The organism is Texcoconibacillus texcoconensis, from assembly GCF_014202575.1.
GTDB lineage: Bacteria > Bacillota > Bacilli > Bacillales > Salisediminibacteriaceae > Texcoconibacillus > Texcoconibacillus texcoconensis.
Genome location: NZ_JACHHB010000007.1, coordinates 1 through 115,343 on the forward strand (window position 1 = coordinate 1; position 115,343 = coordinate 115,343).

Consider the following 115,343-nt stretch of genomic DNA (forward strand, 5'->3'; position numbering starts at 1 on the left):
TCGGCTCGAGGTCACTTCGGTCCGGCAATTGAAGCTGAAAGCGCTTCTGCTTGCCGTACCTCCAGTGCTAGTCGCCGATAGGCGGGCGCCTTGTACTTTTCTTATGAGAGAGCAGCTGACGAAGAAATTCGCGGTTAATCGGATTCCGCAGCTCGCCGAAGGTAGTTGGGGGTGTCCTCTGTGAGAGTAGGACGCCGCCAGGCATTTGAGAGCATGTCGCAGAAGCGATGTGCTTTTTTATGTTTTCAAGAACTGATCACCGTAAGGTGAAAAAGGTTTATAGAAAAATAAAACAGCGAGGAATCCGAGAACAAGAAGTTCTAGGAAGCAAGCGAACGAGACTCGTAAGGGTCACATATGAAAGTGCGCTGCAAAAGCGATGAAGTGGGAAGAAGAAAAGAAAAACGAATAAAGCATTATCAAGAAGCATATGGATTATTTTGTATGTAAGACGATTTAGTTAATGGCAGAGAATATCTAAAACCTACACCTTACAATACCCTTCATAACATGAACCTCAAAAGAAAAGAAGGAAACGATCATCCCCAAAATTCTTGAACCTTTCTAAATTCCAAACCTTTTAAACTAGCTATGCTTACGCTTATACGAGCTGCTAGAAGTAAAAATCTTATTGTTTCATTCTTTAATGATAAATAAGGGAGAGTGGAAAATGAAAAATAATGTATTAGGGTTGCTATTTTTTTCAATTGTTTTATTATCAGCTTGTGGGGATCCTGTTGGTGAAGATTTAGATCATTACATTAATGAAGAACTTGCATCAATTATTGACCTGGAAGAAGGGGTTATAATGGAATATGAAAGCGTCGTAGGAAGTAATTATACCAATGATAAGGATTTGTATATTCATTTAGAAGAGGTTGTTCTACCAATGTATTTAGATTTCATAGAACAACTTGAAGCAATAAATCCTGAGACATCAGAAATTAGAGAATTACATGAAATTTACATTAGTGCTGTTAACACCCAATATAATGCTATGGTTAAATTATTAGGTGCTATTGATTATCAAGATCATGGTATGGTTAGTCAATCAAATCAAATGTTGTCTGAAGGGAGGGCGAAAATAAGGGAATTTCATAATGAAATGGATGGTCTAATCGAAGAATATAACGTAGAATTTGATATTGAGATGAATGACTTTGAGTAATACAATTTCCCAAATGTGCATTTATATAACACAAACAGAGTCTGATGGAGAGTTTTCTCAGGCTTGGTTTAATATATCATTTAGAGAAATTCCTATTATAATCTCTTTTTAGAAATTTAAATGGTCATCTGTCGTTATACAAATTAATGTTTGGCTGTTTTGATAAAAAACTTCATGCATTACAAATCGATGTAGAGGACATTGGCATTCATTCGGTCTAAATTTAAGGAGGGGGAGGATCCCGCGGTGAAGAACGTTTTTTAAATACGTGTTCTTCACTTTTTACGTGAGTTCATAATATTTCACATACCGTATTGCAGTTTGAACTCCACCATGAAAACCTTCACCCCAAAAAAAGCCTGACACGCGTGCGTGCCAGACTGTAAATGGTCAGTTTTCATATTAATCTACAAAACGAACACCTTCATGTTGTCCATTCGTAGCATTGATATAAATATGGGAAACTCTCGCAATGCCATCTACGGGAATACGGTAGGTGAGGACATTGCTATGGGAGTGCCCATTGATGACAGACAATGTAGGTTCGCCATCTGCATCAATCATTTCATGATCATGAGTGATACGGCTGATTTCGTCTTCTGTTAGTTGTGGCTGTGTTTCTCCTTGTTCATCGAAAACGTGATAGTAAGGAAGGGGCTGAAAACTTAACAACACACCTGCATGGTGGTCAATCTCGATTCTTACAGGGCGATTTTCATAGGCAATACCGTCTCGTTTTGGATAAAAAGTAAAGGTGAGCTGATCATCTAATTCTTCGAAATCATCCAGTACCATCTGTTCTTCCTCGTCCCACCGTGTGAGAATTTGTTCGCTAAACGCTTGTGCTTCTTCTTTGTTTATATTCCCTTTGGCGTGATCTGCGTCTTTGGCTGTTTGATCATGGTGCTGAACTTGGATGATATGCCCTCCGCGGACACTAACTTCAACGATATATTCGCTTTCCTCACGTTCTGCTGCACGAAATCCGATCAAATCGCCAGCAACAGACGAACTTCCTTCAAAGTCTTTCTCAACATCATTGACATCGTCAATCGACCATAGATCGTCCATAAACAGGAAGGCTTCCTCAGCTAACGCTTCCTCAGACAAAGGTTCTTCATCCTCGAATGCTAGGGGGCCAAGTGATGTGTCATCATCTTGATCATCGAGAAATGCAGCATCATCTTCACCGATGGGGGTGTACGTGTCGGTTTCGTCGAGAAGCTCTTTCACCATGGCATTCAATTTCTGGGCTTGTTCGTCACCCCAATTGTTTTGCTCATCAGTAACGTACGCTCTCATTTGTTGTACATGCTCGTCGGTTGTGTGCGCAGCTTCTCTTATTCGTTCGATATTGTCCCGTTCAACGCCAGATAGCTCACTTAAATCATCTTGCTGTAATAAATAGGATAAATACTGTTTTCCAGCGACAATATAGCGATCCCAATAACTATGCAACTGCAATTGATCTTCTAATAAAAAGGGGCTTTCATATTGTGATTTTAATAGAGAAGAGAGATTGGAATACGCATCTAGCATGTGCGCAAAACGGTCTTCATGTGTGGTCGCAGAAGACATTTCTGCTAACTGCTGTTCAATTTGTGCTGAATAAGAGCTGTGCTGAAAGATGCTTTCAGATAACCGAGTAAATGTCTCTTCTTCATGTTTTTGCAGCTTTTCATTCGCTTCGAAAAGGAAGTAGGAAGCCGTCCCTAAGCCGATCAATAGTAAAACGATGATCCATAGGTAAGTCTGTTTGTTGAACATATGATTCTCCTTCTAGGAGTACTCGAGTGCTTATCGTAACATAGAAGCTTGGGATGTTGTGAGGTGGTTTTGATAGGTAAGCGATAAAAAGTAACTCAATATTTCACGTACCGTATTATAACAACTTAAACAAATTACATCCCATAATAAAACCTGACATGGCCCCCGTAGAGGAGAAACTTAAATTTCTCCAAAAGCACGAAAAAGCTACTTCCCATCATGAAGAAGTAGCCAACGGTTCATTCAATATGTAAATCACAAACCTATATACGATCTAATCATCCATGCGCTTGCTTTCTCTTTGACTCAGAAAAAGGAACCTCTTACACAAGAAAAGTGTCCGCCTTATGGCTGCTTCCTTCCGGATCTGACCCGTTCGGTGGTTTTTCTTCGTAAAAGACTTTTTCCTCAACATCAAATCAAAAGTGCTGACCACACATGATAAGACCTTCTATAGGCATTCGCCCCTGCTATAGCGGATTGCAGGTAATAAGGCACCGCTACCTCCCCGGCTATTGCGATCTATATATATATTACTATGTATGGTCTTGTTCGTACATAGTGACTGAATGGTAGAAGAGGAAATAAACAACAAGCTAAGGTGTAGACAGAATGAACGTCTCATTCCCTGAGCGGTTGTTTATATTCATCTAGTGTGAATCCTTCACCTAATACATCTTGTACATCAGTAAACGTGACGAAAGCATGAGGGTCAACGCGGTCGATCAACGTTTTTAAGCGGGTCATTTCGTGTCGTCCGACAACGCAATACAACACTTCGCGATCAGCCCCTGTAAAACTTCCTTGCCCTTTTAAAATCGTTGCGCCACGTTCCATGTCTGATAAAATTTTTGCGGCAATCTCAGGTCCTTTATCAGATATGATCATCGCAGCTTTTCCAGAATAAGCTCCTTGCTGCATAAAATCAATCACTTTAGCAGCGACAAAAACAGCCAATAATGTATACATCGCTTCACGATAGTTCAAATAAATTAAGGAAGAAGTAATCACAACTGCATCGAAAAGAAACAACGTCTTGCCCATGCTCCAACCAAGGTAACGAAAAGCGAGTTTTGCAATAATATCAACCCCACCTGTTGTACCACCATAGCGAAAGACAATCCCTAATCCAGCACCGAGAAAAGCACCAGCGAAGAGGGCGGCAAGTGTCATATCATCATTAAGTGGAATTGATACTATTTGGTAAGTTTGGAAAAACCATAAGAAAAATGATAATGCGACGGTTCCTATTAACGTATAGATGAAAACGTTTCGACCGAGAATTTTCCAACCGATGAAAAATAGCGGAATGTTTAATACTAAGTTAGAGATCGCAGGATCGACATTTAATGTGAAGTAAAGAATTAATGTGATCCCAGTAAATCCGCCGTCAGCAAGATTATTTTCCATGTTAAAATAGACGAGACCAAATGACATGATGGCGGCCCCAATTATAATGAAGAAAATATGGCGAACTTTGATTGGTGTTGTCATATGACCATCCTTTGCATGGATTGTCAAATTATTATAATCGAAAAGGAATTTGAATTCAATTCATATTAAAAATGATTTGTCAAAACGTGTCCGATTGGCTACCATTGAACGTGAGTGTTAGATAAGAGAGGTGAAACAAATGGTCAACGAAAAGGATGAAATGAGTATTCAAGACGCACAAAAACGTGTCGATGATTACATATCACAGTTTAAGGAAGGCTATTTTAGCCCACTTGCGATGATGGCCCGTTTAACCGAAGAGATGGGTGAACTTGCTCGAGAAGTGAACCATTATTATGGTGAGAAACCGAAAAAAGAAAGTGAAGAAGCAAAAACAATAGAAGCAGAGCTCGGCGATATCTTTTTCGTCTTAATCTGCCTTGCCAACTCACTGGATATTGATTTAGATGAAGCTTTACATATCGTACTTGATAAATTTGAAACGCGCGATGAAAATCGTTGGACACGTATTGAAGAAGGAGGAGATCAACAATGATCAATATTGTTGTAGCTGGACCGAGAGGAAACATGGGGAAAGAAGCGGTAAAAATGGTAACTGAAACTGAAGATTTTCAATTAACAGCGGTCGTTGACCACAAAAATGGTGGTTGGACGATGAAAGATGTGGAAGGGATGCCTTCATTAGATGTTCCGATTTTTGAAAATCTGGAAACTTGTTTTCATGATGTAGACGTAGATGTACTCGTTGATTTAACGCGTCCAGACATCGGGAAAAAACATATGGAGTTAGCGCTTGACAATGGCGTTCGCCCAGTGATTGGTACGACTGGTTTTACCGATGAAGATGTTAAACGATTACGCGAAAAGGCGGAATCAAAAAGATTAGGTGCGATGATTGTTCCTAATTTTGCCATTGGTGCTGTATTGATGATGAAGTTTTCACAAATGGCTGCAAAATATATGCAAGATGTAGAGATTATCGAGCAACACCACGATCGAAAGTTGGACGCGCCTTCTGGAACGGCGATCAAGACGGCACAGTTAATCCAAGAAGTACGTGACCCAAAAGTACAAGGGCATCCTGAAGAAACTGAAGAGCTCTCGGGCTCCCGAGGTGCTAACATTGATGGTATGCACATCCATAGTGTCCGTTTACCAGGTCGCGTTGCACATCAGGAAGTGATCCTTGGAGGTGAAGGACAGACGCTTTCAATTCGCCATGATTCAATGAATCGCACATCATTTATGCCTGGGGTGAAATTAGCTTGTGAAACCGTCATGAACTTAGAAACGTTAGTTTACGGTTTAGAGCATATTATTGAATAATTTTTGAGAGATAATAAGGGGGAATTCCTGTGAATATTGCGATGATTGCACACGACGAAAAAAAAGATGATATCGTTCAATTTTCTACAGCATATCTGAATGTACTAAAAGATCATGAATTGTTTTCTACTGGTACAACGGGTAAACGAATTTCTGAAGCCACAGGTCTATCTTTACATCGTTTTCGTTCCGGTCCATTAGGCGGAGACCAGCAAATTGGTGCAATGATTGCGGAAAATAACATGGACCTCGTCTTATTCTTTAAAGACCCGCTAACAGCGCAACCACACGAGCCTGATATTTCCGCACTTGGGCGCTTATGCGATGTTTACGGTATACCCATTGCGACGAATATGGCAACAGCAGAAGTGTTAATTCATGGCTTGAAAAAAGGAGATTTTGCTTTTCGGGAATTGCGGCGACAGACAGGGGGAAATTCAGGAAATGAAGGCGACGGAAACAATTAATTTACTAGCGTTTGGCGCTCATCCTGATGATGTAGAAATTGGGATGGGGGCCACCCTTTTTTTGCAAAAACAGAAAGGATATAAAACAGGGATTTGTTCGCTTACGCTTGGGGAGATGTCTTCAAATGGTACTGTTGAGAAGAGACAGGAAGAAGCGGAGAAAGCAGCGAATCATTTAGAAGTGGACAAGAGGATCCAACTAGAAATCCCTGATCGGCATATTCATCCTTATGACGATTCACAAGTACGAGCGGTTGTGGAAGTGATTCGCCGATACCAACCGCAAATGATTTTTGCTCCTTTTGACAAAGATCGGCACCCAGACCATACAGCTTGTCATGCATTGGTTAAAGAAGCCTTTTTTTCAGCAGGTGTGCGCAAATGTTATCAAGACTTAGGTTTACAACCGTTTCGCCCAGAAGCGCTCTGGTTTTATCCGATCAATGGTACATTCGAGCCAGATGTCGTTGTTGATATATCAGATGTCGTTAACACTAAACAACGCGCGCTCGAAGCATATGAAAGTCAGTTTTTCGCAGAAGGTGAATCAGTCAAAACACCTTTAAACAATGGTTACTTACAATCAGTATCGGCTCGAGATCGGCTCTTCGGCCAACAAATTGGAACAACTTACGGTGAAGGATTTGTACAAAATGGACCTCGAAAAATAAAAGATTTGTTAGGAGATAAGACATGACGTTAAACATTGGGATTACGTGCTATCCAACTGTAGGAGGTTCTGGTGTCGTTGCGACCGAACTTGGAAAAGTGTTAGCAGAACGCGGTCATAACGTGCACTTTATAACGTCAAGCTTACCATTTCGTCTTGAAGAAAATGTAGCGAATATTTATTTTCACGAAGTTGAAGTCAATCAATATTCTGTGTTTCGCTATCCTCCTTATGATTTAGCATTAGCAAGTAAAATGGCCGAAGTTGCTAAGAGAGAGTCACTTGATATTCTTCACGTCCATTATGCCGTGCCTCATGCGATTAGTGCGCACCTTGCCAAAGAGATGGTCGGTGATCATTTAAAAATTGTCACGACTTTACACGGCACAGATATTACGGTCCTTGGTTATGACCCTTCGTTAAAAGATATGATCCGTTTTGGTATTAATAAATCAGATTACGTTACAGCTGTATCTCAAGATCTCGTGCACCAGACTCAGGAACTATTACAAACGAGCAAACCGATTGAAACGGTTTATAATTTTGTCGATCAGCGGCTTTATTATCCAAAACAAGTGGACGGTTTGAAAGCAGAGTACGGTATTTCAGAACATCAACGTGTCGTCGTGCATGTTTCTAATTTTCGCCGTGTAAAACGAGTTACGGACGTTATTGATGCTTTTCGCCTAGTTAGAGAAAAAGAGGATGCTGTTTTATTACTGATTGGAGAAGGTCCTGATTTACCTGTCGTTGATGAAAAAGTAAAACAGTATGGGCTTGAGGACGTTGTTTATTTTCTCGGGAACCAAAAGCGGATCAATGAATTACTCTCCATGAGTGATGTGAAATGGTTGCTTTCAGAAAAAGAAAGCTTTGGTCTGACCATTCTTGAAGCGATGGCGTGTCGTTTACCAGTGATAGGAACAGATATCGGCGGCATACCAGAAGTCATTGAAGATGATGAAAATGGGTACATTGTTCCGTTAGGTGATACGCGGCAAGTGGCCGAAAAAACGTTATCTCTTTTTCAAGATGAAGAAAAGCGACAAGAGATGGGGAGAAAAGCTGAACTTCGCACAGCAACAGTTTTTGCTCAAGAGGAAATTGTCGCTCAATATGAGCGCGTTTATCATCAAGCGCTATCTGAAACATGAACGACTCAACACTGAGCGATATTACATTATAAAACAAATGTTTTGCTCTGTGAAAGGCGCTTCATCTTGCGGTTGCTTTTGGGTGCCTCACCAGACAGGAAATTTGATGTGGAATTTTTCTTGCAATAAAGGGAGTGTAAAAATGCCTGCTGATTGGAAAGCGGCGTGGGATATCATCGTCGAGTTAGAAAACCATGGCTTTTCGAGCTTTATCGTTGGGGGAGCGGTTCGGGATTACGTGTTAGATAAGCCTCCAGGAGATATTGATATTGCGACTACGGCGAGGGTAGAAGATGTACAACATATCTTCCCTCATGTCGTAGATGTCGGTGTCGACCACGGAACAGTACTTGTGCCTACGACAAGTGATGTGATTGAGGTGACCCAATTTCGAGGGGAAGTAAACCTCAACGATGTCGATAGATCATTGCGGGAAGATTTGGCACGAAGAGATTTCACATTGAATGCGATGGCTTTAACGAAGTCAGGGGAGATCATTGACCCATTTGGTGGTAAGGATGATTTACAGAGGCGAGTGTTACGTGCGGTTGAAAATCCAAGTGACCGATTTGAAGAAGATCCGTTAAGACTTTTACGAGCATTGCGCTTTGCGCATCAATATCAGCTATCGATTGATCAGGACACAGAACGTGCTGTATATACATATTCGGAAAACATCCAAGAGGTAGCTGTAGAAAGAATCGCAAATGAACTTGAAAAAATGACCCAATCTTCTTTGACTTATCAATCTATGATGGCCCTGTTATCATCTCCAGTCATGCAAGCGCTCGAAGGATTGAAAGTGAAGGAACTGTACGAAAAGTTGAAACAAAACCGCGTCCATTTCGTTGTTGATTCTTCGTTACTGCTATGGTCACTTCTTAGTTTTGATTGGAACAATGAGACTTCGGCACGAGAAGTTTTAGGGACGTTTAAACGATCTAAAGCTTTGCGTAAAGATGTGCGTGAGATCCATGACATAGCGCTACAAACGAGAAGGGAAGGTTGGTCCAGTTGGTTGCTTTATCAGTTAGGTAAAGAGCGTCTGGAAGCAAGTGAGGTCATTCGAGCGCTTATAGATCACAACCAACCAAATGTCGCTCTATTACATGACCGCTTTTGTAAGTTACCGATTCAGAATAAGAAAGAACTTGCGGTCAACGGAAAGATGTTAATTGAAAAGTTGTCGATAGATCATCGCTCAGAAATTGGCGATGGGTTGCGTCGGATTGAAAAGGCTGTCGTAAGCGGTGAAGTTGTTAACCAAAAAGAAGCGATCTATGAATGGTTGAAAGGAGGGAAATGATTTGAAAGCGAAATTGTTGCAGTTATTATTAACAATGAGCGATTCGTATATTTCAGGACAGGCGATTAGTGAGCAACTAGGGTGTTCGCGAACGGCGATTTGGAAGCATATCGATGCGCTAAGAAAAGAAGGGTATAAAATTGAGGCTGTTCAAAATAAAGGATATCGTCTCGTTTTTACCCCTAACCTACTGACAGATCACTCTATTCAAGCGACACTTGCAACAGAACGTTTCGGCAAAAAGGTGATCGTAAGAGATGAAGTGACTTCGACGCAAGAATTAGCACACCAATTTGCGCAAGAAGGTAATGAAGAAGGGACAATAATTGTCGCTGAACAACAAACAGCGGGGAAAGGTCGTCTTGGACGTAAGTGGTACTCACCAAAAGGGACGGGTATTTGGATGAGTATCATTCTCAGGCCATCTCTAGCTATTCAAGAAGCACCGCAATTAACATTAGTTGCAGCTGTAGCGGTTGTTCGAGCGATAAAAAACGTCACAGGTATTGAGGCATCGATAAAATGGCCGAATGATCTTTTAATCAATGATCGAAAAGTTGCTGGGATATTAACGGAAATGCAAGCAGACCCTGATCGAATTCAATCAATCATCCTTGGTATAGGCATGAATGTTTTACAAGAAGAAGTTCCTGAAGAATTAGAAGAGATCGCAACATCTCTCTGGAAAGAAAAAGGCGTCCAAGTGGATCGTACGGCATTGTTAGCTGAGATATTAAAAGAACTAGAATGGTTTTACGATACATTTTTACAGTCAGGTTTACAATTTATTAAACCGATGTGGGAAGCGCACGCTCGTGGAATGGGTGAGAGAATAACCGCTCGAGGAGTCAATGAGACTGTAACGGGTACAGCGCTTGGAATCACCGATCAAGGTGTATTAAGAATTCTTGATGATAAAGGCAATGAGAGAGAGGTTTATTCTGGAGACCTAGATTTCTTTCACACAGACAGATAAATGTTTGTTATACTTGATTTAGGGCAGTATCCTTTTAGTGGAACTGTACCGTTTGGAAATCATTGACATTTGAAAAATTCTGCCTTGATCCACATTAATGGACGGGGACAGAGGGAGAAGTACTGGATGACCGTAAAGGATATAACAATCGATAGCGACCACGTTGTTGATGAATGTAAGTTGACTCGAAAAGGGTCTAGCTCCCTCCTCATGAAGGTGAAACCAATGAGAGCTGTCCCTTTGTTTAAGAGTCAGCTTTTTTGTATTTCAGTCCATCCTCGTACTTATACACCCCTCTGAAATTAAAAGTAGAGGTGGCTAACAATGAGAAAAATCGGAAAATTTAGACAAATGAAACAGAATGGAGAAAAGATTGCCATGTTAACGGCTTACGATGCGCCGAGTGCAAGAATTGCAGAACGAGTAGGCGTCGATTTAATACTCGTTGGGGATTCAGTAGGGATGGTTATGCATGGCTATGACTCAACTTTACCAGTAACTGTCGATGATATGATCATGCATTCGAAAGCGGTTCGGCGCGGGGCACAAGATACATTCATCGTTGCAGATTTACCGTTTATGAGCTATCACATCTCTTCTGAAAAAACAATGGAATATGCAGCTCGTTTTATGCAAGAAGCTGGGGCTGATGCGATAAAAGTTGAAGGTGCTGATGACGTTGTTGAATCAATTCGCCGTCTTACGAATGCTGGTGTACCCGTTGTTGGCCATTTAGGTTTGACACCTCAATCCGTTGCAGTACTTGGAGGTTATCGTGTACAAGGAAAGCAATTAGAAGATGCAAAATCTTTATATGATGACGCACGTGCTATAGAAAGTGCTGGGGCTTGTATGCTTGTTTTAGAGTGTGTCCCAGATAAAATTGCTGCGATGATTGCTAAAGAACTTTCGATTCCTGTGATCGGTATTGGTGCAGGTGAAGATACAGACGGTCAAGTGCTCGTGTTTCATGATGTGATCGGATTTAATGATGGTCACATACCGAAGTTTGTACGACAATATGCAAATGTAGGCGCGGAAATAGAAAAAGGGATCACATCTTATGTTCAAGATGTGAAAGAAAAAGCTTTCCCGGCTTCTGAACATACATTTTCAACAGACGATCACATGATGAAACAATTTTTAGCTTATGTTGAAGGAGGGGCTGAAGATGAAAACAATACAAACGATTAAAGAATTAAAAGAAGCGATTCATACGTGGAAAAGAGAAGGAAAAACGATCGGGTTTGTGCCTACAATGGGGGCATTCCACGAGGGCCATATCGCGCTTGTGAAAGCAGCTCGACAAGAAGCTGATATCGTCGTTTGTAGTTTGTTTGTCAACCCTCTTCAATTTGCTCCTGGAGAAGATTATGATCGCTATCCACGAACACTCGACGCTGACAAACATATCGCAAGTCGCGAAGGGGTGGATTTACTATTTTGTCCAACTGTAAGCGAAATGTACCCCGAACCTATGACTGTTAATATTCATGTAAAGCGCCGTGTTGATTGTCTATGTGGAAAAGATCGACCTGGTCATTTTGATGGCGTGGCAACCGTTGTACTCAAGTTGCTACAACTGACAGAATGCGATTTTGTCTACTTTGGGTTAAAAGACGCCCAACAAGTTGCTGTCATTGAAGGGCTAGTAAATGACTTTCATTTACCACAAACGGTTCGGAGAGTAGAAACTGTTCGTGAGCAAAATGGTCTAGCCATGAGCTCGAGAAATCGATATTTGTCGGAAAAAGAAAGGGACGAAGCAGCGGGAATTTTACGCTCTTTACAACGTGTGAAAAAGTGGGTTGAAGAAGGAGAAGTAAATCGAGACCGATTAATCGATGTTGTTCATCGTGATTTGTCAGAAAGTCTTTCAGGTACGGTTGATTACGTCGATATTCGTTCGTTTCCAGAACTTCAAACTAAGGAAACTTTACAAGGAGAAACGATCGTTGCTGCAGCTGTTTCGTACCCATCAGCCAGGTTAATAGATAATATCATCGTTCATGTTCCGAATGAGAATGAGAAAAATAGAGGTGAGTGCCATGTATCGTGAAATGATGAATAGTAAGTTACATCGAGCGCGTGTAACAGAAGCAGATTTGAATTATGTAGGAAGTATTACGATTGATGAAGAATTGTTAGAATCTGTTGATATGTATGCCAATGAAAAAGTACAAATTGTCAATAATAATAATGGAGAACGTTTTGAAACGTATATCATTCCAGGTGAGCGTGGGAGTGGTACGATTTGTTTAAATGGTGCGGCTGCACGACTCGTTCAACCTGGTGATGTCGTCATTATTATATCCTATGTGATGGTTGAACAATCTAAAGCCCACGAGCATCAACCAAAAGTGGCGATTTTAAATGAAAAAAACAAAATTACAGAAATGATCGGCACGGAACCTTCATTTTCAATGTATTAAACAAAGCCTGAATTTGATTCTATGTTCCTTGACCGATCAAATCTTACTTTCGTGCTAATCGTCGTGTATAATATACGATAGTGTTTTAAAACTGTCAGTCTCGCTACGTTTTAATCGTAGCGGGACAATGGTAATGATTTGACCTCGAGGAGGAATCAACATGAACCGCTTTGCCGTCGTCGATATTGAAACGACGGGGATGTCTTATCGACAAGGTGATCGAATGATTCAAATTGGTCTTGTCATCGTAGAAGGTAGTGAGGTTGTTGATACATATTCTACGTATGTTAAACCAGAGGTTTCGATCCCACCAATGGTTGAGTCGTTAACGAATATTGACGACGAGATGGTAGATGACGCACCATCATTTTCAGCGATTGCACCTACGCTTTTACGCTATTTGGATGGTGCCTATTTCGTAGCCCATAATGTCGATTTTGATTTACCGTTTTTAAATGAAGCCCTTGAAGATCATGGGTACTCGACGTTTGAAGGTCGTACGCTTGATACTGTGGAGTTAGCCCGCCTTGTCGACCCTACAGCTTCAGGTTATAAATTATCTGACTTAGCTGAACGTTATGACCTAGAATTCGTTCAGCCACATCGCGCTGATGATGATGCAAATGTAACAGGGATGTTGCTCGTTAAATTACTCGAAAAGTTGCGTTCCCTTCCGCTAGTTACATTAAAACAATTGCTCGTTTACGAACCGATGCTAAAAAGTCACCTCCGTCCGTTACTTGATACATGGGTTGAGGATAAAAGCCAGGCATCACGTGAAGTTCGCTCAGATATAGAAATTTTTAATGGAATTGCTTTAAAAAGAGAACCGGATCCAGAATTGAAAGATAAGCAAGCCATTAATCATCCGTCTGCTTTCATTGATCAATTGTATGAAGAAAGCGGGCCATTGCAACAAAATGTAGAAGGTTTTGAACAACGAAGTGGGCAAAAGCGGATGATGAATGATGTGTATGATGCGATTCAATCTCGTGCGCACGGCCTATTTGAAGTAGGAACAGGCACTGGAAAGACATTAGGTTATCTCGTTCCAGCGGCATTAACAGCTCTAGAAACTGATCGTCCAGTTGTGATCAGTACACATACCGTTCAATTGCAAGAACAAATCATGGACAAAGAAATTTCAGTTCTAAAGAAATTGCTAAAAACGCCGCTGACAGCCACATTGCTAAAAGGTCGCGAACATTTTATTTGCCTAAAGAAGTTTGCCAATCTCGTGGAAACATCTAGTATTGATCTTACGTATGAAGTTGCGATGTCTTTAGCTCAAATTCTCGTTTGGTTGACAGAGACTGATCACGGAGACTTAGAAGAAGTCAATCTTGTCTCTCATTCTTCCTCGTTTCTTACGATGATTCGTGGAGATGAAAGGTCGATGAGTGAACAGCAAGGTGGATGGTTTTACCGTGACTTTTATTTTCGAGCTAAAAAGCGTGCAAGACATGCAGATTTAATTATTACGAATCATGCGGTATTACTAACAGATCTTGCGAAGAACAAATCGTTATTGCCTGCTTATGATGTCGCGATTTTGGACGAAGGACACCACCTTGAAGAGGTAGCAACGAAGCAATTTGGTTACAAACTTGACTACCATATGTTTAGTCAGCCTTTAAATCAATTAAATCACAAGCACGCACCGTGGCAAAAATTAACGAACGCTGAACGTCTCTTAAAGATGAACACATCATCGTTTTCAAAGCTGATCCAACAAATAAAAGAAGATGGATTGCATTTGTTTCAGCAACTATCACAATTTGCTGCGAGTAAATTTTCTTATCTGAACCAAACCGGTAAGGCTTCATACACATTCCGGCAAAATGATATCGATACTCTACAGGAATCCGGTCCAGTTGTAGAAGTCGCTCATCGTGTTGAAGCTAATTTATATGATTTATTAACAACGCTCCATTCGTTCATTGCTGAGTTGGAAAATGACCAAACCATTGAAGAACGAGAATTGAATCGTATGCGTTCGATGTTACAAAGTGAATATCGCCGTCTAGAAGAAGTGCATCATTCTCTCGTTCATATTCTCCTTGAACAAGATGAAGACGCAGTGTATTGGTTAGAAGCCGAGGAAAAAGGACATGATCATGACGTGACCTTGTACCGTCAACCTTATACCGTTCGGGAACTTCTGGCTGATGAATTATTTACGAAGAAAGATAGCGTAATTTTAACATCGGCCACGTTGGCAGTTGATGGGTCGTTTGCATATATGAGCGATCGATTAGGACTCGAAGATTTTCCAGTAAAGACAACCATGATCGAATCTCCATTTTCCTATGATCAACAAGTACGTCTCGTTGTGCCAAAATCAATGCCTAACATAAAAGATGTCGGTGACCAAGAATATATCGATTCTGTCGTGTATCAACTTTTCCAGTTATCGCAAAGGTCGATTGGAAGAGTGCTCGTTTTGTTTACTTCGTATGATATGTTAAAGCGTACGTATCATTTGCTAAAAGAAGTGATTGATGAACATATCCACCTCGTGGCTCAAGGTGTCCATGGTAATAGTCGCACGAAACTGACGAAAAACTTTTTGCAATTTGAACAAGCGATTTTATTAGGAACGAACAGTTTCTGGGAAGGATTAGACCTTCCTGGTGATGATTTACGTTGTCTTGTGATCGTTCGTCTTCCTTTTACACCGCCACAAAATCCGCTTTTTGCAGCCAAGGCAAAAGAAATTGAACAAAATGGTGGCAAACCGTTTTTCGACTTAGCGGTTCCAGAAGCTGTTTTACGTTTTAAACAAGGGTTTGGTCGTCTGATTCGTCATAAAGATGATCGTGGTGTTGTTATTGTGTTAGATCGACGTGTCGTTTCAACGCGATATGGGAGGAAATTTGTTCAATCACTACCAGATGTTGATATTGAAGAAAAAAACGATGATGATTTGGAAATGCTACTTGAGGGTTGGTTATACTAAAAAGGTAATGTCAGATTTAGCGTATTCCCTCAAAGGAGCTTGATGATTGTGAAAAAATTTTTATGTCTATTCATGCTTGGGCTATTTTTATTTTCCTCATATGTAAGTGGTGAGGAAGTGGAAGTTGACCTAAATCTAAACAATGGTGAATGCGCATTTACTTTTATGGATCTCCCATCTGGTGAATCGACAATTGTACAAAATAGCGAAGGACAAACGCTCCTAATCGATACAGGTGATAAAGATACGGAGGCGGCCTTTTCTGACCGCCTTGACATGTATCACGTCGATAAAATTGATGAACTTTTGTTAACGAGTTCGTCTCATTATCATTCTGGGAACCTTGAGTGGCTCTTTGATCATTATGATATTGACAATGTTTACCTTACAGATAAAGTTTATCAAGACGTAGAAGAATTAATCATTGAAGAAGGAACGAATGTGTCGATTGTCGAAGAAGGAAATACGTTCGAAATGCTACCAGAAGTTCGTGCGGAAGTGCTTTATTCATTTGATCAAGGCGAAGATGGAGCTGATGGTGTCGCTTTTATGATTCATTACGGTGAACACGAATTTCTTTATTCTGTTGTCAGTGACGAAACTGTAGAAGAAATGCTCGTTGAAAAAAGAAATTTAAAGTCTGAAGTGCTCAAAGTGGCGGACTTTGCAAGTGATAAAGCGACGTCAGAGGCGTTTGTGGAAGAAGTTGACCCGCAAATCGCTGTCATTTTTAGCAATCGAAATCGCCCACCTAGTGCGAGTGTTTTAGAGCGTCTTCATGAAACATGGATCGACATTTTTCAAACGAGTCGACTTGGTTCTGTTTCACTTAAGTGTAATTATAGCGATTATGAAGTAGTAACAGTTCGAGGGGGCGACGTGTAGGTGATGAAGAAATCGTAAAATCGCTTATCAATTTGGCAAGTATTAAGGGGGGAGAGGATGAAAACACGGTTTCGAAATGGACAGTTCTTAACTTCTCCTTCAGAAGGGGAATTCTTCCGAGGTGATATGATTGTTGAGGATGGTGTCATTACCTCATTTCAATCAATGGACAAGTTTAATCATAATGAGCAATCGTTGTGCGATAAAGAAGTGGACCTAGAAGGAAAATTGGTGTTGCCGGGGTTTGTTAATACCCATGGGCATTTAGGAGGGAGTCTTCTACGTGGGGTAGGAGATGATCTCCCATTAAAAGAGTGGCTTGAGACGAAAATGTGGCCTAATGAGGCACGATTAACACAAGAAGATATTCAGCTTGGTGCAAAAGTGGCTATTGCTGAAATGATTAAATCGGGTACGACGACTTTTGTCGATATGTACCACTTACATATGCATGATGTTTGCGGTATCGTTGAAAAAACAGGGATTCGTGCAGCATTGGGGCGAGGGATGATCGGGCTTTGTTCCAAAGAGGAGCAAGAAATGAAGTTACAAGCAGCGATTGAATTGTATGAGAGGTGGCATAAAAAGGACGACGATCGGATTCGTATTTTACTTATGCCCCATTCCCCTTATACATGTCCTCCTGAGTTTTTGAAACGAATTGTTGAAGAGGCACGTAAACGTGGGATCATGCTCCATACACATTTAAGTGAAACGCGAGCTGAAGTTACTGAGCATGTCGAAAAATATGGTCAAACACCCGCTATGCACCTTGATGAATTAGGCTTTTTTGAACAACCGACACTTGCAGCTCATGGTGTACATTTGACAGACAGTGAACAACAATTATTAGCAGATCGTCAAGTTTCACTCTCGCACAATCCGGTAAGTAATGCTAAGCTAGGATCAGGGATTGCACCTATTCGTAAGCTTATGGATGCAGGTGTTATCGTTTCTCTAGGCACTGATTCAGTTGCTTCTAATAATAACCTCGATATGTTGGAGGAATTACGTTTTGCTAATTTACTACAAAAGGCTTATCATGAGAAGGCAACGGAATTGACGGCGGGTGAAGCCTTAGCAATGGCGACAGAAAATGGCGGGAAGGCTTTGCAATGGAATGTTGGCCGATTACAGCCTGGGATGAAGGCAGATTTTATCACGATGTCGACGAATACAACGCGCCATGCACCTGCATTTTCTGAGCGACTCATTTCGCACATTGTCTATTCGAGTCAAAGTGCAGATATTCTTGATACGTATGTAGCAGGGGAGCCTCTCATGCGTGATCGAAAGCTATTGACAATTGATGAGGAAGCTGTTTTGAAAGCAATTCATGCAATGAAAGAAAAAACACCTGATTGATATCAGGTGCATAGAGGTGTAGGTAGGTTTTGTATTTTTATCGCAAATAGATGCCTTCGTTTTATATTTTGTAGTGATACAGTAGGCATCGAGTACATTTTCTTCTCCGCGATATTTGTAGTTTGTCTCAATTTGTATTTCATTATCACAGCAAATTCGCATCTGTAAAAATGTACATAAAGGTGAGGAACTTGACTGAAAACGTCGTGGAGAGAAACAGGGCGTAGGCGTTCGTTAAAAGAGTGTAGCTACGACGATAAAAAAGCTGCCCCACACGCTAATTGAGTATGGAAAATGTCTGTTTTTGTTCATTTTTGATGAAACATAAGTAGGTGAAATGATGAAAAAATGGCTCATAACCATAGCTGTAAGTTTTTTAACAATTTTCGCAGCTTCGGGTTACTGGCTATATAATGATGTAACCGGCTCGGTACCACAAGTCGAAGGAGCCAAGCAACTGGTCTATGATGAGACGACTGTTACGTCCATTACAGAGCGAGAACGTTATCACGGCGAAAAAGCATTCGATGTCTTTTATGGTTATGATGATAACGGTGAAGAGCAAATTGTATGGGTGAAAGAGTCGGAAGATGAGGATAAAGACACTCAAATTGTGCAAAGACGAGAAGCTGATGGTTGGAGTAAGGCAGAGGTTCAAGAGCATGTAGAAAGTGAACTTGCTGTTCAAGAACTAAAAGACATTCGTCTCGGAATGATTCAGACGACCCCAGTTTATGAGGTCATATATATTGATGATCAAGGCCGTTTTTCTTATTATTATCTCCGCTTTTCTGACGGACAATACATTCGGCAATATCACATTCGCAACACGTAATGTGAAAATATAGAAAATCATAAGGAGAGGATCATTGATGAACATTTCAAAAAGAGTTGAGCAAATCACCCCATCTTCCACATTAGCAATTACTGCTAAAGCCAAGCAACTAAAACAAGAAGGACATGACGTGATCGGCCTTGGTGCAGGGGAACCTGATTTTAATACGCCATCATATATTATTGAAGCAGCATATAAGTCGATGCTTGAAGGTCACACAAAGTATACACCTGCTGGCGGTATGCAATCTTTAAAGGAAGCGATACAACAAAAACTCCAAAATGATCAACAATTGAGCTATTCAACAGATGAACTAATTGTAACTGCAGGAGCAAAACATGCACTTTCGCTACTATTCCAAGCATTACTGAATGAAGGCGACAAAGTGGTGATTCCTGCTCCTTATTGGGTCAGTTATCCTGAACAAGTTAAAGTTGCAGGCGGTGTACCTGTGATCGTTGAAAGTAAAGAAGAAAACGAATTTAAGGTGACGCCTGAGCAGTTAGAAGCTTCAATAGATGAACGAACAAAAGCTTTTATTTTAAATTCACCATCTAATCCGACAGGTGTAGTGTATTCTAAAGAAGAGATCAAAGCGCTAGCTGAAATTTGTTTGAAACATGATATTGTGATTGTTTCTGATGAAATTTACGAAAAATTAATGTATCAATCAACGGTCCATGTATCACCGGCCCAACTGAGTGAGCAAGTACGAAACCAAACCGTCATTATAAACGGTGTGTCAAAATCCCACTCAATGACAGGGTGGAGAATTGGGTTTGCTGCTGGAAATCAAGCATTAATTAAGGGTATGTCTAATTTGGCGAGTCACACAACTTCAAATCCTGCAGTGATGGCACAATATGGCGCCTTAGCAGCCTACCAAGAAAATGACGATGCTGTAGAAGAAATGAGACAGTCGTTTGAAGGACGTTTAGAAAAGTCATTTGAACGATTACAACAAATTGATGGAGTCGAATGTGTCAAACCACAAGGAGCTTTCTACCTTTTCCCAAATGTACGAAAAGCTGTTGAATCTGGTGGGTTTACAGATGTTGATGAATGGGCAAAAACATTATTAGAGGAAGAAAAAGTAGCCGTTGTACCAGGTTCCGGTTTTGGTGCGCCTGATAATGTTCGACTTTCGTATGCAACATCTTTAGAACAGGTAGAAGCAGCACTAGACCGAATCGAACGGTTTATCCAAAAGCATAAAAAGTAATCGTTGTGCACCTTCTTGTCGAAGTTTGACTTCAAAATGAAGCAAGCATTATAATAAAACAGGTGTCATCATAGAAGCCAACGATAATTTGTGCTAGAAATTGCGGTAAGTGATGGAGGGAACAGCGTGAAAACGACAATTGCAGAAGTAGGAAAACATGTCGGTCAAGAAGTCACAGTTGGTGCTTGGCTGGCAAATAAACGCTCAAGCGGAAAAATTGCATTTTTGCAGTTACGCGATGGAACGGGCTTTATCCAAGGTGTCGTTCCGAAAAATGACGTAGAAGAGGAAACGTTTCAACTAGCAAAAGATGTCACACAAGAAAGCTCATTATACGTGACAGGTGTAGTACGTGAGGACGAACGTTCACCGTCCGGTTACGAATTGACTGTGTCGAAATTAGAGTTGATCCATGAAGCGGTCGATTACCCGATTACACCAAAAGAACATGGTACGGAATTTTTGATGGATCACCGTCATTTATGGTTACGTTCTCGTAAGCAACATGCAATCATGAAAATTCGTAATGAAATTATTCGTGCAACATACGAATTTTTCAATAACGAAGGTTACGTGAAGGTTGATCCACCAATTTTAACAGCAAACTCGGCAGAAGGAACGACTAACTTGTTCCATACAACATACTTTGATGAAGATGCTTTCCTTTCACAAAGTGGTCAGTTATACATGGAGGCTGCTGCCATGGCATTAGGAAAAGTATTCTCATTTGGTCCGACCTTCCGTGCTGAAAAATCAAAAACACGTCGTCATCTGATCGAATTTTGGATGATCGAACCAGAGATGGCCTTTATGGACCATGAAGATAGCTTAAAAGTTCAAGAAGAATACGTTAGCCACGTGGTACAAAGCGTATTGAACAATTGTACGCAAGAACTTGATGTTTTAGAACGAGACCGCTCGAAATTAGAAAACATTCAAGCGCCGTTTCCACGTATTACTTATGATGAAGCCGTTGAACTTCTTCATAAGGAAGGTTTTGATGATATCGAGTGGGGCGAAGATTTTGGTGCACCACATGAAACGGCGATCGCCGAGAAATACGATAAACCTGTATTCATTACACATTACCCAACGGACATTAAGGCCTTTTACATGAAGCCAGATCCAGAACGTGAAGAAGTTGTGTTATGTGCTGATTTGATTGCCCCAGAAGGTTATGGTGAAATTATCGGTGGAAGTGAGAGAATTGATGATGAGGAACTTTTAAAACAACGCTACGATGAACATAACCTATCTGAAGAAGCTTACAAGTGGTACATGGATTTACGTACATATGGATCAGTACCTCATTCAGGCTTCGGTCTTGGTTTAGAACGAACTGTTGCTTGGATTGCTGGTGTAGAACACGTACGTGAGACGATTCCATTCCCACGACTTTTAAACCGTCTCTATCCATAAAAATGAGAACAGTCAAGGATGGGCCTTTCTATCAAGGTCCATCCTTTTTTAACGGTTGAAAAGGAAACATTTTATCATCGTCTCATTGTCGAGAATGTGTTATTTTAATAGTTATGCGCAAATGTATGATTTGTCTATTTGAAATGTGAACGACAATGAAAAACGACCATCTAGACTTAGGTCAACCAGGCTTGAGTTAAGCATGTTATAATATGAGGCGAGGTGGAGAAACCGATGAATAAACAACTTTTAATCAATTGGATCCAAGAAGGCACCGTTTCGCTTCCGGCGCGTTTATTAAAAACGTATCGTACATTAGGTATTGATGAAAGAGAACTCGTATTAATCATTCATATTTATTCTTTTTTAGATGAGGGAGTAACGTTTCCAACGCCAGATGTATTATCGGAACGAATGACAGTAGATGCAATGACTTGCTCGAGTCTACTACGTTCACTCGTGCAAAAAGGCGTACTTGAAATCAAAGAAAATAACTCAGAAGGGATTATTGAAGAGGCGTATTCTTTAGATCCTTTATATGAAAAGATGGCACAACATATGTTACAAGAAGCAGAAGTAGAAAAAGAAACAGCAGAAAGTACAGAAGAAGGCGAGATCTTTCAAACGTTTGAACAAGAATTTTCTCGCCCATTGTCACCAATGGAGTTGGAAATGCTCTCTATGTGGATTGATGATGATGGTCATAGCCCAGATATTATTCGTGCTGCTTTAAGAGAAGCTGTCGTGTCTGGGAAATTGAACTTTCGATACATCGATCGTATTTTGTTTGAGTGGAAGAAAAATGGTGTCCGAACACTTTCACAAGCAAGGTCTCACGGAGAGTCGGTCCGTCAACATCATGTTACGCAACGTCAGAATGAAACAAAACATTCACAACAACCTCAAGTTGTCCCAAACTTTAATTGGCTTGAACAACGCGGTAATTAATGGCACTAGGGGAGGATCTAGGGATGCTTAACAAAAAGGACATTGCATTTGTTTTAGATGAGATTGCTAATATGTATCCAGACGCAGAGTGTGAATTAGTTCATTCTAATCCGTTTGAACTAACAATCGCTGTTTTACTTTCAGCACAAGCAACTGATGCATCTGTAAATAAATTAACGCCTAAGCTATTTGAAAAATATAAAGAGCCAGAAGACTATTTGGCTGTGTCCCTCGAAGAACTTGAACAAGATATCCGGACGATCGGATTGTACAGAAGTAAAGCTAAAAATATAAAAAAGCTCTGTCAGTCACTGATTGAAAACTATAATGGAGAAATACCGCAAGAACGAGATGAATTGATGAAATTAGCTGGAGTAGGAAGAAAGACTGCGAATGTTGTTGCTTCAGTTGCATTTGATGAGCCAGCGATCGCTGTTGATACACACGTTGAACGAGTGAGTAAACGACTTGGGATTTGTCGGTGGAAAGATTCAGTACTTGAAGTGGAGAAAACCTTAATGACAAAAATTCCGAAAGAGAAGTGGTCAGAAACCCACCATAGGTTGATCTTCTTTGGGCGTTATCATTGTAAAGCTCAATCACCCCAATGTGGCGAATGCCCATTATTAGATGTCTGTCGTGAAGGGAAAAAACGAATGCGCTCAAAAGAAGGGAAGTTAGTATGATCACGATTCCAGAATCATTTGTCAGAGCGCCCTTTTATTCGTCCGTCACAACGGTCGAAACACCAAAGGGTCCCTTAGATACAGAATTATCAAAGCAAGGTCCCTACTTTGCTCATGATATCGCCTATGTGCAACAAGTATCTGTTGAACAACCATGGTCTAATCCTTACCCAACTTTTAAATATATACAAAATCAATGGAAAGAAATAGGTTATCCACTCATTACTGAACGTTTTTCAGAACGTGATCGAAAAGGTGCCGAACCTTATATGGTGAAGTACACGGCGTTGTTCATTCAATTATTACATTGGAGTCAAGCTACACCAGTTAGATCACTTATTCAGATAGAAAAAATGCTAGCAAATAACAAGGTTGCGCCTCTTAACGTAACTGATCGACTTGGCTTCATATTACAAATGCCGAATCACCATCATGCATTTACAACATTGACTGAGCTGTATCGAGAAGCAGAGAAAAAGATAGCGATAGAACTAGCCAAAAAGTGATGGTACCGTGTAGGAAGTTTAATAAAATGGATAAATAATAAAAGGTCAGATCCAGTAAATGGGGCTGACCTTTTTATGTGTAATGATGTATTTGGATAAAAAGAGTCGATTTCAAATATGATGAATGATTATTCAAGAAAAAAAGGTAGGAGTTTTAGCTCCTACCTTTACGTTAGATTGAGGATGTCATCTTCATTACTGTCATCTTCTTCATCTGTTTCATCGTCGTCGAGACCTTCTTCATTTTCTGTATCATCATCACTGTCTTCTTGTTCGTCAACATCTTCAGGATCCTGATCATGACCATTACCATTACCATTACCATGACCATTACCAGGACGGTTAGCGGGTGGTCCATTACCTTGGTTATCATCATCATCGCCAAATAGGTCATCGAAGAACTCGTCTAGAAGGTCCTCATCCATGTTTTCTTCATCTAATTCGTCTGCTTCAGGGATCGTCACACTTGTTGTTGAAGCATCACTTTGCAAGTCTTCATCTTCGTTAGATATTGCTGTAATTTGAATTTCATAAACGTCTCCTAATTCTGGATTCGTGATTCCAAAGGAAGTACTTGAAGTGATATCCAATAAATCAAATTCATCCTTGTCATCGCGGCGAGCTTCAACCATAAAGGAAACTTGGTCGATGAATTCTTCATCATAATCCCAGGAAATGATGACTTCATGGATTTCTTCGTCATAAACGGCTTCAAGGTCGCTAACTGGATTGAGTGATTCGAATTCATCTGAAACTTCGGTTGGTTCTGTTCCTCTTACGAAGTACTCGTGAACAATTTCGCTTTCTGGTGTGAACTCACTAGGCAGTTTTCCTGTTGAACGTTCGACAGCGACACGAGTAACAGAATCGGGACGCGTGAAGTTGCTTGTCTCAAGACCTTGGTGTGCAAATGTCATTGCTTCACGGAAAAGGTCACGTGCAATATGTTGTTGGTGTCCGTCATATTGGATGTACCCTTCATCAAGGCTGTTGTAACCAGTCCAGACTGCAGCAGTAAGGTCGGTTGAATATCCAGCAAACCATGAGTCGCGAATTCCACTTGTAATACCATATTGGTTTCGTTCTTCATCACTAAAGTTTGTCGATCCTGTTTTACCAGCAATTGGAACGCCAGATACATTTGCTCGAGTTCCTGTTCCACTTGTTACAACAGTTTTTAACATATCGGTAATCATAAACGCTGTGTAGTCATTCATTGCTACTTCTGGTTCCGGTTGCATATCAATCTCAGTTCCATCTTGTAAAACAACTTTACGTACGGTGTACGGTTCGTTATAGACCCCTTCATTTCCAAATGCCGCGTAAGCTCCCGCTAATTCTCTTGATGAGAAACCAGTGCTAAAACCACCGAGGCTATAACTAGGGGTAGCGGCTTGGTCGAAAGGAATCCCGAGTCGCTCAGCAAACGCTTGGGCGTTTGTAGCGCCAACTTCTTGAAATGTTTTAGCAGCAGGAACGTTTAAAGAGTCTCGCAATGCCTCACGCATAGAAACGTCACCGCGATACTGGCGATCAAAGTTACGAACTTCATGGCCACTAGGAAATTGAAAAGGTTCATCTGTAATTTGATAAAAGGTTGACCATTGAAGTTCATCGATGGCCGGTCCGTAATCTAAAACCGGTTTGATCGTTGAGCCAGGTTGTCTTTTGGGGCTTGTTGCCCAGTTCCAACTGCGCGCTCCTTTAGCTGTTTCGCGATGTCCACCAAGCGCACGAATCGCTCCTGAATTTGTATCCATCAGCGTAATACCAGCTTGATACTCATCATCAGGAAATTGGATGACTTCTCCTGACTGCATTAAATATTCAACATGTGATTGAACGTCACGGTCCATCGTCGTATAAATTTCGAGACCACCAGAATAGATATCTTGTGCATCGACTTCTTCGAGTGCTTCGACCTCATCTAAAACTTCATCAATGAACGCTTGGTAGTCAGATGTTTCTCGTTCACCTTCGTGAATTTGATCTTCAACTAAAACATTTCGTGCTTGTTCTGCTTCTTCTTCAGAAATTCGTTCGTGATTAGCCATTAAACTAATCACCGTGTTTCTACGTTGTTCTGCAAGGTCAGGGTTTTTCATTGGGTTATAAGCATTAGGGCGCTGAGGCATACCAGCAAGTAGTGCAGCATCTTCAATTTCAAGTTCATCTAACGTTTTATTGAAGTAATAGTCTGCTGCTTCAACAATGCCATAGCGACCATCAGAAAAATAAATCGCATTTAAATACATTTCCAGTATTTGCTCTTTTGAATACTGTTGTTCAAGGCGCACAGCTAAATATTGTTCTTGGATTTTCCGTGTCATGGTTTTATCTGCTGAGAGAAATAAATTCCTTACAACTTGTTGCGTAATCGTACTTGCACCTTCTGAGCCAAAGCCTCCTGTTACGTTCGAAACAATCGCACCACCAATACGTCGCATATCTAAACCGAAGTGGTCGTAAAAGCGAATATCTTCAGTCACAACAAAAGCGTCTTGAACAAGTTCAGGCACTTCATCAATATTTGCTGATCGTCGGTTTTCTGCTGTATTTAATGTTGATATGAGTTCGTCATTACGATCATATATCTCAGGGTTTTGCGCAAGTGTTAAAGATTCTTCATCTAAGTCAGGAGCACTTAAAATAATAGAAAATAACACGATCGCACCAGCTACAGAGAGTGCACCGAGTGCGATAGCCATATATTTGATGATTTTTTTTAGGAGAGAATGATTTCCTTTTTTGTTCTTTTTATTTGTTGCTTGTTCTCGTTGTTGTTTTTTTCGCTGTTGACGAGATCGAATATCGTCTGACATACGTCATCTTCCTTTCACACCCTTATAGAGAGGGTCACTCGTTTGAAATAATTTGATCAAGGATTTTTAAATAATTAATCCTTGGATGAAGCCCAACAGGGATTAGATGGCCTTTTTCTTCAATTTCTGATTTTGGAATTGATTTTCGTTCATTTTGTCTGTGCATATAAAACGAACATAAATGCTCCGCAGACAGAAAGTACGTTTCATCCACCGCAGTGAAGCGTAAGATCGCAAAAGCAATGCCACCTTGTTGTAACACTCGTTGCATGTGCTCAATTTGGTGCTCATGAAAGTTTTTTAACGGAAATGATTGTTTATTTTTCGTTTCTTTCGCTTCAAAATCAATATGGTAACCGCGGTAAACCCCATTGTAGTCAGTTGTCGATGGTTTTTTAAAGTATGCTTCAGTCACGACTGCAGCACTTCTACGAGGATAATCAACATCGACGATCTGCAATGGTGTAGGTTTTTTATGGATGACAGCAACACCACGACTTCGATAGTATTCATTTGTTTCATTTAGATCTTTTTCAAGGGACATTCCTCGGTTGGAATAACTGATATTTTGACTTCGCTTCTTAGGCGTATTTTGCGTATTGTTCACGTATTTTTTTCCGTTTGGATAACGAAAGGCCACAGTATCATCCTTCCCTATAGGCAATCAATTCATCATATCATATTATCACATTTTATTACTTTGAACATAGACTTAATGACTAATTTTGTGGCTGACTGCACAAAGTAAATTTGAGGTGGTCGAATGCAACGAACGTGGTTCAAAAGTCGAGAAAAACGCAAAGCCTTACAACGTTACAAACAAATCCAAAAAAAAACCGAAAGAGGAAACGTCGATAATATTTCACGTACTGTATTTTATTTAAATTATTACAAAAAACACCCCGAAATACGGTGGGCATTTTTAGCTAGTTGTGTATCACGAAATGCAGGTTGGTCAATGACAGACCTTTGTAGTGAACCATTCAAAGTAATCATGGACCAATCATACCGAAAGTTGTTATTTGCGACATATGAACGAGCCAACTGGACAATTTTTGCGGATGCTTATCCTCAATTATTGTTGTACGAACAATCAAAAAAATTTGGTTCACCTTTATTTGATGAAATGAGAGCTTTTGGTGTTTCAGAATGGATGATTGCAGAATGGGAACGTTTTTGGGTAGAAGGAGATGAAGAAAGGCTTTGCATTGCACTTATCATTAATGAACAACATGTTATTGAAAAACCAGTTATCCAACAATCATTTTATAACAAGCATGTTTTCCGTTCGATTCCGTTTAAACTCCAAGATGCCATGCATTTTAGTACGGTTCTTTTTCCGACAATATCAGGAGAAGTGTACGGAGCATCGGTCTATGATTTTACAAATGTACAGGCGAGAATCGAATTAGGGAAGCGGCTTATGTGGATATTATTTTCATCCCCAGAAAAAGACGAGATCGCAGATTTTAGTGAAAACATCACTCATACCGGATCAAGAAGAGATTATCAAATGTATATGAGTGCAACGTTTCCTAAAACGCCTATCCTTAGGGTGGTTTATCCGAAAATTAGACATTATCGCAGTAGTCAACAAACTGATTGGTCGGAAGGAATATCGAAGAAGAGATTAAAGAAGCAATTGAAATCACCGACACCATTGCAACGTTATCAACTAACAACGTGGTATATAGAAAAACAGGAGCAGATCAGATTTATTAGTTCGCTTGAAAAGAAATTTACACCGAAATAATAAAGCCAGCTTTGTCATTCGCTTTGTTATAGCGAATTCTCCAAAGCTGGCAATCAGTGTATATTAGTTAGTGGATGGACGATTAGGCCCTTGTAATTTTTTGTCAACAGACCCGTGGCGTTGTTGTTTTCCTTGTTTTTGTTGTTCGTTTTGACGTTGAGCTCTTTGTTTTGCCATTTTAGCACCCCCTCGTTTTTTTAAGAACACTGAAGTGTTCGTTTTTATCATTTGTTAAACCTTCGACAATATACATGGAAACGCAGCTTTTGGCTGTTTGCTACGTTCTTTGCCGAAGTACTTCTAGTTTTGTCAAGAGGGGAGGAGAAGGGGAAGAAAAAAAGAATGTATTAAGCAAACGAAATCTTCGGGAGGGAATGTTTCATGGAAACCAATATGAAAACAAAGGTGGCGTCGGACAAACTGGGTGTTAATCCAACAACAGTACAACGTTGGATCAGAGAATTTGATTTACATTGTGATGTTAATGAAAAAGGCCATTATTTAATTTCAGCGTCGGTGTTCCATGCATTAGAAGAAATTCAACGTCAATTGCAACAAGGATTTACTAAAAAAGAGGTCGTATTACCAACTGAACAAGAAAACAAAAATAAAGCGGGAGAGGATACTATTAGTAAGGAAACACCTACAATGATTGAGACGAGTGTATTTGAAGAACGTTTTGCCCAAGTAATGGCAACGGTTGACCAACTTGAAAAAAAGGTGAACCAAAAAGCAGATGAAGTCGTCGAGTATCAAGTATTAAATCACCGCCAAGAAATGGATCATATGAGTGAAGTGTTAACAAAACTTGAAGAACGAATGGATAGAATAGAAGAGGCATTAACTGAGCGTCCGAAAAATGTTGTATCTATAGAAGAGCCAAAGTTGAAAAAACAAGCACCGAAAAAGCGGTTAGCTAGTTTGTTTTCATTTTAAACCAGCCATAACCTTTGCTAATATGAGTGGTGGAGGTGATTGGCTTGGACGAGCAATCAAAGAAATGGGAATCGTTAACAAAAAAAACACAGGATATGCAAAAATTAAATGATCAAATATATGATCATTTTGTGAATCGAGGCGAAGAACCAGCACCGTTTTTTGATACAATCAAACCCTTCGCAGATCAAGTGAAAATGGTTAGTGATCATTGGAGAAATGAGGCGCTTCAGTTTGTCGACGAGGTGAAACCTGCATATTTACACCGAGAGCAAGTGGAAAATACACATGAAAATATAAATGCTATATCGGTTACTTGTTTTCAACCCAAAACGAAAAAAAAGCGTTTTATCGAAACTGTTAAGGCGAATCAGTTAATTTTTGATCAATTTCTAAAAGATATCACGAAAATGACAACTTGATTGCTCATTCATCATTTGTTCGCTATACTAGCATCAGTTAATTGAGAAAGGATGCGAACGAAATGGTGAAGAGATGGGGTTGGATAATGCCCTTTGTCATATTGTTATTTGCATGTACAAATGATGAACAGAATTGGACAGAAGTAGACGCGACGATATATGAAGAAGAGATACAAGAATTGGAAGAATTTACGTCTCTTTACTTGGAACAGTGGGCCAATATTCTACAAGGGAAACCATTTTCACATATGGAGGATTTTACTGTTCCTAACCACCATTACTACCATATGTTACGTCGGGAATATCAAAATTATTTGTCTCAAGGTGTAAGAGAAAATTATGAAATCCTTGAGACAACAAGTGTCGAGACACAAGATGAAACATTTTGGCGTTTATCATTAGAGAAACGCGTGGAAACGAATGAAACAACTGAAAAACGTAAAGTTCGTTATACGATTAAACAAAATAACAAACGATTAGTGATGACAAATAGGGAATTATTATCATGATGTAAGGCGACGAATATACGTCGCCTTTTTTGCTTATCTTAAAAGAAAAAGATCAAGCAGTGAAAGAAGGTGAGCTCATATGACAAATGACCAGCAAGTTGAACAAAGACTTGATTCCATTGAACAAGTCCTTGAACAAGCGCATACTCAACTAGATCAGGCAAATCAGCTTCAATCTAATGACAATATCGAGTATTATGAAATGCAAATCGAACTTGAACAAGCGAATGAAGAGTTGGAAAAAATGATCACTAGCACGCGACCTGAAATGCGTGACCCACTTGTGAGAATGCAACAACAAGTACAGCAAATGCAAAATCGTATGATCTTGGGAAGTTAAATACAGAATATACACATTTTATTTCAGGCTCTCAACAAAAATCGAGAGTCTGTTTTTTTAGTGTATGGACTAGGGAGGTAGTGATATTGCAGGAATACCGTTCAATTTGTCGAAATAAACATGAAAAGAGGAAAGAGTGAAGTTTATTGAAAAGGGAGGAGGATACAAAGTGAAAGCGCTCATAGTGATTGATTATACGAACGATTTTGTTAGTAATGACGGAAAGCTAACCACTAAAGAAGCGGGCCAATCAATTGAAAAACGAATAGATGAGCTTTGCCGTTTATTTGCTGAAACAGATGATTATATTGTTTTTGCTATCGATGTTCACGATGAGAATGATCCGTACCATCCAGAGAGTGATTTATTCCCACCACATAATATTCGTGGAACAAAAGGACGTCAGTTGTATAGGGGATTAACTGATACCTATGCGTTTTTACAACGTTCACACCCACTGTCGACGTTATGGTTGGATAAAACACGTTATAGTGCATTTGCAGGTACTAATTTAGAAATCAAACTTCGTGAACGCAACATCAATGAAATTCACCTTGTAGGTGTGTGTACAGATATATGTGTTTTGCATACCGCAATAGATGCTTATAATAAAGGTTTTTCTATCGTCATTCATCGTGATGCAGTTCAAAGCTTTGACGCTACTGGGCATGAATGGGCACTTAAGCATTTTTCTGATACATTAGGTGCAAGAGTGATTGAAAGAGGGGTAGATATACACCCATAATCACGAATGAAATATGAAAACAATACACGATCCTATAAAAATCAGCAGAAAATGAAATTTTTTTATGGCTAAAGAATGGAGCTTTGATCATGAGTGTACTTATTGAAGTTGTTTTACCGGTTATTTTCGTATTCGTTATTGGTTATGTCATTCAGAGATGGCGACAAATGGAGCTGCGTTCGATTTCTTCTCTTGCTATTTACGTGCTCGTCCCTTGTCTCATTTTGACAACTTTTCAAGAAACAGAAATGAACATGGACCTTTTATACATGGTTATATTTTCAATCGTCTTTTTTCTTGTTTTATTGTTAATTAATAAAGGGTATGCACGTATCCGCAAGTTACCCCCAAATACAGAAAGTGGATTGATCTTAGCAACTGCATTTATGAATAGTGGAAATTACGGTGTGCCTGTCATTTTGTTTGCCTTTGGGAATACCGGGTTTGCATATGCAGTTATTTTTATGGTTATCCAAACATTGATGATGAGTGTTTTAGGAATTTATTATGCTGCCAAAGGTTCAACGGGAATACGGACTGCTCTTTATACGTTACTAAAAATGCCAGCAACGTATGCAACAATGATAGCTATCTTATTAAATATCCTTAATATAAAGATTCCAAGTAGTTTATATCAGCCTATTGAATTAATAAGCGAAGCTGCAATCCCAGTTGTAATGGTATTATTAGGCATGCAGTTAGCAAATATTAAATTGAATGAAGCACCTTGGTCTCATATTACGTATGCCGTTTTATTAAGGTTGGTGGTTTCACCAATCATTGCGTTTATCTTGACATCGTTCATGCCGATCTCGACGATGATGCAGCAAGTGCTCATCATTGCAACGGCGATGCCTGCAGCGGCTACGACGACGATGTATGCTGTACAATTTGATGCTGAACCTAAGCTTGTATCGAGTATTACACTTGTTTCAACGTTATTGAGTGTTATAAGCATTACAGTTTTACTCATTTTTATAGGTTGATATATTTTTGCTGTGTCATTAAAAGATTCATATACTTTGAGAAGGGTATACGATCTTTTAGGGCACGGCCTTTTGTTTTAGGGTGAAAAAGCAATTAATCGTTTAAAAAAATATCGTGTGTTATACTTGCTAATTGAAAAAGGAGGTGCGCTAGACCATGATTGTAGGAGAACAGCAGTTGCAATACCACCTCGCACAAAATAAAATAACCATCGTGTTTATGCAAACGCCCCTTTGTGGGACTTGCAAGTTAGCAGAACAATTTGTCCAAATTGTCGAACAAACGATGGATAATGAAATGATATGGCTTAATGTAGATATTCATTTTGTGCCTCAGTTCGTGCAAACGTATCAAATTGAAAGCGTACCTTGCCTGCTTGTTTTTTATGAAGGGGAGTTGCGCTTAAAAACATATCGTTTTTCGTCGGTGTCCGACATTTACGATCAATTACAAGAAGTAATAATGGCTTGAAAGGAGTATGTACTGTGAGTGCTGACAACCAAAATTTTGGTTTATACGATCTACAATCCGAACAATACATAAAATTAGAGGACTTTTTAGAAAAGCCAGTTTTGCTAACATTTTGGGCTTCGTGGTGTCCTGATAGTCACATAGATCTCAAACATAAAGAGCAACTGTACCGTTCGATGAATAAAGAATCTTTAGGTTTTCTTACGATAAACGTAACAGGGCGAGAACATCGTCGTGATGAACTCGCCGACTACATTGATAAAAATGAGTGGAGCTTTCCTATTTTATCGGATGAAGGAACGAAAACGTATGATGCTTATCGTTGTATGTCGGTCCCAACAACAATTGTTCTAGATAAAGATCATCAAATTGTTGGACACTTCAATGACCGTTCATCCTTTCAAGAAATTTTGCAAGCCTTGACGAAAGTGGTTTAGTGCCGGTCCTATTTAAGGTCGTTTAGCATTTGTCAAAATTGAAGTAACAGCATCAGGTGCAGGGTAATTTTTGTCGTGAAGCTCTTTGATGACTTTATTTACATCATAACGAACACGGTGAAATTGGATGCTATGGTCACCATCTTTTGAATCAACGGTAACGTAAGAAGCTTTCGGTATTCCGTCAAAAGGTAACCCAATACTACCAAGGTTAATCAATTGTTTCCCATTCATTGATCTTAAGTAAGGAAGATGAATGTGTCCGTAAGCATAAATTGATGCGTCAGGATCTGCTTCAGTTAAATTGTGTAATGTATCATCACTTGAATCGGGAAATACATTTGTAAACAAATTGTTTGGTGTTGCGTGAAAAGCAAAAAGGTGTTCGCCACCTGTTAGAGGCAACTGCATCGTTTCGGGAAGGTTTTTTAGGTCTTCAACATCTTGCTCGTCTAATTGTGTTACAGCCCAGTCTCGTTCTTCATTCATGGTTTTTAACGCGGCATCAGGTACTTCACCTTGCTCGATTCCACGAACGATCCATTCGTCAGCATTGCCTTTAATCACCTTTGCCTGAAGTGACTGAACGAAGTCAAGGGCTTCTTTCGGTTGAGGACCTCGAAAACAAATGTCACCAAGGACGGCGATTTCATCAACTTTTTCATTTTCAAGATCACGAACGACTGCTTCTAAGGCCGTTGCATTGCCGTGAATATCTGATAATAATGCTCGTTTCATGTTAGAAGTCCTCCTTACTTCCTTTTCAAAAGTCAGCAAACTTAAGGTGTCTATTGTGAACATTTCCACATTATTGTAACATATTCGTTTTTGGTGAACAGTATTTGAAAAACGGATTGATTGGAGCAAAGAAGCGCCTGTGTTACGATTACAGTAGATAAACACACCAGTGTAGTGGAAAGGGGAAAGATGATGAAAATCATTTCGATTGAGCCAACACCGAGTCCAAATACAATGAAATTAACACTAGATCAGGAGTTACCTACAGGTACAAGTCATAATTATACACCAAAAAATATTGAAGATGCGCCGTCCTTTATTCAAGAACTTTTCAAGGTTGAAGGGGTTAAAGGTGTCTATCACGTGGCTGATTTCATTGCTGTAGAACGTCACCCGAAAGTTGATTGGAAGAAAATTCTTCCTTCAGTACGAATGGTTTTTGGTGAAGCTGATACAAGCGCAGAAGGTGTCTCACAAGAAACAACGACAGAGGATACATATGGTGAAGTACAAGTGTTCGTGCACTTTTTTAAAGGCATTCCTATGCAAATTAAAGCAACAGATGGAGAGGAAGAATCACGTGTAGGGCTTGATCCAATGTATAAACAAGCAGCCATGGATGCACAAAATGATGATGATAACCTTGTTATGCAAAGAAAATGGGTCGAACAAAAACCGCGTTACGGTGAATTACAAACGGTTGCTGAGGAAGTGGCAGAGGAGATAGAGGCAACATATCCAAAAGACCGTATCGAAGAACTCGTTTCATCTGCACAGCAAAATGAAACAGAGCAAGTTCAAGAAAAGCCAACACAAAAGAACAAAGTGACGTTGGAAATGTTAGATTACGATGATTGGCGCGAACGCTTTCGTCATTTAGAACAAATGGACCCAACGACAGAGGACATTCCTGTGTTAGAAAAAGCACTCAAAGATGAAAAAGCATCGATTCGTCGTTTAGCGACGGTGTACTTAGGGATGATCGAAACAGAAGAGGTGCTTCCTTATTTGTACAAAGCATTAAAAGATTCATCAGTTACCGTTCGTCGAACAGCGGGAGATTGCTTATCAGATATCGGCAGTCAGGAAGCCATACCCGCAGCTATTGAAGCACTTAAGGACAAAAACAAGCTTGTTCGTTGGCGCGCCGCAATGTTTTTATACGAAGTTGGTGATGATTCTGCAATAGAAGCACTTAAAGAAGCCCAAGATGACCCTGAGTTTGAGGTGAGTATGCAAGTGAAGATGGCACTTGCGCGTATTGAAGGTGGAGAAGAGGCAAAAGGCTCTGTATGGAAACAGATGACAGATACAATTGATAAAACGGAATAACCATTCAAAGAAAAGGTGGCCTTATCCACCTTTTCTTTATGAATATATTGGGTTTTCAAGTGAAAAATGAGTAATGGTACGAAAACGTATAGCTGACTTTTTCATCGTAAGGATATATAGTACAATATAACCGCCTTCATATAATGAATATATAAGAGAGGCATTCATACATAAAAATTAGGAGGAGATTTTGTGAATCGAGACACATTAGTACAAACATTACAAGATCAAAAATTTGATGAAGTGGTTGAACTTATTGAAGAAGCGGAGGCCGGAGACATTGAAGAATTGGAACTTGTTGATTCTTTAGGACTTCTTCGTGATGAAACGTTAAATGATGCTGTCATCAATTACTTAAAAGAACAAGGCGTTGAAATTATTTATATTTCCAAAGAAGAGGAATAGAAGGCGTTTAAAAAGGTGGTGGTCAGCTTGCGTCCTTTTCCTCAAAGGTCTTTATCAGAAAAAGCATTGCCTGTTTGGCGGATTGTCTCCAGTCTTGAGGCTATAATCGTTCTTCTTATTCTCATTGCTCTCGCTTGGTTTTCTACGACAACGCAATGGGAAATCCCAACATGGATCTATGTTGCCGTTGCGTTCGTTTATTTCGTTGGTTTTATTGTTTATGTCGTAATCTGGCCAAAATTGCAATGGAAAAAATGGCGGTATGAAGTGTTACAACACGAAACTGAACTCATGTTTGGTGTGATTATTGTACGGCGGATTTTAATTCCGATGGCCCGTGTACAGCATGTTGACACAAAGCAAGGGCCGATTTTAAGAAGGTATGGTCTCGCAAGTGTGACGATATCAACTGCGGCGACCGTTCATGAGATTCCGGCTCTCACACATGAAAAAGCTGATGAATTAAGAGATTACATCTCTCAATTAGCAAGGGAAGCTGATCAAAATGAATAACGGGAAACGGCAACACCCAGCAGCAATCTTTATTTCCTTTTTGTCGAATTTAAAAGAGTTAATTATCACATTTATTGCCGTCTTCATCTTTGGGCAAACGACAATGGAAATAGGTGGCATACCATTTACTTGGATTGTGATCACGCTTATTTTAGTCGTTTCGCTATTTTCTGGTTGGTATCGGTGGTTCACACTACGCTATGAGCTTGTCGGAAAAGAATTACAAATTCGCCGTGGAATCATCATTAAAAAAAATCGTTACATACGTCAAGAACGTGTCCAAAGTATTGATGTCAATGCTAAGCTCGTACAACGCATATTCGGATTAGTTGAGTTACGAATAGAAACAGCTGGTGGTGGTGGTGAACCGGAATTTCGTCTAATTGCGCTCACAAAAGAGGAAGCACAGCGGATTCGAAATGAACTTCTAGTACCTGAAACGAGCTCAATAAACGTTGAAACCGAAGAAACAGAGCAAAGCAGTGAAGAAGTTTCAACGCCTGAAACGGCAGAGGAGGGTGTTGAAGAGGAAAGAAGTGAAGAAGATCTCGATGAAAAACGTTGGGACTTAGGGTGGGGAAGGTTAATAGTGGCTGCGATGACTTCAAGCAGTATTGGATTCATTGCCCTTTTATTAGCTGTCATCGTTTCTCAAATTCCTGAATTTTTACCTGAAGCATGGGTTCTAGAAACCTTTGACTTTATTATCCAGTCAGGTTTCATGTTTCTAGTTTCGCTCGTTTTAAGTGTGCTTTTGTTTGCATGGGCAATATCGATCTTACGATTTTCACTGAAATATGGCTATTTTCATGTGATTAAAAGTGGTCGAGATTTAAATATTAGGCGGGGAGTCATTGAAACACGTCACTTAACACTCTCAACAGATCGGATTACTGCTGTTCGCATCATCCACCCATTACTTCGTGCACCATTTGGTTATGTGTCCGTTTACGTAGAAAGTGCAGGTGGCGGATCGAAGGATGAGGATTTGTCTACGTTATTAATTCCGATTTGTAAAAAAGACGAATTGCCTGCTGTTCTCGGTATGTTAATACCCGAATATGCTGTCGATCCAACATATGAATCCATTCCTGCACGGAGTTACTTTCGCTATGCGATTCGTTTAGCTCTACCGTATACGATTGTTGCAGGTGTGTTCACATGGATCGTTCCATTTGGTTGGTTAACACTTTTTGTTATCCCCATTTTACTTTTTTGGGCTTACATGCAGTATAAAGATGCAGGTATCGGCTATTCTGAGACGCAACTTTGGCTACGTTCTAGGCAATTGGCTGTATCAGAAGTATTGGTTGCTAAACGTCGAATACAAGCATTTGATGTACGTAGGTCGCCCATTCAACGGTGGCGCGGTTTATCAACGGTAGAGGTGTCTGTGTTATCAACCCTTTCAGGCAAATCATTTGCTCTACATGATACTTCAAAACAAAAAGGGTGGGAATGTCTTGGTTGGTACTCATATCAATACCAGAGAAATAATTAAAGAAAGCCCGATTAAGAGAAGTGTGTTTCTCTTAATCGGGCTTTTCTGTGACTACTCATTAGAAACTTGGGTTGCATAAGTTGTAATCAATCGTTCTCCAGAATCTGATGTGAACTCAAAACGGTCAAAGGTAATATCATCTTCTTCATCTTGAATTGTGCGCTCATAATGGTGTTGAACGATGAATTGTTGATTTTCATTGGCATAAGAAATGAAATTTACACCAGAAAATTCTTGTTCTTCTATTGAACTGAGTAGTTGAATTAGTAACGAGTTATGGCAATACATACAGTGTTCGTGATTGATGCCTAATCTTTGCATTCCACTTTCCAATGCATCTAAGGCTGGTTCTTCTAATTCATTTTTAAGAATATAGTAAGGGTCAAATTGCTTTTTATTTAAACGAACATCATCACTAGGTTTTAACTTTATTAATTTTTCATCAAAGGTGATGAAGTGTCCATGGTCATCGTAATGTGCGGGCTCCCAACGACCATTTGTCTTGATTTCAAATTCAAACGGGCATCCTTCAATTGCTAACTTGTCACCTTTTTCTTCATCATACATAAACATTTCGCCGTTTTTTTCGAAAACTTGATAATAAATATAAGTATCCTCTGTTAATAACTTTTCACTTTTCAATTGCTTCATGTATTGTTGAATTTGCGTTAGTAAATGCTCTGAATTTGTATATGTTTCTTGCAATTGATCCCAACGCTCTTTCAACGCATCAGCAAGTGAATGATTATATGATAAAGAGTTGTCGTTACACGGAAAAATATTCACACCTGGTTCCTCGACAAGGTCATTTTCAGCAAAAACTGGTTTTGGTAATTGAGATAATTCTGATGAGATTTTTGGATAGCGTTCAACACCCGTAATTCGAACTTTACCACGCCAAGGTTTTCGTTCTTCAGCGATCAGGTCTTCAAGCGTCCCATAGTAGCGTCCATGATCACCTTTATCAATCAGAACGAGCTGATTGAGGTATGCTTGCGCTTCTTTTCGATTCATATTTATCCCCACTTCATTTGAAAGTTCCCAATGCGTAATTTATTGTCTATGGTTTAATATTATAGTATAAATTTTCACAAAGCTAAACCATAAGCGTAGAAAACGTAGGAAGGGTTTTAACGTTCAAAGGGCTTTGTTCATATCTATGACTTTTCAACAGAGTTATTTTCGTTTTTCCTCATTTGCTTCGTGGACGTGTCATGGTAACGAACTTCATTTAATCGTAAAAGTTGATCGAGCCGGTCTGATCTAGTTGACATCAATTGCTCATTTATCCTTTTCACATGCTGTTCCATACGGTATATAGCTGTAAAGACATCATGCCTTTTTTCAGTTTGTTCTCTGTTACTAACCGATTGGTATGCCTCGATTAATTGAGGGATTTCCTCATTAACCATCCTGTTAAGCTCATGTTTTTCTTCAATATCAAGAAGGTTGTGTTCAGGTATGATATTTTCAATGCTTTCCATTAATGATTGGAAGCGATAATTTAATGAGTCATCAAGATCTTGAAATTGAGCAGGTAATCTTTTAAGTTCTTGCTCAATGACAGTATCCGCCTCTTTACCCTCAGTCCCCAAACGATCTCGCGGTGGTGGGACAGACACATCGATATTTTGGCGACCGTCAAGCGCATCATCAAGCATATCAATTGCATCAAAGATCGGTTTAAAAAGGGGAGAACGTCTGATGCTGCGCACGACAGATTTTGTATCTTTCCGATAATAAATGGTTGCTTCACTACATTTACCACGACCATTTTTTGATTTGAACCGTTTTCGAAAAACTGTAAGGTGGATTTTCTTTTTTATCTTGCTTGGAGACTGCTTGGTGTCGTTTATTTCAATAGAAATTTTTCGCATTTTAATTCTTACTTTTACTTTTGTACCATCAATCGTTCTTTTAAATGTTTTATCCATACGAGCGAGTTCAGTGAGAGATGATAGGTCTGTTAGTAATTCTACAACTTCCGAAATCATTTCCTTCGTATGAAAGTCTTCTATGGTCTCATCATTTAATGGCTTTAAATAATCGGGTAACCAACGATAAAACCACTCTTGCTGCATAAGACGGTCTTGCCAAGACACATAACTTCACCTACCTATTTGGTTACTCCTTTAAAAGTTTTTTTCCCATTTCTTGATTGAGTTCGTCTAAATCTTGGACAAATTGCTTGCTCGATTGTATGATACGTTCGTTAGATTGTTCGGTTAGTGCGATTGCGTCATGGACATCTTGATAAGCTTTTTTAAAAGACTCAAGGGCAATCGCAGGCTCTTCCAAGGTTTTTAGTGTTTCTTCAGTATTGCTTTTAAGCATTTCAGCATTTGATAGTAACATTGATTCTGTTGCATCATTTACGTCATTTACAGCATTAATGACCTGTTTTTGATTTCCGAGCGCAAGCTGAATCGAAGCAGTAACGGTAATAATGTTTTTAGTCATTGTGATTGCGTTAAATATTGCTTCTTCTAATTTGTCATTGTTTTCAATGATCATATCGACAGAGGCGAGTGATTGTTGCAGTACATGAACTGCTTGTGTCATATTTTTAATACGTGTTAGTACTTTTTGTTGTCCTTTTTGGATAGCAGTTGAATCGTTGTCTAGCGTGTCTTTTTCCTTCTCTTGCTCTAACAATTCGTTTAATTGTTTTCCGATTTCGATTTGTTCGTTTAAATTGATAATTCGTTCATGAGCTACCTCTTTTAATTGGATGAGCATGACGTTGTCTTCTTGAAGACGGTCTCTTCCCTTTAAGAGTGCTTCGATGATTTCTTCTACTTCTGTCTCTACGTTTCGATACTTTTGCGCGTACTTATCCATTGGGCTTTTGCGTAACAATTTATTTAGGAAGCTTTTCCATTTACCTTCTTTTAAATAATCAGGCTCTAAATCGTTAACGGTTTTTCGAAGTTTTGATAACTGCTCTGGTAAGTCCCCATTTTTGTCATTCATCATTTCGTTAACAGGGCGTTTTAGAGCTTCTAATGATTCACCCGCTTTTTCTTGCTCATGAGTACCGATTTCTCCAATTGTTTCTAATATATCATCAAGAGTTTGTTGATCTCGGAGTTTTTCGACATATTCTTGAGCTTGTTGCTCGGAGGTGTCGTTTGTTTCTGGGGATTGGTTTTCGTCTTTCATTAAGATCCCTCCTATAAGTTAGCCTTTCACGGTGTATTCTGTATGAATAGGCATATGATCAATATACATGTTCTTCATATACTATGATTATATAATGGGGGTTTCTTTACTAGCAAGTTGGGGCAATACTTATGGACGATCTTGAATAATGGAAATGTACGGTTGCAGTTAACTAGCCACGACTTAGTACCCTCGGGTCACTTGAAGTGGGGGGATGAATTTCGGAAATCTGTTAAATGTATGAATCGCCGTACTTCGATAAAATATGATACAATGATAAAAGTAAATCGTAGAACCCTTATGATTCAACGATAACATGAGTAATATAAGCTACGAAGTAAGGGGTTTATAAAAGTGAAAAACGTTGCACTGTTTATTATTGTGACGTTGGCTTGCATAACTGTTTGGTCTCTTGTATTTTGGCAATGGTTCGTTTCTTCAAGTAGCGATCGGCTATGGGGGAATGAAGCAATCATGATCGAGCATAGGGATGACCGTCACAAGCCAGTTGCTGAACTTGAAGACAAATTTGTCGCTGTTAAAGCCGAATCCGAAAGTGACATTGTCGCAGAAGATTCGAAAAATGAAGGTTTAAGTATCAGTCCAGATAGCGATGAAGAATTTGATTTTTTTGATACAAATGAACCAGGGTTAGGAATTGGTGAGGAAGGTGTCCCACTCCAACAAATATTTTCAGATTTAAATGGCTAACAGACAATTTTTTCATGACTTCTCTGTTAATTTTGTTTATTTTGGACATACCCATACAATCAATATTTATTTTTCAAAAGGAGGGGAGTCAAATGCTCTCAAACATTGGTGTTCCAGGTCTTATTTTAATTCTTGTCATTGCGCTTGTTATTTTTGGACCGAAAAAGTTGCCAGAAATTGGCCGAGCTGTTGGTGAAACATTGAAGGAATTTAAATCATCAACTCGCGAATTAACGAAAGATGATGATCAATCTACTAAGCATGAAAACCATCAGGATAAAGAAGAAAAAGACAATAAAAATGAAACGTTAAAATGAGGCGACTGATAGGGATGTGGGATGTATTCCATCTTGCATCTTTTTACGTCTAAGGAGTTGCGATCCATGACCGAAGAAAACATGAATATTCTTGACCATCTTGATGAATTACGAAAACGTATTATGGTCGTTTTGACCACTTTTATTCTTATTTTTATTATTGCTTTTATTTTTGTTGGAGATATTTATGATTGGTTTGTTAAAGATTTAGAAGCAATAGGTATGACACTAACAGTTTTAGGGCCGTTTGACATTATATGGGTTTACTTATATTTAGCTGGTGTTATTGCCATCATGGTTAGTATTCCTATTTTGCTTTGGCAAATATGGTCTTTTATACGTCCGGCGCTTACTAAAAAAGAACAGAAAGTCTCTCTCTTATATATACCGTTCTCATTATTATTATTTATTCTGGGCCTTACATTTGGATATTTTATCGTGAGACCACTCGTGTTAAATTTTTTAATCGGGCTTGGTGAAGGCGACTTCCAAATGATGTTTACGACGAAAGAATATTTTAAGTTTGTGATTCGAATGACAGTACCGTTTAGTATTCTGTTTGAAATGCCACTTGTCATTATGTTTTTAACAAACATTGGAGTCGTTACACCAGAAGGGTTAAAACGAAACCGGAAATATGCGTTCTTTGGACTGGTTGTCATTTCTGTTCTTGTTTCACCACCTGATTTTGTATCGGATGTTCTTGTTATCATCCCACTGTATATTCTTTATGAAATTAGCATACGCTTATCAGCATTAGTGTTTAGGAAACGAGAGCGTATAGATACTGATGATCGTTAGATAAAAAAGGATGTTCTTTAAAGCAGCGCTACTGCTTTGGGAACATCCTTTTTTTAATAATGCTTATCGATTTGTAGAAAAATGAGTGATGCTTCTATTAAGTTCACAAAAATTTAAATTTCACATTGAATAAAAATTAATAGTCAATATCCAGTATGAAGTATTTATAAAGCGGTGTGATCATGTTTTGAGGGGAGATTTTCACAAAAATAGAATGAGATATTTGACACAAATCATTCCTTTATTGTACACAATCTGTTCATTGTTTGTTGAGCTAAAGTAAGTGAGAATAGATTTATACGGAAGTTGTTTTTAGTGAAAGAAGGAGGAGAGGATCCAATGTTAAAATCAAAAATGACAAGAAGAACTTTTTTAAAAGCATCGGCAATAACAGGGGTCGTTGCTGCATCAGCTTCCTATGTTGGTAGAGGGAATATTTCTGATGCATCTAGTATTCAAGATGCTGAAAAAATTCCAAACCTGTGCAATGGTTGCTCCAGTCGTTGCGGTATGACGGTCACAGTAAGTGATGGAAGAGTTGTGCGAGTAGATGGTAACCCCTTACATTCCCGCAGTCGAGGAACACTCTGTGGTAGAGCTCACGGAGCTGCTTTATTAGCGTATCATCCAGATAGGTTAACAGAACCGTTAAAGAAAAATGAGAACGGCGAATTTGAGCCTATTTCATGGGAGCAAGCTTACAAGGAAATTGGTGAAAAACTTCAAACCATTATTAACGAACATGGGCCAGACTCATTCGCATATTTTCAGAACCCGAAGCGGGTACAAAGGTTATACGGAGACCGATTTGTTGAGGCACTAGGTTCAGCAAATATTTTCTCACATAATGCTTCATGTAACCTTTCTAGAGACACTGGTTTTAAACATGTTTTAGGTGGTGTCCCTTCAGGGGATGTTGCAAATGCGAAAGTCACTTTGTTTATCGGTCGAAGTTATGGAGATGGGATTAGACCATCACAGCTACAAAACTTGGTGACAGCAAAAGATAACGGATCAAAAATCTATATTGTTGATCCACGTTTAAATAGTACATCGAATTTAGCAGACGAATGGTTACCGATAAAACCAGGCACGGACCTCGCATTATTACTTGCAATTGCAAATGTTCTCATTGAAGAGAATTTATATGACAAAGAATTCTGTGAAGAACATGGCAATAGATTTGAGGATTTTGAGAGAGAGATGAAACAATACACACCTGAATGGGCTAGTGACAAGACTGATTTGTCTGTAGATGTCATCAAACAAGTTGCTCGTGACCTTGGCGAAAACAGACCTAAAGCGATTGTTGAGCAATCTTGGAAAGGTGCCTTTGGCTGTAACTATGAAAATAGTACAGAAACAGCGAGAATGGTAGGGCTAGTCAACGCATTATTAGGTAACATAAATGTGGATGGAGGAATGCTCTTTACTAGTGGCCCTAGTTTAGAGAGTCCTGATAACCTTAAAGAACCAGGAGAACTCAAGCCAAGAGTAGATGGCGCTGGTATAAAAGGTGAAAAGTGGTACTTGGCCGATACAGCGAAAGGGGTCGGCAATGCAGTTCCTGACTTTGTGAAAGAAGGTAAATTAAAAGCAGCATTTTGCCAACACCATAACCCAGTACGTAATCATCCAGACTATGAAGTGATGAAAGAAGGTTATGAGGGACTAGATTTATTAGTTGTTGTAGATATTTGGATGAGTGAAACAGCGGAAGTGGCAGATTATGTTCTTCCTGAATCATCTTGGTTAGAGCGGACAGAGGCAGTCGAAGGTCTAGGTGGGAAAACACCAACAGTAAACCTACGTGTTCAAGCTATTGACAAGATTCATCCAAAAACGAAAAACTTCTCTGAAATCATGAGTGAACTAGCAGATGAAATGGGGCTAAGTGATTACTTTACGGATTTAGAGACGGAAAATAGAACTGCTTGTGAAAAACTAGGCATTTCTTATGATGAGTTATTGGAGCAGGGGACAATTCAATTAGAGAGTACTTGGGAGCCTGGTTACCAAGGATCAAATACAGAAAGTGGGAAAGTAGAATTTGCATGCCAAGCATTTGAAGATGCAGGATTTACGGCGGTGCCGAAATGGGTTGAGCCGAAGGTTACGATTCCTGAAGGGGAATTCCGTTTAATCCATGGTAAACAAAATATTCATTCTCATACGTATTCGACAAACATCCCTAAATTAGCTCAAATCTCTAAGGAATATAACCTTGATAGTGTATGGATCAATAAGAAACGTGCTGATGAACTAGGCATTAAAGATGGCGACCCGGTCATTATTGAAAATGAGATGCATACAGGAAAAACAACAGCAAAAGTAACAGAAGCAATTCATCCTGAAGCAGCATTTTACCCATCACATTATGGTTCAAGAGCCAGTTTAACCTACAATGACGATAATGGTTTGAGTATTAATGATTACACGCCTCATCAATACGAAGCAATGTCTGGGGCGCCAAACATGATGGAAACATCTGTACAGATTAAAAAGGATGGTGCTTAATCATGGCAAGATACGGTATGTTAATTGATACGATAAAGTGTGTAAACTGCTATGCTTGTTCATTAGCCTGCCAAACCCAGAATGGTTTGCCAGATGATGAAAATTTCATATATTTTTTAGAAAAAGAAGAGGGGACTTTCCCTAATGTGAAAAGGGATTTTTTACCTGTTCAATGTCAACATTGTGATGAGCCAGCATGTGAAGAGGTATGTCCAACGGGTGCAACGTACAAGGATGAAGATGGAATTGTCGTTTTGGATAATTCCAAATGTATTGGATGTAAATATTGTGGTGTAGCTTGTCCATATTCAGCACGTGTTCAACTTCACGATTCCATGTATAAAAAGGGAACGTATGAAGATGCGGGAAGAGAATATAATTATACGGTTGAGAAATGTCGATTTTGTAAAGAGTTGGTTGACAATGGCGAACAGCCGGCATGTGTTACAACTTGTATAAGTAATGCTAGAATATTTGGTGATTTAGATGATCCAGAAAGTGAACTTTCTAAAGCGATAGTTGAGAAAAAAGCGAAGCCACTTCGAGCTGATTTAGGAACAAAACCTAAAATCTATTACGTGAGGTGATCAATGATGACGATGTGGGGCATGTTAATTGCAATCTATTTATTTTTAGCGGGTATTTCTGCAGGTTCTTATATCACAGGCATATTATGTGATTGGTATGTGAAGGATGAGCGTCTAATAAAATTAAGAAAAGCAGCGATTTGGTTAGCAACACCAGTTCTTGGTTTAGGATTGGGTATTCTAATTTTCGATGCTGAAGCGGGGTTATTTAACCCTTGGAGAATGGCTTTCTTATTTAATAATTTACCATTTTCAATGATGAGTACCGGAACTTTAATTATTACATTATTCTTTTTCCTACTTGTATGGCACGGATGGCTCGAATTTAAGAATAAATTTGTACCCAATTGGGTCAAAGTTACAGGTCTTGTTCTTGCCCTTGGGACAGCCGCTTACACAGGTTTATTGATTGGTTTAGCACAAGTACCATTCTGGAATACACCTATGCTCCCAATACTATTTTCTGTATCTGGTGTTTCTGCAGGTATTGCAGCGGCCTTTATTGCAGGTGTCATGTGGGATAAATCCATTATTGAGTTCATTATCCCTTTAAAAAAGGTCCATCTTGGATTATTAGTATTCGAAGCATTTCTACTATTCTCATTGTTATACGTTGCAGCGTCACGGGATGTGACAGCCGCTCAATCCGTCTCAATGATTCTAACAGGAGAATTGGCTCTATGGTTCTGGGGAGGCCTCGTTTTCATTGGACTTGTTATTCCTATAACGTCAGAAAGTATTGAATTGATAAAGCATAAGCAAGTTGAACCACCTCTAGACCTCAACTTACAGCATTTTTCTGCAGGAAAAGGGGAAGTTATGAAGCTTTACTTCGTTGAAGGAGCAACCATATTCGGTGGATTTTGTTTAAGGTTGATCATCATTTCTGCCGCTATCCCAATCAATGTAATGCTGTAAAGAAAGGAGTGCGCCATGACTCAAACAACAACCATGCAAAACAAAAGTGAAATATATTCTATACTTGCAGAAGGTTTAAAAACTCCAACTGAAGATTGGGTGAGTTGGTATAATGATATAGGAAGAGAAAAATTAAAAAGTCTTTTGATTAGTTTTCCTATACTTGATGAACAAGAAGTTTCTAATTGTTTACCTAAACAGTTAGACTTTAAAGAAGTGGATCATTTATATCGTTCTTACTTTATTTTGCCGGGACCACAACGTGTGGTCCCAGCAGAATCCATTTATAAACAATGGACAGTTAGGAATTCAGCTTTTGCGTTATCTAAAGGTTTTTTAATGGGAGACTCGGCTGAGCATATGAATAATATTTTTAAGGAATTAGATATAGAAATTCCTGAAGAGTTTAGTTTTATGCCAGACCATTTAATTCTCCAATTGGAACTTTTATCTTTATTAGAAGAAAACGGAAACGAAGAATTCGTCAATGAATTTATAAAAGAACACCTTGATTGGACCGAAGATCTAGTTGCTGAATGTACGAAAAAGCAGTGGTCTGGATTTTATTATTTGTGGATTCAGTTAATCCATATGTTTTTCCATAAAGAGTGTTGGAAATGTTAAGTTACATTCGTGACAATTGTGTAAGGAGTTTGTTTGTCGATTCAAAATGTGATGCTTGTATGGTTAACTGTCCACATGAAGCTCTTCAATTTACGGATGGAGAGGTAAATATTGATAGTGAGTCGTGTCGTGAATGCGGTTTATGTGTGACAATTTGCGAGCAAGGTGCACTAGTAGATGACACATACATCTTTTATTATCCAACTTTAAAAAAAGGTCAAAAGGGATATTCTTGCATGTCTGTTGAGATAATGGAAAATATTCGAAGGATCCCTTGTCTTGGTATGCTAGATGAGACAGAATTTATTACTCATGTTTTGGAACATGGCCCTGATATTCAACTATGGGCTGGTAATTGTCACGATTGTCAATGGAATGTTGGGATCGAATTGTTAGAAAAGCGTATTCAGCAAGTACAAAAAATAGCGGAACAAATTGATTTACAGGTGAATATTCAACTTGATTACCTTTATACGCAGACATTAGATGCAGGGAATGAATCAAAATTAAATCGACGAGATCTTTTATTCAAAGGTTTTAAATGGTTTGAAAACCAATCTAAAAAAGAAGCCTCTAAAAAGGTAGATGAATTCGTAGAACAAGTGAAAACAGTTGAAGACCTTTGGGTAGATGAAAAGCATAAAAGTGCGAACGAAGCGGATAAAAACGATTTACACTTTCATATGCAAAAAAAAGTAACGAGAAGAAGGTATGAATTTTTAGAGCGTTTAAAATCCATTGGTGTAGATGTGCAAGAGCCAATAAGTGGTTTGTCGACATCGAAAGCGATTGATAGTACTTGTGACGCATGTGAAGTATGTATTCATGCTTGTCCAACAGGTGCACTTCATGGCGCTGAGAAAGATAAATATTATAAGATAACCTTTTCTCCAAATTATTGTTTAAGTTGTACTGTATGTATTGATGTATGTCCAAAGGGTGCAATGAATGAGGGAGATGTATTAAAAACGACCCTTTACACGTCACCATTAAAAACATGTAATAAATGTAAAACGAATTTCGTTCCCAAGGAAAGCAGTCAGGATATGTGTATGACATGTCATAATAAACATCATTTGATTGCTTCTTTGTAATAGACAAGCGCTTCTATGTTAACGAAAACAACGTTCTATAACCAAAGATAAAAAAGAAGCCACCTCGTGCATGACGACTTTTTAATGAATGTACGAAGCGTGGCTCTTATTTTTTTAGAAGTGATACGTTTCTGTACTTAGGAATCTGGTTATTTCGGTCACTAGTAGTTCAAGGGTTAGTATGAAATTAGATGCGAATCATAAGGATTGTCACAATATATTCATTGCTATTTTGATAAAATTGGTTAAAATTAAACATTATATTTATAATTAGTTTAAAATTAAAAAGTATATTGATTAAAGGTGGCTTTTCAATGTCTTTGAAACAAAAGGGGTTTATAAAAAGAATACGTTCAATCTGGAAAGCGTTGCTAATCTCATGCTTTTCTTTTTGCGGTTTATTATTGACAGCGATTTTTGTTGAGGTGGATCTTGTCAATCTTGATGGATTGTTTCCTAGCCAATTGGAACAATCGTTCATGTTCTTTTTTGCGCTCTTTATTTCAACTTTGATTTTAGGGGAATTGTTCGCCCAAATCAACTTGCGATTTAGTGAACTGTTTTTTAGTGTATTTATTTACTATTTATTGAGCACTTCACTGATTCATGCATTGTTTGCTTCCGTCTTTCAAATAGATTTGAACTTATTGATACTGTTTTTACGTCAGTTGCCAATTTCCTTTATTATCGCAATCGGTGTTGCTTATTTTAATCGGTCGGTGGATCAACATGATGGTTTGTTAAAGAGAAGAATGATGAATTATTTTCGTACAAGGTCGTTTAAATCTTGGGGTATTCGTTCGATTGCAACTTTAATTTTTATGTTTTTAACTTTTTATGCAATTGATTTATTAGTACGCCCGTTTATTGAGACTTTTTATACATCGTCGAACGATCATGATGTATTTGTCGAGTCACTAAGTGAATGGGGAAGAAGCCAATTCATGTTATTGCAATCTCTTTTTCTCTTGCTTGTAACGGCACCGATATTTGCATTATGGAGAGGGTCAAAATCTGCGATTCTTTTTTGGATTGGTTTTCCTTTGTTTGTACTGCTTGCTGTTGTACCGTTTTTTGAAATGGCCGAAATTGTTCCGTTTGGTTTTCGATTTACAATATTCATTGAAATAACTGCCGTTGTTTTTATGCAATCGATTATTTTAGTACAGTTTTTCTATGTCCCCATTGAAAATGGAAAACGATCTACAAATGTAGATGAATGGACTTATTAATAAAGAACTGTTCAACTTAATATAGGAAAAAATAGCACCCGAAGGCAACATATATTTTGTTGCTTTTCGGGTGCTATTTATTTTACTGAAGATGAATGGAGGGCGAGGTAATTTTGGTCTGTATGGATGAGCGTCTCAACTCCTTCAACAATTTCATTTAGAGAAGAAGGGTCGTAACAGTCGTATTCGTCAATATCAAGGTGTAAGACAGGGCAGACATTGAAATGTCTAATCCAGTTTGAATAACGCTGGTATAAATCTTCCCAAAAAGCACGTGGGGTGTTAATTTCCATATCTCTACCACGATCGTGAATTCGTTGCATGATGCTTTCAAATTGACCATCAATGTAGATGAGTACATTTGGTTTCGGGAAGTATGGATTCATCACCATAGCTTCGAATAAGGAATGATACGTATTAAAATCACGTTCGCTCATGTTGCCATTCTCGTATTGCATTTGCGCGAAAATCCCAACATCCTCATAAATACTACGGTCTTGTACATAACCAAGTCCTGTTTCAGACATCTGTTTTTGTTGTTTAAATCGTTCTGCTAAAAAGTAGATCTGTAAATGGAAAGACCAAGCTTTAAAGTCGTTATAATAATCTTCTAAGTATGGATTTCCGTCTACTTTTTCAAAAGAAGATTCAAACTGAAGTCTATTTGCTAATTGCTGTGTTAACGTTGATTTGCCTACACCAACAGTACCAGCTAACGTGATCAACGCGTTACTAGGAATGTTGTTTTTTATTTGATTCATGAGAAGTTCACTCCATTTTGTTTAGGTAAATCGAATCCCGGAAATTGTTTTTTTAATACTTGAATGAGGTCATCTAGAATTGTTTCTAAATCATTTTGACGGGCAATAAAATCTAGCTGATCACCATCATAGGATAAAACTGGAATATGTGGATGTTTTTGGCGAAAGACGTTCATAAACGTTTCATAATCATCACTTAGCTGCTTTAAATAATTTGGATCCATTGGTTTTTCAATTGCACGCCCACGTTGCTCAATGCGTTCAAGAAGTGTCGATAAGCTTGCGTTTAGATATATGATCACGTTCGGTCTTGGTAAATCCCCAGTGATAATATTATAAATTTGCCGATACTTTTCAGCATGTTTTTGTTGCAACGTTTGTTCTGCAAAAATAAGGTTTTTAAAAACATGGTAATCGCTCACAACCATTTTACCTTGTTGTAAGACGTATCGTTCAATGTCTTCTAATTGTTTGTATCGATTACAAAGAAAAAACATTTCTGTTTGGAAACTCCATTCATCGATATCTTCATAAAACTTCCCTAAAAATGGGTTTTCTTCTACAATTTCCTTTAATAAATAAATATTTAATCGTTCCGAAATTTTCGTCGCTAGCGATGTTTTACCGACTCCGATCGGTCCTTCAACAGAGATGAATGGAGGTGTGTTCATCGCTTGATCCCCCTTCCGACAATAACCATATATCGTTTTAGATAAAAAGAACGTTGTCTATTGTACCATAAAAAAGCGACGATTCGACATGATTCGTTTTTATTTAACAGGGAAATCGATTTAATGAAATGGTGATAGGTATGAACTTATTATCATTTAGAACATTCTTATCTTTAACAAAGGTGACACTACACTTCAAATTACAGAAAAAAGTAGCTCTACGTTAATGAAAACAGAGGCAAGTTACAAAAAATTGATATGTTGTGACTTGTCTCTGTTTTCCCATTTTTTATAACTTCAGGTTAATTTAAGAAAATCATATGCATAATGAAGGTGAAAGGGGGAGTGAGATGAGTTTAGTTTATAGTTGAAGGAGAATACTATTCATTTAGAAATTTGATAATTGTATGATACATTTTTTTGTTTTCTAGCTTAGAAAAGTGAGATAAGGCAGGACCGAAATTTCCTTCTATGATCCATATATGCCCATGCAAATCAATTCCTATATCAAATCCAAATATACGTGGTAAAGAAAAGGACTTAGAAAGTTGTTCCGCTCCCATCAAAACAACGCTATTCATTTCAGATATTAATACATTGATATTCTCGATGTTTATGCTTGACTGTTGAATAGCATCGTCAACATTTAGTAGCGTTCTTCCTTCTCTTAAGTTCGTTACAATGTATCCGTCACCTGCAACTTTAGCAATCATTGCTGTAACGACCCATAGATGAGAGTTTTTTCGTCTTTGAACCATAACGCGGATGTCAAACGGACGTCCATTAATTTTGGCAAGAGGTATATGCTGTTGAATGATGTAAGGAACATATCTTATTTTTTTTCTAAAGTATTCAATCGTTTCTTCCTTGCCCTCAATCGTCTTAACAATATCTTCGTTTTGTATTTCATACTTTTCATCGCTTACATGAGATAGCTTATAAATATTTTCTCCCCACCTGCTGAAAGATGGTTTTATGATTAATTCAGAATATTGGTCCATTAAGTTCCACATTGTATTTTTGTTAAATGAGGCTGTGGTTGGTAAATACGGTTGTAAACTCTTTCTATTATTCATGAGGCTAAAATTACCCATTTTACTTGGGTATCCCATGATTATTTCCCTACCTTTCGTACTGAATAATTTTAATTTAAGGTATGAATAATTGGTTTTATTGTTTAATACAGATAACCTACAGATTTTTTGAAATTAGAAAAAAGGGTGATACCTATAAAACTCCATGGATGAAAGGTTCTCTTTAGAGGGTAGGCTAAATAAGAAGTTATTCATTCAGAAATTTTACAATCGTATTATACATTTTTTTGTCTGCTAATTTGGAGAAGTGTGATAAAGCGGGTTCTAAATTTCCTTCAATGATCCCTATACGTCCATGTATATCAATAGCCATATCAAATCCATAAATACGTGGTAAAGGGTAGGTTTTTGCAAGTTGCTCTGCACCCATAATAACAACACTATTCATTTCAGATATTAATGCATCAATATCATCGATATTCAATGTGGACTGTTGAATGGCATCATAAACATGTAGTAACGTTCTACCTTCTCGTAAATTCGTCACAATGTAACCGTCACCTGCAACTTTAGCAATCATAGCTGTAACGACCCATAAATAAGATTCTTTTCTTCTTTGTACCATAACGCGGATGTCAAACGGACGTCCATTAATTTTGGCAAGAGGTATATGGCGTTGAATCATATAAGCAATATTTCCTATTTTCGTCGAAAAGTATTTCGTCGTTTCATCCTTGCCATCAATCGTAATCGTTGAATTTTCAATTTGGACTTCATATTTTTCGTTTTCTACATGAGATAGCCTATAAATATTTTTTCCCCACCTACTGACAGAAGGTTTAATAATTACTTCGCCATACTGAGATATAAAGTCCCACATTGTTTCAATACTAAAGGGGACGGTAGCTGGTAAATATGGGTGGAGGTCTTTTCTATTGTTCATTATATTAAAATTTCCCATTTTCGTTGGTATAGACATGTTTTTTCCCTCACTTTTTTCATACATCCTTTTCTTTAATACTAATATATGAACAACTTGTTTTATTGTGTCATACAATTGACCTACAAAATTCGGTCAAACTTTAAAAAGCCTTTTATCTAAAGAAGTCCTATCATTAATCATAAAAAATGATAAAGGTTGGTTTCAGAGGAAAAGGCCAATAGATAAGGTGATTGAACAATCGTTGCGGAAAAAAGTGATCGAAAACAAAAAAGTATACTCTTATCTAGTTAACATGATTACTCATTTTTGTTTATACCTTTTGAATGAATAAATTTTGCATATTCAAGGGGGTTTGTAAACCCTTTTTTTATCGTAGATTCATCATATGACATATATAATGAATCGTTACCTGGTTTGGCATTGCATTCGATAAACCACAAGTTCTCATATCGATCAATCGCAAAGTCAATGCCTAACTCGCCAAATTGACCGTAGCTTTCTTCAACACAGTGGTAGCAATTAATTAAAAATGTTTCAACTTTTTGTTTTAGGTGCTCGATGTCTTTACTTGAATAAGACATATATTTAGTGAAGAAATCGTCAAATCGATAAACAGTGGCTCCTGTTCTAGTACTTGTAATGGGATAGTTAGGAACCCCTTTACGCACCGGGTAAGCGACGATCTCTAACTCACCATGTCCATTTCGTTGAAGTGTAGCTCGCATATCCACGTTACAATTGTTAATTTCAAGGACATTGATTGCACTTTGGATAATCACATCATTTTTGCAAAGTAAAAAGCGGATTTCTTTTATAAGATTTTCAAAAAGGTGAACAGTTTTTTGAGTTAACTGACTGCCTTTTAAATAACTGATTGTATATTGATCATCTTGATCATAGACCACTTTAATAATGGTTTCTCCATTATTTCCGTCACATTTTTTGAGATACAACGTATTGGTTTCATGAAACATGTCTTTAAGATCACTTGTTTTTTTATATAATTTTGTTAATGGAAGATACTGACGTACTTCATCATATTGATACAACTTACGATAAAGATCCCATTTGTCAAAAGTATAAACCGGGTTAACTTTTTTTAAGGAAGGCAAAAGTTCTAATTGTTCTCGGATGTAGTCGGATACTACTTTTTGATGTTCTAAGACAGCTCCACCTCGGTCATAAAAAACATCAGGGAATGGGAAATTTTTTTGTTCCCAAAGACCTGTCTCTTGGTTGAAATAGGTTCCGTTAATTTTTTGATTTAGGAAATGAATATCACGAATTGAAAAGAAATAAAGGTTTGTGTTAGCTTCCTGGTTTGCCTTCATTAGTTCTAGGTGACGAAATTTTGGTTCTTGATCTAATAATCTTTTTAGATTTCCAATACTTATAAACGTACCTAAAAATAGATTGTTCTTAGAAAAGTTATTGTTGTCGTTTGGAACTACCTTATGGGAACATTCTTGCTTAGCTATAAATTTTGCGTATTCGAGGATATATAAATATTGAGGTAAAACTTCATCACTCTTTGTTTGACCAGGGGAGGAGAATTTTTCTGGTTTTGAATTGGCTTCCAATAAATAAATGTAACCTAATTGATCAATGGCTATATCTAAACCAATTTCACCTAATGAACCGTACTTTTCTTCAATAGCTTTGACGATTTTAATTGCAATGTCTCTAACTTCTTTATCTGTTGGTATTAGAGGATTTTCTTCGTGAACAGCTGCATAAATATCTTGATAATCATGAACGTCCCGATCAATTGTTGTGATTGAATAATTTTCAGATGCTACTCTAACGTAGTTATATGTCACTTGCCAGTTACCCCAGTGATCTTTTTGTACGAGCACCCTTGTATCAAAAGTTTTCCCTTTATATCCTAAGCTTTTGACACCTTCTTGAATGAGGAATTGTTTGTTGCCCATAAATGTTTTAATCAGCTCATCAACTTTTGACCATTGATTGATCACTTCGCGTTTCAATCCTCTTTCGTAATAATTTACAATATATCCAGCCTTTATTTTTTCTATAGACATAACTTCCCGAGATCCACTACCATAGTTACTCTTAATAAAGACAAAGGAATGATTAGATACCATTTGTTTAATATCTTTAATACTGCGAGATATGACCGTATGGGGTAAGTGTCTTTTGATGTGGGTATCATTGGATAACTCTTTATACAAATCCCATTTACCGATGGTATCCACTTGATTAATAAAATGAATGCTAGGATGCTGTCTAAATTGCTGCCTGATAAATCGAACTAAAGGCTTTTGTTTTTTTGAAAAAGCAGTTGCCCGATCATAAATCACATCAGGCATGGGATACCAAGATGAAGTCCAAGAATGACGATCGAGATCTAGGACATAGCCCAATATTTTTTTATTGATCCAATCAATGTCATTTATAGAGAAAAAGTATGTCAAACAGCAAGCTTTTCGGCTGGCTCTTGTGTGATTTTCAGAAAGATATGTTGTTTCTCCTTTTTCAAACTTTTTAATAAAACTAGTATTAGTAAATACGCCAACAAGAGGTCCTAATCGGATACCTTCTTCACTTTTCCATATATTTAAACGAATGTCATCAAACAGTAACAAAGCTTCAAAAGTATTTTGAGGAACGTAGATATTTTCACTTCCGTCATTATGCGTTTTAAAATATACTTGTGCACTTCGTTGACCGAAATAAATTTTATAATAAGTGTCTTTACGCAAACCTAATCCATAAAAATAGTCTTCAGGTATAGACACTTCGGTGGAAATTTCATGTTTTATCTGTTTTACTTCAATTAAAATCTTTCTCACCCCTTTCCTCCTCTAAGTTGTCACAACCTCTGATTAACTTAAAGGTTCGACTTGGTATTTATAGTTTCAGTTTATGGTGGGATTTCTCTATATGTTAGTAGGCCATTTCTTTAATTTTGGTATTTAAAAAAGGATTATTAGCTTAACCGGGACGTTAAAGTCAAAAAATTTCATCCCCCTGAACAATGTTTCACTTGTAATATATGTGAAGTTTGCCTTATTGACTATGTCAGCAATCTAGATATCTTTATACGAGTTCCAACTTGTTTTGTTAAAAAAAGCCAAAGGACTAATGGTTCATAGACTTCAGTACCTTTCAAAACAAAGCCTTGTCTCATAGCATGCTAGCAAACACATGAAAAGAGGTGAAATGCTATGAGTATGCCAAATATCCCTGACATTGATCCGACGATTAACCTTGAAAGAGAAGACGTTATTAACTTGCTACTCGCTTCTGTGGCACTTGAAGAACTAGGGTTAGCTCATATTATCAATGCCGAGGCTGAAAAAATTCAAGCTGCATTAGGTACACTTCCAAATACTAACCTAGAAGAAGCCACATTATCAGAGTTAATGGAAGTGAATGAAAGTGTCAACAAAACATTAAAAACTGTTGTGAAAAAGGAAATGCTATTGCAGTTTAAACTTGAAGATATATTAGAGTTACCAATTGAACCAACACCACCAGATATTGAGGTTTTTCAGAATACAGTAACAGTAACGGGCTTTGTCAATGATGTACAGGTGGAAGACACCGATGAAGCTTTCTATCATGTAGTTGTAAATTAAGTGGCAAAAGACATTATTGAAAAATATTGTTTAAAGGGAGGTAAAAAAGTGGTTAATAGGCCAAATGTAAATGAGATCAATGATTATTTGGTCATTGGTATGAGACCATCTGAGGCAGGCGAAGCCGTGACTATCGGCAGTAGTCAAGAGATTGGAGCTAACCGACAGACCCTATCAGGTGGAAACCCAGGAGACCCCTTTGTTTCACCAATTACTCCAAATATTAATCCACCGTATCCTGCACCATCAAGTCCTAACCTTCGAAGTGTATTTTTTCCTGATCCAAGTGATCCAACAAACCCTAATGTAAACCGGTGGCTGTGGGACTCTAATGAACAAGCTCATTTTCTGCCTGATGCTAACTTGCTGTTTCGAGGGGTAGATTGGACTGGTAATGTAGCTGTAACAAGTCCAACAGGCACCTATTCACTTCAAGATATAAATGTATTTGCAGATATAGGATTTGCTACCACGTGGAATCAAGCTGCAGATGATGTAGAGAATTCATATTATTTTGATGAAAATTCTTTATCAGGCGTTTTAATGTCAGATGCTTCACCAGATCCAGCTAGAGGTTGGGTGGCACCATTCGATCATACCCAATTATTAAGTGATTTGCGTGACTGGAGAGAATTTATTCGAAACTTGCCAAGAGATGCATTTTTCGATTCTGGAGATCCTGCAAATCCTCGTGATGTAATCAATCGTAATTCTATTGCTACGGTTGCTGGAGGAAAACTCATATATGACGTAGCAGGTATGGATATAAATAATGATGGGTTTGTAGTAATCGACATTCAATATGATGGAACAGATTTTGAGGTTAATAATTCTGATTGGATTATCACAAACAGTGATCCCGAGGAGGAAGAGAAGTTAGTTATTTTCCGTATTCGGGGAGAAGCCAATATGAATATGAGCAACTCTTCTATTATGGTTGGAGATGGATTAGAGTGCCCAGACGGATTAAGTGTAATGTTTGTTAAAGCACATCCAGAAGAAGAGTTTACTAGCTTAAGTGGTAGCTCAGATCAAGTTTTTGATGCCAATAATTTAGTTATAAATGGTATCGGCTTTTGGGACCTAAATACAATTGGTGATGCAGAAACAGATGAAGATTTCGGACCTCCTACAGACCCCGACGTTTATATTAACGTTGACTTTCCAACAACAGATTTCGTGGATAGAAATCAACAAGATAATTATACTGAAATCTCTATTAGTAATGCCCAAGGTTGCGGACAGTTCATTAGTCCGTTTGTAGAAATGCAAAATGTCAGGTTTATCCGCTGTGCACCATGTCCAGAAGTTGTAGAAGATCCAGCAATTGATCTAGAAAAGTTTGTATCACCAGATGGAGGTACAACATTCTTTGATGCGGATACTCCACCAGGACCGAATATCCCAGAAGGAATAGACCCAGTCTTTAGATATGTTGTGACAAATACAGGAAATGTGCCGCTAGAAAATATCACATTAACAGATGATGTGCTAGGCCCGATAACAATTCCATCAACAACATTAGATCCAGGGGAATCTTTTGCAGTTGAGATAACAGGTACTTGGGCTGAAGGCCAACAAGTTAATATTGCAATAGTAACAGGTGATTATGAAGATATTACTGTCACCGATGAGGATCCGGCTCATTATGTTGGGGTAGTTGAACCAGCACCAGCAATTGATCTTGAAAAGTTTGTATCACCAGATGGAGGTACAACATTCTTTGATGCAGATACCCCACCAGGACCAGATATTCCTGTGGGAACAGATCCAGTCTTTAGGTTTATTGTAACGAACACTGGTAATGTTCCACTAGAGAACATCACCTTAACAGACGATGTATTAGGGCCAATCACCATACCAACTACTACGCTAGATCCGGGAGAATCCTTTACAGTAGATGTAACTGGTACTTGGGCTGAAGGTCAACAAGTTAATACTGCAACAGTAACAGGTGAGTATGAAGATATTACTGTCACCGATGAGGATCCGGCTCATTATGTTGGGGTAGTTGAACCAGCGCCAGCAATTGATCTTGAAAAGTTTGTATCACCAGATGGAGGTACAACATTCTTTGATGCGGACACTCCACCAGGACCGAATATTCCAGAAGGAACAGATCCTGTCTTTAGATTTATTGTAACGAACACTGGTAATGTTCCACTAGAGAATACCACCTTAACAGACGACGTATTAGGACCAATCACCATACCAACTACTACGCTAGATCCGGGAGAATCCTTTACAGTAGATGTAACTGGTACTTGGGCTGAAGGCCAACAAGTTAATACTGCAACAGTAACAGGTGAGTATGAAGATATAACGGTAAGTGATGAAGATCCAGCTCATTATGTAGGTGTTGTTCCTTCTTTGGAAGTGGAAAAGCTTGTATCAGTTGATGGAGGGGAAACCTTTGAACCAGCACCGTCATCACCTGGACCTACACTTCCTGAAGGAGTGACAGTTCAATTTCAATTTATCGTAACAAACACTGGCCCCGTTCCAATTACTAATATTACTATAGAGGATAGTGAGTTAGGTATAGTTGGGGTGATTCCAGTCCTTCAACCAGGAGAATCACAGACATTTATTGCTTCTCCTTAGCATTGATAAACAGAGAACAGTTATGGAAGAAACACTTAACACATGTGAATTACCAGAACCGCTTGAATCTCGCACTTTCGGGGCTGATTTTTAAACAAAAGAGAACAAATCGTGATAAGTAGTCATCACGGTTTGTTCTCTTTTTATTTGTTGGGGGCTTAATAAAATCTTGAGCAAAATACGCAAACTCCAAAGTGCTATAAACTTGAATTATCGAAAAATAAGAATAGTACAGGAGAGTACGTATGTCTTAATCATCATAAAAGGACTGTAATTAAAAAATTCGAATATCATTAGGCGGATGTATTGTCAGCAATAATCTAAGTTCATATTCTATAATGATTAAACAAAAGGAGGAGTTCAAAAAATGGGTATGCCTAACATTCCTGACATTCAACCTAATATTGATATTAATCGCGAGGATGTAGTGAACTTATTATTAGCTTCAATTGCATTAGAAGAAATCGGTCTTTCACACCTTATTAATGCAGAGGGAGAAAAACTACAACGAGTGATAGATGATGAAAACGCAACAGTGGATCAGTTATTAGAAGTGAACCGAAATGTTGAAAAAAGTTTACGAGGGGTAACAAAAAAAGAAATGTTATTACAATTTAAATTGGAAGATACTATGGAGCTTTTTAATGATGAAAACGGTAAAAAATGCTAACAGAAAGATGTGTGAATATAAGAACAATGATGAAGTAAATAAATCATTCTAATAGGGGATATGAGTTAAACTTATTGATAAATATCCTTATAGTTAGGCAATGATACTCTCGCTTTCCTCTCAAATTCATATTATATATTGACTTCAAAAATAAGGAGGAGTATAAACATGGGAATGCCTAATATTCCAGATATCACACCAAATATTGATGTTGATCGAGATGACGTTGTCAATCTCTTACTAGCTTCAATTGCATTAGAAGAGATCGGCCTTTCACATCTAATTAATGCTGAAGGTGAAAAGTTACAACGTTTTATCGATGATGAAAATGCGACATTAGAAAACCTCTTAGAAGTGAATCGAAGTGTAGAAAAAAGCTTACGCGGGATAACGAAAAAGGAAATGTTACTACAATTCAAGTTAGAGGATACGATGGACCTTTTGAATAACGGTGAAAATAACGGGACTTAAAAAGAAATACGCAGACTTAGTGGTTTTTATCATTAATTACAGGTAAAGGCATCCTATTTTGACACATATGTCATATATAGGGATATGTAGTTGAAATGAACCGGTTTTTAACAAAGCCACTCTCTTAGTAAATGAGAGTGGCTTTACTTGTTTAAAGTAATCAATGTTCCCAAGAGAAATTGAAGTTTTTGTGTTTAGTGAACTACCTACACTTAACTTCGTTTGAGTTTTAAAAAGTGGCAATTGTAAAGTAAACCCTCCCGTCTTTAAGAATAAAAAATCATACAATATCATTTTGGACATACACTATACTATCTATTGCCATGAGGCTTAAATATATGAAGAAAGGAATCAAAAAGGATGGACATCAATCAGAAGTTGATTGAAAAACATAAACAGTCTTTAGAAGGAAATATTACAAGTTTGCTTGATTCCATTGCCAAAGAAGAAAAAGCATTAGCCAAGCTTATTGAATCAGAAGCTGATAATATTGATGCTTTTATTGGGGACCACTTGAACTTCCCTACAGAACCATCTAACCAAGAGATATTAGATTTCAATAAATCAATCAATAAACTCATTGATTCTGTCTTAATCAAACAATGGATTTTGTTTAAAAAAGTCGAAATGGTTGTAGATTTGCAGATGAACATGGATAGTACCCAAATAGAAGATAAGTTCGTGGAAGCAGGTTTAGATGAAGATTTATTTTTCATGAAGGGTGAAGAAGAAGAATGATTTCTTAAGAAAGGAGTCATTGTGATGAAGAATACACACCATTCTTTACAAGAATCATTAGAACATCTAACGAATGCGCTAAATAACTATTCGAATAGGATAGCAAATCTTCATGATGCTATTCAAAAAAAGGAAGGAGTTGAAGGGCCAGAAGAACATTCTCATGAGTCTAACCCATTAATTATTTCAAAAATGTATTTATATAGATCTGTAGAAACGCTCACTCACCTTGAATCATTTTTAAAGGAGAAAGAAGGCTTGTACTTTCATGATGCGCGTTCATCTACGCCCGAAAATATAAATGACATGTTGGACTCTCTAATTAATCGACGGATTGTTCCTTCACATCGGGAAGATCCTTTGGTAGGTAATCTTGGGGTTTATTATCGGACAAGCAAACCAGTGTATATAAACAGAATCCCTGTTCAGCCGTTACCTCCTTGGTTTTCAAATGGGTATTTTATTAATACAAGGACATTTAGAAAGCGGCTACCTTTATAATTTTATAGGTACTTTTTTAATGGAAAGCGATGCCGTAGCTGTTTCGGTAAAATCCACAACTACGGCTTTTATTTTCGTTACCACGGCTTTCTAGGAAAATCTTCTTTCTTATCTTTAGGGCCTTTATCATCATGTTTTTTATCATCGTCAGAGCATCTGTCTTTCTTTTTCTTATCATCCTCATTAAGCATTTCAATGACATTTTCGAGTTTATATTGTAATAACATCTCTTTTTTTATCGTACTTTGTAACATTTTTTCAGTACTTTTATTCATATCTAATAAGTCCTCGATTGTTTCCGCTTTACATAACCCGGCTTGAAGTTTTTCCCCTTCTGCATTGATAATATGAGATAACCCAATTTCTTCCATGGCAATAGACGTCAATAATAAATTGATGACTTCTTCCCTCGTTAAGTCAATGTTAGGTGAAATATCAGGGATGTTTGGTAATGACATATATTTTCCTCCTTTAATTACCTCTTAAGTATAATGTCATCATATGGTTATACACCTAATTTGGTTCCTTTATGTGTATTTTTTTAAGCTTGTCGGGGAAATTAACCCTTAACAGGGGTGTGAAAAGTGAAAATGATGATTGATGAAAAAGTGTCAAAAAGAAAATCTTAACAACCCTATATACATGTAGTATGATGAAAAAGATAGATTGCTAGAGAAAAATGGGGTGCTTGTGTGAGTAAAAGCGTAAAAATTGTAACTGACTCCACTGTTGATTTGCCAAGAGAGGAATTGGAAGCTTTAGGTGTTACCGTGGTCCCTCTTACCGTCACGATTGATGGGCAATCGTATATCGATGGTGTTGATATTAAACCGAATGAATTTATAGCAAAACTGAAAACTGCAGAAAAAATTCCACAAAGCTCACAACCTTCTCCTGGTGTGTTTAAAGATGTATATGATCGTCTAGGTGAGGATGGGAGTTCAGTCATATCTATTCACATGACAAGTGGCATGAGTGGTACATATACTTCAGCTCAAACTGCAGCTGAGATGACAGATACCGATGTCTCTGTTATTGATTCTTCCTTTATTTCTGTTGCATTAAGTTTTCAAGTAAAGGAAGCAGTGAATTTGGCGAAACAAGGAGCAACAAAAGACGATATTTTAGCGAAAATAGAAGAAGTGAAAGAGCATACTTCGTTATACATTATGGTGGATACATTAGAGTACTTAGTTAAAGGTGGGCGTATTGGTCGAGGTAAAGGACTGGTTGGCTCATTGTTAAAAATTAAACCAATTGCTTCATTAGCTGATGGGGTATACACACCGGTATCAAAGGTACGAACATACGTACAAATGATTAATCAGTTTCGGAAGACGTTATTGGAGGAAACTGAAGGGAAGAAGATCGCTGGTATCGGGATTGCTCATGCGGAAGCCAATGAACTAGCTGAAAAGTTAAAATCGTCTATAAAAGGTGCAACAGGTTATAATGATATTTCAATTATTGAAACAACACCTATCATTAGTACACATGCTGGTCCAGGAGCGATCGCGCTCATGTACTATACGGAAACGTAAACAAAAACGAGGGATGACTCAGTCCCTCGTTTTGTTTACGTTTATAATGTGATAACCGAGTACTCCTTTGATAAATCAATGAATGCTTTCATCGATGAAACTTCGCCAACGACGAGTTCATTTGATAATTGATAATAGTCAATGCATGTTTTACAACCAAGAATAGGAACACCATTTTCCTCCATTTCTTTCAAATGTAAGGATGCGAAATGACGATCAGTTAAGGTATAGACGCCTTTGTTGATTGTGAATATTGCTGCAGGTTTATCGTCTTCTTGTTTTAATAACGTAAAGTAGTTTTCTAACAGAGACCTACCCAGCTCTTCTTCTCCACTCCCAAGATGTTCAGATGTAAGTAAAATGATATTGTTCTTCATGTTTTATCCTCCTTCTTATTTAACAGCACATATGTACTAATTCAATACATTATGTTTAATTTTGGCAACGATAAGATGTAAAGTTCAACAAATTGTGACATATTTATGTGGTTTTTGTGAAAAATTTAACACAGCTATTTTTGCAGACCGTGGTTTCCGTTACGATATAAAGGGAGTGATTATGAGAATTGGTTTTTATATTTATATGATGAATAGGAGGATTTAAAAGAATGAAAACGAAAAATCGTTGGCTGATTGCATTATCTGCGATATCGATTCACTTATCGATCGGATCTGCTTACGCCTACAGTGTATTTCAAAATCCGATTTCTCAACAGGTGGGGTGGGAATCAACGCAGATATCATTGGCTTTTACGATCGCGATCTTTTTTCTAGGTTTATCTGCTGCATTCTTCGGCCCGTTTGTAGAAAAAAATGGTCCGAGGAAATCAGCACTCTTAGCTGCGACTTTATTCTCAACAGGAACGATTGGATCCGGTGTAGCCGTTGCTTTTGAGTCACTGCCATTGTTTTTATTATTTTATGGAGCGATTGGTGGGATCGGATTAGGATTAGGGTATATTTCACCTGTTTCGACATTAGTGAAATGGTTTCCAGACCGTCGTGGACTAGCAACAGGAATGGCAGTGTTCGGGTTTGGGGCAGGGGCTTTAATAGCCAGCCCGGTAGCAGCTAATCTTATTGATATCGTTGGGATCGAGGCGACATTTTATATTTTAGGATCTGTTTATTTAACCTTAATGACCTTAGGAGCTCTTTATATTGCCCGACCACCTGAGGGCTGGCTTCCTGATGGAATGAAGAGTGCAGAAAAAGAGGAGAAATCAACGAGTCAATCTGATTTGGCGCAATTAACAGCGAAAGAAGCCATTAAAACAAGAAGGTTTTGGATGCTTTGGGTAATGATGTTTATCAACATTTCTGTAGGTATTATGCTTATATCTGTTGCATCCCCAATGGCACAGGAAACTGTAGGGATGTCTGCGATTGCAGCAGCCAGCATGGTCGGTATCATGGGCTTATTTAACGGAGGAGGGCGGATCGTATGGTCTTCTGCGTCTGATTATATTGGCCGCTCCCGACTACTGATCATATTTTTTGCGATCCAGTTCACCGCATTTTTAATTTTACCTGCTGTCCATCAGGCGATAATCTTTCAACTTCTAATTTTTATCGTCATTTCCATTTATGGTGGAGGGTTTGCAGTTCTACCTGCGTTCATAGGTGACTTATTTGGGACAAAGCAATTAGGAGCAATCCATGGTCTCTTACTGACGTCTTGGTCAATGGCTGGGGTTGTCGGACCAATGACTGTTTCGTTTATTTATGAAACTTTTGGTGTGTATACACCGACATTCTATTTATTTGCTGTTTTATTAGGTGTCGCATTTGTCACATCAATCTTCATGTATAAAAATATCCAAGCTCTACAAAAAGAAAAAGAAAGCACATTAGTAGAAGCTGAAGCTGTTTAAAAAATGAAGCGCCTATCTGACTTATGATAGGCGCATTCTTTTATTAAAAAAATTGACCATTAGTCAATTTTTTCAATTGCAACAGCACAAGCTTTAAATTCTGCTGTACCAGATATCGGATCAAATTCATCAATTGTTAGCTTATTGGTAGGGACATCTGCCCAATGGAAGCTCATAAATACAAGTTTCGGTTGAACTTGTTCGGTCACTTTCGCTTTTACTGTCACCTTTCCACGTCGCGAACGAACTTGTACGTATTCGCCATCAGTTATCTCTAATTCTTTTGCATCTTCTGGGTGCATGTCAACAGTTTCTTCTGTTTGTTTCTGTTTTACTTGATCTGGGTAATACTTCGTCTGCGTGTGTGTATTGTATTGTTCATAGCGCCGTCCCGTTGTTAAAGTAAATGGATAGTTTTCATCTGGTTGTTCTACTGGTGGGGTATAAGAAACACCGATAAATGGTGAAGGATGATCGAGTTTTTTATTTTCTTGAAACCTCGTGTGTAAAATTTCTGTACCTGGATGATCGTTATCAGGGCATGGGTATTGTAACCCATTGGTTTCACTAAGCCGTTCGTAAGACATGCCGCCATACATTGTTTGAGCGAGTTCGCGAACTTCATGCCAAATTTCTTCGCTACTTTCATAGGACATTGGGTAGCCCATGAGATTTGCGATGTCAGTGAGAATTTCCCAATCATCTTTAAGGTTTTCATGTGCATCTAATGCTGCTCGAACACGCTGGACTCGACGGTCAGTGTTCGTATATGTTCCTTCAACTTCAGCCCAACCTTTTGCAGGTAAGACAACATCAGCCATTTTTGCAGTTTCGGTCATAAATAGATCTTGAACGACCATAAAGTCAACATTTTCTAGTGCTTCCTTTGTATAAGACATGTGTACGTCAGCAAGGACAGGGTTTTCCCCAATAATATATAGCCCCTTCATTCTTCCTTCATTCATTTTTTCTAACATCACTGTTTGCGTTTGTCCAACATGTTTATTTAATGAAACGGCCCAGGCTTTCTCAAAGCGATTTCGGTGTTGATCATCACTAATTGGCACAGCACCAGTTAGCATGTTTGGCAAACAGCCCATATCGCCAGCACCTTGAACATTGTTTTGTCCTCGTAAAGGCATGATGCCGGTACCTCGTTTTCCGATGTTACCAGTGATCAGAGAGAGATTAGCGATATCGAAAACATTGTTAACCCCGCAATGGTGTTCGGTGATACCGAGTGTATACGCGATCATTCCTTTATCCGCTTTTGCGAATGCCTCAGCAACTTCAATGATGTCATCTTCAGAAAGACCAGTGACTGATGAAGCGTAAGCAGGAGTATATAAAGATACTTGTTCACGCAAAGTTTCAATATCTGTTGTGTTATTTTCCAAGAAAGTTTTGTCAAACCACCCATTTTTTAAAATGGTGTGAATCATTGCGTTCATCAGTGCAATATCAGAACCGACATATAAAGGTAAATGTTTCGTAGCAAACTTCGTCATATCAATTTGCCGAGGGTCTATGACATAAATTTTTAGCCCTTTTTTGGCTGCTTTCTTCATTCGATTTGCGATAATTGGATGTGCTTCGCTCGTGTTTGAGCCCATGAGAAGTAATACTTCAGCTTCATCAATGTCAGTAACGGAATTCGTTGGAAATCCAGAACCTAATACCGTCGCCAGACCGGCGACACTTGGAGCGTGTCAAGTACGGTTACATCCATCAATATTATTTGTCCCAAGCACTGCTCGAGCAAACTTTTGGGTGACAAAATTTGTCTCATTCGTTGCTCGTGCGCAGGCAAAGATCGAAAGGGCATCAGAGCCAAATGATGTTTTAATGTCGTGGAATTTATTGGCGACAAGTGAAAGTGCTTCTTCCCAACTTGTCGGTACGAGTTTACCACCTTTGCGTACATGTGGCTCAGTTAAGCGCTCTTCAGCGTGCATATAGTGGTAGCCGAGTGCGCCCTTGATACATGTTTGCCCTTGGTTAACAGGTGCATCTTTATCTCCACGTACACGTGTAATTTGATTATCTTTGACTTCTAAAATTAAGCCACACCCAGTACCGCAATAACCGCATATCGTTTTAACCTTTTTTGTTTCCCCCATCAATAGAACAACTCCCCTCAAAAAATTGAAACAGTTTCCATATTTATTGTAGCAAAAATTTCCGTTTATGAAGAGCATATGTAAGAATATTTGAGAAAGTTTTCACAGGTGCGGTAAAATATAAGATGTGCCTTTCGTAAAGAGAGGATGGATATGACGGAAAGTTATGGACTTGTATTAGGATGTGGCAGCATTCGAAGTGTTTTTACAGGTGATGATTCTAATACAAGAGGTGCATTTTCAAATGGGGAGGCGATGAGCAGAGGGGCATGCAATGCAGAGCGTCGTTGGATCTAAGCAATAAGGGAGATAACGAAAAAACTCTTGATGATGTGAATCATCCTGAGTTTCTCCCTGTGAAGTAATGGGTAAAAGAAGTTAAAATCACGAGTGTAATCGTGAACCTATAAAATAGCTAGGATATACCCGACGAGTTAAGACGAAGCTTGATAGGTTGATTTTTATAAACAAAAGAGCAACTTGCAAAACATTTTCATTAGTTGTCATAGCTGATTAATAATTGAGGTGAAAGAATGAATCGAATGAAAGGGTACCGGGTCCTCATTTTTACATTGTTTTTAGCATTTATCAGTCTAATTTCTCGGTCAATTATTTACTTGACCATTGCACTAATCGTTGCAGCGATGGTTGTTTACTTGTTGAGTCAAGATAAAAAACATCGTTACAAAACGAAATCAGAACAAGTGAAAAAGCCTAATCATAAAAGCAATTCCTCTGAACCATTCCCACTTCGATTTGTTGTTGTTGTCGTTGGGGGTATTGTTTTAACAATTTATGGCATTACTGGTTACTTTGGTATTGATACTTTTTTTGAGGAAATGGGTATGGAAGTAGGTGTGCCGATTTTTTATGCTGGATCAGCATTATTTGGTATTGCTATAACGTTATACGGCCTTTTTTTTGGACTCAAAACATATTTGCGCGGTCCCAATTAATTCATTTTGTTTAAGAGACAGGTTTAGTTGTTGAAGGGTTTAGGTAAGTTGGCGAACATTAACTGTATTTTCTTGATCATTGTCGGTGAAGGAAGAACAGTTATCGTTTGTCAACTTTTTTTAAATCATATCTCTTTTCAGAATTGAATTTGTTCTCTATAATACTTAGGAAGACGAAATATTAAATGGAAAAGAAGAAGGTGTTTCATATCTCTACGGAAAAACGCAATCTACTCATTATGTGGATCGCAAACTTCCTTGTCGCTGCAAGTGCAACGATGATTTTACCTTTTCTTTCGTTGTACATCGAAACTTTTGGTGACTATTCAGATGCATATGTTCAACGATGGGCTGGGTTTATTTTTGGCATTACGTTTTTAGTCGCTTTTTTTGTCTCGCCTTTATGGGGCAGATTTGGTGATCGGTTTGGTCGAAAGAGAATATTATTGATCACTGGTTACGGTATCGCTTTGTCAATCTTTTTCATGGGGTACGTTTCTTCCGTTGAAGAATTATTTTTCCTACGACTTTTAATGGGGATTGTCACAGGGTTTATCCCGACATCTTTAGCGCTTATATCATCACAAACACGCAAGGAAATTGCTGGAAGGGTATTAGGAACTTTGCAAATGGGGACAGTTTCTGGTGGTTTATTAGGTCCTTTGCTTGGCGGAGCTCTTGCTGATGCCGTTGGTTTTATTTATACCTTCATTTTGACAGCTATTACAATCACCATTGCGACAACGCTAGTTGCTGTAGGGATTAAAGAAGTGAAGGTACGTACAGATCAAGGTGATCCTTCAGAAGGAAAATATTCAATGAAGGATGTTTTTCGAGAGTTAATCACAAATCGCGTATTGCTCGTCATTATGTTTATTTCTATGATCATTCAAACAGCCAACTTTAGCGTGCAGCCTTTGCTAGCATTATATGTCGACGAATTATTGACCGTAGAAAATGTCGCTTTCCTGGCGGGATTGGCCTTTTCGATTACTGGATTAGGAAATTTATTATCCACACGTTCATGGGGGAAGTTAGGAGACCGAATTGGTCATGAAAAAGTTTTAATTATTTGCTCAATATTAGCTGTCGTTTTCTTTTTACCTCAAGCTTTTGTCACAAATATTTGGCAATTGATATTGCTTCGATTTTTATACGGTCTTCAGATTGGTGGTATGATTCCTTGTATTACTGCGTATATTCGACGTGAAGCTCCTCTGGAAATTCAAGGTGAAGTGCTAGGGTATAATCAAAGTTTTCGGTTTTTAGGAAATGTCATCGGGCCGGTGATAGGCGGTGTGGCTTCAGGAATTTGGACCATTTCATCCGTATTTTTCGTCGCTTCTGGATTATTTGCTAGTGGAGCACTCTTATTATGGATTGCAGTGAAATACGAGCAAAAAGAAAAGAATAGGAATGTGGAGAGGCCTTCAGTTAGAGGGGCATAATTAATACCTATGTACTTTACTCCGTGTTACAATAGTTAATAATTTTACGTGTGAGGTGTTGGGGAAGCATGCTTCTTACAAAGCGGGAGAAACAATTACTCATTCGGGTCTTAAAAAAAGAAAAACGAAAAAAGTGGTTTGGTTCACAAGAAGATCCACAATTGATTGAGGAGTTAATTGAAAAAATAGAACAAAGTCAACGGAATGAAAAGATGAATGAAGTCAAGTCATCAAAGCTGTAAGGAAAATCAAGCTTGAATGTAAAAATAGAAAGTGTTCAGGTTGCCTATTTACGTGGAGTAAATAGGCAACCTTTTTTAATGTCTGTTGAAGGTTTATGTTGAATTTGTTTGTTTACATGAATACAAAATAATGAAGCATCCTAATTTCAGACATTCCATCAGGAGGTAGTACGGACCATGGAACGATTGATCAAGTTATCTATTTTTTATGCAGTATCATTGTTCGCAGTACTGGCAATATGGTTTACTTCATCTCATGAAATTGCTCAAGATGATGAAGAAACAGGTGTAGGTATTGAAGCCATGAATCAAATTCTGGCAGAAGATGTGTCATTATCAATTTCGATGTTTTTACATCAAGTAGCTTCAGATTTGGAGCCATGGTTAGAAGAGGGAGAAGAAGAAGAGTTAACGTCCTGGTTGGCTGATCATCCATTTATAGAAGGAATGGCCTTATTCAGCGATGATCAAGTGGTTTGGGAATATGGAACGATCGAATCAGATGCAAAAGATCAAATCGAACCATTTGATGAATATCTGTTTCTTTCAGATCCTTATGAAAGAAATGGTAAAGATCATTTGTTAGTTGGTCGTCAAAAAGAAGAGGAAGTGATTGTTGGAGAACTTGATTTATCATTTGTAGAGCATTTCGCACAGGATTTAGGTCATGTTATGGATCAACAACAGCAGTTTGTTGCAGGAGGAGATGATGTCGATGTAAAAACATTGACTGAGGATGAACGTGTTGGTTCGATGGCTTACGGTAATGTTCCAGAATTAAATTGGGAAGTAATCATTGATCAACACGAAAACCAAGAAGAAGCAACTCATTTCATAGAACATGAAGCAGTAGTGAAATTAACAGAAATTGCGAATGAAATGGAGTGGCTAAAGCAGCAAAATGTGAAGAAAGTTGACGATCATGATCCATATATTGTCGTTCGAGATGAATCACAACCTACCGATTCTTTCGTTAAGTCTTTACAACAAGACGAAGAAATCGAGTGGGCGGAACCGAACTACCTTTACCATAAACAACAAAATGATAATGAGACGTTCCGAGATCAATTCTCATTGCCAAATGATGAGTTTTATGCCCCTTATCAATGGAATTTACATCAAATTGATATGGAAGAACAAGGTTGGGAACTTGACGAAGAGGAAATGAATGATGTATCGATTGCGATTATTGACAGCGGTGTCGACCCTGACCACCCAGATTTAGAGGAGAAGTTAACGGCAGGTTATAATGCTTTCACCCATGATTCAACTTTCCATGATGAAAATGGGCATGGTACTCATGTAGCAGGGGTTGCCACAGCGATCACAAACAATGTTGAAGGAATTGCAGGAGTTGGTTGGGAGAATCCTTTATTAGCAGTCAAAGTATTGGATGAACAAGCAGAAGGAGATGCGATGTCGATTGCTGACGGGATTCGTTGGGCTGTAGATGAAGGAGCAGAAGTGATTAATTTAAGCCTTGGAGATCACCACGATTCAGAAGTGTTGCATGATGCTATCCGTTATGCATATGACAATGATGTCGTATTAATCGCAGCCACAGGTAATGAAAATGTGTCGACACCAATGTACCCAGCTGCTTATGAGGAAGTCTTGGCCGTTTCCGCTGTCGATATCAATGATAAAAAAGCGATTTTCTCTAACTATGGAAACCATGTAGATGTCACAGCTCCAGGTGAACATATCCCAAGTACTTTCCTCAATAAGCAATATATGATGATGTCTGGTACGTCAATGGCGTCACCGCATGTTGCTGGATTAGCAGGGGTTATTCGAATAAAGGATTCCTCCCTAAATAACGAAGAAATTTACGACATCATTCGAGAATCATCAGATGACCTAGGAAGGGTAGGAAGAGACCCTTATTATGGATATGGAAAAATAAATATTAAAAATGCATTAGAGCGCTTAGAAAAAACAGATTAATCTTCTTAAATTAATTGCTGGTTTCCTGTTGTAACTGGTTGTTTTGGTATTCGACTAATAGCTCGTCTAATTCTTGTGAACATTGTAGTACCAAATTAGATGTAAGTCCTAGTGCAGCAGCGACAGCGACCATTTCGTTTCGTTTTTTCTCGATCAACTCTTCTTTCATTTTCAACACTCCAATAAAGTGATTATGTTCTATTATGACGAAAAAAATATAGCTTGAAAACCGTTTCGTCTAAAAATGTCAAACATCTCGAGGATGTTTGACATTTCTACATAACTCGACTTTTTCATTATTGGACGTGTAAGGGTGAATTCGTTTTACGAGCTGTTTGAAGTGGGTGATTTTTAACCCGACGGTGGAAGAGGGGGTCTTCTGTCGGGCAACGATAAAAAGTGCGTTAAAGGAAGGGAGGTAACCCAAGGGGAAATATTAATATTCGATTTCATCAATATCTTTAGGGTGTGGTTCTCGATCTTCAGGCAAGTATACTTGATAATGAATTTTAGGCTTTTTATCTGTATTAGTTTGTCTTTTTAGTTTAAGGTTTTTCGACTTTTTTTTCATTTTTACACTCCTTTCAACGACGAAGCGATATTGATTGAGTGTACACGATGGATCTTAGTAAATATTTTTCACGAAATTAGCGTTTTTCATGTATGGAGATGAGGAGGATTTTTAATTCGGTTTAGTGTTCGGTTTACATAATATAATTACAGGAAACTGATGCGGATGGAAACCGAGTACAAGCTCTTATGAATGAAGGGACGAGTTTACTTTACAGCTTTTCCTCCTCAAAGAGTCCGAAGAATGCCAGTGTTCGGACAGTTCTGCCGTTTTGTCTCCTCAAAGAGTCCGAAGAATGCCAGTGTTCGGACAGTTCTATCGTTTTTTCTCCTCAAAGAGTCCGAAGAATGGCAAGGTTCGGACAGTTCTACCGTTTTTTCTCCTCAAAGAGTCCGAAGAATGCCAGTGTTCGGACAGTTCAGCCGTTTTGTCTCCTCAAAGAGTCCGAAGAATGCCAAGGTTCGGACAGTTCTACCGTTTTGTCTCCTCAAAGAGTCCGAAGAATGCCAGTGTTCGGACAGTTCTATCGTTTTTTCTCCTCAAAGAGTCCGAAGAATGCCAAGGTTCGGACAGTCCTACCGTTTTTTCTCCTCAAAGAGTCCGAAGAATGCCAGTGTTCGGACAGTCCTACAGCTATTCCTCCTCAACTCGCGAAATCATGTATGTTGAGTGGTTTTCCAAAATAAAAATAAGTGAGAACAGCATTAACGAAAAAGAGGGAACAGGGTGTTGTTCACTGAAGAAACTACGATCACATGATGTTTGAGTTGAGCTGAATCTAGTAAGGTGCAAGTGACTTGCGGATCGCAAACATACGTTCTGTTATTGCGGGCATATACGTCATTTTTAAGATCGGACGGACATACGTTCCGTTAATCCTCTCTTTTGCGTGCAATAAAGACTGTTTTTGGAAAATAGAGGACCTTCCTTACTCGACTGACAAGCTCAAAAACAGTCTTTTTCAAGCAAATAACGGAATCAATGTCCAGAGCGAGCGACTCAGTGGATGTGACCGCATTTAGCGAACCTGGAGTCGCAACTTTTCGTTTATCCGCGTTTATCAAAAACAACAAAGTTTACGAAAAACATCTTTGAATATTGAAATCAATCGAGCGTTTCAATCATTAAAATTTTGAGCACGATCAGTGTGAAAATAAGTTAAGATGGAAATGAGAACGAATAATGTTTAAGGGGAGAATGTTTGATGGATGCATTAACATGGATCATTGCAATCATTATAGGTTTGATATTGTTACGAATTGTTGGAAAGATATTACGTGTCATTATAACGGTTGGTATTGCTGTTTTTTTGATTTATTTATTTGTGGAATTAACAGACGGAGGACAAATATTCTCAGCTTCATTGTTTCCCGTTGTTTAACTTTTAACCGGTAAGGGAAGAGAATGATTGGATGAAGTTTAATTAGGAGGCTGGTTAAACATGTCTGTTCGTAAGGAAAGAGATACACTTGGTGAAATGGAAGTCCCTGCAGAAAAATGGTGGGGAGCACAAACCCAACGTAGTAGAGAGAATTTCAAGATCGGAACTGAAACGATGCCCCAAGAACTTATTGAAGCTTTTCTCTTATTAAAAAAAGCAGCAGCTACTGCGAATTTGAAATTAGGACAGTTAAATAACACAAAATCTGAAGCAATTACCCAAACGTGTAACGAAATCATCAGTGAACAAAAGTATGAACATTTCCCGCTTGTTGTGTGGCAAACAGGAAGTGGAACGCAAACGAATATGAATGCAAATGAGGTCATTGCTTTTCGAGGAAATGAAAGGTTACGTGAAAAAGGGGAAAATGAATCGCTCCATCCAAACGACGACGTCAATCGTTCGCAAAGTTCAAATGATACATTTCCAACTGCCATGCACATAGCCGCTTACAAAGCAGTTCATGAACGGCTTCTTCCAGAAATCGAGGCGATGATTTCGACCCTTCAAGAAAAAGAAAAGTCATTTGAAAATATTATTAAAATTGGACGGACGCATTTGCAAGATGCAACACCTTTGACCCTAGCGCAAGAAGTAAGCGGCTGGCGTTCAATGCTTGAAAAAAGCCGTAAAATGATAGAAGAAAGTAGTAAGTCGTTGACTGAACTTGCAATTGGAGGAACAGCAGTCGGAACGGGAATCAATGCCCCAAAAGACTTTGGAAGTGTTGTCGCGCACCAACTGAGTGTCGAAACGGGATACCCGTTTGTATCTGCTAGTAATAAATTTCAGGCTTTAACAAGTCATGACCACATTGTGTACGTCCATGGAGCTGTAAAGGCATTAGCTGCAGATACGATGAAAATGGCTAACGACGTTCGCTGGTTAGCGAGTGGACCTCGCTCTGGTATAGGGGAATTAGCGATTCCAGCGAATGAACCAGGTAGTTCAATTATGCCAGGGAAGGTAAACCCTACACAAAGTGAAGCCTTGACAATGGTTGTCTCGCAAGTATTCGGTAATGACGCTTCAATTGGATTTGCTGCAAGTCAAGGAAATTTTGAATTAAACGTTTATAAACCTGTCATCATTTACAATTTCTTGCAATCAATTACGCTTTTAACTGATGCATTAAAATCGTTTAATGATAAGTGTTTAAAAGGATTGGAAGCCAATGAGGAGAAGATTTCTGAGCATGTTGAACAATCTCTTATGTTAGTTACGGCATTGAACCCACACATCGGTTATGAAAAAGCAGCAGCGATTGCGAAAAAAGCATTTGCAGAAGGCACGACACTTAAAGAGGCCGCAATGAGTAGCGGTTACCTTAGTGAAAATGAATTTAATGAAATCGTCCAACCTGATAAGATGGTTTCTCCGTCTGATCCTTCCTAGACGGCGAGTTAAAACGCATATTAAAAAACAATCACATGAACCAAGCGACCTCTTCCATATGCTATAATTGAGTTTATTAGCGTATGAAGGAGGTCGTTTTGTGCTACCAATCATCGACTTACATTGTGATGCACTACTTAAGCTTTGGGAAGATGAAACGCGCTCTTTTAGAGATCATCCAGACATTGAAACGAACCTTATTCGTTTACAAACTGGTGGTGTTCGTATCCAGTTTTTTGCGATTTTTATAGAACCTACAGTTCCAAGTGACCAGACATTTCATGTTGCACTGTCACAAATTGATCGTTTTTACCAAGACGTCTTAGCTAATAACCCAGAGATAAAGCATATTCGTGCTTGGAATGAAATTAATGATTTAGAAGAAGGAGAAATTGGTGCTGTTCTGACGTTAGAAGGGGCTGAGGCAATCGGTAATGACTTAATGAAATTGCGGATGTTATATGAACAAGGGGTTCTCAGCGTAGGTTTGACGTGGAATAACGCCAACCTTTGTGCTGACGGTGTTGGTGAACCCCGTGGCGGTGGGTTAACAAACCTTGGGTATGAGGTTGTAAACTTAAATAATCAATTTCATCGCTTAACCGATGTTTCACACCTGAGTGAGGCATCCTTTTGGAATGTCATTGAATCAGCAGACTATCCAGTAGCTACTCATTCCAATGCGCGAGCGGTTTGTGAACATCGGCGCAATTTGTACGATGATCAGTTGCGTGCATTGTTCGAAAAAGGTGGTTTTATTGGGATCGTATTTAATCCTCCATTTATTAACGGACAAACGACTGCATCGATTGATGAAATATTAAAGCATATCGAACATATTTGTACAATCGGAGGAGAAAATCACCTAGCATTCGGATCCGATTTTGATGGTATCTCATATCATGTTGATCAATTAGAACATGCGGGGATGTATGATCATTTTATTAATGAATTATTAAAGAGATATTCTGAAGATCGGGTGCGTAAGTTTGCTCATTTAAATATGTTAAACCGACTTCCAAGAGGGTAAAGAATCGTTTCATGAATCGTCATCTTCAACCTCTTTCATATATCCGCATCGTTGGATACACTTGTAAACGAGGGAAGATTCCATATGAAAAGTTCCGTCATCGTTTGTATTTACAGTTTCCCAAGCATCAATAACAAGTTGTCCTCCACATTCAGGGCATTGGCGATCTATGTTTTTCATCGTAACAACTCCTTTTATAACAAATTACTTATTACATTTTAACGACCGAGAGAAAAAGGTGCAATTGTTAAGAATACCCTAAGCAAAGGGGAGGATTTTGTATGTTTGAACATATGAAAGAATCACTAAGAGTGATGGGAGATTATAGCGAACTACAAAGCATAAAAAATATCAGTGGTGGTGATATTAACGATGCCTATTTTGTGAAATCAGAAAAACAAGAATACTTTATTAAATTAAACCAAGGTGTTTCGGAAGATTTTTTTCAAATAGAGCAAGAAGGCTTAGAGCGTTTATCTCAAGTAGATAACGTCAATACGCCAAAACCATACGGAATTTGGGTTGATGAGACAACCAGTATTCAATCATTTGTCATGGAATGGATACAAGGAGAACTTCTTAGCAATACGGTTGATCAATTAGCAAATAGCGTAGCATCATTACATAGCGAAAAAAGCTCTCAATACGGTTATCCAACAGATACATTCATCGGGGAAATACGTCAAGAAAATGGCTTATGGGATGACTGGGTTGAGTACTTAAATCAATGTCGTTATCAAAGGCAATTAGACATAGCGATTGAAAAAGGCAAAATGCCAAAAAACAGACAGCAAAAGTTAGAGGCACTTATCGAAAATATGGACAATTATATACCCAGAAAACCTGACGCTGTTTTATTACACGGAGACCTTTGGTCAGGAAATTGGCTTAATGGTTCAGATGGACAAGTATATTTGATTGACCCTTCTGTGTTTTATGGAGATCGTGAATTTGAATTGGCTTTTACAGAACTTTTCGGCGGATTTCCACAGAGGTTTTATGACGTGTATCGTGATTATCATCCTCTGAGTAAAGGATATGAAGATAAGAAAGGGATATATCAACTATTTTATCTTCTTGTCCACTTAAATGTCTTCGGGGAAATGTACGGAAAGCAAGTTGATCGTTTATTAGATCGTTATGTCGGAAAGAAATGACCCTGCATATCTACAGGAAACAAAGAACATTGCTTTAGTATATGTTATCATCATACTGAATCCTGTTATACAACATAAAGATTTAAAAAGGGTGTTTTGTTAGGAGTTATACTATGTACCTGGAGGGGTTACATGACTGGTTCATCGTGGCAAGTGATTATAAAACTAGGGTACCAAGGAGAAACTCTAACTGTATATGGAAAGAAAAACCACAGTAACTGGATATATATGATTGGTTCGGAAAATGACCAAAATCAGCAACAAGTGGATTCGTGGCAATCCCTTATTGATTGGTTGCAGGACCATGATTGGTTTCAAGCATATCCAATGTTTATCGATCAAGGTTTTGGCTCTTATTTTTGGAATGAATTTCAAAAGCAGCATGTGGCCACTGCAAACGTTGAGAATTGGGTGAAAAGTTGCTTTACTGATCATCAACAATTGCTGAAAGCAAAACGCTGGTTGCAGGAGGAGAAGCGTATCATCGTTTTGACTGGCGCAGGTATGTCAACAGACAGCGGTGTTCCAGACTTTAGATCTTCCGGTGGGTTATGGGCGGGGGTAGATCCGCAAACAATCGCATCGCCAGAAGCAATTGAACAAAATTACCAACGGTTTTGCAACTTCTACCGAGACCGAATATTACAATTACAAGATATAAAACCTCATGAAGGTCATGAGATTTTAACGAAGTGGCACAAGCAAGGAATTGTCACACATTTAGCTACGCAAAATGTGGATCGTTTACATCAAAAGTCAGGTTTTCAGAAAATAGATGAGTTGCACGGATCAATCGAGAAAATTTACTGTTACGATTGTAATAAAGATGATGAAATGAGCAAGTTTTTAAATGAAGAACCGTGTCAACATTGCGGAGGTCGCTTACGTCCAGGTATCGTGCTGTTTGGTGAAGTTTTACCAGAAAAACCTTGGACGCGAACATTAAAAGCGATTGAAAAAGCAGATCTTGTCATTGTGATTGGCACTAGCCTACAAGTGTATCCAGTTAACCAACTACCATTACTTACAAATGGGAAAACAATGTTGATTAACCAAGAACGTGTCGACATGCAAGATAATTTTGATGTCGCCATTAAACGAAATGCTAAAGAAGCGATCTTACTTTTAGATGAGTTGCTTTCATCTGAGAACGAGAAGAATGAGAAAAAGGACTGGTGAAAGTATGGAAATATACCAGATCCCTGTAACGTACGAGGCTCTAAATGAAAGCCTTGAAGTACTTACCGCAGTTGGGTATGAAAATTGGTATTATGACATTCCAGTAGAGAATGAACGCATAGAAAATGGTTATAAAACAAGAACACTTCCGCAGGAAAATGCTTTTATTCATGTCGTCATTCAAGAAAAGTCAGATTTTGACCATGTCAAGAAGTTGAGCGAAACATTGAATGTTTCTCCGACTCATATTCAAATGAATGAATTTAACCAAGACCATATGTGGCAAGAACCTTTCCCCGATGTTCAATTAGATGGGGGTTGGGTTATTTCTTTTGATACCGAACAAAATGTTGAAAGAGATAAAATAATTATTCTTGATTCACAAGGTGCTTTTGGAACAGGGCTCCATGAAACGACACAAGATTGTGTGAACACAATTTTATCAGACGACTTTACGAAGCAAACAGTCCTTGACCTAGGGTGTGGTTCAGGGATTTTAAGTGTTGCAGCTTTATTGAAAGAGGCAGAATATGTTGAAGCAGTGGATATTCAACCAGTTGAACGAGAGGTCAAAAGGCATGCCCAGTTGAATCATGTAGAAAATGTAAAGGTTTTACAAAGGGATGCTGTAAACGAGAAAAACCTATGGGATGGGGAGTTTGACTGGGTTTTTATTAACATTGGTGCTGAAGAAGCAGTCACATTGTTAAATAACCATCCACAGTTGCTACAGGTGAAAAATTTCTTAATCTCAGGTGTTGTTGAATGGAACGTTGAGTACATTCATTCATTTTTCAAGGATGCCGGCTATTCCATCGACCAACAAATGCAGACGAACGAATGGGTTACGGTTACATATCGAAAATAATGACATTCGTTCCTTTACACATTACACATGTTCTAGGATTTACAGGTTAAGTAGTTATTCATCGGATCAATTTGAGGTCTGATGAGTAACTACTTTTTGTTTTGAGTGAAAAAGACTTGGAGGAAAGAAAAGGGAAGGAAGAGTACACGATTTTTCCATGATTATTTCTTCGTTCGCAGCCGATAATATGTACTGTTGGTTCACCAAAGAAAATCAAAATAGGAGGAAAAATCATGACTCAACAAGTTGATACGAATAGTTTGAAAAAAGCAGAAGCAGCTTCAGCAGTGGCAAAGGATGCACTTACACAAGCAATCGAACAATCAGCAGCTGACCCAACAAGAGCCGAAGAAGCTTTAAAACAGGCTTCACAAGAGTTATTACAGTGCCAAGGTTTAGTGAGTCAAGTGCAAAACGGAATGCAAGAACAAAATCAACAACAATAACACAAAACACTTTCATGTTTGGGGCTCAAAGGGGGCATAACACTTTTGAGCCCCTTTCGTTTACATTCTAACAATACCATTAGCTCCAGGTGGAATAAAAACCTCCCGATATACTTCTGGTAACTTTTCTTCTGCTGGAGGTACACCAGGTTCTGGTGCTTCAGGTTGTTCTTCTTGATCATTGTTATCTAAAGGCTCTTCTTGTTGTTGTTCGGTACCTTGTTCAGGTTCTGCTTGTAGTTCTGTATTTTGTTCAGCCGGGTGTGGTGGTGCAGGTTGTTCGAATAAATCCACGGTTTGATTGTTATTGTTTCCTTGTTGAATTTGAGCGAAATTGTCGTCTTGCGGTTGTGTCATAGGTTCTTGAGGCCCATTATGTTCTCGTTGTAAATGTTGCTGCATCGTCATCATCCATTGCTGATTCGTTTCAGCGATTTGAATTAAATTGGCTAGTTGACTTTCTAAATAGGCAATTCTTTCAGATAAATGATATGAGTGAGGGTTAGGCGGTTGGTTATAGTAATAAGGTGTCTGTCCATATGGATACATGTTATATCCCCCTTGTGATAATTTTTTACATACGAACGATCACGGACCCTCCACCGCTACCACCACCAGACATATTAATATTATTTTGACTATGATACATGTGCCGTAACATTTGATTGTTGTATTCAATCATGCGAATGAGCATATTTAATTGATTTTCGATATTGGCAATTCTTTGTTCTAAGTTTTGTGTTTGACCAGCGCCAGCCATTTGCTGGGTAGCGTTGTTTGGTTGCTGACCACGATACGTATTCCACTGTGGTTGCATAAATAAAAAACCCCCTCGGTTCAATAGGTGTTATATTTCCCATCATACGTACAAAAAGTTGGTTCGTTCGCCTATATTCATGTGAAGAAGTGAGTACGGAGTGGAACAACAAGCTTTGTTGTAAACTTTAACACTATGTCTGTGGTAAAATTGTGAGTGACATCGCTTTAAGGAGGGAACATAATGACGAACGAGTATTCCGAACGGTTTGAAAAAGCAACTTTTGCAGGAGGTTGTTTTTGGTGTATGGTATCTCCCTTTGAAGAACAACCAGGGATTCAATCAGTTATTTCCGGATATACCGGAGGTGATAAAGAAAACCCAACATATGAAGAAGTTTGTACAAATGAAACAGGCCATGTTGAAGCTGTTCAAATTACATACAATCCGGATGTTTTTTCATACGAAGCACTCTTAGACCTATTTTGGCGGCAAATCGACCCAACTGATCCAGGTGGTCAATTTAATGATCGGGGAGAATCATACAAGACGGCTATTTTTTATCATACGGATGAACAGCAGCAAAAAGCAATCGAGTCAAAAAAACAATTGGACAAGAGTGGTCGCTTTCAAAAACCAATCGTTACCGAAATATTACCAGCGAAAGAATTTTATCCAGCTGAAGAGTACCATCAAGATTACCATAAAAAAAATCCTTTTCACTATATGCTTTTTAAAAAAGGATCAGGAAGAGAAACATTTATTCAAACCTATTGGGGGAACGAAAATGGAAAAGAAAAACGTTGATGAATTGACAGAGATACAGTACGAAGTGACACAAAATAATGGAACGGAAGCACCATTTAAAAATGAGTATTGGAACTTTTTTGAGGATGGTTTATATGTAGATGTTTTATCAGGCGTTCCGTTATTTCACTCAAAAGATAAATTTGAATCTTCTTGTGGTTGGCCGAGTTTCACAAAGCCACTTTCTGAAGGCCTTGTGAGTGAACACGAAGACTTCTCACATTTTATGATACGTACGGAAGTTCGAAGTGTATCAAGTGATGCCCATTTAGGACATGTGTTTAATGACGGCCCGAAACCGACCGGCTTAAGATATTGCATCAATTCTGCAGCTCTTCATTTCATTTCAAAGGATCGGTTGCAAGAGGAAGGATATGGAGAATACTTGTCCCATTTTTAAAGCAAAAAAAAGGCTGTGCAGTGATTGAAGGCAAATCCTTCATTCTGCACAGCTCATTTTTTAACTAAAGCGATTGATTGCAGCAGCTACCTCTAACTTTCGAGGAAGTGCGAGGTCACCTGGGTGTTGGTCACGAAATGGTGATATGTCATCTAAGCGATGATCTCCTATTCGTTCATATAATTCATCAAGCGTATCGTTGAGTGACATGGATGAAAACTTCTTTGTTTTGGCGATTTTTTTAAGTATTAAAGCGATAGCCTGAGTCTGACTTGAATCAATAAGTTGTTCAACCATCGAAAGATTAATATCAGAGTAGCCAAAACGAATGTGGTGAAGTCCTTTAGCATCCACTTTCTCTTTGTTGCCAAGTTGTTTTTTGAATCGATGCATAGGAAGGGAACGATTTTGCTCAATACTGGAAAATGAGCTAGATTCGACATTACGATGATCTTTTTCTTCACTAGCGATGACTTTCGCTTTTTCAGTTACATCGTAAGGTTTATATTCATCAAGCATAATAACGTGATCAGCAACGTTAAAATAATCACCTGATCCACCGATGACGAGAATTGTAGATACGTCTAACTCTTCATATAAAGCACGAACGTTATCGATAAATGGTGTGATCGGCTCTTTATCTTTACTTACAAGTTTTTGCATCCGTCCGTCACGAATCATGAAGTTGGTTGCACTCGTGTCTTCATCAATAAGCAGTGTCTTTGATCCAATTTCTAATGCTTCGAGAATGTTAGCTGCTTGTGATGTACTGCCACTGGCATCTTCACTATCAAAATCAGATGTTGATTTTTGAAACGGTAAATTTGCAATAAAAGGAGAAATATTAACATTTCTCACTGATCGCCCATCTTCTGAACGCACTTTAAAGGCCGAATCATCGGTGATGACATATTCGCGCCCATCTTCTGCGATATGATTGTATACACCTCTTTCTATTGCTTGCAGCAATGTACTTTTCCCGTGATAACCTCCACCTATAATTAAAGATACGCCCTTTGGAATCGCCATACCGGTTAGTGAAGTTCCAGTTGATAGTGGGATCGTCACTTCAAAGTTTTTCGGTGATTGAAAGCGGATCACGTGATCTCCTTTTAATGGTTTGTTGCTCACACCACTTTCTCGTGGTAAGAGCGACTGGTTAGCAACGAAAGCGACATAACCATGCTTTTTTAAATAAGTGCGGATCTCCATTTGTTCATCCATTAATGTGATGTGTTCGTGTAAACGTTCTTTTGAGTAGGATTGTGTTGCTTGACGGATGATCGTAGGAATGGCTTCACACAATAACCTTGCCGCTTCACTACCGAGAATTTTCCGACCTTGTGCAGGTAGGCCAATAGAAAGACGAATATCCATTTGTTGTTCATCGATCTTAACGGCGGATCGTTCTAGTATTTCTTGACCAGGAGAGTCATTTTTTATTAATCCACTTTTACCAGTCCCTTTTTTGCGGTGGTTCTCAGAGTGAATAGCATGAGCGACTTCACGCGCAAAGAAATCCTCAGTAGCAATGAGTTGGTGTTTTTTTGAAAACCATTCCTTTTTAAGTCCACTTATATGATGGTCAATGATGAGGCGAATGCGTGACGGCGCAGCGAAAGGGTCTCCTTGTACATAATCAATATGTAAAGTGAAATCTTTATGATTGTAAGTACCATGAATGTCTTTATAAGCTTTGTATCCTTTTCCATCTAATTGTTGCAATTGTTTTTTTAATTGTTGCATTGGTCCGTTCACCTCTTTCTAAAATTCATCCGTTAAAAGTATATTATAAAATCATTAGAAACGAAAATAACCGTTATTTTGATCTAGTCTCAGATTCTCACAATTTCGTTGTGTGATTTCATTTACACACGCTCTTTCTTAGCTAGGACATTTTAATCATGAAATTGACTAAAAAGGGAACGCTACGGAGGTAATCAATTCGAATATGGCTCGTGGATCGCGAATCGCAGACACTAAAATATCATCTTACAAATGAGCAGGTGAATGAACGATGAATGTATCTGATTTTTCAATTCAACGGCCTAAATTTACAGTCGTTATCATGATTTTATTGATTTTGTTAGGGACAGTTTCATTTACAAGGTTGCCACTTCAGCTGTTTCCTGATATTGAAGCACCTGTAGCGGCAGTAGCAACAAGTTACCCAGGTGCTGGCCCAGAGGAAGTATTAAATGATATTACGGATCCTTTAGAACGAGATTTATCAACGATATCGGGTCTTAATAATATATCGTCACAATCGATTGAAGGCTCATCGATGATTATTTTAGAGTTTTCATGGGATATGTCCATCAGAGATATAGAAAATGAAATTGTCACTACGATTAACCAAACAAATCTTCCTGACGGAGCGAATACGCCAGCATTTTTACGCTTTGACCCGTCAATGATGCCGAATGTTCAATTGGCTGTCTCTTCAGATGAAGATGATGTGACAGCATTTCAAGACTTAGTTTTTGACCTTCAAAGGGAACTAACGAGAGTTCAAGGAGTTGCTGATATTTCTGAATCAGGATCTCTCATTGAAAATTATGAAGTGACCCTTGATCAAGAAAGCCTTGAAGATGCAGGAACAACGCAGGATCAAGTTGTACAAACGATTCAAAGTCATAACATAACAATGCCAGGGGGGATCATCCGAAACGGTGAGAGGAATATAACAACTCGTGTGATGAGCGAACTCACTTCGGCTGAGGATATCGAAGAATTGGTTATCGGTATTGACCGGGAAAGCGGTGAGCAAATTGTCATAGGGGACATCGCAACTGTATCTTTAGAAACAGAAGCACAGGAAGTGATTACTCGTCTGAACCAGGAGCCAGCTTTACAATTAAGCATGTCACAAGAGTCAGATGCAAACACGACCCAAGTTTCTAATGCTTTAAATGATCGCCTTAATGAACTATTAGCCGAAGAGCAATATGCAGATCTGTATGTCGCCACTTTATATGATGAAGGTGAGTTTATTCAAGAAGCGGTGGATAATGTTTTGCTTGCGATCACCTCCGGTGGTGTATTAGCGATGGTCGTTTTATTTGCATTTCTTAGAAACTTAAAAACACCGCTTATTATTGGTATTGCGATCCCATTTTCAATCATCGTGACCTTTGCGTTATTTTTCTTTACCGATATCAGCTTAAATATGCTGACATTAGGTGGTCTTGCTCTCGGGATCGGGATGATCGTTGATAATTCGATTGTTGTTGTTGAAAACATTTTCCGTCACCTTTCAATGAAAAAGGAACCGAAACAGGCAGCTAGCGAGGGAACGAAAGAAGTGGCAGGTGCAATAACAGCATCGACGTTAACGACAGCTTCTGTATTTTTGCCGATGGTTTTTGTTACTGGAATGGTTGGAGACTTATTTGTCCCTCTTTCTTTAGCGGTCACATTTAGTTTATTTGCGTCTTTATTTGTTGCGCTTACTGTTGTGCCAATGGTCGCAAGCAGGTTGTTAAAAATGCCAAGAGAAAATAGAGAAGAAATTCGTCAAGAATCTCGATTTATTCAGTTTATGGAACAATCTGGTCATTGGGGTGACACTCGCTTTTCTTATTGCTGGAGGTGTAGGACTCACAACGGTCGGGGTCGATTTTTTGCCAGATACAGATGAAGGAACATTTATGATTGATGTTGAGTTGGAAGAGGGAATGAACTTACGTAGAACAGATGAAACTGTAACGAAAATTGAAGATATTCTTGACGAGTACGATGAAATTGAAAACTACTTGAGTACGGTTGGCTCAGGAGCACAAGCCTTTATGGGAGCTGGTGCGACGAGCAACACAGCTGAAATCATGGTGAATTTAGTCCCGGGAGCGGAGCGAAATATATCTACAAGTGAATTTTCCGAATCGATAGAACGAGATATTACCAATACAGCAAGTGAAGCGGACATTCAAATTAGCCAATCTGCACAAGCGGGAATTGGCGGTGAGGCAAATACTGTTGTGTTTAATATTAACGATCCGAATAAAAAACGCCTAGAAGAGACGAGTGAAGAAATTGTTGAAAAACTCGAAGAGGAAAATATAATTCGTGATGTACAAGCAAGCATTGAAGAGACAAGCACTGAGCTACAAGTCGTTATCGATAAAGGTGCTGCCCAACAGGAAGGATTGGTGCCAGCGCAGATCGCAGAAACCGTAAATCAAATTACGAACGGACAAACGGCTACGACCATCCAAACAGAAGATCAAGAAATATATGAAGTGATTGTCCGTTATCACGATGAAACGTTAGAAAGTCAAGAGAATTTTGAAAGGGTAAGCATCCAAAACCAAGATGGGGAATACATCGTGCTATCTGATGTGGCAAAGATTGAAGAAGGAGAAGGACCAATTACAATTAACCGATCAGACATGGTGGAATCTATAGAATTTGAGGTAACTTATACATCCTCGAGTCATTTAGGTGAAGTTTCAACGCTCATCGAGGAAGTGATTGATGACATCGAGTTAGCAGATGAAGCAGAGTTTGTATTTGGCGGCGATCAAGAAATGATGGAAGAAGCAATGGAAAATTTAATAATGGCTTTAGGTCTAGGTATTGTGATTATTTACCTCGTGATGACTGCTCAGTTTGAATCATTCAAGTTTCCTTTTGTCATCATGTTCACAGTTCCATTCTTTGTCATTGGTGTGATGTTATCTTTAGTTATGACACAAACTCCCGTCAGTATCATGTCTTTTATGGGTGTGATTGTTTTAGCAGGTATTGTCGTCAACAATGCGATCGTGTTAGTCGATTATATAAACAAGAAAAAAGAAGCCGGTATGCACAGTTATGAAGCGATTATCGATGGAGTCAAGGATCGAACGCGTCCAATTATCATCACAGCTTTAACGACGATTTTGGGTGTTGTTCCTCTTGCGATAGGAATGGGTGAAGGTACTGAAATTCAACAGCCAATTGGTATCGTGATTATTGGTGGTTTAATTAGTAGTACTTTACTAACTTTGTTTGTGATTCCTGTTATTTACAGCTTGTTTGATCCAACTACACGAAATATAAACAAAAAATATATGACACCCGATGGGGAAATTATTTATGCAAGGGATTTAATGAAAAAGGATAGAGATAATGAAAATGACTGATTACCCCACTTTCACAAGAGCGTCCTTTGACCAACAATGACCCACATAAAGAACTTCTAAAACTCCGAGGTGAGTGTTTGACTCATCTCGGTTTATTTTTGAATCATTTAATGAGCAGCATTGTAATCATATTGTAAAAAAAATAAGCTTGCTAACATAAAACATTTACGATAAAACTAAATAGTAGCGAAAATAAAAAAGGTGATAATTATGACAACTAAAATGCAGAAATGGATTCTTTTTGCTATGACCTTCATTGTAGCTTTCTATATCGATCATCAACAAACGTATGGCCAAGCTAAAAACGGAGAATTACATAGTGAAGCAGCAATTGTAATGGACCAAGCAACTGGGGAAATCGTTTATAAGCAAAATGATCAAAAGTCAATGTATCCTGCAAGTATTACAAAAATCGTGACAGCGATCATTGCTATTGAACAAGCTAATCTGAACGAAAAAGTAACGGTAAGTCGAGATGCTGTTCATGTTAATGGAAGTCGTGTTTACTTAGAAGAAGGAGAAGAGCTTCCGTTAAAACAGCTTATACAAGGCTTAATGATTAACTCAGGAAATGATGCGGCGATAGCTATTGCAGAACACATCGATGGATCTGTCGAATCATTTGCGGACAGAATGAATAATTTTGTTGAGTTCAACCTTGGTTTAGAAGATACACATTTTACAAATCCACACGGTCTGTTTGAGGAAGATCACGTAACAACAGCTCGCGATATGGCGAAAATTACTGCATATGCAATGGAAGATGATACGTTTAGAGATGTTGTCTCGACAAAGACATTAGAATGGAATGCAGAAGGCTGGGAAACAACGCTATATAATAGCCAACAGCTATTGTGGCGTTATGATGGGGTTAATGGTGTGAAAAATGGTTATGTACGGAAATCAGGGTATACGCTTGTCACAACAGCTGAAAAAGACGGGACAGAAGTGGTGGTTGTGACATTAAATTCACCATCAAAGGCACATTCAAATCAAGATACAAAGCAACTTTTGGATGAAAGCTTTGATCGTTTTAAAACTGAATGGATTCAGCTACCGTCATTTCCTCATCCATTAAGGTTAGAATATGATATGCCAGATGCTTATCCAGTCACTAAGCATGTTGAGGAAGAATTGACTGCACATTTAAAAGACAATGGCACGCTTATCGTAAGGGATGTGGATAAGCAAATCAAAGATGTAGCGAAATTTAATGAAAATAAACCTTTAATTCTCCCAGGTCTATATGGTGAGGACTTATCGATTGAATCATGGCTGGACCTAAGACCTCAGTGGTGGCAAACAATAGTGTTAAATCGTATAGGGAAATATAGATCGTGATAAAATAAAAAAGCTGGCTTGAGGCATTACTCATCAAGCCAGCTTTTTTATTTTTCTAGACACTCAGACATATCATTATCAAAATGTTATCATTTATGATATGAACGTAATGGATCACCATTCATCACCTTTAATGCAGCAAAGAGGAGGGGAAAAACAGATGGAATGGGCCAAATTCATATTTAACAAATTCTTTTTTGTCGGCTCATTATTAGTAGCAGCGATGTTTATCGTGATTGCTCTGGCTGTACATATATGGCAAACGACCGATGAAGGGAAATTACCAGCTAAAACAGCTGTCATTTTGCACGCTGTCAATAACAACCTCGTTTCTCTTGATATCGATATCCAACCTCCTCAATTTCTTTCAAGAAGTAGTGGAGGAGGAAACCCTCTATTGGTTGAAGAACGTTACGTTCCAGTCAAGGATGATGGTCAAATTCCAGTGAGAATGTATCGCCCTCAAGGGGAAGGACCATTTCCTGTCATTTTATATTATCATGGCGGTGCGTTTATGGAAGGATACGGAAATATTGAGACTCATGATAATATTGTTCGTTCACTAGCTGCTCGTACACAAAGTGTTGTTATTTCTGTTGGGTATCGCTTGGCGCCTGATTACGTGTTTCCTACTGCTGTAGAGGACAGTTATGCGGCACTTCTTTGGGCGAAAGAACACGCTGAAGATTTTCAAGGAGATCCCAGTTCAATTGCTGTAGCTGGGGATAGTGCAGGCGGAAATTTAGCAACGGTTACTGCAATGATGTCTAGGGACCGCAATGGACCAGACTTAACAGCGCAAGTATTATTTTATCCTTTAACGACTTTTCGTGATATTGAATTAGAATCACGTGAAATTTACGATAGTGGTTATTATTTTTTATCTAGACAAGTCATGTATCTTGCACGCGATTTATATACACCAAATGAAATGATGCGATCGAATCCATATACATCACCATTACATGCCGACGACCTATCTGGATTGCCCCCAGCCCTAGTAATTACTGCTGAATTTGATCCTTTACGTGATGAAGGAGAAAAATATGCGCAAAAGTTGGCAGACGATGAAGTACCGGTGCAGGCAACAAGGTATCGTGGTGTGATGCACGGTTTCATTTCTCTTTATGAAATTATGCAAAGCGGACGTTACGGTCTTCAAGAAGCTTCAGCTTTTTTACGGCAAGCACAAGAAGGTGAAATTGAACAAATGCCGTATCAGTTACAAGTCAGACAACCGCCACAAGGCATGGATAGAGCGCGCGAACAAGCTGAAGCTTTTGCAATTGCCGCTTATTTATTAGGCCGTACTGGAGTTGACATTTTTCGGCGATAAACCTATTTAAAGAGGTGGATAAATGAAGGCGCTAAAAATGATTAAAGGATTTTCTATATTACAATTTCTAATTATAATCGTCTATTTTTTGTATTTGTTTTACATTGGCGTGTTTTGGGGGTGGAACGAACCCCTTGTATTAAATGTGATTTCCGATAGTATTTTTCTTTTTCTCATCCCGGCCAGTTACGGACTTTGGAACAGGAAAGTTTGGGGTTGGTGGATGACGGTAGTCATTTATGTTCAATTAATTTTTGCAAAAGGGATGACTTTTTTAAGTATTTGGTTCATGAATGCTTTTGGTTTGAATCCTGAACCGTTTGGTGCCGAGTCGATCCTTATTGATATCATCGAAATGTTCGTATACATCGGAATTGTCGTTATGTTTTTCCTTCATTCAATACGCAAACAATTTCCGCACAAGAAGCGTTTTTCAACGCTTTTAGGACGTACTATTGCCATTTCAATCTTTTTATATATTGTTTATTTTGCTGTAATGACAATCGGTGTCATGGAATTTCTTTTGGGATGAGCAAAACAAAGAATGAGTTAATTCGTTTGTAAAAAACATAATAAAAAAGAGAAAGGTCAGACTCCGTTTGAGGATATCTGACCTTTCCTTTGTACAGAAATTTTTAACATACAGAATCGTTTGGTTTCGGGTTAGATATACCAAATAATGGTCGGATAAATAATGCAATATAAGTACCGAGCATCGCAAAAATCATCCATACCCAACCGTGAACACTAAATGATGCGATACCACCGAAATACGCACCGATGTTACATCCGAATGCAAGGCGGGCACCATATCCCATCATAAGTCCACCGATGAGTGCAGCAAGACCAATTTTAAAAGGGATTTTTTTCAATGCAAATACCCCGCCAGCAGCTGAAGCTAAAAATGCACCAATCATAATACCGAAGTTCATAACCGATGTCGTGTCGTTAAATACGGACTGATTAAGTGCCTCAGTACCTTGAGCTTCACTCCAGTAATACCATTGGGAAACATCGAATCCGAAAGCTTCCACGATTTGAGATCCCCATAGTGCAAATGCGGAAGTGATACCCCACGGTTGGCCACGAAGGACAAGTGTTAAAGCATTTAAACCGGCTAGTAATAACGCAGCGACCCAAAGAGGCCATGAGCCTCGAATCATACGTTTAATTCCTGTTGTCGTTGGTAGGATTGCCATTTTTGGTGGTTTTCTTTTTTTAGCAATCACGATCGTTGCTACAACGACGGCAGCGAAAATTACCATTTGTAAAATCCAAGCTCCAAAATATCCTAAACCTGTATCTGTCGCTAATGAAATTGCAGGTCCTGCTGGCATATCTTCCATCCAAAATTCAAAGTGATATGCCCCGACAACTGAGCCGATAATGAAACCTATTAATGTAATAATCATTGAGGATCGGCCGCCACCAACAGCATATAGTGTACCTGATGCACATCCGTTACCTAGCTGCATACCGATTCCGAAAATAAGTGAACCGATAATGACAGATATACCGACAGGTGAAACATAACCAGTTGGATCTGTGCCGAAAAGGCCCGCACCGAAATATAAGATCGGTGCAAAAAGAGTTGTTGCCACTGCAAGCATTAACATATGCGCACGTAAAGCTTCACCGTTACCAACGGCAACTAATCTACGAAATGCTGATGTAAAGCCGAAACGAGCATGGAAGAGTGTATACCCTAGTAAAAGCCCGACGCCGGATAATATCGCCATTTGCCATCCCGCTGTTTGATATGAGATCAATGCAAGAAGGAAAAATACAACGAATCCACCAATATAATGTTTCGTTTGCATTTTTGCTAATGACGGGGCCCCAAGCGATTGTTGAGACATTGACGTATTCGCATGTTGTGTACTCATTGTTAAAACACCCCTAAAGTCTATAAAGTTAATCGGAATTATAACTTTGAATATTTTACTATAGAATAAAAGAAAAGTAAATCATTTTTTGATGGTTCAAAATCAATGAGACAATGCACTTTGTTAATAGATGTATTACAATGGAGGGTGTATATAATGAGCAATTTAGCGAGAGAGGATGACCATTAAATGCAGCAATATATTAATCCGAACGTAAAAGAACTGCAAATTTCCGGTATTCGTCAATTTTTTAACCGAGTGAGTCATTACCCTGATGCCGTTCAATTAACGATCGGTCAGCCGAATTTCCCTACACCAGATCACGTGAAACAAGCTGGAATCGATGCAATACAAAATAATGAAACAGTTTATACAAAAAATGCAGGAGACCCCGAGCTTTTACGTGAAATCTCTTCTTTTATGGAAGAGAAGTATGGTCTCTTTTACGATCCTGAATCTGAAATTATTACAACGGTGGGTGCTTCACAAGCGATCGACGTCGCATTGCGAACGATTCTCGAACCAGGTGTAGAAGTGATCATGCCTGCACCTGTATATCCGGCATATGCCTCCGCTGTGAGACTAGCTGGAGCGACTCCGGTTTATGTGGACACACGTGATTCAGGCTTTAAAATGACAGCTGAACAGTTGCGAGGTGCAATTACGGAGCGGACTCGTTGCGTGATCATACCTTATCCTTCGAATCCAACGGGCGTCGTTTTATCAAAGGAAGAATTGAAAGCTATTGTTGAGGTTTTAAAAGAAGAAGATATCTTTATCCTTTCAGATGAAATTTATTCTGAACTGGTCTATGACACGACGCACGAATCAATTGCTTCGTTTCCTGAGTTAAAAGACAAAACGATTGTTATTAATGGTGTTTCAAAATCACATTCAATGACAGGTTGGCGGATTGGCTTTTTATTAGCACCTGCTGAAATCCAACAACATATGCTTAAAGTTCACCAGTATAATGTAAGTTGTGCGACTTCTATATCGCAAAAAGCAGCCTTACAAGCATTGAGAGACGGACGAAATGATCCGGTTGAAATGAGAAATACGTACCGCGAGCGCCGTGACTATACATATCAACGTTTACGAGATATGGGGTTAGAGGTAGAAAAGCCAGAAGGTGCGTTTTATATTTTACCATCGATTAAAAAACTTAAAATGGACTCATTTTCTTTTGCAGTTGACTTATTAGAAAAGGAACGAGTTGCGGTTGTACCAGGCAATGCATTTTCTGACTATGGTGATGACTACATTCGGATTTCTTATGTATATGATTGGGATACATTAAAAGAAGGCTTAGATCGTCTAGAAAGGTACGTGAAGCGTTTCTTCTCATGATCAATGAAAGGAGTGGTTCATCGTGACACTTTATTCTGAAAAAACTTTAGCGAATGAGCATGTGTTAATCACAGGTGCAACAGGTGGTATCGGTTATGAGACAACTCTTGCAGCTGTGAAAGCAGGTGCTTCAGTAACGATAACAGGGAGAAATGAAGAAAAGCTCCAAACGATAAAGACGGAAATGCTTAATCTTAAAGAGGGGCATGAAGTTTGTGCGATTCAAGCAGATATTTCGACGGATGAAGGACGAAAGCAGATAACATCTCAAGCAGAAAAAATGATTGGCCCAGTTACTTGTCTTGTTAATAACGCCGGGATTCTTGGCGGGGACAAAGTAGAAACCTTAATTGAAGATGACCTGCGTCACATCATGGAGGTAAACTTTACGTCAACGGTTTTATTAACACAACAAATTTATCAAAAAATGCTTTCAGAAAACATAGAAGGTTCGATTGTGAATGTTTCATCTTTATCAGGGTTACGAGGTACTTATGGCAATAGCGTTTATAGTGCATCGAAGTTTGCTCTTAATGGTTTTATGCAATCATTAGCACTTGAAGCGATTGAACGTGGGATCCGTGTCAACAATGTCTGTCCAGGATATGTGAATACTGAGATGGGTACTAAAGCGATACAAAGACGTGCACACCTAGCAGATGTCGATTTTCAAGAGCAATGGAAAAAAGCGAATGAAGGGTTGCCGTCAGGCCGTATCACAGAACCAGGTGAAGTCGCAAATACAATTATATTTTTACTAAGTCACGCCGCGAAAAACATTGTTGGAGAATCAGTGAAAATTTCTGGTGGTAGTGTTATGTAAATTTCATTTACTGGCTTTGAATAGGGGAGGTATGCCCTTTTCAAAGCCAGTTTTCTTTTTTACAAGCATAAGGTAAATACCGAGTATGAAAGTTATATTGAAAAAAAGTAAGAAAATACACAAGATTGTGCTTTTTACTTTCAGAAAAAGGAAGGAAATGATAGAATGACTCTGTAAGCGTTTTATACTATTTGTGTAGTGTTAAAACGCTTACAAATGAACGTCACTTCTTGCCAAATTGAAGTGAGTTAAACTTCTTCATGTAGCGAAGTTCTTACAGAACAATGGAGGTAATTGTCTATGGAAAATGCAGAACATCCTTCTTCACAATTTTTTCATGGTCCGAATGTCGGCTACTTATTGGAAATGTATGAACGGTATGAAAATGACCGTGAAAGTGTACCAAAGGATCTTCAACAGTATTTTGACCAGTATGGAGCACCTGATGAAGGGCGCAGTCACTTTGGGACGACTCAAAGGTCAAACGAAACAAACCTCTTTACATTGGCTGATATATTGAAAAAAGCAATAAAACTTGTAGATGACATTCGTATCTACGGTCATCAACATGCTCAATTATCATATGTTAAAGAGCGTGAAGAATCCATCGATTTTTCTTTGCAAAATTATGGGCTATCTAAAAGTGATTTAGAACAGTTGCCAGCCTATTACTTATGTGAAAGTGCACCGAGCCATGTTAAAAATGGCTGGGAAGCGATCGAACACCTAAAGAAAGTATATATTGGAACAATCGCCTTTGAATTACATCATGTAAATGATACAGAAGAAAAACAATGGCTTTACCAACAAGTCGAATCCGAGCAATTTAAGCGCTCTCTTTCTGAAGAAGAGCAACGTGATTTACTTGGGCGCTTAACGAAAGTGGAAGGCTTCGAAAACTTCCTACATAAAACATTTGTAGGACAGAAGCGTTTTTCGGTTGAGGGATTAGATGCTTTAGTACCAATGCTAGATGAAGTTGTCAAACGATCCGTTGAGGATGGTACGACAAATATTTTCATAGGTATGGCTCACCGTGGACGTTTAAATGTTCTTGCACATGTGTTAGGTAAACCTTATGAATTAATTCTTTCTGAATTTCATGATGCACCTAACAAAGAGCTCGTCCCATCGGAAGGGTCTATAGGGATTAATTACGGTTGGACAGGAGATGTGAAATACCACCTCGGAGCTGATCGTGAAATAAAAGAAAGTGCTAAAACAGCTACAATTACGCTTGCAAATAACCCAAGTCACTTAGAATATGTCAACCCGGTTGTGAATGGATTCGCACGAGCTGCACAAGAAGACCGCAGTAGTGCGGGGACTCCCGAACGGAATCCTTCTAGCTCATTTCCAATTATGGTTCATGGGGATGCCTCATTTCCAGGCCAAGGCGTTGTCTCTGAAACGTTGAATCTAGGACAGCTGCAAGGTTATTCCGTTGGTGGAACCATCCATGTTATCGCAAATAACCAAATTGGTTTTACGACAGTTAGTCAAGATTCGCGTTCAACGATGTATTCTAGTGATCTGGCTAAAGGCTTTGAAATGCCAATTATTCATGTCAACGCTGATGATCCTGAAGCATGTCTTTCAGCGATCGATTTTGCGTACCGATATCGTAAGGCATTCAAAAAAGATGTGTTAATAGATTTGATCGGCTATCGACGTTTCGGTCATAACGAAATGGATGAACCAGCTGCAACTCAACCAAAGTTATATCAAAACATACGAAATCATCCTACAGTATGTGAGTTATATGGTCGACAATTACAAGAACGTAACGTCGTTCAAGAGAGTGAGTTGGAAAGCTGGAAAAGTGATATACAGGATCGGTTAACAACACAAGTTGAAAAAGTGAAACAGAAAAAACGTTCTACAAAAGAGAACCCTGAACCTCCAGCACCGGTCTCCGAACCATTGAATACGATTGACACAGGTGTTGCGTACAATACGTTACAGGAAATGAACCGAGATCTATTACAATGGCCGGAAAATTTCACAGTTTTCCCTAAACTAGAGAAGATTTTAAAACGTAGGGAAGATGCATTAGGTGATGAAGGAAAAGTAGATTGGGCGCACGGAGAAACCCTAGCCTTCGCAACAATATTAAATGACGGCACACCGATTCGCTTAACGGGTCAAGATTCCCAACGAGGAACATTCTCACAGAGACACCTCGTATTACATGATCCAAATACGAGCAAAACTTTTTCACCATTGCACACGATTTCTCAGGCACGAGCTTCTTTTGCCATTCACAATAGCCCATTGTCAGAAGCTGCTGTTGTTGGTTTTGAATATGGGTATAATGTTCAGGCCCCAGAAACATTAACAATTTGGGAAGCACAATATGGGGACTTCTCAAACGCCGCGCAAGTGATGTTTGATCAGTTTATAGCCGCAGGGCGAGCGAAGTGGGATCAAAAGTCCGGTTTAGTCCTGTTACTTCCTCACGGTTATGAAGGGCAAGGTCCTGAGCACTCAAGTGGTCGTATAGAACGGTTTTTACAATTGGCTGCAGAAAATAATTGGCACGTCGCCAATGCAACAAGTGCTGCACAATACTTCCATCTGCTACGTCGGCAAGCATCTTTACTAGAAAAGCCAGAAGTTCGACCGCTTGTTGTTATGACGCCAAAGAGTTTGTTGCGTCATCGATTAACAACGTCACAAGCACAAGAATTTACACAAGGACATTTCCAACCGATTGTTGAAGAGGAAAGAACGATTGCCCACAAACAGGAGGCAAGTCGCCTTGTCCTATGTTCTGGAAAAGTAGCGATTGATGCAGCAGAACATATTGAACAAATGGATGATCAAAAACGAAAAGATGTACACATTGTACGTGTTGAAGAATTATATCCTTTTCCAGAGAGCTTGTTAAAGGAAGTTGTAAATGAGATGAAAAACCTTTCAGAGATTGTTTGGTTACAAGAAGAGCCAAACAATATGGGAGCATGGAATTATATTTATCCGCAATTGAAATCACTAACGCCGAATCGTTGTTCCCTACAATATGTAGGTCGTAAAAGACGATCAAGTCCAGCAGAAGGGGATCCTAATGTCCATAAAAAGGAGCAGCAACGAATCATTTCTGAAGCGTTAAACGATGAAGAGGGGAGAGAAATGTGATGAAAGATGTCGTCGTACCAGAATTAGCAGAATCAGTGACAGAAGGAACGGTTGCAGAGTGGCTACAAGATAAAGGGAGTTTTATTGAGAAAGGTCAAAACATTGTTGAATTAGAAACAGATAAAGTGAATGTAGAAATTACCGCTGAGGATTCTGGTGTTCTTGTTGAAGTGCTAAGCGAACCAGGAGACACGGTTGAAGTTGGAGATGTCATTGCAAAAATCGATGAAACCAAGTCAGCAGGTGACAGTTCTTCTGAAGACCCTTCACCAGAAGAAAAGCAACAATCAGACCAAGCTGACAATACTGATGCGTCAAGTATAGAAAAAGAATCCAGTAGTAACCAAGAACGTCCGGTCGCTACACCTGCAGCGAGAAGGTATGCTCGTGAAAAAGGAATTGACCTTGCAGATATTAACGCGCAAGACCCACTCGGACGTGTTCGTAAAGAAGATGTTGAAAGACATTCTACAGCTGCAACAAAACAAAAAACTGAAGAATCAAAGCCGTCAAAAGCGGCGGCTCAATCAGCTGCAACAACAGATGTAAATGCGATTGAAAAGCCTGTTGAACGCCAGCGCATGTCGCGTCGACGTCAAACAATTGCTAAACGTCTCGTAGATGCACAACAAACGGCAGCGATGTTAACAACCTTCAATGAAGTTGATATGTCGCATGTTATGAAACTACGAAAAAGACGAAAAGATGCATTTTATGATAAACACGGTGTGAAACTCGGTATGATGAGCTTCTTTACAAAAGCGGTCGTACGCGCCTTGAAAGATTACCCGTATGTTAATGCGGAAATCCAAGGAGATGAAATTCTACTGAAAAAGTTTTACGATATCGGTGTTGCAGTTTCTACGGATGACGGGCTCGTCGTTCCTGTTGTACGTGATGCGGACCGTTTAAGCTTTGCTGAGATTGAAAGTAATATCAATGAATTGTCATTAAAAGCACGTGACAATCAATTATCATTATCTGACTTACAAGGTGGATCATTTACGATTACAAATGGTGGTGTGTTCGGATCATTGTGGTCAACGCCAATCTTAAATTCACCTCAAGTCGGTATTCTCGGTATGCATACGATCCAAAACAGACCTGTAGCTATAGATGAACATAGGTTTGAAAATCGTCCGATGATGTATATTGCACTGTCCTATGACCATCGCATTATCGATGGTAAAGATGCAGTAGGCTTCCTCGTTCGAATTAAAGAATTAATCGAGGACCCAGAATCCCTTTTATTAGAAGGGTAGAAACTTAATAACAATAAGCAACAAGCCCTATATTCAGTAACGAATGTAGGGCTTGTTCATTTTGTTTGGTATAATGTTGTTAACTTAGAAAATGTTCGTTTTTCTTCATTTCATCGGAGTAGGATCTAGGCATAGGAGGTTAGAGACATGTCACCCCAACAATCAATGCTAACAAGCGTGCTTCGCCAACAATTAGAAACGCTCTATGTGGAAAACAGCAATTGTGATCAGATTTATCATATGAATCAAGAAGATCTTTCAATAGTGAAAAGTTTCTGGGTGACACGGATCCTTATCGGTACTGTATATACATATAAGCAGATGAACAACTTGAAAGAGTGGCAGCAAATGCTAGGAAGTACATGTGCTGTAACAACCTCCGAGAGGGAGAACGGTCAGTTAGTAAAGGCTGTCCCGATCAAATATAAAAAATTGATTATAGGAAATATCGTACGTTTAAAAGAACGTCTACCTTATGTCATAGATCCTTTTAAAACTGAGAGTGATATGTGGTCATCTACAATCATCAATCATTTAGAGAGAGAAGGAGGGATCATTGACAGCTTAACAACGGCATTGTTTTTGGAATCTGAATCAAAATGGCCTTGGTTTATTGGAACGCTTTACCAAACACTGCTGAAAGAAACGAGAAAAGAGATTGTATCGTCTTTAGTTAACCGAAATCATTTAACAGACGGGGAAATGGGAGCGTCCACACAGTGGTTTACTCCGCAATGGATTATTGAATATATGGTTGATAATTCCCTTGCCCACTTCCTTGATGATCAAACGCAAAGCGATTTCAAAAAGCAGTCCCGCTGTTTCATTAATCACGAACAGTTTAACGAAAAAGATAGAAAGTCGCAGCCAAATTGTATTACGCACATAAACGTACTTGATCCTTGTGTTGGGACAGGTCATATCCTTTTACATACCTTTCAGCGTTTATATGAATTACATGATTCTTTATTAGAAAAATCACCCAAAGAGATTGTTGAATATATCATTCAGCACCAGCTCGTAGGTTTGGATATAGATGCTAGAATGGTTGAGTTATCACGTTTTGCTATTTTGGTTCTTGCAAAGGATAAGGCTCCTGATGCAGACATGACTTCGTTAGAACAAAGATTGCTGACGTTATCACGCCCAGATGAATCATTCAAGGAACAATGGCAATCATTTTATCGTCGCTATCATAATGAGTTGAACTCTTCGCAATGGTCGGCATTACATCGTGTTGTTGAATGGAAGGAAAGAGAAGGGGCGTTCGGTTCTCTTACAAATGGGGAGGCGTGTAACGTTTCTCATTTACTAAAATTATTACGGGATTGTTTTCAAGATGTAAGCGATGATAACGATAAATGGGTATTAGATACCAAATTTTTTTACCTACAACAGATGCAACTCATCAACGCAAATTATGATGTCGTTGTGACGAACCCACCATATATGGGGAAGAAAAGAATGCCGTCTAAAGTGAGAGCGTATTTAAATGAGCATTACGTTCGCTCTAAAGGTGACTTATCGGCAGCGTATATTGAACGGTGTTTATCATTTACAAAAAGGTATGGGATTACTGCGATTGTTAATCAACATTCGTGGATGTTTTTATCCAGTTTTGAAAATTTAAGGAAAAAAGTTTTGCGAGAAACTTCGGTTTGCTCAATGTTACATCTTGGTACACGTGCTTTTGACGAAATAGGTGGAGAAGTTGTACAGACGACAGCATTTTTATTACAGCATCATCACCAACCAAGTCATAAAGGTGTGTTCGTTCGCCTTGTTGACTATCCGAACTCACTAGAAAAATTCAAGCATTTACATAAGAAAGACAACTGGTATGTGCAACCGATGAGAAATTTCTTTTCTATACCTAACACGCCGCTTGCTTATTGGATATCTGAAAATGTGAAGTACATTTTTCAAACTTATCCAAGAATTGAGCAAGTTGCTAAACCGCGGCAAGGATTGGCTACAGGAGATAACCAACGTTTTATTCGCTACTGGTTTGAAGTGGATTGGTCACAAATCGCTTTTTCTTGTTCAACAAGAGAAGAAGCGGTGCAATCAGAAAAACAATGGTTTCCTTATAATAAAGGAGGCGGTTTCCGAAAATGGTATGGAAACCAATGGTACGTTGTCAATTGGCTTAATGATGGGGAGGACATTCAATCGTTTCGAAACCAACATGGGAAACTTCGCTCACGTCCACAAAATCGATCGTATTACTTTCAGCCAGGGTTAACATGGTCATTTGTTAGCTCAGATGGGCCATCGGTGCGTTATACACCTAAAGGGTTTATATTCGATGTCGGCGGCTCGACGATGTTTCCGAATGAAGAGGATATGTACCTCTTATTAGGCTATTTAAATAGTACGGTAGCTACTTATTTTTTAAATATGATCAATCCGACGATGAATGTTCAAGTAGGGAATATTTCTCAACTACCTACTCCTCCTTGGCCTGATGATACGGATGAATTGAAAAGACTTGTTTCAACAATCGTACAATCAGCGAAAGATTATTGGGATCAGTTTGAACAGTCGTGGAATTTTAAGGAACACCCTTTTATGATGTTAGCCAATGAAGGGGATTGTTTGCAATCAGTTATTAAAAAGTGGGAAGCCGATCAAGAAAATGAACGAGATGCATGTTTAGCAAACGAACAAAAAAACAATGAAATGATGATTGAGTGTTTTCAATTACATAAAGAATGTAGTCCAGAAGTAGGTGAGAAAGATTTCACGTTGTGGCAAACACCTACAGCGGAAATGGTCAAGGCGTTGCTTTCCTATTTTGTCGGTTGTACGTTCGGTCGTTTCCAACCAAACGACGGAAGTCTTAATGAATGTTCGCGATTTATCGGGTTGTCGCACCCTTATGATAAAGTAAATGGTGTCATCACACTTTTGGAACGTTGGTTGAAAAGAAGCTTTCCTGCTTGTGACGTTAATATTTTGTTAGATTCGATTGCATCATATCTTCCTACGTCTATAGGGAAGGCACGTGAAACGATTATTCATTATTTTCAACATGATTTTTACCGCGAGCACGTACGTTCTTTTAAGAAACGCCCAATTTATTGGATGGTAAATAGTGGGCGAACAAAAGCGTATCAAGCTTTGTTTTACTCACATCATTTTGATGATACGTTGAAAGACATGCTGATTGAAGATATAAAAGAAAAAATGAAAGCAAATGAAGAAGGTTCAGTGCAGCAAGTAGAACAGGAAAGTTTTATTAAAAATATTGAAGAATGGAACGCGCCTCGCACCCTTGATTTTAATAAAGGCATTCGTCATAATGCTAAAAAGTTTTGGGAACGACGAAGTGTGTACAGTCCTAGCCAGTATTTTGATATCATTGAACGTTTTTAGATCATTTACAGCTTAGAGTTAGCAGCAAAGAAGGAAGGGAAAACATGACAGGACATTCGCATGTGGTAACATCGTTAACATTAGGGGCAGTTGTGACATTTTATGATGTAGGTCTGGATTTTTCATGGTCATTTGCAATCGGGATCGCGATTGGCAGTTTATTGCCGGATATCGATGAGCCGAAGTCGTTTATCGGTCGTAAATGTCCATTTGTTTCGAATTTTTTAAAACGCGTATTTGGTCATCGAGGGTTGACTCATTCCGCCTTGATAACAGCGATCATTTTTATGGTCAGTGAGCAGTTTGATTCAACGATTATAAGTGGACTTGCGTACGGATACCTGTTCCATGTACTCGGTGATTTTTTTAGTAGGAGAGGGGTTGCATTACTTGCGCCGTTGTCGAAAAAGCGTTTTGCAGCGCCGATAACATATAAAACGAATGGATGGGGCGAAAAAATGATTGCGTTTGTATGTTATCTCTTTTGGATTTATTGGTTGTTTGACATATTGCGTTTATCGGAAATATCGCTTTTATTTTCCATAAACAACATACTCGCTTTTTTCATTTTGTTGTAATACACTAGGGGGTATAAGTGTTCAGGGGGGTGTTCTCATGAATGAGAAGCAATGTCAATCTAACCAGTGAGGCATTCAATCCAATACGTCTCGGCAAAAGCAGAAAAGCTATCCGCCGATATGACCGGGCGTTTGGGTGTGGCTCCTGGTAGGAGCTGGAGTATTGATTTCTTATTTTCTTTAAGACGTAAAATTTGTCTTCCACTATTTGATTCGGATGAACATATCGAGGATGAGCTGAACATGAGACTGTTCGGCTCCTTTTCGTTTCATGAAACGTATATTTCCTTAGGGAAAAAGCTGAGGTACGATACCAAGAAACCTCAGCTTTTTCGAAATTCGTTTACGACACTTTTTCATATGTTTGCTTTTGATGAAAATGTCTTGGTTCAAGACGCTTTAGCCATTTCGTATTTGAAAATGAAAAGAGGCCAAGCGATAGCCAAATCGCAGCAAATGAAATCATATGTGCCGTGGAAAATTGCTCTTCGAATTGGAATACACCGAGAAATAGCATGATCGTTGGTGCGATATATTGAAGGAATCCGATGAGTGACAAAGAAATTCTTCTTGCGCCAATTCCGAACAGTAGGAGAGGAACCGCTGTTACAACACCTGCTCCAACTAAAAATAAACTTGTCCACCCAGCATCGATATACAGCATATTGCTGAGGGAGGGGTGAGTCATTTGCAAAAATATGAGCGCGATCGGAGTCATCATCAGTGTTTCTAAAGTTAAACTAGATACGGCTGAGATATTTGCAATCTTTTTAAACAGACCGTAAAAAGCAAAGCTAAATGCGAGAGCGAAAGCAACGGTAGGAAAAGAAGCAAGCGTGGCTGTTAAAAAAGCGACACTACATGCAGCGACACCTACAGCGATGGCTTGCCAAAAACGTAATCGCTCTTTTAAAATAATGACGCCAAAAAGAACACTAACGAGCGGGTTAATGTAATAGCCGAGGCTCGCTTCGATAACGTGTTCATTGCCGACCGCCCAGATGTATGTATACCAATTTAATGTAATTGTGACTGAAGCCAAAAAAAGAGCCAACATACGCTTAGGTTGTTGAATAACAGTCATTGTGTCTTGTTTTAAGGCACCCATTTTACGTAAAGCAGCCAAGAGGAGAAGCATAAAAACCATTGACCATAGGATTCGGTGAGCAAGTACTTCTATTGGAGGTACCAATTCGACGATAGCCCAGTAGAGCGGTAAAAACCCCCACAAACAATAGGCTCCTAAGCTAGCCAATACCCCTGACAATTGATCCTTTTTTAAGTTTTCATTCATGATAATCCCTCGATTCTCGAAATATTTCTAAAGCTAGTTTACGTAGGTTATGTTGATTTGTAAATGTGCATTTATTTGCAATGTTTAACAAAATAGATTGAAACCCATAGCAAAAACCTCGTTAAGTTATCTGACAACTTTGTAGATTGTAAAAGTAATATCAGTAAAATGGAAAATATAGAAAAACAAAAAACAAGAAAGGGGATTTTGCAATGGATGCAATGTTTTTAATGAACAATCTTTGGATCATGATTGCTTTTATTCTCGTCATTTTAATGCAGGGTGGATTTATTCTTTTAGAAGCAGGGTCTACACGCATGAAAAATGCTGGGCATATTGCAGGGAAAACGATTTTTACATTAGGGATTGCTTCACTTGTTTTTTGGGCTGTCGGTTACGGACTCATTTATGGTGAGAGTGCAGGAGGTTTTATCGGAACGTCTGACTTTTTCTTCGGAGATTACCAAACGATGTTTGATGGTGTAGCAGGGTCGGTCGATTTCATTTTCCAACTTGCATTTGCAGCGATTGCCTTAACGATCGCTTTCGGTGGGTTTGCTGAACGGGCGAAATTATCTGTTTATATTCTTTTCGCCGTCTTATTTTCAGCGCTTGTTTATCCAGTCGTCGCTCATTGGATCTGGGGTGCTGGTTGGATTGGAGAACTAGGAAAGCAAGATTTTGCAGGGTCAACCGTTGTTCACTTAACAGGGGCGATGGGCGCATTAGCAGCAACACTGCTTTTGAAACCAAGAATTGGAAAATATAACAAAGATGGTTCACCAAACGACCTACCTGGTCACAACCAAGTGTACACAGCTTTAGGTGTATTACTACTATGGGTTGGTTGGTTCGGGTTTAATGCTGGAAGTACATTGGAAGTTGATGGCGCCTTCTTCGGTTACGTAGGTCTCACAACCCAACTAGGAGCAGCAGCAGGGGCAGTCGCAGCACTAGGGGTTGCTTGGGCAGTGCTAGGGAAAGCTGATGTCCCTACGATGTTAAACGGTGCGCTAGCTGGTCTAGTAGCAATTACAGCATCGACCGCCTTTGTTGCATCATGGGCAGCTGTTGTTATCGGTCTTGTTGCAGGTGTTCTCGTTTACTATAGTATGCAGTTCTTCGAAAAACTAGGTATTGATGATCCGATCTTCGCTCTTTCTGTACACGGTGTCGCAGGTATTTGGGGAACAATTTCTACAGGATTTTTCGCTACACCAGATTTAGCAGCGATGAACGGTGGAAATGCAGGTTTATTTTATGGCGGTGGTTTTGAACAACTAGGTATACAAACGGTCAGTGTTGTAGTAAGTGGTGCTTTCGCTTTCGTTGCTTCTTTTATTGTTCTTTGGGTGATTAAGGCGATCGTGGGCGACTTACGCGTTTCAGAAGAAGAAGAAATTACAGGCCTTGATATGAGCGAGCACGGAAGCTATGGATATCCAGAAGCCGCTTTATCTGAATCAAAAGAAGAAGTAGCGCCGAGCATTTCAAAAGACGACTATGATCCAAAACCTGGTGTTTCAACGTGAGTTCGTCATTAGATAATGGAGAAAAGGAACTGCGAAGTTATGAAAATATTCGTCAAAAATATGAAAAATATTTGCTGGAAGCAGCTGGTGATTACCGAAAACAAAATGTCATTCACGAAAAGGTAATTACAGAAGCAGTCCAATTAGCTATTGAACATACACGAGAGGAGTGGGGGACACCCCCTTCTCCTTTCGCATTTTTCGTTATGGGAAGCGCCGGACGAAACGAACAGGCACTATGGAGCGATCAAGACCACGGGATTGTGTTTCAGGGGAGTGATAGACATGAGCAAGACTACTTTTTAACGCTTGGGATAAAAATTGAAGGTGTCATGTCTCGACTAGGTTATCCGCGTTGTGAAGGAAAGGTGATGGCATCGTCGCCGCGTTGGTGTCACGGTATAAACGAGTGGATTGAGCAAGTTGATCGTTGGATTAAAGATGATAAGTGGTCTACTTTACGACATTTACTGACTTTGATGGATGCTCGAGTTGTCATTGGGAGTGAAGATTTGTTAAAAAAAGTGAAAAAACATGCTTTTATAAAAGGAAAGCAATCCATATATTTATTAAAACGATTGGCAGAAAACGCGAAAATGTTTCAGCCTGGAACAAACCTTTTCGGGCAATTGATCTATGAGCGCACAGGTCAGTTTACAGGTGCGATCCCTATAAAAAATGCTGTTCTTTTTCCGTATGTTCATGCTCTAAAATTACTTTCTTTTAAACGATCCATTTACGAAACTGAAACGATCGAAAGAATGCGTTTGTTGTCCAATGATTATTCTTTTCTAGCTCATAAAAGAAAGCTATTTATCGATATGCTTGAACTTCGCTCTTCGTTTTCAAAACAACAGCATTCTTATCAAGACGTTCATTATGTGCCGATTAGTCAACTCTCAAAAGGAGAAAGGAAGCGCGTGAAAGAGGCGGTAAAAGAAGGGAAAGAACTCCTACATCACGCGAAATCCACACTTTGGTCAAACGAAGAAAAAAGGGGGAGGTGAGAATGATTCATTGGGTGAAGCAAATGTCAGAAAAATTTTCAATTCCACTTGTGACGTCGTTAAACCCTAATAGTTTCGAACACCATTCCTTCATGCGTCAGTTGCAAAAGGATTTAAAAGCACAAAAGCCTATGAATACGCCTCTCCAATCATTAAAGATAACAGTGATAGATTTCGAAACAAGTGGTTTTTACCCAACTGGAGGAGATGAAATTTTATCGATCGGAGCTGTAAAAATACGTAATGGAGATGTGAAATATGATGAGACATTTTATGAAACAATACAAACCCCAGAGCTTTTAACAGATGACATAGCGTCATTGACAGGCTTATCAGCTGCAGACTTAGCTGAAGGGAAGCCACTTAAAACAACACTTCGAGCATTTTATCAATTTGTTGGTACTGATCTTCTTGTTGCCCACCACTCGGGACATGAAAAAGCTTTTCTACAACAAGCGTCGCACCGTGTTTTTGGTCATTCTATGAGGCATAGATTACTTGATACATCATTTCTCTATCGGGCAGCTTGTCACCATACATCGAAAAAAACGTTAGAGGAATGCTGTAACTATTATAGGATTCCCGTTGAAGGCCGACACCACGCACTTAGTGATGCTTTTCTTGCTGCGAGGCTATGGAGCGCTAGTCTACGCGATGTGTTAGACCAAGGGCTTCTAAACCTTTCTGACGTGTATACGTATTTAAGTAGAAGTCGAATACTATAAAAATGTTGATTTTGTGAAAAAAGATCTATCCCAATATTTTGGGATAGATCTTTACGATTTCTGTTATGCGTATTGTTCAAGGTATTCGTTGTAGGAAATTTCTTTATCAACGATGCCGTCTTTACGAAGGTCGATGATACGATTGGCAATCGATTGGTTAAACTCATGGTCATGAGAAGCAAAGATCATTGAGCCTTGGAAATTGATGAGCCCTTTGTTTAAGGCAGTAATTCCTTCTAAATCAAGGTGGTTTGTTGGTTCATCGAACAAGAGAACATTAGCGCCACTAAGCATCATTTTTGAAAGCATGCAACGAACTTTTTCTCCACCACTCAAAACACTTGCTTTTTTCTTCGCTTCTTCACCAGAGAATAACATACGACCTAAGAATCCACGAATAAATGTTTCTGTTTCATCTTCTGGTGAATATTGACGAAGCCAATCAATAAGATTTAAGTCTTGCCCTTCAAAATAGCGGGAGTTGTCTTTAGGGAAATAGGATTGTGATGTTGTAATTCCCCATTTGAAAGTTCCGCTATCCGGTTCTGTTTCGCCCATTAAGATGTTCATAAGCGTTGTTTTGGCAATCTCGTTTTCACCAACGAGTGCGACTTTGTCATCTTTATTTAACGTAAAGCTAACATTGTCTAAGACCTTTTCGCCATCAATCGTTTTTGTGAGGCCATCTACCGTTAATAAGTCATTTCCGATTTCACGATTTGGCTTAAAGTTAATATAAGGATAGCGTCGGGAGGACGGTTGAATGTCATCTAGATCAATTTTATCAAGCATCTTCTTACGTGAGGTTGCTTGTTTTGACTTCGATTTGTTGGCGCTAAATCGCTCAATAAATGACTTTAATTCTTTCACTTTTTCTTCTTTTTTCTTGTTTTGTTCTTCGGCCATTTTTTTCGCTAACTGACTTGACTCATACCAGAAATCATAGTTACCTACGTAAATTTGGATTTTTGCATAGTCTAAATCAGCGATATGCGTACATACATTGTTTAAGAAGTGACGGTCGTGGGATACGACAATGACCGTGTTTTCAAAGTTAATTAAAAAATCTTCTAACCATTTGATCGCTTTGTAATCAAGACCGTTTGTCGGCTCGTCAAGAAGTAATACGTCAGGGTTACCAAACAATGCTTGTGCAAGAAGGACTTTAACCTTTTGAGAACCTGTTAATTCAGCCATTGTTTTATCGTGAAGATCTTCATCAATGCCGAGTCCTTTCAATAACACAGCGGCATCAGATTCAGCTTCCCATCCATTTAATTCAGCAAACTCACCTTCGAGTTCGGCTGCTTTCATGCCGTCTTCTTCAGTAAAATCAGCTTTCATATAGATCGCATCTTTTTCTTGCATAACTTCATGTAAACGTGTATGACCCATGATAACTGTGTCAAGGACGTTGTATTCTTCGTATTCAAAGTGGTTCTGTTTTAACATCGCTAGTCGTTGGCCAGGTTTCATGTGTACATCGCCAGTTTGCGATTCTAACTCTCCAGAGAGAATTTTTAGGAAAGTGGATTTTCCGGCACCATTTGCACCGATTAACCCGTAACAATTCCCAGGTGTAAATTTGATATTTACCTCTTCAAACAACTTCTGGTCGCCGAAGCGTAAACTGACATTATTAACTGAAATCATCTAATTCATCATCCTAACGTTCAAGGTCTGTTGCTAGAGTGAAAACTCCATTCTCTTCATTATAAGGGACATTAATTAATTTTTCTACTTATCGTGCGTGAAAATTGTAATTTAAAGTGGTTTGATTTTTTTTGATTTGAATTTACGCGACTTATTGATCACCGAAATCCATTGTTTTTCAGAAGAGGGTATAAGAGAACGCAGAACGCTATGTTACGCAAACGGTTATAATAAGAGGTCTTCTGACATACTTTGGTCCGCATCTGTTAAAAAAATCGTCAGAACTGTTAAAGGTAAAAAGATGCGGATGACTTTATTGGATGTAATTAAACGGATTAAGAAAATAACTGTCATACCTTTAAGAACATCGTATCGCAATAAATATAAAATCAAAATGTTAATCGTTGGAATCACCATATCAGCAGGGTCTCTGCCATCGTCACGACTGTTTTCTAATTCATCATTTTCATGATCTTCGTTGTTTATGACTGCATCGCATATTTTAACGAGCGTGTAAATTCGTTGATCGTAATCCATAGTAACCCCCTCGGATTTATCAATTAACACTCGCGCGTTTGATAGCTGATGATTTATCTTATGCCTCTATGGTATGTGTGCTATGGACGAGTATCTACAGTGATAAAAAAGATCAGGCTCCCATAGAGAGAACCTGATCCATGATCGCACTTAAAGGAAAAAGAGCGAATATAAAATTCCGATAACACCAATAAAAGTGAGGATATAAACTGGTTTTTTAGGCATTTCACCATCATTTTCCATCGCTTTACCAAACATGAAAAAGACGAATGGATGAACAAGGAATGGCATGGAGAAAATAAATGGAATCAATTGTGCCGCTTCCGCTCCGAACATTCCTTCTTGAACAGCTGCGAATAAACCAAAGTGTGAAATAGCTGACGTTTGTGCCATCGCAGAGTAGTCCATTGATAAGCTACTTAAGCTGAGAAGGAATAGACCACCGAATACCGCACATAATTGCCAACCGAATGAAAACTGCATTAAGGCGTTAATTTCATGTCGCTCTTCACTTGCTTTCCGTAAATTGCGCAATGAATAAATGGTTAAACCAACACCTGTAAGTACGATAAGTAGCGTAGGGATAAACCATATACTTTCTTGTTGGGCACTAACGGCCAAAACAGAAAAGACGAAGATATGGCCAAAAAATGGAACATTAATCATAATTGGCGCTCGTTTAGCTGCTTGTTCCCCTAAGTCTCCTGCTGTACACGCACCTGTTAGTCCAGAGTGGGATAATGCGCCAGACATTCCGGGGCCGAGATTGCGAACATGTCCTGTTTTTGAAAAGAACATGATGAGCGCAATACCACCAAACATCCATAAAAGCTGACCAAAAAATCCATATACGATGACAGAATCGACCCCTGGAATTGTAAATGCATCTGAGATTCTAGAACCTCCAACCATAAAGTTACCCGCTAAAACGAGTGGGATCCCTGCAAATAGTAGGGCGCGAATTGTTGGTCCAAATGTCCATTTATAAAAGATTGCCCCGATTGCAGCTGAAATCATCATTGCAAAGAAGATTTGCGGTAATGCGATGATGGGTTCAATGAGTGTGGCAAAATAAAAGGATAGTATAAGTACCCCGATAATCATTACAATTTCAATAATCCCTTTACGAATATATAAATGTTTATTTGAGATTGTGGCTTTGTTGTCGATGAGAATAATCGAACCGACTAAACCAATATAAGCAATTAATGGATAATAACGACTAAGTCCTCCGGATCCTTCGGTTCCTAGAACCAACCGAGCTACCCCTTCGATACCAAGAAGCAAGAAAAAGGCGCGAACGATAAAAACAAGTTGTGTTCGACTAGTACCAAGTACAGTTTCTTCTTCTGATGGTATTAACATATCTTCAGTTTCTATAGGTTTGTTACCAAACATTTTGCGTAGTTCTTGACCACCGACAAAAAATGTAACAGTTAAAGCAATGATGGTCGTAGCAGCAATTAAGTTAACAAATGGAAATTCTTCTAGGCCAGGAGAAGCCACCCCAGTATAGACAAGGATGAACCCCATCAATAAACCGAATATAACGACAATTAAAATAGGGGAGTAACGTGTTCCCGCTACTACAGTACGTGAAATGAGTACCATAGGAATAATGAATAATAAAACGATCCAAAATTGATTCAATAGCTGTAAGTGAGTAATTTGTTCAACGATGTCCATAAATCTTCCCTTTCTCGTTTAATAGATAGAATAAGTTCCTGTAGTATGTAAAGATTTTTTACACAACGTAAAGATTAACGTAAATCCCCCATGTAGGCAACATTTTTTCGAGAATGTATAGAAATTTGTCGAAATATACAAGTAAGGTTCGTTTAATACGTTTATTTTGAACAAATAGTGCATTAATCATACAAAAGGAGAAGGGACGGATATATTGATGGGGAAAGAAGTATATTTTTTCTGAAAACCCTCTTGATATTTATAAATCATATGATAAACTTTTTAATCAAGGATGGAAAAAACGACACCATTAATTTCGTTTTTCCGTTCTTCTTTTTAACACATAATCCCGATTAAACACATAAGATTTACAAACATACTATATAATGAGGTAGGTGATTGCATCTATGCAATCTGTATCGATAAAAAACGTAGAAAAAACATTTTCAAATACAAAAGAATTAGGATCGTTTACCGTTTTTGATGATATTTCATTAAACATCCAAGAAGGTGAATTCGTTTCCCTATTAGGCCCATCAGGTTGCGGGAAATCTACGCTATTGAATATTATTGCTGGTCTAGATAAAGCAACAAAGGGTACGATCTATGTCGGTGATCATCTAGTCAATGGTCCGGGTTCAGATCGTGGCGTTGTTTTCCAAGAAGCAGCTCTCATGCCATGGTTAACCGTCTTGGATAATGTCACCTTTGCTTTAAAAAAGAAGTTACCAAAACAAGAAGCTAAAAAGAGAGCAGAAGAATATTTAAAACTTGTTCATTTAAGTCGGTTTCTAGATTCTTATCCTTACGAATTATCAGGTGGAATGAAACAACGCGTATCGATTGCAAGAGCATTAGCGATGGACCCTGACATTCTTTTAATGGATGAACCATTCGGTGCTCTCGACGAGCAAACAAGATCGATGCTACACAAAGAATTACATGATATTTGGGAGAAGACACAGAAAACAATCATTTTTGTAACACACAACATACGTGAATCGATTCTATTATCTGATCGAATCGTTTTAATGGGAACAAGACCTGGTGGTATAAGAGAAGTTTACCCTGTTTCGCTTGACCGTCCTCGAGATACATCATCGACTGGATTTATTCAATTAGAAAAGGAGATTAACAGTGTATTAGCTAAAGAGATAGATAAAGTCATGAAGGAGGAAATTGGGGATGGTTATAGCCGTTAGAAGGATCATATTCTTTGCAACACTTTTTACAATATGGGAGATATTATATCGGTTAAACCAAGTCTATGAAGTAAGGTCAACAACGCTATTTCCTTCTCCAATAGGTGCGGTAGAGCAATTATATATTGGCTTTTTCGAAACAGGTATATTGACAGAAGCTTTATCACAAAGTTTACAGCGAATTGCAGTTGGCTTTACGCTAGCCGTTATTATCGGGGCTTTGTTAGGGATTGTATTAGGTATATCTAAAATCGCTGACGAGACGTTAGGTTCTTTAGTCATCGCTTTACAATCTGTACCGAGTATCGTTTGGTTACCGATTGCCTTTGTTTTATTTGGCGTAGGCAATACGGCGATTATCTTTGTTGTTACACTAGGCGGAACATGGGCGATGACGTTGAATATGCGAATGGGGATAAAAAACGTGGAACCAATTTTGATTCGAGCGGCAAAAACCATGGGTTACCAAGGAAAAGAGTTAGTTTGGCGAGTGATGATTCCTGCTTCTATTCCTTCAGCTTTAACAGGGATGCGCTTAGCTTGGGCATTTGGATGGCGTGCCTTAATGGCTGCTGAATTGATTGGTCGCGGAGGATTAGGTCGTACATTGATGGACGCGCGAGACTTTTACAATATGGATTTAGTGATTGCTATTATGGTGATTATTGCAGTGATCGGGTTGATTGTTGAATATTTAGTGTTTAATAAAATTGAGAAAAATGTCCTTTCACGATGGGGTTTGAATGATAACAGATAATAAGAAATTAATTAGGGGGAATTAAAGTGAAGAAAACAATTGGATTTTTAGGTAGCTTAGTAGCATTAACTGCATTGACGGCTTGTGGAGAAGGTTCTGCATCAGGGGAAGATGTTAATATTGGCTACTTTCCTAACTTAGACCATGCAGCTGGAATTGTAGGGAAAGAGAAAGGCTATTTTGAAGACGAAATGGGTGACCGCCCTGTAGAGTTCCAAAACTTCCCGAATGGTAACGATTTTATTGATGCCTTAGATGGAGGGTCAATTGACATTGGTTATGTAGGACCAGGACCAGCAATTAACTACTACCTAAGTGGTGGAGAGATTGTTGTCATTGGCGCGGCAGCAAATGGTGCAACGCTTTTGGTTTCTCAAGAAGATACAGATATTCATAACATCGAAGATTTAGATGGGCATGCATTTGGGACACCGGGAAATGGTTGTACGCATAATGTGCAGTTAGAAATTATGATGAAAGAAGAAGGGTTGGAATCAAGCCGAATCGGTGGGACAGTTGATCACCAGTCTCATGTCGCTCCAGCATCCTCTGTTGGGATGTTTGAACAAGGGGAACTTGACGCTTATGCAGCTCCCGAACCATGGGGGACGCTTCTTGAACAAGAACACAACGCAAATGTTATTAGTGAGTGGGATGAAGTATTTCTAGGTGAAGAGTTAGCTAGCGTAGTACTTGTTACCACGCCAGAATATCTTGAGGAAAACCCAGAAGAAGTTGACAATGTGTTACGAGCACACAAGAAATCAGTTGAATTTACCCAAGAAAATACTGATGAAACACTAGCAACCGTGAACAACCTCATTTATGATTTAACGCAAAATGAACTACCAGAAGAAGTGTTAGTTAAAGCTTGGGATCGTTTAGAAGTAACAACAGAAACACATGCTGATGCACTTCAAGACTGGGCAACAGCCTCGTACGAACTAAACTTCCTTGAAGAAGAACCAGATCTTGATGGATTTGTTGATACAAGTCGATTAGATAGCATTCTAGATGAAGAATAATCATTCTGATTGTTAAAAAGCAATTGGCTGGTCTTTTAAAGATCAGCCTTTTCTTTTGGAAGGGAAGAAAGTATGAGTGAAATGTTTGTGGGAGAAAAACTCTCTCAATACCCCGAAGCACTTGATGATTACCGTGGGAAGCTAAAAGAAAAAGGGATGAATACAGAGGGGTTCCGCCCTATGGGGAGTGCCGAAGGCACAATGAGTGTCTTTGCAAAACGTTTGAAGAATGGGCGCAGTTGGAGTACAAGAGGCCTTGATAAATTTATTGATGTCATGGTGGTTTTAAAAGATTATTTGGAGATTAAAACCCTTCAAGGGAATCTAAAACAGTCAGAGAAGCCCCAAGAAAAAACGGAAAATGAACAAGTGGCCAAGCCCCCAAAATACTTTGTATAGAAGCTCAAAGACAGTGCATCAGAATCTATTCGGAACAATATTGGCTATTTACAACATGCCATTGGAAAGCCAGTAGTGGGAGCGTTAAAAGGACTCAAAGGCTTTTAAGAAATGCGTTGACTCGAAAGAAAAAAGGCTTTGAATAAAGGAAGGCGATATCATAATGCGTTAAAAACGTATTCCTTGTTTTGTTCGTCGTGCGAAGGAGTGAAAGGCGGCGACTCCTGCGGGAACAGCAACAGCTGAAGATCCCGCAGGGTGGGTTTCCCGAGGAAGCTGAAGCGTTGCCCGCGGAAAGCGTCCGCCTGTAACGGATTCGCATATACTTTATTCCAAATCAAAAACCATTTAGAAAATAGTAAAAAAGATAAAAGAGGATTCCCCATTAAAAAACCTCCCACAAATGGTTGACACAATCGGAAAGAAATCTATTCTTTTTATCAATAAATGATGTGTGCTAATATACATGTTATGAAGAGGAGAGGATACCTGTGGAAAAGCAAGAATTTGAATATGCCACGTTCGCTGGAGGGTGTTTTTGGTGTATGGTAAAACCTTTCGATGAACTACCAGGCATTATTGAAGTTGCCTCTGGCTATACTGGTGGGCACGTTGACAACCCAAGCTATGAACAAGTGAAAACAGGTGAAACCGGGCACTTAGAAGCTGTACAAATAACCTATGATCCAAATCTATTTTCATACCAACGTTTACTCGATTTATATTGGCCACAAATTGACCCAACTGATGATGGAGGGCAATTTTTTGATAGGGGAAGTCAATATTGTACAGCGATTTTTTATCATAATGAAGAACAACGAATACTAGCTGAACGTAGTAAAGAGCAGATTGAACAAAATGGTCGTTTTAAAGCCCCGATTGTTACAAAAATCTTACCAGCAGCCACATTTTATCCAGCAGAAGAGAAACATCAAAAATTCTACCAAAAAAATCCACAAGCCTATAAAGAAGAACGGAAAGTTTCAGGGCGAGATGACTTTATTTCGACATTTTGGAAGTAATGGCAAACGGAAGTAGTAATTGAGATATCAACGCCAAGTCATATAAGTTGAAATCATGGAGTGTCCAAGTTTTAATGGGCACTCCATGTTGTATTAGAACGAAAATATGGATTCTTTCGAAACAGAGGTAGCTGAACGCTCAAAAACATAGCGCATTATATTGATGCGTTATGCTACTTTTAGCTCATAATTAAGCATTTAACGGTTTTACATTCGACAAAAAGGGAATAATAACATTCTGAGAATAAATGAGAAACTGAAGTAGAGAGAATAAATACTAACGACAAGGTACAAGGAGGCTGATTGTGAGTTGGTTCCATGGCCGCCCAAATGAGATCCCTTTTTCATTTTATGGGTGGGAGCATTGGTTTGCATGGGTTATTTTTATACTCATAGTAAGTGTTTTGTATATTTATCGTCATTGGATGAGGTCAAAGGATTTACGGAAAGTCGAAATTGTTGTCGCTCTTTCTCTAATAGGTATGGAAGGATTGTATCATCTCTGGCTTTTTTTTATTGGTTCATGGGATCTACGTTATTCTCTACCTTTAGAACTGAGTAGTATAAGCGTAATTTTGGCCGTTTTATTATTGTTGTTTAGAAAAAGAATCATTTATGAATTGCTCTTTTTTGTCGGGATTGCAGGGGCTTTACAAGCTTTACTAACACCAGTATTAACGTATGGATTTCCTCATT

General features: G+C 38.7%; 110 protein-coding genes, 1 other RNA gene and 1 pseudogene (1 of these 112 running past the window's edge). 83 read left to right on the forward strand and 29 right to left on the reverse strand.

Annotated features, from left to right (window positions below; all coding sequences use genetic code 11):
* The first annotated feature begins 670 nt into the window (after positions 1 to 670).
* On the forward strand, positions 671 to 1,168 hold the full coding sequence (locus tag HNQ41_RS08610; protein WP_184664019.1) for a hypothetical protein: 498 nt from the start codon (positions 671 to 673) through the stop codon (positions 1,166 to 1,168).
* Positions 1,169 to 1,570: 402 nt separating this feature from the next.
* Here HNQ41_RS08610 and HNQ41_RS08615 read toward each other — a convergent pair whose 3' ends face one another.
* From HNQ41_RS08615 to HNQ41_RS08625, 3 genes are all read right to left on the reverse strand, one after another.
* A complete protein-coding gene (locus HNQ41_RS08615; RefSeq protein WP_184664020.1) occupies positions 1,571 to 2,935 on the reverse strand; it encodes a hypothetical protein in 1,365 nt (454 codons plus the stop codon).
* 255 nt (positions 2,936 to 3,190) lie between these two features.
* An RNA gene (gene ffs / locus HNQ41_RS08620) (signal recognition particle sRNA large type) lies at positions 3,191 to 3,456 on the reverse strand.
* 100 nt (positions 3,457 to 3,556) lie between these two features.
* Positions 3,557 to 4,429: a YitT family protein gene (locus HNQ41_RS08625; protein ID WP_184664021.1), complete on the reverse strand. Its 873-nt coding sequence runs from the start codon at positions 4,427 to 4,429 to the stop codon at positions 3,557 to 3,559.
* Positions 4,430 to 4,568: 139 nt separating this feature from the next.
* On the opposite strand from HNQ41_RS08625, the gene HNQ41_RS08630 reads away from it, so the two are divergent.
* From HNQ41_RS08630 to HNQ41_RS08720, 19 genes are all read left to right on the forward strand, one after another.
* Entirely contained in the window at positions 4,569 to 4,925 is a 357-nt protein-coding gene (locus HNQ41_RS08630) for a nucleotide pyrophosphohydrolase (protein ID WP_184664022.1), read from the forward strand.
* Positions 4,922 to 5,716 (forward strand): 4-hydroxy-tetrahydrodipicolinate reductase, encoded by a 795-nt coding sequence (dapB, locus tag HNQ41_RS08635; RefSeq protein WP_184664023.1) that lies wholly within the window; start codon positions 4,922 to 4,924, stop codon positions 5,714 to 5,716. The genes HNQ41_RS08630 and dapB overlap by 4 nt, the downstream gene beginning before the upstream one ends.
* A 29-nt stretch (positions 5,717 to 5,745) precedes the next feature.
* The gene (gene mgsA / locus HNQ41_RS08640) at positions 5,746 to 6,183 is read left to right on the forward strand and encodes a methylglyoxal synthase (RefSeq protein ID WP_184664024.1); all 438 of its coding nucleotides are present in this window, start codon (positions 5,746 to 5,748) and stop codon (positions 6,181 to 6,183) included.
* Positions 6,161 to 6,880: a bacillithiol biosynthesis deacetylase BshB1 gene (bshB1, locus tag HNQ41_RS08645; RefSeq protein ID WP_184664025.1), complete on the forward strand. Its 720-nt coding sequence runs from the start codon at positions 6,161 to 6,163 to the stop codon at positions 6,878 to 6,880. Before mgsA ends, bshB1 begins: the two co-directional genes overlap by 23 nt.
* Entirely contained in the window at positions 6,877 to 8,007 is a 1,131-nt protein-coding gene (gene bshA, locus HNQ41_RS08650) for an N-acetyl-alpha-D-glucosaminyl L-malate synthase BshA (protein WP_184664026.1), read from the forward strand. The genes bshB1 and bshA overlap by 4 nt, the downstream gene beginning before the upstream one ends.
* A 142-nt stretch (positions 8,008 to 8,149) precedes the next feature.
* The gene (locus HNQ41_RS08655) at positions 8,150 to 9,313 is read left to right on the forward strand and encodes a CCA tRNA nucleotidyltransferase (RefSeq protein WP_184664027.1); all 1,164 of its coding nucleotides are present in this window, start codon (positions 8,150 to 8,152) and stop codon (positions 9,311 to 9,313) included.
* A gap of 1 nt (position 9,314) precedes the next feature.
* A complete protein-coding gene (locus HNQ41_RS08660; RefSeq protein ID WP_281394000.1) occupies positions 9,315 to 10,289 on the forward strand; it encodes a biotin--[acetyl-CoA-carboxylase] ligase in 975 nt (324 codons plus the stop codon).
* A 324-nt stretch (positions 10,290 to 10,613) separates the two neighbouring features.
* Positions 10,614 to 11,483 (forward strand): 3-methyl-2-oxobutanoate hydroxymethyltransferase, encoded by an 870-nt coding sequence (gene panB / locus HNQ41_RS08665; RefSeq protein ID WP_184664028.1) that lies wholly within the window; start codon positions 10,614 to 10,616, stop codon positions 11,481 to 11,483.
* Positions 11,461 to 12,348, forward strand: a complete 888-nt coding sequence (gene panC, locus HNQ41_RS08670; protein ID WP_184664029.1) for a pantoate--beta-alanine ligase — start codon at positions 11,461 to 11,463, stop codon at positions 12,346 to 12,348. Before panB ends, panC begins: the two co-directional genes overlap by 23 nt.
* A complete protein-coding gene (gene panD / locus HNQ41_RS08675) occupies positions 12,338 to 12,721 on the forward strand; it encodes an aspartate 1-decarboxylase (RefSeq protein WP_184664030.1) in 384 nt (127 codons plus the stop codon). The genes panC and panD overlap by 11 nt, the downstream gene beginning before the upstream one ends.
* Positions 12,722 to 12,881: 160 nt before the next feature.
* Entirely contained in the window at positions 12,882 to 15,680 is a 2,799-nt protein-coding gene (gene dinG / locus HNQ41_RS08680) for an ATP-dependent DNA helicase DinG (RefSeq protein ID WP_184664031.1), read from the forward strand.
* 48 nt (positions 15,681 to 15,728) lie between these two features.
* Positions 15,729 to 16,565, forward strand: coding sequence for a ComEC/Rec2 family competence protein (locus HNQ41_RS08685; RefSeq protein ID WP_184664032.1), 837 nt, complete (start codon positions 15,729 to 15,731; stop codon positions 16,563 to 16,565).
* 57 nt (positions 16,566 to 16,622) lie between these two features.
* A complete protein-coding gene (locus HNQ41_RS08690; RefSeq protein ID WP_184664033.1) occupies positions 16,623 to 17,930 on the forward strand; it encodes an amidohydrolase in 1,308 nt (435 codons plus the stop codon).
* A 340-nt stretch (positions 17,931 to 18,270) separates the two neighbouring features.
* Positions 18,271 to 18,765, forward strand: a complete 495-nt coding sequence (locus HNQ41_RS08695) for a cell wall elongation regulator TseB-like domain-containing protein (RefSeq protein ID WP_184664034.1) — start codon at positions 18,271 to 18,273, stop codon at positions 18,763 to 18,765.
* 37 nt (positions 18,766 to 18,802) lie between these two features.
* On the forward strand, positions 18,803 to 19,987 hold the full coding sequence (locus HNQ41_RS08700) for a pyridoxal phosphate-dependent aminotransferase (protein ID WP_184664035.1): 1,185 nt from the start codon (positions 18,803 to 18,805) through the stop codon (positions 19,985 to 19,987).
* A gap of 126 nt (positions 19,988 to 20,113) precedes the next feature.
* Positions 20,114 to 21,406, forward strand: coding sequence for an asparagine--tRNA ligase (gene asnS / locus HNQ41_RS08705; protein WP_184664036.1), 1,293 nt, complete (start codon positions 20,114 to 20,116; stop codon positions 21,404 to 21,406).
* Between the two features lie 234 nt (positions 21,407 to 21,640).
* Positions 21,641 to 22,354, forward strand: coding sequence for a DnaD domain-containing protein (locus tag HNQ41_RS08710; RefSeq protein WP_184664037.1), 714 nt, complete (start codon positions 21,641 to 21,643; stop codon positions 22,352 to 22,354).
* A 23-nt stretch (positions 22,355 to 22,377) separates the two neighbouring features.
* Entirely contained in the window at positions 22,378 to 23,040 is a 663-nt protein-coding gene (nth, locus tag HNQ41_RS08715) for an endonuclease III (protein WP_184664038.1), read from the forward strand.
* Complete coding sequence (locus tag HNQ41_RS08720; protein WP_184664039.1) at positions 23,037 to 23,546, forward strand: YpoC family protein; 510 nt, start codon at positions 23,037 to 23,039, stop codon at positions 23,544 to 23,546. Before nth ends, HNQ41_RS08720 begins: the two co-directional genes overlap by 4 nt.
* Before the next feature lie 167 nt (positions 23,547 to 23,713).
* Here HNQ41_RS08720 and HNQ41_RS08725 read toward each other — a convergent pair whose 3' ends face one another.
* Positions 23,714 to 26,368: a transglycosylase domain-containing protein gene (locus tag HNQ41_RS08725; protein ID WP_184664040.1), complete on the reverse strand. Its 2,655-nt coding sequence runs from the start codon at positions 26,366 to 26,368 to the stop codon at positions 23,714 to 23,716.
* Between the two features lie 34 nt (positions 26,369 to 26,402).
* Complete coding sequence (recU, locus tag HNQ41_RS08730) at positions 26,403 to 27,008, reverse strand: Holliday junction resolvase RecU (RefSeq protein ID WP_184664041.1); 606 nt, start codon at positions 27,006 to 27,008, stop codon at positions 26,403 to 26,405.
* 123 nt (positions 27,009 to 27,131) lie between these two features.
* Between recU and HNQ41_RS08735 the strand changes: the two genes are divergently transcribed.
* The 9 genes from HNQ41_RS08735 to HNQ41_RS08780 all read left to right on the forward strand — a co-directional run bounded on the left by HNQ41_RS08735 (position 27,132) and on the right by HNQ41_RS08780 (position 32,968).
* Positions 27,132 to 28,121, forward strand: coding sequence for a DUF2515 family protein (locus tag HNQ41_RS08735; protein ID WP_184664042.1), 990 nt, complete (start codon positions 27,132 to 27,134; stop codon positions 28,119 to 28,121).
* 381 nt (positions 28,122 to 28,502) lie between these two features.
* A complete protein-coding gene (locus HNQ41_RS08745; protein ID WP_184664044.1) occupies positions 28,503 to 29,057 on the forward strand; it encodes a MerR family transcriptional regulator in 555 nt (184 codons plus the stop codon).
* Positions 29,058 to 29,101: 44 nt separating this feature from the next.
* Complete coding sequence (locus HNQ41_RS08750; protein ID WP_184664045.1) at positions 29,102 to 29,479, forward strand: YppE family protein; 378 nt, start codon at positions 29,102 to 29,104, stop codon at positions 29,477 to 29,479.
* Positions 29,480 to 29,541: 62 nt separating this feature from the next.
* Entirely contained in the window at positions 29,542 to 29,988 is a 447-nt protein-coding gene (locus tag HNQ41_RS08755; RefSeq protein ID WP_184664046.1) for a TcaA NTF2-like domain-containing protein, read from the forward strand.
* Between the two features lie 79 nt (positions 29,989 to 30,067).
* The gene (locus HNQ41_RS08760) at positions 30,068 to 30,328 is read left to right on the forward strand and encodes a DUF2524 family protein (RefSeq protein WP_184664047.1); all 261 of its coding nucleotides are present in this window, start codon (positions 30,068 to 30,070) and stop codon (positions 30,326 to 30,328) included.
* Between the two features lie 169 nt (positions 30,329 to 30,497).
* Positions 30,498 to 31,073: an isochorismatase family protein gene (locus HNQ41_RS08765; RefSeq protein ID WP_184664048.1), complete on the forward strand. Its 576-nt coding sequence runs from the start codon at positions 30,498 to 30,500 to the stop codon at positions 31,071 to 31,073.
* A gap of 89 nt (positions 31,074 to 31,162) precedes the next feature.
* The gene (locus HNQ41_RS08770) at positions 31,163 to 32,059 is read left to right on the forward strand and encodes an AEC family transporter (protein WP_184664049.1); all 897 of its coding nucleotides are present in this window, start codon (positions 31,163 to 31,165) and stop codon (positions 32,057 to 32,059) included.
* 157 nt (positions 32,060 to 32,216) lie between these two features.
* Positions 32,217 to 32,531: a thioredoxin family protein gene (locus HNQ41_RS08775; protein WP_184664050.1), complete on the forward strand. Its 315-nt coding sequence runs from the start codon at positions 32,217 to 32,219 to the stop codon at positions 32,529 to 32,531.
* 14 nt (positions 32,532 to 32,545) lie between these two features.
* The gene (locus HNQ41_RS08780; protein ID WP_184664051.1) at positions 32,546 to 32,968 is read left to right on the forward strand and encodes a redoxin domain-containing protein; all 423 of its coding nucleotides are present in this window, start codon (positions 32,546 to 32,548) and stop codon (positions 32,966 to 32,968) included.
* A 12-nt stretch (positions 32,969 to 32,980) separates the two neighbouring features.
* On the opposite strand, the gene HNQ41_RS08785 is transcribed toward HNQ41_RS08780, so the two are convergent.
* On the reverse strand, positions 32,981 to 33,706 hold the full coding sequence (locus HNQ41_RS08785) for a metallophosphoesterase family protein (protein ID WP_184664052.1): 726 nt from the start codon (positions 33,704 to 33,706) through the stop codon (positions 32,981 to 32,983).
* A gap of 192 nt (positions 33,707 to 33,898) precedes the next feature.
* Here HNQ41_RS08785 and HNQ41_RS08790 point away from each other — a divergent pair, with 192 nt between their 5' ends.
* The 4 genes from HNQ41_RS08790 to HNQ41_RS08805 all read left to right on the forward strand — a co-directional run bounded on the left by HNQ41_RS08790 (position 33,899) and on the right by HNQ41_RS08805 (position 37,457).
* The gene (locus HNQ41_RS08790) at positions 33,899 to 35,038 is read left to right on the forward strand and encodes a conserved virulence factor C family protein (RefSeq protein WP_184664053.1); all 1,140 of its coding nucleotides are present in this window, start codon (positions 33,899 to 33,901) and stop codon (positions 35,036 to 35,038) included.
* A 192-nt stretch (positions 35,039 to 35,230) separates the two neighbouring features.
* Positions 35,231 to 35,443, forward strand: a complete 213-nt coding sequence (locus HNQ41_RS08795; RefSeq protein WP_184664054.1) for a hypothetical protein — start codon at positions 35,231 to 35,233, stop codon at positions 35,441 to 35,443.
* Positions 35,444 to 35,461: 18 nt separating this feature from the next.
* Positions 35,462 to 35,956, forward strand: coding sequence for a PH domain-containing protein (locus tag HNQ41_RS08800; RefSeq protein WP_425506982.1), 495 nt, complete (start codon positions 35,462 to 35,464; stop codon positions 35,954 to 35,956).
* Positions 35,949 to 37,457, forward strand: a complete 1,509-nt coding sequence (locus tag HNQ41_RS08805; RefSeq protein WP_184664056.1) for a PH domain-containing protein — start codon at positions 35,949 to 35,951, stop codon at positions 37,455 to 37,457. The genes HNQ41_RS08800 and HNQ41_RS08805 overlap by 8 nt, the downstream gene beginning before the upstream one ends.
* A 51-nt stretch (positions 37,458 to 37,508) precedes the next feature.
* On the opposite strand, the gene HNQ41_RS08810 is transcribed toward HNQ41_RS08805, so the two are convergent.
* From HNQ41_RS08810 to HNQ41_RS08820, 3 genes are all read right to left on the reverse strand, one after another.
* On the reverse strand, positions 37,509 to 38,471 hold the full coding sequence (locus tag HNQ41_RS08810; RefSeq protein ID WP_184664057.1) for a DUF2777 family protein: 963 nt from the start codon (positions 38,469 to 38,471) through the stop codon (positions 37,509 to 37,511).
* A gap of 143 nt (positions 38,472 to 38,614) precedes the next feature.
* Positions 38,615 to 39,559 (reverse strand): hypothetical protein, encoded by a 945-nt coding sequence (locus tag HNQ41_RS08815; RefSeq protein ID WP_184664058.1) that lies wholly within the window; start codon positions 39,557 to 39,559, stop codon positions 38,615 to 38,617.
* A gap of 22 nt (positions 39,560 to 39,581) precedes the next feature.
* A complete protein-coding gene (locus tag HNQ41_RS08820; protein WP_184664059.1) occupies positions 39,582 to 40,619 on the reverse strand; it encodes a toxic anion resistance protein in 1,038 nt (345 codons plus the stop codon).
* A 354-nt stretch (positions 40,620 to 40,973) separates the two neighbouring features.
* On the opposite strand from HNQ41_RS08820, the gene HNQ41_RS08825 reads away from it, so the two are divergent.
* From HNQ41_RS08825 to HNQ41_RS08865, 9 genes are all read left to right on the forward strand, one after another.
* On the forward strand, positions 40,974 to 41,330 hold the full coding sequence (locus tag HNQ41_RS08825) for a hypothetical protein (RefSeq protein ID WP_184664060.1): 357 nt from the start codon (positions 40,974 to 40,976) through the stop codon (positions 41,328 to 41,330).
* A 92-nt stretch (positions 41,331 to 41,422) separates the two neighbouring features.
* Entirely contained in the window at positions 41,423 to 41,647 is a 225-nt protein-coding gene (locus tag HNQ41_RS08830) for a twin-arginine translocase TatA/TatE family subunit (protein WP_184664061.1), read from the forward strand.
* Between the two features lie 66 nt (positions 41,648 to 41,713).
* Complete coding sequence (gene tatC / locus HNQ41_RS08835; protein ID WP_184664062.1) at positions 41,714 to 42,448, forward strand: twin-arginine translocase subunit TatC; 735 nt, start codon at positions 41,714 to 41,716, stop codon at positions 42,446 to 42,448.
* Between the two features lie 339 nt (positions 42,449 to 42,787).
* On the forward strand, positions 42,788 to 44,965 hold the full coding sequence (locus tag HNQ41_RS08840; RefSeq protein ID WP_184664063.1) for a molybdopterin-containing oxidoreductase family protein: 2,178 nt from the start codon (positions 42,788 to 42,790) through the stop codon (positions 44,963 to 44,965).
* A 2-nt stretch (positions 44,966 to 44,967) separates the two neighbouring features.
* Positions 44,968 to 45,552, forward strand: a complete 585-nt coding sequence (locus tag HNQ41_RS08845) for a 4Fe-4S dicluster domain-containing protein (RefSeq protein WP_184664064.1) — start codon at positions 44,968 to 44,970, stop codon at positions 45,550 to 45,552.
* 3 nt (positions 45,553 to 45,555) lie between these two features.
* A complete protein-coding gene (gene nrfD, locus HNQ41_RS08850) occupies positions 45,556 to 46,470 on the forward strand; it encodes an NrfD/PsrC family molybdoenzyme membrane anchor subunit (RefSeq protein ID WP_184664065.1) in 915 nt (304 codons plus the stop codon).
* A gap of 15 nt (positions 46,471 to 46,485) precedes the next feature.
* A complete protein-coding gene (locus HNQ41_RS08855) occupies positions 46,486 to 47,094 on the forward strand; it encodes a molecular chaperone TorD family protein (RefSeq protein WP_184664066.1) in 609 nt (202 codons plus the stop codon).
* Positions 47,088 to 48,188, forward strand: coding sequence for a 4Fe-4S dicluster domain-containing protein (locus tag HNQ41_RS08860; protein ID WP_184664067.1), 1,101 nt, complete (start codon positions 47,088 to 47,090; stop codon positions 48,186 to 48,188). The genes HNQ41_RS08855 and HNQ41_RS08860 overlap by 7 nt, the downstream gene beginning before the upstream one ends.
* Positions 48,189 to 48,502: 314 nt before the next feature.
* Positions 48,503 to 49,420 carry a hypothetical protein gene (locus HNQ41_RS08865; RefSeq protein ID WP_184664068.1) on the forward strand — a complete coding sequence of 306 codons (918 nt, stop codon included), beginning with the start codon at positions 48,503 to 48,505 and terminating at the stop codon, positions 49,418 to 49,420.
* Positions 49,421 to 49,497: 77 nt separating this feature from the next.
* Here HNQ41_RS08865 and HNQ41_RS08870 read toward each other — a convergent pair whose 3' ends face one another.
* The 5 genes from HNQ41_RS08870 to HNQ41_RS08890 form a co-directional block, all read right to left on the reverse strand.
* Entirely contained in the window at positions 49,498 to 50,181 is a 684-nt protein-coding gene (locus HNQ41_RS08870) for a deoxynucleoside kinase (RefSeq protein WP_184664069.1), read from the reverse strand.
* The gene (locus tag HNQ41_RS08875; protein ID WP_184664070.1) at positions 50,178 to 50,852 is read right to left on the reverse strand and encodes a deoxynucleoside kinase; all 675 of its coding nucleotides are present in this window, start codon (positions 50,850 to 50,852) and stop codon (positions 50,178 to 50,180) included. Before HNQ41_RS08875 ends, HNQ41_RS08870 begins: the two co-directional genes overlap by 4 nt.
* A gap of 380 nt (positions 50,853 to 51,232) precedes the next feature.
* Entirely contained in the window at positions 51,233 to 51,964 is a 732-nt protein-coding gene (locus HNQ41_RS08880; RefSeq protein ID WP_184664071.1) for a YheC/YheD family protein, read from the reverse strand.
* A 169-nt stretch (positions 51,965 to 52,133) separates the two neighbouring features.
* On the reverse strand, positions 52,134 to 52,892 hold the full coding sequence (locus HNQ41_RS08885) for a YheC/YheD family protein (RefSeq protein WP_343043350.1): 759 nt from the start codon (positions 52,890 to 52,892) through the stop codon (positions 52,134 to 52,136).
* Between the two features lie 233 nt (positions 52,893 to 53,125).
* Positions 53,126 to 55,642: a YheC/YheD family protein gene (locus HNQ41_RS08890; protein ID WP_184664073.1), complete on the reverse strand. Its 2,517-nt coding sequence runs from the start codon at positions 55,640 to 55,642 to the stop codon at positions 53,126 to 53,128.
* Between the two features lie 375 nt (positions 55,643 to 56,017).
* On the opposite strand from HNQ41_RS08890, the gene HNQ41_RS08895 reads away from it, so the two are divergent.
* The 6 genes from HNQ41_RS08895 (at position 56,018) to HNQ41_RS08920 (ending at position 61,415) form a co-directional block, all read left to right on the forward strand.
* A complete protein-coding gene (locus HNQ41_RS08895; protein WP_221301900.1) occupies positions 56,018 to 56,431 on the forward strand; it encodes an alpha-helical endospore appendage domain-containing protein in 414 nt (137 codons plus the stop codon).
* A 48-nt stretch (positions 56,432 to 56,479) separates the two neighbouring features.
* Entirely contained in the window at positions 56,480 to 59,035 is a 2,556-nt protein-coding gene (locus tag HNQ41_RS08900; protein WP_184664074.1) for a DUF7507 domain-containing protein, read from the forward strand.
* A 367-nt stretch (positions 59,036 to 59,402) separates the two neighbouring features.
* Complete coding sequence (locus tag HNQ41_RS08905; RefSeq protein ID WP_184664075.1) at positions 59,403 to 59,705, forward strand: alpha-helical endospore appendage domain-containing protein; 303 nt, start codon at positions 59,403 to 59,405, stop codon at positions 59,703 to 59,705.
* A 168-nt stretch (positions 59,706 to 59,873) separates the two neighbouring features.
* A complete protein-coding gene (locus HNQ41_RS08910) occupies positions 59,874 to 60,176 on the forward strand; it encodes an alpha-helical endospore appendage domain-containing protein (protein WP_184664076.1) in 303 nt (100 codons plus the stop codon).
* 360 nt (positions 60,177 to 60,536) lie between these two features.
* Positions 60,537 to 60,914, forward strand: a complete 378-nt coding sequence (locus tag HNQ41_RS08915) for an alpha-helical endospore appendage domain-containing protein (protein WP_184664077.1) — start codon at positions 60,537 to 60,539, stop codon at positions 60,912 to 60,914.
* A 24-nt stretch (positions 60,915 to 60,938) separates the two neighbouring features.
* Positions 60,939 to 61,415, forward strand: coding sequence for a hypothetical protein (locus tag HNQ41_RS08920; RefSeq protein WP_184664078.1), 477 nt, complete (start codon positions 60,939 to 60,941; stop codon positions 61,413 to 61,415).
* 77 nt (positions 61,416 to 61,492) lie between these two features.
* Here HNQ41_RS08920 and HNQ41_RS08925 read toward each other — a convergent pair whose 3' ends face one another.
* Positions 61,493 to 61,873 carry an alpha-helical endospore appendage domain-containing protein gene (locus HNQ41_RS08925; protein ID WP_246421570.1) on the reverse strand — a complete coding sequence of 127 codons (381 nt, stop codon included), beginning with the start codon at positions 61,871 to 61,873 and terminating at the stop codon, positions 61,493 to 61,495.
* Between the two features lie 234 nt (positions 61,874 to 62,107).
* On the opposite strand from HNQ41_RS08925, the gene HNQ41_RS08930 reads away from it, so the two are divergent.
* The gene (locus HNQ41_RS08930; RefSeq protein ID WP_184664079.1) at positions 62,108 to 62,956 is read left to right on the forward strand and encodes a DegV family protein; all 849 of its coding nucleotides are present in this window, start codon (positions 62,108 to 62,110) and stop codon (positions 62,954 to 62,956) included.
* Between the two features lie 41 nt (positions 62,957 to 62,997).
* Here HNQ41_RS08930 and HNQ41_RS08935 read toward each other — a convergent pair whose 3' ends face one another.
* Entirely contained in the window at positions 62,998 to 63,333 is a 336-nt protein-coding gene (locus tag HNQ41_RS08935; RefSeq protein WP_184664080.1) for a DsrE family protein, read from the reverse strand.
* A gap of 230 nt (positions 63,334 to 63,563) precedes the next feature.
* Here HNQ41_RS08935 and HNQ41_RS08940 point away from each other — a divergent pair, with 230 nt between their 5' ends.
* Positions 63,564 to 64,829, forward strand: coding sequence for an L-lactate MFS transporter (locus tag HNQ41_RS08940; protein ID WP_184664081.1), 1,266 nt, complete (start codon positions 63,564 to 63,566; stop codon positions 64,827 to 64,829).
* A 59-nt stretch (positions 64,830 to 64,888) separates the two neighbouring features.
* On the opposite strand, the gene fdhF is transcribed toward HNQ41_RS08940, so the two are convergent.
* Positions 64,889 to 67,027 (reverse strand): formate dehydrogenase subunit alpha, encoded by a 2,139-nt coding sequence (gene fdhF, locus HNQ41_RS08945; RefSeq protein WP_343043346.1) that lies wholly within the window; start codon positions 67,025 to 67,027, stop codon positions 64,889 to 64,891.
* Positions 67,028 to 67,102: 75 nt separating this feature from the next.
* Here fdhF and HNQ41_RS08955 point away from each other — a divergent pair, with 75 nt between their 5' ends.
* The 5 genes from HNQ41_RS08955 to HNQ41_RS08975 all read left to right on the forward strand — a co-directional run bounded on the left by HNQ41_RS08955 (position 67,103) and on the right by HNQ41_RS08975 (position 71,542).
* Positions 67,103 to 67,246, forward strand: coding sequence for a hypothetical protein (locus HNQ41_RS08955; protein ID WP_184664084.1), 144 nt, complete (start codon positions 67,103 to 67,105; stop codon positions 67,244 to 67,246).
* A 236-nt stretch (positions 67,247 to 67,482) separates the two neighbouring features.
* Positions 67,483 to 67,905 carry a hypothetical protein gene (locus tag HNQ41_RS08960; RefSeq protein ID WP_184664085.1) on the forward strand — a complete coding sequence of 141 codons (423 nt, stop codon included), beginning with the start codon at positions 67,483 to 67,485 and terminating at the stop codon, positions 67,903 to 67,905.
* Between the two features lie 185 nt (positions 67,906 to 68,090).
* Positions 68,091 to 69,353 carry an MFS transporter gene (locus HNQ41_RS08965; protein WP_221301901.1) on the forward strand — a complete coding sequence of 421 codons (1,263 nt, stop codon included), beginning with the start codon at positions 68,091 to 68,093 and terminating at the stop codon, positions 69,351 to 69,353.
* A gap of 68 nt (positions 69,354 to 69,421) precedes the next feature.
* Complete coding sequence (locus HNQ41_RS08970; protein ID WP_184664086.1) at positions 69,422 to 69,595, forward strand: hypothetical protein; 174 nt, start codon at positions 69,422 to 69,424, stop codon at positions 69,593 to 69,595.
* Positions 69,596 to 69,772: 177 nt separating this feature from the next.
* Positions 69,773 to 71,542 (forward strand): S8 family peptidase, encoded by a 1,770-nt coding sequence (locus tag HNQ41_RS08975; RefSeq protein ID WP_184664087.1) that lies wholly within the window; start codon positions 69,773 to 69,775, stop codon positions 71,540 to 71,542.
* Between the two features lie 10 nt (positions 71,543 to 71,552).
* Here HNQ41_RS08975 and HNQ41_RS08980 read toward each other — a convergent pair whose 3' ends face one another.
* Both HNQ41_RS08980 and HNQ41_RS16770 read right to left on the reverse strand, forming a co-directional pair.
* Positions 71,553 to 71,711: an aspartyl-phosphate phosphatase Spo0E family protein gene (locus tag HNQ41_RS08980; protein WP_184664088.1), complete on the reverse strand. Its 159-nt coding sequence runs from the start codon at positions 71,709 to 71,711 to the stop codon at positions 71,553 to 71,555.
* Between the two features lie 267 nt (positions 71,712 to 71,978).
* Positions 71,979 to 72,113, reverse strand: a complete 135-nt coding sequence (locus tag HNQ41_RS16770; RefSeq protein WP_281394002.1) for a hypothetical protein — start codon at positions 72,111 to 72,113, stop codon at positions 71,979 to 71,981.
* A 1,204-nt stretch (positions 72,114 to 73,317) separates the two neighbouring features.
* Here HNQ41_RS16770 and HNQ41_RS08985 point away from each other — a divergent pair.
* The 3 genes from HNQ41_RS08985 (at position 73,318) to HNQ41_RS08995 (ending at position 75,979) form a co-directional block, all read left to right on the forward strand.
* On the forward strand, positions 73,318 to 73,494 hold the full coding sequence (locus HNQ41_RS08985) for a hypothetical protein (protein ID WP_184664089.1): 177 nt from the start codon (positions 73,318 to 73,320) through the stop codon (positions 73,492 to 73,494).
* A gap of 60 nt (positions 73,495 to 73,554) precedes the next feature.
* Positions 73,555 to 74,949 carry a class II fumarate hydratase gene (gene fumC / locus HNQ41_RS08990; protein WP_184664090.1) on the forward strand — a complete coding sequence of 465 codons (1,395 nt, stop codon included), beginning with the start codon at positions 73,555 to 73,557 and terminating at the stop codon, positions 74,947 to 74,949.
* Between the two features lie 100 nt (positions 74,950 to 75,049).
* Positions 75,050 to 75,979, forward strand: coding sequence for a membrane dipeptidase (locus HNQ41_RS08995; protein ID WP_184664091.1), 930 nt, complete (start codon positions 75,050 to 75,052; stop codon positions 75,977 to 75,979).
* 9 nt (positions 75,980 to 75,988) lie between these two features.
* On the opposite strand, the gene HNQ41_RS09000 is transcribed toward HNQ41_RS08995, so the two are convergent.
* Positions 75,989 to 76,159 (reverse strand): hypothetical protein, encoded by a 171-nt coding sequence (locus HNQ41_RS09000; protein ID WP_184664092.1) that lies wholly within the window; start codon positions 76,157 to 76,159, stop codon positions 75,989 to 75,991.
* Between the two features lie 101 nt (positions 76,160 to 76,260).
* Between HNQ41_RS09000 and HNQ41_RS09005 the strand changes: the two genes are divergently transcribed.
* The 4 genes from HNQ41_RS09005 to HNQ41_RS09020 all read left to right on the forward strand — a co-directional run bounded on the left by HNQ41_RS09005 (position 76,261) and on the right by HNQ41_RS09020 (position 79,629).
* Entirely contained in the window at positions 76,261 to 77,136 is an 876-nt protein-coding gene (locus tag HNQ41_RS09005) for a fructosamine kinase family protein (protein WP_246421574.1), read from the forward strand.
* Positions 77,137 to 77,268: 132 nt separating this feature from the next.
* Positions 77,269 to 78,315 (forward strand): NAD-dependent deacylase, encoded by a 1,047-nt coding sequence (locus tag HNQ41_RS09010; protein WP_246421575.1) that lies wholly within the window; start codon positions 77,269 to 77,271, stop codon positions 78,313 to 78,315.
* A 4-nt stretch (positions 78,316 to 78,319) separates the two neighbouring features.
* A complete protein-coding gene (locus HNQ41_RS09015) occupies positions 78,320 to 79,183 on the forward strand; it encodes a 50S ribosomal protein L11 methyltransferase (RefSeq protein ID WP_184664093.1) in 864 nt (287 codons plus the stop codon).
* A 233-nt stretch (positions 79,184 to 79,416) separates the two neighbouring features.
* Entirely contained in the window at positions 79,417 to 79,629 is a 213-nt protein-coding gene (locus HNQ41_RS09020) for a hypothetical protein (protein WP_184664094.1), read from the forward strand.
* Positions 79,630 to 79,689: 60 nt separating this feature from the next.
* Here the strand turns inward: HNQ41_RS09020 and HNQ41_RS09025 are convergent, their stop codons facing one another.
* Both HNQ41_RS09025 and HNQ41_RS09030 read right to left on the reverse strand, forming a co-directional pair.
* Positions 79,690 to 80,178, reverse strand: coding sequence for a hypothetical protein (locus HNQ41_RS09025; RefSeq protein WP_184664095.1), 489 nt, complete (start codon positions 80,176 to 80,178; stop codon positions 79,690 to 79,692).
* Between the two features lie 25 nt (positions 80,179 to 80,203).
* A complete protein-coding gene (locus HNQ41_RS09030; RefSeq protein ID WP_184664096.1) occupies positions 80,204 to 80,446 on the reverse strand; it encodes a hypothetical protein in 243 nt (80 codons plus the stop codon).
* Between the two features lie 183 nt (positions 80,447 to 80,629).
* Between HNQ41_RS09030 and msrA (HNQ41_RS09035) the strand changes: the two genes are divergently transcribed.
* Together msrA (HNQ41_RS09035) and msrB are read left to right on the forward strand one after the other, a co-directional pair.
* Complete coding sequence (gene msrA, locus HNQ41_RS09035) at positions 80,630 to 81,193, forward strand: peptide-methionine (S)-S-oxide reductase MsrA (RefSeq protein ID WP_184664097.1); 564 nt, start codon at positions 80,630 to 80,632, stop codon at positions 81,191 to 81,193.
* Positions 81,174 to 81,593, forward strand: a complete 420-nt coding sequence (msrB, locus tag HNQ41_RS09040) for a peptide-methionine (R)-S-oxide reductase MsrB (protein WP_184664098.1) — start codon at positions 81,174 to 81,176, stop codon at positions 81,591 to 81,593. Before msrA (HNQ41_RS09035) ends, msrB begins: the two co-directional genes overlap by 20 nt.
* Positions 81,594 to 81,653: 60 nt before the next feature.
* On the opposite strand, the gene HNQ41_RS09045 is transcribed toward msrB, so the two are convergent.
* The gene (locus tag HNQ41_RS09045; protein ID WP_184664099.1) at positions 81,654 to 83,339 is read right to left on the reverse strand and encodes an ABC-ATPase domain-containing protein; all 1,686 of its coding nucleotides are present in this window, start codon (positions 83,337 to 83,339) and stop codon (positions 81,654 to 81,656) included.
* 322 nt (positions 83,340 to 83,661) lie between these two features.
* Between HNQ41_RS09045 and HNQ41_RS16675 the strand changes: the two are divergent.
* The 4 genes and pseudogenes from HNQ41_RS16675 to HNQ41_RS09070 all read left to right on the forward strand — a co-directional run bounded on the left by HNQ41_RS16675 (position 83,662) and on the right by HNQ41_RS09070 (position 89,925).
* Positions 83,662 to 86,716: pseudogene (locus HNQ41_RS16675) on the forward strand (efflux RND transporter permease subunit).
* Between the two features lie 210 nt (positions 86,717 to 86,926).
* Positions 86,927 to 88,057 (forward strand): D-alanyl-D-alanine carboxypeptidase family protein, encoded by a 1,131-nt coding sequence (locus HNQ41_RS09060; RefSeq protein WP_184664102.1) that lies wholly within the window; start codon positions 86,927 to 86,929, stop codon positions 88,055 to 88,057.
* 160 nt (positions 88,058 to 88,217) lie between these two features.
* Positions 88,218 to 89,393 (forward strand): alpha/beta hydrolase, encoded by a 1,176-nt coding sequence (locus HNQ41_RS09065; protein WP_184664103.1) that lies wholly within the window; start codon positions 88,218 to 88,220, stop codon positions 89,391 to 89,393.
* 22 nt (positions 89,394 to 89,415) lie between these two features.
* Positions 89,416 to 89,925, forward strand: a complete 510-nt coding sequence (locus HNQ41_RS09070) for a hypothetical protein (protein WP_184664104.1) — start codon at positions 89,416 to 89,418, stop codon at positions 89,923 to 89,925.
* 103 nt (positions 89,926 to 90,028) lie between these two features.
* Here the strand turns inward: HNQ41_RS09070 and HNQ41_RS09075 are convergent, their stop codons facing one another.
* Positions 90,029 to 91,279 carry a YeeE/YedE family protein gene (locus tag HNQ41_RS09075; protein ID WP_184664105.1) on the reverse strand — a complete coding sequence of 417 codons (1,251 nt, stop codon included), beginning with the start codon at positions 91,277 to 91,279 and terminating at the stop codon, positions 90,029 to 90,031.
* Between the two features lie 189 nt (positions 91,280 to 91,468).
* On the opposite strand from HNQ41_RS09075, the gene HNQ41_RS09080 reads away from it, so the two are divergent.
* From HNQ41_RS09080 to HNQ41_RS09105, 6 genes are all read left to right on the forward strand, one after another.
* Entirely contained in the window at positions 91,469 to 92,629 is a 1,161-nt protein-coding gene (locus tag HNQ41_RS09080) for an aminotransferase A (protein WP_184664106.1), read from the forward strand.
* 22 nt (positions 92,630 to 92,651) lie between these two features.
* The gene (locus HNQ41_RS09085; protein ID WP_184664107.1) at positions 92,652 to 93,452 is read left to right on the forward strand and encodes an SDR family NAD(P)-dependent oxidoreductase; all 801 of its coding nucleotides are present in this window, start codon (positions 92,652 to 92,654) and stop codon (positions 93,450 to 93,452) included.
* A 300-nt stretch (positions 93,453 to 93,752) separates the two neighbouring features.
* Complete coding sequence (locus HNQ41_RS09090; protein ID WP_184664108.1) at positions 93,753 to 96,590, forward strand: 2-oxoglutarate dehydrogenase E1 component; 2,838 nt, start codon at positions 93,753 to 93,755, stop codon at positions 96,588 to 96,590.
* Positions 96,590 to 97,852 carry a 2-oxoglutarate dehydrogenase complex dihydrolipoyllysine-residue succinyltransferase gene (gene odhB, locus HNQ41_RS09095; RefSeq protein ID WP_184664109.1) on the forward strand — a complete coding sequence of 421 codons (1,263 nt, stop codon included), beginning with the start codon at positions 96,590 to 96,592 and terminating at the stop codon, positions 97,850 to 97,852. Before HNQ41_RS09090 ends, odhB begins: the two co-directional genes overlap by 1 nt.
* 147 nt (positions 97,853 to 97,999) lie before the next feature.
* On the forward strand, positions 98,000 to 101,230 hold the full coding sequence (gene pglX / locus HNQ41_RS09100; protein ID WP_184664110.1) for a BREX-1 system adenine-specific DNA-methyltransferase PglX: 3,231 nt from the start codon (positions 98,000 to 98,002) through the stop codon (positions 101,228 to 101,230).
* A 44-nt stretch (positions 101,231 to 101,274) separates the two neighbouring features.
* Positions 101,275 to 101,808, forward strand: coding sequence for a metal-dependent hydrolase (locus HNQ41_RS09105; protein ID WP_184664111.1), 534 nt, complete (start codon positions 101,275 to 101,277; stop codon positions 101,806 to 101,808).
* Between the two features lie 343 nt (positions 101,809 to 102,151).
* On the opposite strand, the gene rarD is transcribed toward HNQ41_RS09105, so the two are convergent.
* A complete protein-coding gene (rarD, locus tag HNQ41_RS09110; protein WP_184664112.1) occupies positions 102,152 to 103,102 on the reverse strand; it encodes an EamA family transporter RarD in 951 nt (316 codons plus the stop codon).
* Between the two features lie 212 nt (positions 103,103 to 103,314).
* Here rarD and HNQ41_RS09115 point away from each other — a divergent pair, with 212 nt between their 5' ends.
* The 3 genes from HNQ41_RS09115 to HNQ41_RS09125 are packed head-to-tail and all read left to right on the forward strand — an operon-like array spanning position 103,315 to position 106,366.
* The gene (locus HNQ41_RS09115; protein ID WP_184664113.1) at positions 103,315 to 104,634 is read left to right on the forward strand and encodes an ammonium transporter; all 1,320 of its coding nucleotides are present in this window, start codon (positions 103,315 to 103,317) and stop codon (positions 104,632 to 104,634) included.
* Positions 104,631 to 105,641: a DUF294 nucleotidyltransferase-like domain-containing protein gene (locus HNQ41_RS09120; RefSeq protein ID WP_184664114.1), complete on the forward strand. Its 1,011-nt coding sequence runs from the start codon at positions 104,631 to 104,633 to the stop codon at positions 105,639 to 105,641. The genes HNQ41_RS09115 and HNQ41_RS09120 overlap by 4 nt, the downstream gene beginning before the upstream one ends.
* Positions 105,642 to 105,643: 2 nt before the next feature.
* A complete protein-coding gene (locus tag HNQ41_RS09125) occupies positions 105,644 to 106,366 on the forward strand; it encodes an exonuclease domain-containing protein (RefSeq protein WP_184664115.1) in 723 nt (240 codons plus the stop codon).
* Positions 106,367 to 106,429: 63 nt separating this feature from the next.
* Here the strand turns inward: HNQ41_RS09125 and HNQ41_RS09130 are convergent, their stop codons facing one another.
* From HNQ41_RS09130 to HNQ41_RS09140, 3 genes are all read right to left on the reverse strand, one after another.
* Positions 106,430 to 108,019, reverse strand: a complete 1,590-nt coding sequence (locus tag HNQ41_RS09130; protein ID WP_184664116.1) for an ABC-F family ATP-binding cassette domain-containing protein — start codon at positions 108,017 to 108,019, stop codon at positions 106,430 to 106,432.
* A gap of 225 nt (positions 108,020 to 108,244) precedes the next feature.
* Positions 108,245 to 108,556: a hypothetical protein gene (locus tag HNQ41_RS09135; RefSeq protein ID WP_184664117.1), complete on the reverse strand. Its 312-nt coding sequence runs from the start codon at positions 108,554 to 108,556 to the stop codon at positions 108,245 to 108,247.
* A gap of 150 nt (positions 108,557 to 108,706) precedes the next feature.
* On the reverse strand, positions 108,707 to 110,242 hold the full coding sequence (locus HNQ41_RS09140; RefSeq protein WP_184664118.1) for a hypothetical protein: 1,536 nt from the start codon (positions 110,240 to 110,242) through the stop codon (positions 108,707 to 108,709).
* 407 nt (positions 110,243 to 110,649) lie between these two features.
* On the opposite strand from HNQ41_RS09140, the gene HNQ41_RS09145 reads away from it, so the two are divergent.
* The 4 genes from HNQ41_RS09145 to HNQ41_RS09160 all read left to right on the forward strand — a co-directional run bounded on the left by HNQ41_RS09145 (position 110,650) and on the right by HNQ41_RS09160 (position 113,625).
* Positions 110,650 to 111,444, forward strand: a complete 795-nt coding sequence (locus HNQ41_RS09145) for an ABC transporter ATP-binding protein (protein ID WP_184664119.1) — start codon at positions 110,650 to 110,652, stop codon at positions 111,442 to 111,444.
* Positions 111,428 to 112,201 (forward strand): ABC transporter permease, encoded by a 774-nt coding sequence (locus HNQ41_RS09150; protein ID WP_184664120.1) that lies wholly within the window; start codon positions 111,428 to 111,430, stop codon positions 112,199 to 112,201. The genes HNQ41_RS09145 and HNQ41_RS09150 overlap by 17 nt, the downstream gene beginning before the upstream one ends.
* 26 nt (positions 112,202 to 112,227) lie before the next feature.
* Positions 112,228 to 113,226 (forward strand): aliphatic sulfonate ABC transporter substrate-binding protein, encoded by a 999-nt coding sequence (locus tag HNQ41_RS09155; RefSeq protein WP_184664121.1) that lies wholly within the window; start codon positions 112,228 to 112,230, stop codon positions 113,224 to 113,226.
* Positions 113,227 to 113,298: 72 nt separating this feature from the next.
* Positions 113,299 to 113,625 carry a UPF0236 family transposase-like protein gene (locus HNQ41_RS09160; RefSeq protein WP_184664122.1) on the forward strand — a complete coding sequence of 109 codons (327 nt, stop codon included), beginning with the start codon at positions 113,299 to 113,301 and terminating at the stop codon, positions 113,623 to 113,625.
* A 158-nt stretch (positions 113,626 to 113,783) separates the two neighbouring features.
* On the opposite strand, the gene HNQ41_RS09165 is transcribed toward HNQ41_RS09160, so the two are convergent.
* Positions 113,784 to 114,011 carry a hypothetical protein gene (locus HNQ41_RS09165; RefSeq protein ID WP_184664123.1) on the reverse strand — a complete coding sequence of 76 codons (228 nt, stop codon included), beginning with the start codon at positions 114,009 to 114,011 and terminating at the stop codon, positions 113,784 to 113,786.
* A 105-nt stretch (positions 114,012 to 114,116) separates the two neighbouring features.
* Here HNQ41_RS09165 and msrA (HNQ41_RS09170) point away from each other — a divergent pair, with 105 nt between their 5' ends.
* Complete coding sequence (gene msrA / locus HNQ41_RS09170; RefSeq protein WP_184664124.1) at positions 114,117 to 114,647, forward strand: peptide-methionine (S)-S-oxide reductase MsrA; 531 nt, start codon at positions 114,117 to 114,119, stop codon at positions 114,645 to 114,647.
* Between the two features lie 305 nt (positions 114,648 to 114,952).
* On the forward strand, positions 114,953 to 115,343 hold the 5' portion of the coding sequence (locus tag HNQ41_RS09175; RefSeq protein WP_184664125.1) for a TMEM164-related integral membrane acyltransferase. The gene runs 320 nt beyond the window's last position; 391 of the gene's 711 nt are visible here — the first part of the coding sequence; it begins with the start codon at positions 114,953 to 114,955; its stop codon lies beyond the right edge, outside the window.

Bases quoted from the DNA above. Each gene is read 5' to 3' on its own strand.
- HNQ41_RS09010 (WP_246421575.1), top strand. From the start codon at position 77,269: ATGACTGGTTCATCGTGGCAAGTGATTATAAAACTAGGGTACCAAGGA.
- HNQ41_RS09015 (WP_184664093.1), top strand. From the start codon at position 78,320: ATGGAAATATACCAGATCCCTGTAACGTACGAGGCTCTAAATGAAAGC.
- HNQ41_RS08885 (WP_343043350.1), bottom strand. From the start codon at position 52,892: ATGTATGAAAAAAGTGAGGGAAAAAACATGTCTATACCAACGAAAATG.
- HNQ41_RS08910 (WP_184664076.1), top strand. From the start codon at position 59,874: ATGGGAATGCCTAATATTCCAGATATCACACCAAATATTGATGTTGAT.
- HNQ41_RS09025 (WP_184664095.1), bottom strand. From the start codon at position 80,178: ATGTATCCATATGGACAGACACCTTATTACTATAACCAACCGCCTAAC.
- HNQ41_RS08755 (WP_184664046.1), top strand. From the start codon at position 29,542: ATGGTGAAGAGATGGGGTTGGATAATGCCCTTTGTCATATTGTTATTT.
- HNQ41_RS09000 (WP_184664092.1), bottom strand. From the start codon at position 76,159: ATGAAAAACATAGATCGCCAATGCCCTGAATGTGGAGGACAACTTGTT.
- nrfD (WP_184664065.1), top strand. From the start codon at position 45,556: ATGATGACGATGTGGGGCATGTTAATTGCAATCTATTTATTTTTAGCG.
- fumC (WP_184664090.1), top strand. From the start codon at position 73,555: ATGTCTGTTCGTAAGGAAAGAGATACACTTGGTGAAATGGAAGTCCCT.
- HNQ41_RS08985 (WP_184664089.1), top strand. From the start codon at position 73,318: ATGGATGCATTAACATGGATCATTGCAATCATTATAGGTTTGATATTG.
- HNQ41_RS08720 (WP_184664039.1), top strand. From the start codon at position 23,037: ATGATCACGATTCCAGAATCATTTGTCAGAGCGCCCTTTTATTCGTCC.
- rarD (WP_184664112.1), bottom strand. From the start codon at position 103,102: ATGAATGAAAACTTAAAAAAGGATCAATTGTCAGGGGTATTGGCTAGC.
- HNQ41_RS08690 (WP_184664033.1), top strand. From the start codon at position 16,623: ATGAAAACACGGTTTCGAAATGGACAGTTCTTAACTTCTCCTTCAGAA.
- HNQ41_RS09105 (WP_184664111.1), top strand. From the start codon at position 101,275: ATGACAGGACATTCGCATGTGGTAACATCGTTAACATTAGGGGCAGTT.
- HNQ41_RS09030 (WP_184664096.1), bottom strand. From the start codon at position 80,446: ATGCAACCACAGTGGAATACGTATCGTGGTCAGCAACCAAACAACGCT.
- HNQ41_RS09115 (WP_184664113.1), top strand. From the start codon at position 103,315: ATGGATGCAATGTTTTTAATGAACAATCTTTGGATCATGATTGCTTTT.
- HNQ41_RS08625 (WP_184664021.1), bottom strand. From the start codon at position 4,429: ATGACAACACCAATCAAAGTTCGCCATATTTTCTTCATTATAATTGGG.
- HNQ41_RS09045 (WP_184664099.1), bottom strand. From the start codon at position 83,339: ATGCAACAATTAAAAAAACAATTGCAACAATTAGATGGAAAAGGATAC.
- HNQ41_RS08695 (WP_184664034.1), top strand. From the start codon at position 18,271: ATGAAAAAATGGCTCATAACCATAGCTGTAAGTTTTTTAACAATTTTC.
- HNQ41_RS08610 (WP_184664019.1), top strand. From the start codon at position 671: ATGAAAAATAATGTATTAGGGTTGCTATTTTTTTCAATTGTTTTATTA.
- HNQ41_RS08870 (WP_184664069.1), bottom strand. From the start codon at position 50,181: ATGAATCAAATAAAAAACAACATTCCTAGTAACGCGTTGATCACGTTA.
- HNQ41_RS08840 (WP_184664063.1), top strand. From the start codon at position 42,788: ATGTTAAAATCAAAAATGACAAGAAGAACTTTTTTAAAAGCATCGGCA.
- panB (WP_184664028.1), top strand. From the start codon at position 10,614: ATGAGAAAAATCGGAAAATTTAGACAAATGAAACAGAATGGAGAAAAG.
- panD (WP_184664030.1), top strand. From the start codon at position 12,338: ATGTATCGTGAAATGATGAATAGTAAGTTACATCGAGCGCGTGTAACA.
- nth (WP_184664038.1), top strand. From the start codon at position 22,378: ATGCTTAACAAAAAGGACATTGCATTTGTTTTAGATGAGATTGCTAAT.
- HNQ41_RS08655 (WP_184664027.1), top strand. From the start codon at position 8,150: ATGCCTGCTGATTGGAAAGCGGCGTGGGATATCATCGTCGAGTTAGAA.
- HNQ41_RS09145 (WP_184664119.1), top strand. From the start codon at position 110,650: ATGCAATCTGTATCGATAAAAAACGTAGAAAAAACATTTTCAAATACA.
- panC (WP_184664029.1), top strand. From the start codon at position 11,461: ATGAAAACAATACAAACGATTAAAGAATTAAAAGAAGCGATTCATACG.
- bshA (WP_184664026.1), top strand. From the start codon at position 6,877: ATGACGTTAAACATTGGGATTACGTGCTATCCAACTGTAGGAGGTTCT.
- HNQ41_RS08895 (WP_221301900.1), top strand. From the start codon at position 56,018: ATGAGTATGCCAAATATCCCTGACATTGATCCGACGATTAACCTTGAA.
- HNQ41_RS09070 (WP_184664104.1), top strand. From the start codon at position 89,416: ATGAAGGCGCTAAAAATGATTAAAGGATTTTCTATATTACAATTTCTA.
- HNQ41_RS09075 (WP_184664105.1), bottom strand. From the start codon at position 91,279: ATGAGTACACAACATGCGAATACGTCAATGTCTCAACAATCGCTTGGG.
- HNQ41_RS08920 (WP_184664078.1), top strand. From the start codon at position 60,939: ATGAAGAATACACACCATTCTTTACAAGAATCATTAGAACATCTAACG.
- HNQ41_RS08960 (WP_184664085.1), top strand. From the start codon at position 67,483: ATGAATCGAATGAAAGGGTACCGGGTCCTCATTTTTACATTGTTTTTA.
- HNQ41_RS08820 (WP_184664059.1), bottom strand. From the start codon at position 40,619: ATGAAAGACGAAAACCAATCCCCAGAAACAAACGACACCTCCGAGCAA.
- HNQ41_RS08860 (WP_184664067.1), top strand. From the start codon at position 47,088: ATGTTAAGTTACATTCGTGACAATTGTGTAAGGAGTTTGTTTGTCGAT.
- HNQ41_RS08760 (WP_184664047.1), top strand. From the start codon at position 30,068: ATGACAAATGACCAGCAAGTTGAACAAAGACTTGATTCCATTGAACAA.
- HNQ41_RS08925 (WP_246421570.1), bottom strand. From the start codon at position 61,873: ATGTCATTACCAAACATCCCTGATATTTCACCTAACATTGACTTAACG.
- HNQ41_RS08745 (WP_184664044.1), top strand. From the start codon at position 28,503: ATGGAAACCAATATGAAAACAAAGGTGGCGTCGGACAAACTGGGTGTT.
- HNQ41_RS08965 (WP_221301901.1), top strand. From the start codon at position 68,091: ATGGAAAAGAAGAAGGTGTTTCATATCTCTACGGAAAAACGCAATCTA.
- HNQ41_RS08970 (WP_184664086.1), top strand. From the start codon at position 69,422: ATGCTTCTTACAAAGCGGGAGAAACAATTACTCATTCGGGTCTTAAAA.
- HNQ41_RS09065 (WP_184664103.1), top strand. From the start codon at position 88,218: ATGGAATGGGCCAAATTCATATTTAACAAATTCTTTTTTGTCGGCTCA.
- HNQ41_RS09135 (WP_184664117.1), bottom strand. From the start codon at position 108,556: ATGGATTACGATCAACGAATTTACACGCTCGTTAAAATATGCGATGCA.
- HNQ41_RS08615 (WP_184664020.1), bottom strand. From the start codon at position 2,935: ATGTTCAACAAACAGACTTACCTATGGATCATCGTTTTACTATTGATC.
- HNQ41_RS08790 (WP_184664053.1), top strand. From the start codon at position 33,899: ATGAAAATCATTTCGATTGAGCCAACACCGAGTCCAAATACAATGAAA.
- pglX (WP_184664110.1), top strand. From the start codon at position 98,000: ATGTCACCCCAACAATCAATGCTAACAAGCGTGCTTCGCCAACAATTA.
- bshB1 (WP_184664025.1), top strand. From the start codon at position 6,161: ATGAAGGCGACGGAAACAATTAATTTACTAGCGTTTGGCGCTCATCCT.
- HNQ41_RS08905 (WP_184664075.1), top strand. From the start codon at position 59,403: ATGGGTATGCCTAACATTCCTGACATTCAACCTAATATTGATATTAAT.
- HNQ41_RS08775 (WP_184664050.1), top strand. From the start codon at position 32,217: ATGATTGTAGGAGAACAGCAGTTGCAATACCACCTCGCACAAAATAAA.
- HNQ41_RS08935 (WP_184664080.1), bottom strand. From the start codon at position 63,333: ATGAAGAACAATATCATTTTACTTACATCTGAACATCTTGGGAGTGGA.
- HNQ41_RS08710 (WP_184664037.1), top strand. From the start codon at position 21,641: ATGAATAAACAACTTTTAATCAATTGGATCCAAGAAGGCACCGTTTCG.
- HNQ41_RS09080 (WP_184664106.1), top strand. From the start codon at position 91,469: ATGCAGCAATATATTAATCCGAACGTAAAAGAACTGCAAATTTCCGGT.
- HNQ41_RS08980 (WP_184664088.1), bottom strand. From the start codon at position 71,711: ATGAAAGAAGAGTTGATCGAGAAAAAACGAAACGAAATGGTCGCTGTC.
- HNQ41_RS08770 (WP_184664049.1), top strand. From the start codon at position 31,163: ATGAGTGTACTTATTGAAGTTGTTTTACCGGTTATTTTCGTATTCGTT.
- HNQ41_RS08830 (WP_184664061.1), top strand. From the start codon at position 41,423: ATGCTCTCAAACATTGGTGTTCCAGGTCTTATTTTAATTCTTGTCATT.
- HNQ41_RS08725 (WP_184664040.1), bottom strand. From the start codon at position 26,368: ATGTCAGACGATATTCGATCTCGTCAACAGCGAAAAAAACAACAACGA.
- HNQ41_RS08865 (WP_184664068.1), top strand. From the start codon at position 48,503: ATGTCTTTGAAACAAAAGGGGTTTATAAAAAGAATACGTTCAATCTGG.
- HNQ41_RS09005 (WP_246421574.1), top strand. From the start codon at position 76,261: ATGTTTGAACATATGAAAGAATCACTAAGAGTGATGGGAGATTATAGC.
- odhB (WP_184664109.1), top strand. From the start codon at position 96,590: ATGAAAGATGTCGTCGTACCAGAATTAGCAGAATCAGTGACAGAAGGA.
- HNQ41_RS16770 (WP_281394002.1), bottom strand. From the start codon at position 72,113: ATGAAAAAAAAGTCGAAAAACCTTAAACTAAAAAGACAAACTAATACA.
- HNQ41_RS09020 (WP_184664094.1), top strand. From the start codon at position 79,417: ATGACTCAACAAGTTGATACGAATAGTTTGAAAAAAGCAGAAGCAGCT.
- HNQ41_RS09130 (WP_184664116.1), bottom strand. From the start codon at position 108,019: ATGATTTCAGTTAATAATGTCAGTTTACGCTTCGGCGACCAGAAGTTG.
- tatC (WP_184664062.1), top strand. From the start codon at position 41,714: ATGACCGAAGAAAACATGAATATTCTTGACCATCTTGATGAATTACGA.
- HNQ41_RS08845 (WP_184664064.1), top strand. From the start codon at position 44,968: ATGGCAAGATACGGTATGTTAATTGATACGATAAAGTGTGTAAACTGC.
- HNQ41_RS08805 (WP_184664056.1), top strand. From the start codon at position 35,949: ATGAATAACGGGAAACGGCAACACCCAGCAGCAATCTTTATTTCCTTT.
- HNQ41_RS08940 (WP_184664081.1), top strand. From the start codon at position 63,564: ATGAAAACGAAAAATCGTTGGCTGATTGCATTATCTGCGATATCGATT.
- dinG (WP_184664031.1), top strand. From the start codon at position 12,882: ATGAACCGCTTTGCCGTCGTCGATATTGAAACGACGGGGATGTCTTAT.
- HNQ41_RS09060 (WP_184664102.1), top strand. From the start codon at position 86,927: ATGACAACTAAAATGCAGAAATGGATTCTTTTTGCTATGACCTTCATT.
- HNQ41_RS08975 (WP_184664087.1), top strand. From the start codon at position 69,773: ATGGAACGATTGATCAAGTTATCTATTTTTTATGCAGTATCATTGTTC.
- msrB (WP_184664098.1), top strand. From the start codon at position 81,174: ATGGAAAAGAAAAACGTTGATGAATTGACAGAGATACAGTACGAAGTG.
- HNQ41_RS08810 (WP_184664057.1), bottom strand. From the start codon at position 38,471: ATGAATCGAAAAGAAGCGCAAGCATACCTCAATCAGCTCGTTCTGATT.
- HNQ41_RS08785 (WP_184664052.1), bottom strand. From the start codon at position 33,706: ATGAAACGAGCATTATTATCAGATATTCACGGCAATGCAACGGCCTTA.
- HNQ41_RS09165 (WP_184664123.1), bottom strand. From the start codon at position 114,011: ATGGGGAATCCTCTTTTATCTTTTTTACTATTTTCTAAATGGTTTTTG.
- HNQ41_RS08630 (WP_184664022.1), top strand. From the start codon at position 4,569: ATGGTCAACGAAAAGGATGAAATGAGTATTCAAGACGCACAAAAACGT.
- HNQ41_RS08880 (WP_184664071.1), bottom strand. From the start codon at position 51,964: ATGGGATACCCAAGTAAAATGGGTAATTTTAGCCTCATGAATAATAGA.
- HNQ41_RS08915 (WP_184664077.1), top strand. From the start codon at position 60,537: ATGGACATCAATCAGAAGTTGATTGAAAAACATAAACAGTCTTTAGAA.
- HNQ41_RS09140 (WP_184664118.1), bottom strand. From the start codon at position 110,242: ATGGACATCGTTGAACAAATTACTCACTTACAGCTATTGAATCAATTT.
- HNQ41_RS08855 (WP_184664066.1), top strand. From the start codon at position 46,486: ATGACTCAAACAACAACCATGCAAAACAAAAGTGAAATATATTCTATA.
- HNQ41_RS08735 (WP_184664042.1), top strand. From the start codon at position 27,132: ATGCAACGAACGTGGTTCAAAAGTCGAGAAAAACGCAAAGCCTTACAA.
- HNQ41_RS08875 (WP_184664070.1), bottom strand. From the start codon at position 50,852: ATGAACACACCTCCATTCATCTCTGTTGAAGGACCGATCGGAGTCGGT.
- HNQ41_RS09160 (WP_184664122.1), top strand. From the start codon at position 113,299: ATGAGTGAAATGTTTGTGGGAGAAAAACTCTCTCAATACCCCGAAGCA.
- HNQ41_RS09125 (WP_184664115.1), top strand. From the start codon at position 105,644: ATGATTCATTGGGTGAAGCAAATGTCAGAAAAATTTTCAATTCCACTT.
- msrA (WP_184664097.1), top strand. From the start codon at position 80,630: ATGACGAACGAGTATTCCGAACGGTTTGAAAAAGCAACTTTTGCAGGA.
- HNQ41_RS09090 (WP_184664108.1), top strand. From the start codon at position 93,753: ATGGAAAATGCAGAACATCCTTCTTCACAATTTTTTCATGGTCCGAAT.
- HNQ41_RS09150 (WP_184664120.1), top strand. From the start codon at position 111,428: ATGGTTATAGCCGTTAGAAGGATCATATTCTTTGCAACACTTTTTACA.
- HNQ41_RS08700 (WP_184664035.1), top strand. From the start codon at position 18,803: ATGAACATTTCAAAAAGAGTTGAGCAAATCACCCCATCTTCCACATTA.
- HNQ41_RS08955 (WP_184664084.1), top strand. From the start codon at position 67,103: ATGACGGAAAGTTATGGACTTGTATTAGGATGTGGCAGCATTCGAAGT.
- dapB (WP_184664023.1), top strand. From the start codon at position 4,922: ATGATCAATATTGTTGTAGCTGGACCGAGAGGAAACATGGGGAAAGAA.